Source organism: Pelomonas candidula, from assembly GCF_043555985.1.
Classification (GTDB): domain Bacteria; phylum Pseudomonadota; class Gammaproteobacteria; order Burkholderiales; family Burkholderiaceae_C; genus Pelomonas; species Pelomonas candidula.
The window spans coordinates 54,691-170,033 of sequence record NZ_JBIGIC010000011.1; the positions used below are offsets into that span (position 1 = coordinate 54,691).

General features: G+C 70.1%; 52 protein-coding genes (2 of these 52 only partly in view). 17 read left to right on the forward strand and 35 right to left on the reverse strand.

Annotated features, from left to right (window positions below):
- A protein-coding gene (locus tag ACG04R_RS20415; RefSeq protein WP_394415170.1) for a DUF2252 domain-containing protein crosses the window boundary here: on the forward strand, positions 1–446 show its end. The gene continues 790 nt to the left of window position 1, outside the view; 446 of the gene's 1,236 nt are visible here — the last part of the coding sequence; the start codon falls outside the window, past its left edge; the stop codon is at positions 444–446.
- A complete protein-coding gene (locus ACG04R_RS20420) occupies positions 436–2,064 on the forward strand; it encodes a SulP family inorganic anion transporter (protein WP_394415173.1) in 1,629 nt (542 codons plus the stop codon). The genes ACG04R_RS20415 and ACG04R_RS20420 overlap by 11 nt, the downstream gene beginning before the upstream one ends.
- Before the next feature lie 119 nt (positions 2,065–2,183).
- Here the strand turns inward: ACG04R_RS20420 and ACG04R_RS20425 are convergent, their stop codons facing one another.
- The 4 genes from ACG04R_RS20425 to ACG04R_RS20440 form a co-directional block, all read right to left on the reverse strand.
- A complete protein-coding gene (locus tag ACG04R_RS20425) occupies positions 2,184–4,184 on the reverse strand; it encodes a M3 family metallopeptidase (protein WP_394415176.1) in 2,001 nt (666 codons plus the stop codon).
- A gap of 1 nt (position 4,185) precedes the next feature.
- On the reverse strand, positions 4,186–5,046 hold the full coding sequence (folD, locus tag ACG04R_RS20430; protein ID WP_394415179.1) for a bifunctional methylenetetrahydrofolate dehydrogenase/methenyltetrahydrofolate cyclohydrolase FolD: 861 nt from the start codon (positions 5,044–5,046) through the stop codon (positions 4,186–4,188).
- 120 nt (positions 5,047–5,166) lie between these two features.
- Positions 5,167–5,790 carry a response regulator transcription factor gene (locus ACG04R_RS20435; RefSeq protein WP_268165499.1) on the reverse strand — a complete coding sequence of 208 codons (624 nt, stop codon included), beginning with the start codon at positions 5,788–5,790 and terminating at the stop codon, positions 5,167–5,169.
- Entirely contained in the window at positions 5,787–8,384 is a 2,598-nt protein-coding gene (locus tag ACG04R_RS20440; RefSeq protein WP_394415183.1) for a PAS domain S-box protein, read from the reverse strand. The genes ACG04R_RS20435 and ACG04R_RS20440 overlap by 4 nt, the downstream gene beginning before the upstream one ends.
- Positions 8,385–8,584: 200 nt before the next feature.
- On the opposite strand from ACG04R_RS20440, the gene aceE reads away from it, so the two are divergent.
- From aceE to lpdA, 3 genes are read left to right on the forward strand one after another with little or no spacing between them, the layout of a single operon-like run.
- Positions 8,585–11,293: a pyruvate dehydrogenase (acetyl-transferring), homodimeric type gene (gene aceE / locus ACG04R_RS20445; RefSeq protein ID WP_394415186.1), complete on the forward strand. Its 2,709-nt coding sequence runs from the start codon at positions 8,585–8,587 to the stop codon at positions 11,291–11,293.
- 22 nt (positions 11,294–11,315) lie between these two features.
- A complete protein-coding gene (aceF, locus tag ACG04R_RS20450) occupies positions 11,316–12,980 on the forward strand; it encodes a dihydrolipoyllysine-residue acetyltransferase (protein ID WP_394415189.1) in 1,665 nt (554 codons plus the stop codon).
- 15 nt (positions 12,981–12,995) lie between these two features.
- On the forward strand, positions 12,996–14,789 hold the full coding sequence (gene lpdA / locus ACG04R_RS20455; RefSeq protein ID WP_394415192.1) for a dihydrolipoyl dehydrogenase: 1,794 nt from the start codon (positions 12,996–12,998) through the stop codon (positions 14,787–14,789).
- Between the two features lie 58 nt (positions 14,790–14,847).
- Here lpdA and ACG04R_RS20460 read toward each other — a convergent pair whose 3' ends face one another.
- Positions 14,848–16,245 carry a hypothetical protein gene (locus ACG04R_RS20460; protein WP_394415196.1) on the reverse strand — a complete coding sequence of 466 codons (1,398 nt, stop codon included), beginning with the start codon at positions 16,243–16,245 and terminating at the stop codon, positions 14,848–14,850.
- 138 nt (positions 16,246–16,383) lie between these two features.
- Between ACG04R_RS20460 and ACG04R_RS20465 the strand changes: the two genes are divergently transcribed.
- Positions 16,384–16,596 carry a hypothetical protein gene (locus ACG04R_RS20465; RefSeq protein WP_394415199.1) on the forward strand — a complete coding sequence of 71 codons (213 nt, stop codon included), beginning with the start codon at positions 16,384–16,386 and terminating at the stop codon, positions 16,594–16,596.
- Between the two features lie 10 nt (positions 16,597–16,606).
- Here the strand turns inward: ACG04R_RS20465 and ACG04R_RS20470 are convergent, their stop codons facing one another.
- Both ACG04R_RS20470 and ACG04R_RS20475 read right to left on the reverse strand, forming a co-directional pair.
- A complete protein-coding gene (locus ACG04R_RS20470) occupies positions 16,607–17,173 on the reverse strand; it encodes a hypothetical protein (RefSeq protein ID WP_394415202.1) in 567 nt (188 codons plus the stop codon).
- Positions 17,174–17,178: 5 nt separating this feature from the next.
- Positions 17,179–18,075: an HDOD domain-containing protein gene (locus ACG04R_RS20475; protein WP_394415205.1), complete on the reverse strand. Its 897-nt coding sequence runs from the start codon at positions 18,073–18,075 to the stop codon at positions 17,179–17,181.
- A gap of 64 nt (positions 18,076–18,139) precedes the next feature.
- Between ACG04R_RS20475 and ACG04R_RS20480 the strand changes: the two genes are divergently transcribed.
- The 3 genes from ACG04R_RS20480 (at position 18,140) to ACG04R_RS20490 (ending at position 21,965) form a co-directional block, all read left to right on the forward strand.
- Complete coding sequence (locus ACG04R_RS20480; RefSeq protein WP_394415208.1) at positions 18,140–18,814, forward strand: transglutaminase-like cysteine peptidase; 675 nt, start codon at positions 18,140–18,142, stop codon at positions 18,812–18,814.
- A 13-nt stretch (positions 18,815–18,827) separates the two neighbouring features.
- Positions 18,828–20,756, forward strand: coding sequence for a bifunctional diguanylate cyclase/phosphodiesterase (locus ACG04R_RS20485; RefSeq protein ID WP_394415211.1), 1,929 nt, complete (start codon positions 18,828–18,830; stop codon positions 20,754–20,756).
- Positions 20,757–20,954: 198 nt separating this feature from the next.
- The gene (locus ACG04R_RS20490) at positions 20,955–21,965 is read left to right on the forward strand and encodes a hypothetical protein (protein WP_394415214.1); all 1,011 of its coding nucleotides are present in this window, start codon (positions 20,955–20,957) and stop codon (positions 21,963–21,965) included.
- 36 nt (positions 21,966–22,001) lie between these two features.
- On the opposite strand, the gene ACG04R_RS20495 is transcribed toward ACG04R_RS20490, so the two are convergent.
- From ACG04R_RS20495 to ACG04R_RS20530, 8 genes are all read right to left on the reverse strand, one after another.
- Complete coding sequence (locus ACG04R_RS20495; RefSeq protein ID WP_394415217.1) at positions 22,002–22,823, reverse strand: efflux RND transporter periplasmic adaptor subunit; 822 nt, start codon at positions 22,821–22,823, stop codon at positions 22,002–22,004.
- Positions 22,820–24,796 (reverse strand): preprotein translocase subunit SecA, encoded by a 1,977-nt coding sequence (locus ACG04R_RS20500; RefSeq protein WP_394415220.1) that lies wholly within the window; start codon positions 24,794–24,796, stop codon positions 22,820–22,822. Before ACG04R_RS20500 ends, ACG04R_RS20495 begins: the two co-directional genes overlap by 4 nt.
- Positions 24,789–26,939 carry a PqqD family peptide modification chaperone gene (locus ACG04R_RS20505; protein WP_394415224.1) on the reverse strand — a complete coding sequence of 717 codons (2,151 nt, stop codon included), beginning with the start codon at positions 26,937–26,939 and terminating at the stop codon, positions 24,789–24,791. Before ACG04R_RS20505 ends, ACG04R_RS20500 begins: the two co-directional genes overlap by 8 nt.
- Positions 26,936–28,762 (reverse strand): efflux RND transporter periplasmic adaptor subunit, encoded by a 1,827-nt coding sequence (locus ACG04R_RS20510; RefSeq protein ID WP_394415227.1) that lies wholly within the window; start codon positions 28,760–28,762, stop codon positions 26,936–26,938. The genes ACG04R_RS20505 and ACG04R_RS20510 overlap by 4 nt, the downstream gene beginning before the upstream one ends.
- Before the next feature lie 94 nt (positions 28,763–28,856).
- Positions 28,857–30,212 carry a TolC family outer membrane protein gene (locus ACG04R_RS20515; protein ID WP_394415230.1) on the reverse strand — a complete coding sequence of 452 codons (1,356 nt, stop codon included), beginning with the start codon at positions 30,210–30,212 and terminating at the stop codon, positions 28,857–28,859.
- A gap of 56 nt (positions 30,213–30,268) precedes the next feature.
- Positions 30,269–73,186, reverse strand: coding sequence for a tandem-95 repeat protein (locus tag ACG04R_RS20520; RefSeq protein WP_394415233.1), 42,918 nt, complete (start codon positions 73,184–73,186; stop codon positions 30,269–30,271).
- Between the two features lie 208 nt (positions 73,187–73,394).
- Positions 73,395–74,753 carry an MFS transporter gene (locus ACG04R_RS20525; protein ID WP_394415236.1) on the reverse strand — a complete coding sequence of 453 codons (1,359 nt, stop codon included), beginning with the start codon at positions 74,751–74,753 and terminating at the stop codon, positions 73,395–73,397.
- Positions 74,754–74,755: 2 nt separating this feature from the next.
- Positions 74,756–75,775, reverse strand: coding sequence for a LacI family DNA-binding transcriptional regulator (locus ACG04R_RS20530; RefSeq protein ID WP_394415239.1), 1,020 nt, complete (start codon positions 75,773–75,775; stop codon positions 74,756–74,758).
- A gap of 299 nt (positions 75,776–76,074) precedes the next feature.
- Here ACG04R_RS20530 and ACG04R_RS20535 point away from each other — a divergent pair, with 299 nt between their 5' ends.
- From ACG04R_RS20535 to ACG04R_RS20570, 8 genes are all read left to right on the forward strand, one after another.
- On the forward strand, positions 76,075–77,217 hold the full coding sequence (locus ACG04R_RS20535) for a glycoside hydrolase family 88/105 protein (RefSeq protein ID WP_394415242.1): 1,143 nt from the start codon (positions 76,075–76,077) through the stop codon (positions 77,215–77,217).
- 24 nt (positions 77,218–77,241) lie between these two features.
- Positions 77,242–78,504, forward strand: coding sequence for a DUF2264 domain-containing protein (locus tag ACG04R_RS20540; RefSeq protein WP_394415245.1), 1,263 nt, complete (start codon positions 77,242–77,244; stop codon positions 78,502–78,504).
- A complete protein-coding gene (locus tag ACG04R_RS20545) occupies positions 78,504–79,718 on the forward strand; it encodes a DUF4861 family protein (RefSeq protein WP_394415248.1) in 1,215 nt (404 codons plus the stop codon). Before ACG04R_RS20540 ends, ACG04R_RS20545 begins: the two co-directional genes overlap by 1 nt.
- 703 nt (positions 79,719–80,421) lie before the next feature.
- Positions 80,422–83,310 carry a TonB-dependent receptor gene (locus ACG04R_RS20550; RefSeq protein WP_394415251.1) on the forward strand — a complete coding sequence of 963 codons (2,889 nt, stop codon included), beginning with the start codon at positions 80,422–80,424 and terminating at the stop codon, positions 83,308–83,310.
- A gap of 61 nt (positions 83,311–83,371) precedes the next feature.
- Positions 83,372–84,688: a BNR repeat-containing protein gene (locus ACG04R_RS20555; RefSeq protein ID WP_394415254.1), complete on the forward strand. Its 1,317-nt coding sequence runs from the start codon at positions 83,372–83,374 to the stop codon at positions 84,686–84,688.
- A 268-nt stretch (positions 84,689–84,956) separates the two neighbouring features.
- Complete coding sequence (locus ACG04R_RS20560) at positions 84,957–87,713, forward strand: TonB-dependent receptor (protein ID WP_394415257.1); 2,757 nt, start codon at positions 84,957–84,959, stop codon at positions 87,711–87,713.
- Positions 87,714–87,875: 162 nt separating this feature from the next.
- Positions 87,876–90,233, forward strand: coding sequence for a beta-galactosidase (locus ACG04R_RS20565; protein WP_394415260.1), 2,358 nt, complete (start codon positions 87,876–87,878; stop codon positions 90,231–90,233).
- A 36-nt stretch (positions 90,234–90,269) separates the two neighbouring features.
- Entirely contained in the window at positions 90,270–91,610 is a 1,341-nt protein-coding gene (locus ACG04R_RS20570) for an MFS transporter (RefSeq protein ID WP_394415263.1), read from the forward strand.
- A 6-nt stretch (positions 91,611–91,616) separates the two neighbouring features.
- Here ACG04R_RS20570 and ACG04R_RS20575 read toward each other — a convergent pair whose 3' ends face one another.
- From ACG04R_RS20575 to ACG04R_RS20670, 20 genes are all read right to left on the reverse strand, one after another.
- Positions 91,617–96,671, reverse strand: coding sequence for a S8 family serine peptidase (locus tag ACG04R_RS20575; RefSeq protein WP_394415266.1), 5,055 nt, complete (start codon positions 96,669–96,671; stop codon positions 91,617–91,619).
- 27 nt (positions 96,672–96,698) lie between these two features.
- Positions 96,699–97,478 (reverse strand): hypothetical protein, encoded by a 780-nt coding sequence (locus tag ACG04R_RS20580; protein ID WP_394415269.1) that lies wholly within the window; start codon positions 97,476–97,478, stop codon positions 96,699–96,701.
- Positions 97,479–97,490: 12 nt separating this feature from the next.
- A complete protein-coding gene (locus ACG04R_RS20585) occupies positions 97,491–97,694 on the reverse strand; it encodes a hypothetical protein (RefSeq protein WP_394415271.1) in 204 nt (67 codons plus the stop codon).
- Positions 97,695–97,710: 16 nt separating this feature from the next.
- Positions 97,711–98,211, reverse strand: coding sequence for a hypothetical protein (locus ACG04R_RS20590; protein WP_394415273.1), 501 nt, complete (start codon positions 98,209–98,211; stop codon positions 97,711–97,713).
- Between the two features lie 55 nt (positions 98,212–98,266).
- Positions 98,267–99,280, reverse strand: coding sequence for a hypothetical protein (locus ACG04R_RS20595; RefSeq protein ID WP_394415275.1), 1,014 nt, complete (start codon positions 99,278–99,280; stop codon positions 98,267–98,269).
- A 275-nt stretch (positions 99,281–99,555) separates the two neighbouring features.
- Complete coding sequence (locus ACG04R_RS20600; RefSeq protein ID WP_394415278.1) at positions 99,556–100,032, reverse strand: hypothetical protein; 477 nt, start codon at positions 100,030–100,032, stop codon at positions 99,556–99,558.
- 9 nt (positions 100,033–100,041) lie between these two features.
- Positions 100,042–101,358, reverse strand: a complete 1,317-nt coding sequence (locus ACG04R_RS20605; protein WP_394415280.1) for a hypothetical protein — start codon at positions 101,356–101,358, stop codon at positions 100,042–100,044.
- A 15-nt stretch (positions 101,359–101,373) separates the two neighbouring features.
- Positions 101,374–103,326, reverse strand: a complete 1,953-nt coding sequence (locus ACG04R_RS20610; protein ID WP_394415282.1) for a baseplate J/gp47 family protein — start codon at positions 103,324–103,326, stop codon at positions 101,374–101,376.
- Complete coding sequence (locus ACG04R_RS20615) at positions 103,323–103,781, reverse strand: GPW/gp25 family protein (RefSeq protein WP_394415285.1); 459 nt, start codon at positions 103,779–103,781, stop codon at positions 103,323–103,325. The genes ACG04R_RS20610 and ACG04R_RS20615 overlap by 4 nt, the downstream gene beginning before the upstream one ends.
- Before the next feature lie 4 nt (positions 103,782–103,785).
- Entirely contained in the window at positions 103,786–104,493 is a 708-nt protein-coding gene (locus tag ACG04R_RS20620) for a hypothetical protein (protein ID WP_394415287.1), read from the reverse strand.
- Positions 104,490–104,909, reverse strand: coding sequence for a hypothetical protein (locus ACG04R_RS20625; protein WP_394415290.1), 420 nt, complete (start codon positions 104,907–104,909; stop codon positions 104,490–104,492). The genes ACG04R_RS20620 and ACG04R_RS20625 overlap by 4 nt, the downstream gene beginning before the upstream one ends.
- A 5-nt stretch (positions 104,910–104,914) precedes the next feature.
- Positions 104,915–105,625 carry a type VI secretion system Vgr family protein gene (locus ACG04R_RS20630; RefSeq protein ID WP_394415293.1) on the reverse strand — a complete coding sequence of 237 codons (711 nt, stop codon included), beginning with the start codon at positions 105,623–105,625 and terminating at the stop codon, positions 104,915–104,917.
- A complete protein-coding gene (locus ACG04R_RS20635; protein WP_394415296.1) occupies positions 105,622–106,677 on the reverse strand; it encodes a hypothetical protein in 1,056 nt (351 codons plus the stop codon). Before ACG04R_RS20635 ends, ACG04R_RS20630 begins: the two co-directional genes overlap by 4 nt.
- Before the next feature lie 194 nt (positions 106,678–106,871).
- Positions 106,872–108,995 (reverse strand): RHS repeat domain-containing protein, encoded by a 2,124-nt coding sequence (locus ACG04R_RS20640; protein WP_394415299.1) that lies wholly within the window; start codon positions 108,993–108,995, stop codon positions 106,872–106,874.
- An 11-nt stretch (positions 108,996–109,006) separates the two neighbouring features.
- Positions 109,007–112,423, reverse strand: a complete 3,417-nt coding sequence (locus ACG04R_RS20645; RefSeq protein ID WP_394415302.1) for a hypothetical protein — start codon at positions 112,421–112,423, stop codon at positions 109,007–109,009.
- Positions 112,420–113,016, reverse strand: coding sequence for a DNA circularization N-terminal domain-containing protein (locus ACG04R_RS20650; protein ID WP_394415305.1), 597 nt, complete (start codon positions 113,014–113,016; stop codon positions 112,420–112,422). Before ACG04R_RS20650 ends, ACG04R_RS20645 begins: the two co-directional genes overlap by 4 nt.
- A 73-nt stretch (positions 113,017–113,089) precedes the next feature.
- Positions 113,090–114,088: a hypothetical protein gene (locus tag ACG04R_RS20655; protein ID WP_394415308.1), complete on the reverse strand. Its 999-nt coding sequence runs from the start codon at positions 114,086–114,088 to the stop codon at positions 113,090–113,092.
- Positions 114,085–114,612, reverse strand: a complete 528-nt coding sequence (locus tag ACG04R_RS20660; protein ID WP_394415311.1) for a hypothetical protein — start codon at positions 114,610–114,612, stop codon at positions 114,085–114,087. The genes ACG04R_RS20655 and ACG04R_RS20660 overlap by 4 nt, the downstream gene beginning before the upstream one ends.
- Positions 114,613–114,631: 19 nt before the next feature.
- Positions 114,632–115,135, reverse strand: a complete 504-nt coding sequence (locus tag ACG04R_RS20665) for a hypothetical protein (protein WP_394415314.1) — start codon at positions 115,133–115,135, stop codon at positions 114,632–114,634.
- Between the two features lie 20 nt (positions 115,136–115,155).
- Positions 115,156–115,343 carry the final stretch of a phage tail sheath C-terminal domain-containing protein gene (locus ACG04R_RS20670; protein ID WP_394415317.1) on the reverse strand. It continues 1,771 nt past the right edge of the window, so 188 of the gene's 1,959 nt are visible here — the last part of the coding sequence; the start codon falls outside the window, past its right edge; its stop codon occupies positions 115,156–115,158.

Sequence of the window (115,343 nt, forward strand, 5' to 3'; positions counted from 1 at the left end):
CGCCGGCCGGCGGCTGCAAGCAGCCGCGCCTGGGCGACGCGGCGCAGCGCCTCGTCGCCGTGCAGCGCCGCATGCAGGCCGTGTCCATGGCCTTCCTGCACGCGGTCAGCCTCGACGGTGAACCCTACGTGCTGCGCGGCCTGCAGCCCAACGAGGACCGGCTGGACCTGGCCGATCTCTCGGCGCACGGGCATGCGCTGGCCGACAGCCTCGTCACGATGGGGCGGCTGATGGCCTGGGCGCAGCTGCGTTCGTCGGGCCGGCAGGGCTCGGCCACGGCGGACGAGCTGATCGATTTCGGCCGCCGCGGCAGTGGTGAAGGCAAATGGCGCGACCGGCTGGTGGCGCTGTCCCGGGCCACTGCCGCGCAGGTGGACAAGGACTGGGCCGTCTACTGCCAGGCTTTCGACCAGGGCGCTTTCGACATGGCCGACCATGCCGGTTGAACCTTTGCGCTGGCGTGCCGACCTTGTCGCCGGCCTGTGCGTGGCTGGCCTGCTGCTGCCCGAGGGCGTGGCCTACGCCGGGCTGGCGAAGCTGCCGGTGGCACATGCCCTCATCGCCTGCCTCGTCGGCCTGGCCGTCTACGCGCTGCTGGGCCGCAGCCGCGACGCCATCGTGTCACCAACATCGTCCAGCGCCAGCCTGGCTGCCGCGGCGGCGGCGGGCCTGGCCGGCATCGCGCATGCCGAGGCCTTGATGGCGCTGACACTGGCAGCCGGCGGCGTGCTGCTGGTGCTGGCCATCGCGCGGCAAGGCCAGCTGTCGGCCTTCGTGTCGCGGCCGGTGCTGCGCGGCTTTGCGTTCGCGCTGGCCATCACGATCGTCATCAAACAGTTGCCTGACGTGCTGGGCCTGCGGCCGCCGCCGGGGCTGGACGCGCCGCACCTGCTCGTCTGGGTGCTGGGCCATGTGCCGGACTGGCATGTTGTGAGCCTCTTTGTGGCGCTGGCCAGCGGTGCGTTGATTGCGGTGCTGCGGCGCTGGCCCACATGGCCGGCGTCGTTGATCGCGCTGGTCGTGGCCATGGCCGCGACGCGCTGGCTGGATCTGCAGGCGCAGGGCGTCGAGGTCGTCGGCACGGTCGTGGCGCCCAGCTTCGCGCCGCACGTGCCGGCGCTGGACCGCGATGCCTGGCTGCGCGTGGCCGAGCTGGCGGTGGGGCTGGTGGTGCTGCTGTTCGCCGAGTCCTGGGGCAGCATCCGCTCGCTGGGCCTGTTGCGCGGTGACACGCCGGACGCCAACCGCGAGCTGCTGGCGCTGGGCGCCGCCAACCTCGCCAGCGGCCTGCTGCAGGGCATGCCGGTCGGCGCGGGCTTCTCGGCCAGTGCGGCCAACCACGGTGCGGGCGCGCAGAGCCGTCTTTCGGGCGTGGTGGCCTGCGCCGTCGTTGCGCTGGCCATCGTCGTGGCGCTGCCGGCGCTGCAATGGCTGCCGCGCCCGGTGCTGGCCGTGGCCGTCATCGCGGCGTTGTGGCATGCGCTGTCGCCGCGGCCGCTGCTGGCCACCTGGCACCTGGGGCGGGACCGGCTGCTCATCGTCGCCGCGGTGCTGGCCGTGCTGGCGCTGGGGTTGCTGCACGGCATGCTGGTGTCGGTGGCGCTGTCCATCGTGGAGGCGCTGCGGCGCTTCAGCCAGCCGGTGCTGCACGAGCTGGGCGAACTGCCGGGCACGCGCAACTTCGTCAACCGCCCCGAGCACCCGGAGGCCGTGGGCGTGCCGGGCGCGCTCATCCTGCGCCCGCAGGAGCCGCTGTTCTTTGCGAGCGCCGAGCGCGTGATGGCCGAGGCCGCTGCCCGGCTGGCCGCCAGCGGCGCGACCACGCTGGTGCTGAGCCTGGAGGAGAGCAGCGACCTCGACAGCACGGCGTTCGAATGCCTGCTGGAGCTGGACGTCCGGCTGAGCGCGCGCGGCCAGCGGCTGCTGCTGGCGCGCGTGAAGGAGCCGGTGCGTGCGCTGCTGCGTATCAGCGCACCGAGCGGCCTGGGCCGCGAGGAGCGTCAGTTCTGGAGCGTCGCAGATGCCGCCGGATCGTTGGCCCCTCGCCCAGTCTCGCCGCGCTGAACGCGGGCGATCCTGGTCGGTCCCCCAAAGGGACGGCGATGCAAGCCGCATTGAGCCGCTTGCACATCGCCTGCGGGCCGGCTTGGGGCGGCCCGGCGCCGGTCCGCGTCAACTCGGCTTCAAGCCATGCCCTGGTGGCGCAGCAGCGCGTCGATCTTGGGCTCGCGGCCGCGGAAGGCCTTGAAGTTGTCGATGGCGTCGCGCGCGCCGCCTTGCTCCAGCACCTCGGTCAGGAAGCGCTTGCCGGTGGCGGGGTTGAACACGCCTTCTTCCTCGAAGGCGCTCCATGCATCGGCGCTCAGCAGTTCGGCCCACTTGTAGCTGTAGTAGCCGGCCGCGTAGCCGCCCGCGAAGATGTGCGAGAAGCTGTGCTGGAAGCGGTTGAAGCTCGGCGGGATCAGCACGGCGACCTCGGCGCGCACGTCGTCCAGCACCTTCTGCACGTCGGCCTCCGAGCCCGGGTTCGAGTGCAGCCGCATGTCGAACAGCGAAAACTCGATCTGGCGCAGCGTCATCAGCCCGCTCTGGAAGTTCTTGGCTGCGATCATCTTGTCGAACAGCTCGCGGGGCAGGGGCTCGCCGCTGTCGACATGGCCGCTGAGCTGCTGCAGCACGTCCCACTCCCAGCAGAAGTTCTCCATGAACTGGCTGGGCAGCTCGACGGCGTCCCACTCCACGCCGGAGATGCCGGACACGCCCAGGTCGTTCACCTGCGTCAGCATGTGGTGCAGGCCGTGGCCGAACTCGTGGAAGAGGGTGATGACGTCGTCGTGCGTCAGCAGCGCGGGCTTGTCGCCCACCGGTGACGCGAAGTTGCAGGTCAGCAGCGCGACCGGCGTCTGCTGCTCACCGCCGGGCTTGAGCCAGCGGCTGCGCACCTCGTCCATCCATGCGCCGGGGCGTTTGCCGGTGCGGGCATAGAGGTCGAGGTAGAACTGGGCGATCAGCTGGCCGTTGCGGCGCAGTTCATGGAAGGTGACAGTCTCGTTCCACACCGAAGCCTGCGCCTCGGTGATGGAGACGTCGAACAGCCGCTCGATGATGGAGAACAGGCCGGGCACGACCTTCGTGGCCGTGAAGTACTGCTTCACGGTCTGATCGCTGAAGGCGTAGCGGGCTTCCTTGAGCTTTTCGCTCCAGTAGGACACGTCCCAGCTCTCCAGCGGTGCGCCTTTCGCGAACTCGCGCAGCTCGGCGAGATCCTTCTCGGCGAAAGGCCGGGCGCGCTTGGCGAGGTCGCTGAGGAAGGTCGTCACTTCGGCCGGCGTCGAGGCCATCTTGGGTTCGAGCGACACGTCGGCGAAGCTGGCGTAGCCCAGCAGCTGCGCCTCTTCCTGGCGCAGCGCGACGATCTCGCGCATGGCGGCGGTGTTGTCCCACTCGGGCTTGCTGCCCGCGTCCATGACATCGCTGGCGCGCGTCACGTAGGCGCGGTAGAGCTTTTCGCGCAGCGCGCGGTTCTCGGCGTACTGCATGACGGGCAGGTAGACCGGGAAGTGCAGCGTGAGCTTGTGGCCACCGTCGTCGAGCTTCGTCGCGTCCAGCACGTCCTGCGGCACGCCGGCCAGCTCGTCGGCGCTGGCCACGTAGCTCCAGCCGTCGGTCGCGTCCATCACGTGTTCGCTGAACTGCTGCTGCAACTCGGCGCTGCGCTCCTGGATGGCCGCGTAGCGCTCGCGGGCCTCGCCCTGCAGCTCGGCGCCGGACAGCACGAAGTCGCGGATGGCGTGCTTGAGCAGCTGCTGGCGGGCGGGGTTCAGCGACGGCCCCTGGGCCGCCATGACGGCCTTGTACTTGGCGAACAGCGCCTCGTTGGCGCCCATCGCCGTGCTGAACTCGGTGACGGCCGGCAGCATCGCGTTGTAGGCCTCGCGCAGCGCGGGCGTGTCGGCCACGGCGTTCAGGTGGCCCACGGCGTGCCAGGCCGTGCCCATGCGTTCGGTGGCGGTGTCGAGGATGCGCGAGAGCGTGTCGTAATCGGCCGGCGTCTCGGGCTTGACTGCTTCGTCCAGCGCGGCCTGCGCGGCGGCCAGCAACTCGGTGATGGCCGGCTTTACGTGTTCGGGCTGGATGGCTGCGAAGTCGGGCAGGGCGGCGGTGGAGAGCAGCGGATTGGTCATGTCAGGCAGAGGTTGCGGCACGTTCCGCCGATTCAAGCGTATTGACCAGCAACATGGCAATCGTCATCGGGCCGACCCCGCCCGGGACGGGGGTGATCCAACCCGCAACTTGTCGGACGCCGTCGAAGTCCACGTCGCCGCAGAGCTTGCCCTCGTCGTTGCGGTTCATGCCCACGTCGATGACGACGGCGCCGGGCTTGACCATGTCGGCCGTCAGCACGTTGCGCTTGCCGACGGCGGCGACGATGACGTCGGCCTGGCGGGTCATCGCGCCGAGGTCCGCCGTGCCGCTGTGGCACACGGTGACGGTGGCGTTGGCGGCCAGCAGCATCAGGGCCATCGGCTTGCCGACGATGTTGCTGCGGCCGATGACGACGGCGTGCTTCGCGCGAAGGTCCTTCATGCCGATGCTCTCCAGCATCTTCATGCAGCCATAGGGCGTGCAGGCCTTGAAGCCGGGCTCGCCGACGACCAGCGCACCGGCGCTGGCGATGTGGAAGCCGTCGACGTCCTTCGCCGGCGAGATGGACTCGATGACCTTGTGGTCGTCGATGTGCCTGGGCAGCGGCAGCTGCACCAGGATGCCGTGGATGGTGGGGTCGTTGTTCAGCGCGTCGACGCGGGCCAGCAGTTCGGCCTCGGTCATGGACGCGTCGTACTTCTCCAGCCGCGAGTGGATGCCGGCTTCTTCGCAGGCCTTGACCTTGTTGCGCACGTAGACCTGGCTGGCCGGGTTGTCGCCCACCAGCACCACGGCCAAGCCAGGCTGCTTGCCCTGGGCGGTCAGCGCGGCGGCGCGGGCAGCGGCTTCGCCGCGCAGTTGCTTGGAGAGGGCGAGGCCGTCGATCAGTTGGGCGGTCATGTCAATGCAATCCTTGGAAACTTGTGGGACAGACCGCCCGAGCGTGGCGAGTAGCGCTGTCCCCAACCGAAAAAGCAAAAGGCCGCTGGGATGCAGCGGCCTTTGGAGTCAGTCAGGAGGTCAAGCCTTGGCGGTGGCACCAAGCGCAATCTTGAGCAGATCGGCCACCGTGTTGGCGTTGAGCTTTTCCATGATGTTGGCGCGGTGCGCCTCGACCGTCTTGATGCTGATGCCGAGGTCGTCGGCGATCTGCTTGTTCAGGCGGCCGGCGACGATGCGCTCCAGCACCTGGGCTTCGCGCGTCGTCAGGCGGGCCAGCAGGGCGTCGCGGCTGGCGGCTTCCTGGTGGCTGGAGAAGGCGTCGCGGGCCTGGTCGAGCATGCGCTCGACGAGGGCCAGCAGCTCTTCTTCCTTGAACGGCTTCTCGATGAAGTCCATCGCGCCCTTCTTCATCGTCTGCACGGCCATCGGCACGTCGCCGTGGCCGGTGATGAAGACGATGGGCAGCGGGCTCTTGCGCTCGATGAGACGGTCCTGGAGTTCCAGGCCGGTCATGCCGTCCATGCGGATGTCCGCAATCAGGCAGGCAACCTCGCGGGGGTCGTAGCGCGTCAGGAAGGATTCGGCGGAGTCAAAACACTTGACCCGGTAGTCCTTGCCCTCAAGCAGCCATTGCAGGGAGTCGCGGACCGCTTCGTCGTCATCGACAACGTAGACGTTGCCCTTCTTCGGGATCAAGCTCATGGTGTGGTGGGTTCGGTTCTCTGAGCGCTGCCGGCGCCACCTGGGGAGGTGTCCGCACGCAGTTGTTCTGAGGTGATGGTGACCGGTATCGTGAACGCGAATCGGCACCCAACGACCAAGGACCCATTGTAGAGGTTCTCGGCTTTTATCCGGCCCTGGTGGGACTCGACGATAGACCGGCATAACCCTAAGCCGATACCCAGTCCGTCGGCCTTGGTGGAGAAGAAGGCCTCGTACATGCGGGCCAGCACCTCGTCGGGGAGGCCCGGGCCCATGTCGGTGACGGAGAACTCGATCTGCCCGCCCAGTTCGGCGCTGTGCTTGGGCACGACGCGCAGCTCGATGTGGCGGCGTGACGTGGGCAGCGAGGCGTTGTCGATGGCCTCGGCGGCGTTCTTCAGCAGGTTCATCAGCACCTGCTCGATGAGGATGGGGTCCACCATCAGCTGCGGCAGCCGCTGTGCCACGTAGGTATGGATGGCGACATTGCGCCGGCGCAGCTCGATGCCGGCCAGCTCCACCGCGTCCTCGACGATGTCCGGCGCGAATGCCGGCTGGCGCTGCGGCTCGCTGCGCTTCACGAAGTTGCGGATGCGGTGAATGATCTGCCCGGCGCGCTGGGCCTGCTTGGCGGTCTTCTCGAGCGCCGCCAGCAGGGCGTCCTTGTCGATGCTGTCGGCGCGCACGCGGCTGACCATGCCGTTGCAGTAGTTCGTGATGGCGGTCAGCGGCTGGTTCAGCTCGTGGGCGACGCTGGACGCCATCTCGCCCATCGTCATCAGCCGGCTCGTCACCTGGGCCTTCTCGGCCTGCAGCGCGGCCTGGGCCTCGGCATGGCGGCGCATCGTGATGTCGGTGGCGATCAGCATCTGGGCCAGGCGCCCGTCGGTCCACTGCAGATAGCGCGCGCGCACGTCGAACCACATGGCCAGAGACTCGACGTAGACCTCGCGCGGGTCAGAGCCCAGGTCGGTCAGTGCCTCGGCGGGCAGGCCGGAGTAGTCGTCGACTTCGTCGGCGCTGTCGTCCAGTCCGCGACGGCTGGTGGTGCCGACGAGCTGGCCGCCGGCCAGCAGCGCGTGGCCGGCTGGGTCGGCGCCGAACCAGAGACGGTAGCTGCGGTTGGCGAACAGCAGCTCGGGCGGCTGCACCGACAGCACGGACACGGCCGCGTCCAGGCCTTCCAGCACGGTCGTGAAGCGTTCGTGCGAGGCGCTGAGCTGGTCGCGCACGCGCTTGGCCTCGGTGATGTTGGTCATCGAGGTCATCCAGCCGGTCTGCTTGCCCTTGGTGTCCACCAGCGGCGACACGTAGACGCGGGCGTCGAAGGATGAGCCGTCCTTGCGTGCGATCTTGACCTCGACGCCACCCGAAGGGCTGCGGCCCTGCAGTTCCTGTTGCAGCAGGCGCGCGTTCTCCTCGCGCCGGTCCGCGAGCCAGAACGGGTAGGGCGGCGTGCGGCCGACGAGGTCGGCCTCCGAGAACCCGGTCATCGCGCAGAAGGCGGGGTTCACGTAGGTGATGCGCGTGTCCATGTCCATGGCGCGCATGCCGGTCAGCATGGAGTTCTCCATCGCGCGGCGGAAGTTGGTCTCCAGCGTCAGCGCGTTCTGGATCTGCGTGCGCCGGCGCATGTGGCGCCAGGTGCCCAGCAGCATCCACACCGTCAGGCCGGCCAGCGCCAGCACCAGCCAGAAGAGGGCGTTGCTGATGAGGCCGATGGACGTGCGCCAGCCCTGGCCGCGCAGCACCAGGCCGTTCAGTGCGGGCGCGAGCGGTACGTCGTGCAGCAGTGATGCGCGTCGCAGAACCTGCCCGGGCATGGGCGTGACGGTACTGGCGACGATCTGGTCGCGCGCGTCCAGCACGGCGATGCTGTGGCGCGTGGCGACTTCGCTGGGCACGTAGTAGCGCAGCAGCGACTCGACGGTGTACTCGGCGATCAGCACGCCGGCGAAGCCGCCGCGGTCGATCAGCGGGATGTGCAGCTGGAAGACGGTGATGCCGTTGCTGTCGGTGAACGGCGGCGAGTAGACCGGCTGGCGGCGGTCCTTGGCCGCTTCGAACGCCAGCGACGCCGCGTTGGACTGGTTGAACATCGGCATGGACGGATCGGTGCCGTCCGTGAGCATCTGCCCATCGTCCAGGAAGCCGGCCGCACTGACGCTGCTGCGCCGTTCGCGGCGCGGGCCAAGCCAGGTCACCTGCGTCAGCTCCGGGCGCTCGCGGGCGAAGGCCTGGGCCTGGGCGGAGAACTCGTGCGCATCGATCTGCCGCGTGACGACCTCGCGGGCGATGCGCACGAGCTGCTCCTGGTTCTCGATCAGGCGCAGACGGATCTGCTGCTGGGCGATCTCGGTGTCGCGCTTGACGGACTCGGTCTCGCGCTCGATTTCCTCGTTCCGCAGATACCAGAAGGCCGAAATGATGGCCGCCAGGAACAGCAGCACGGAGATCAGCGGGCCCAGCGTGGCGAGGCGATCCTGGCGTGACGGCGACTGCCGGAACCACCAGGTGGCGACCAGGCGGCGCCAGGGCGCCAGCAGCCGCTGTCGGCGCGAGCTGGTCTCTGAAACGGGGGAATCAACGGGCATCTTCAAATTATCCGGGGCTTGGCTGGAACGGCGGAGGGCTTGCCATGATTTCATAATAAGAAATCGTCTCGCACCATTTGGGAAAACGCCGAGGGCTGTGCGACACTCCGCCCGCTCGCGGCCCCTGCGGCCTGCGTTCGCCCCCATTTCCGCACACCCACCCGCCGCCCGTCAGAGGCGGCTTATGTAGGAGACAGGCCATGTCTGCCCAGCCGCAAGAGTTTCTCGGCGCCGCCGCGAACGACAAAGATCCGCAGGAAACCAAGGAGTGGCTGGACGCCCTCTCGGCCGTCATCGGCGAGGAGGGCGGCGACCGCGCGCACTTCCTGCTCGAGACGCTGATCGACCACGCCCGCCAGGCCGGCATCGACGTGCCGTTCTCGGCCAATACGGCCTACGTCAACACCATCCCGCCGGACCAGGAAGAGCGCTTCCCGGGCAACGTCGAGATCGAGGAGCGCCTGCGCGCCTACATGCGCTGGAACGCGATGGCCATGGTCGTGCGCGCCAACCGCCACAACCCCGAGGACGGCGGTGACCTGGGCGGCCACATCAGCTCGTTCGCGTCGCTGGCCACCATGCTGGGCTGCGGCTTCAACCACTTCTGGCACGGCGACGACGGCGTGCACGGCGGTGACCTGCTCTACATCCAGGGCCACAGCGCCCCCGGCATCTACGCGCGGGCCTTCATGGAAGGCCGCATTTCTGAGGAGCAGCTGATCAACTTCCGCCAGGAAGTCGACGGCAAGGGCCTGTCCAGCTACCCGCATCCGAAGCTGATGCCCGAGTTCTGGCAGTTCCCGACCGTCTCGATGGGCCTGGGCCCCCTGATGGCCATCTACCAGGCCCGCTTCCTGAAGTACCTGCACGCCCGCGGCATTGCCGACACGAGCAAGCGCAAGGTCTGGGTCTTCCTGGGCGACGGCGAGATGGACGAGCCGGAATCGCTGGGCGCCATCGGCCTGGCCGCACGCGAGAAGCTGGACAACCTGATCTTCGTCGTCAACTGCAACCTGCAGCGCCTGGACGGTCCGGTGCGCGGCAACGGCAAGATCATCCAGGAGCTGGAAGGCGAGTTCCGCGGTGCGGGCTGGAACGTCATCAAGCTGATTTGGGGCGGCTACTGGGACCCGCTGCTGGCGCGCGACAAGGACGAACTGCTGCGCAAGGTCATGATGGAGACCGTCGACGGCGACTACCAGGCCATGAAGGCCAACGACGGCGCCTTCGTCCGCAAGAACTTCTTCGGCAAGCACCCCAAGCTGCTGGAGCTCGTCTCGAAGATGAGCGACGAGGACATCTGGCGCCTGCAGCGTGGCGGCCATGATCCGCAGAAGGTCTACGCGGCGTACCACAAGGCCGTCAACACCGTCGGCCAGCCCACCGTGCTGCTCGTGAAGACCGTCAAGGGCTTCGGCATGGGCAAGATCGGTGAAGGCAAGAACACCGCCCACCAGACCAAGAAGCTGCAGGACGACGACATCCGTGCGATGCGCGACCGCTTCAACATCCCGGTGTCGGATGAAGACCTGCCCAAGCTGCCGTTCTATCAGCCGCCGGAGGGCTCGCAGGAGCTGAAGTACCTGCACGAGCGCCGCAATGCGCTGGGCGGCTACCTGCCCAAGCGCCGCCCCAAGACCGACGAATCGCTGAAGGTGCCCGAGCTGGCCACGTTCCAGGCCGTGCTGGACCCGACCGCCGAAGGCCGCGAGATCTCGACGACCCAGGCCTACGTGCGCTTCCTGACGACGCTGCTGCGCGACAAGGAACTGGGCCCGCGCACGGTGCCCATCCTCGTCGACGAGGCGCGCACCTTCGGCATGGAAGGCCTGTTCCGCCAGATCGGCATCTACAACCCCGCGGGTCAACAGTACACGCCGGTCGACAAGGACCAGGTCATGTACTACCGCGAGGACAAGGCCGGCCAGATCCTGCAGGAAGGCATCAACGAAGCCGGCGGCATGGCCAGCTGGATCGCGGCAGCCACGAGCTACTCGACGAACAACCGGGTCATGATCCCGTTCTTCGTCTACTACTCGATGTTCGGCTTCCAGCGCATCGGCGACCTGTGCTGGGCTGCCGGCGACATGCAGGCCCGTGGCTTCCTGCTGGGCGGCACCTCCGGCCGCACGACGCTGAACGGCGAAGGCCTGCAGCACGAAGACGGCCACAGCCACATCATGGCCGGCACGATCCCGAACTGCGTGTCCTACGACCCGACCTTCGCCCACGAAGTCGCCGTCATCATGCAGCGCGGCTTGAAGCGCATGGTGGAAGACCAGGAAAACGTTTTCTACTACATCACGCTGCTGAACGAGAACTACCCGATGCCTGGCCTGAAGGCCGGCACCGAGGAGCAGATCCTCAAGGGCATGTACCTGCTGGAAGAGGCCGACGCCTCCAAGCCGGTCAGCGTCAACCTGCTGGGCTCCGGCACCATCCTGCGCGAGAGCCAGGTCGCCAAGCTGCTGCTGGAGGAAGAGTGGGGCGTGGGCGCCAACGTGTGGAGCTGCCCGAGCTTCAACGAACTGGCCCGCGACGGCCAGAACGCCGAGCGCTGGAACCTGCTGCACCCGACCGAGCTGGCCTGCGTGCCTTACGTGACGCAGCAACTGGGCCAGACGCAAGGTCCGGTCATCGCGTCGACCGACTACATGAAGAACTACGCGGAGCAGATCCGCGCCTTCATCCCCAAGGGCCGTTCGTACAAGGTGCTGGGCACCGACGGCTTCGGCCGCTCGGACTTCCGCTCCAAGCTGCGCCAGCACTTCGAGGTCAACCGCCACTACATCGTCGTCGCCGCGCTGAAGGCGCTGGCCGATGACGGTGCGATCCCGGCCACCAAGGTGGCCGAGGCGATCGCCAAGTACGGCATCGACGCCAACAAGATCAACCCGCTCTACGCCTGAGCGCGCCCACGGAGACAAGAACATGGCATTGGTTGAAGTCAAGGTTCCTGACATCGGCGATTTCGACGAGGTCGGCGTCATCGAGCTGCTCGTGAAGGTCGGCGACACCGTCAAGGTCGAGCAGAGCCTGATCACCGTCGAGAGCGACAAGGCCTCGATGGAGATCCCGTCGTCGCAGGCCGGCGTCGTCAAGGAGATCAAGGTCGCCGTCGGCGACAAGGTCAAGGAGGGCAGCGTCGTCGTGGTCGTCGAGGCCGAAGGCGCGGCGGTTGCCGCGCCGGCACCGGCCGCTGCCGCTCCGGCACCCGTCGCCGCGGCGCCGGCGCCGGCACCGGCGGCCGAGCCCGTCGCGGCGCCCGCCCCGGCAGCCGCAGGCGGTTCGGTCACTGTCGAAGTGCCGGACATCGGCGACTTCGACGAAGTGGCCGTCATCGAGCTGCTCGTGAAGGTCGGCGACACCGTCAAGGTCGAGCAGAGCCTCATCACCGTCGAGAGCGACAAGGCCTCGATGGAAATCCCGTCGTCCACCGCCGGTGTCGTCGAGGAACTGCTGGTCAAGATCGGCGACAAGGTCAGCAAGGGCTCCGCGCTGGCCCGCGTGAAGGCCGCTGGCGGTGCCGCAGCCGCGCCCGCATCGGCGCCTGCCGCTGCAGCCACCGCCGCAGCAGCGCCGGTTGCCGCCGCTCCGGCAGAAGCCAAGCCGCTGCCGACCGCTGCGCTGCCGCCGCACCAGCCCGTCGCGCCCACCGGCAAGCTGCCCCACGCCTCGCCCAGCATCCGCAAGCTCGCCCGCGAGCTGGGTGTGCCGCTGGCCGAAGTGAAGGGCTCGGGCGCCAAGGGCCGCATCGTCGAGAGCGACGTGCAGGGCTTCGTCAAGGCCGTCATGGCCGGCGCGGTGCAGACCGCTGCCCAGAAGGCTGTGGCGCCTGCCGCCGCTGCGGGTGGTGGTGCCGGCCTGAACCTTTTGGCCTGGCCCAAGGTCGACTTCGAGAAGTTCGGCCCCGTCGAGCGCAAGGAGCTGTCCCGCATCAAGAAGATCTCGGGCGCCAACCTGCACCGCAACTGGGTCGTCATCCCGCACGTGACGAACCACGACGACGCGGACATCACCGAGCTGGAAGCCTTCCGCGTCCAGCTGAACAAGGAGAACGAGAAGGCTGGCATCAAGGTCACGATGCTCGCGTTCATGATCAAGGCGGCCGTCGCGGCGCTGAAGAAGTTCCCCGAGTTCAACAGCTCGCTGGACGGCGATACGCTGGTGCTGAAGAACTACTTCCACATCGGCTTCGCGGCAGACACGCCCAACGGCCTCGTCGTGCCCGTCATCAAGGACGCCGACAAGAAGGGCATCTTCCAGATCAGCGCCGAGATGTCCGAGCTGGCCAAGAAGGCCCGCGACGGCAAGCTGGGCCCGGCCGACATGACCGGCGGCTGCTTCTCGATCTCGTCCCTGGGCGGCATCGGCGGCAAGTACTTCACGCCCATCATCAACGCGCCGGAAGTGGCCATCATGGGCGTCTGCAAGAGCTCGATGGAACCCGTGTGGGACGGCAAGGCCTTCGTGCCGCGCCTGATCCTGCCGCTGTCGCTGAGCTGGGACCACCGCGTCATCGACGGCGCCGCGGCCGCGCGCTTCAACGTCTACTTCGCGTCGCTGCTGGCGGACTTCCGTCGCATCGCCCTCTGATCGGGAGCAGAACCAATGGCACTCATTGAAGTTCAAGTTCCCGACATCGGCGACTTCGACGAAGTCGGCGTCATCGAGGTGCTGGTCAAGGCCGGCGACATCGTCAAGGTCGAGCAGAGCCTGATCACCGTCGAGAGCGACAAGGCGTCGATGGAGATCCCGTCGTCGGCCGCCGGCGTCGTCAAGGAGCTCAAGGTCAAGATCGGCGACAAGGTCGCCAAGGGCTCGGTCATCCTGTCGCTGGAAAGCAGCGACGCGGCAGCACCGGCACCTGCCGCCGCGGCTCCGGCTCCCGCAGCCGCAGCGCCCGTGCAGGCCCCGGCCGCCGCGACCTACACCGGCAGCGCCGACCAGGCCTTCGACCTCGTCGTCCTCGGCGGCGGCCCCGGTGGCTACTCGGCCGCGTTCCGCGCCGCCGACCTGGGCCTCAAGGTCGCCCTCGTCGAGCGTTACGCGACGCTGGGTGGCGTCTGCCTGAACGTCGGCTGCATCCCGTCCAAGGCGCTGCTGCACGTGGCGGCCGTCATGGACGAAGTCAGCCACATGGCCGATTTGGGCGTGAAGTTCGGCGAGCCCGAGGTCGACATCGACAAGCTGCGCGCGCACAAGAACAAGGTCACCGGCAAGCTGACCGGCGGTCTGGCCGCCATGGCCAAGATGCGCAAGGTGACGGTGCTGCGTGGCGTCGGCACGCTGCTCGACGCGCAGAACCTGAAGGTCGAAGCGACCGAAGGCGCCGAGGGCCAGGCCAAGACCGGCGCGGTGCAGACCGTCGCCTTCAAGCGCATCGTCATCGCGGCCGGCTCGCAGGCCGTGCGCCTGCCCTTCCTGCCCAACGACCCGCGCATCGTCGACTCGACCGGCGCGCTGGAGATGGGCGTGAAGCCCGAGAAGATGCTCATCGTCGGCGGCGGCATCATCGGCCTCGAAATGGGCACGGTGTACTCGACGCTGGGCGCGCGCCTGGACGTCGTCGAAATGCTGCCCACGCTGATGACCGGCGCGGACCGCGACCTCGTCAAGGTCTGGCAGAAGTTCAACCAGCATCGCTTCGACAACATCATGTTGAACACGAAGACGGTGGCGGCCGAAGCGAAGCCGGACGGCATCTACGTGACCTTCGAAGGCGAGGGTGCCCCGAAGGAGCCGCAGCGTTACGACCTCGTGCTGCAGGCTGTGGGCCGCACGCCCAACGGCAAGAAGATCGGTGCCGAGAACGCCGGCGTCATCGTCGGTGACCGCGGCTTCATCCCGGTCGACGTGCAGATGCGCACCAACGTGCCCAGCGTGTTCGCCATCGGCGACATCGTCGGCCAGCCCATGCTGGCCCACAAGGCGGTGCACGAGGGCCATGTGGCGGCGGAAGTCATTGCAGGCGAACTGCTGGGCGACGAGAAGCTGGCCAAGAGCCAGTTCGACGCCCGCGTGATCCCGAGCGTGGCCTACACCGACCCCGAGGTGGCCTGGGTGGGCATGACCGAGGACGAGGCCAAAGCCAAAGGCATCAAGATCACCAAGGGCCTGTTCCCGTGGACGGCCTCCGGCCGTGCGATCGCGAATGGCCGCGACGAGGGCTTCACCAAGCTGATCTTCGACGAGGAAAGCCACCGCATCATCGGCGGCGGCATCGTCGGCACTCATGCCGGCGACATGATCGGCGAGATCGCGCTGGCCATCGAGATGGGCGCGGACGCCGTGGACATCGGCAAGACCATCCACCCGCACCCGACGCTGGGTGAGTCGCTCGGCATGGCCGCGGAAGTGGCGCACGGCTCCTGCACGGACGTGCCGCCGGTGCGCAAGCGCTGACCCACGCGCTCTGAACGCAAGGCCCGACGCTGGTCACCCGGCGTCGGGCCTTTGTCTTTCAGCGCGCTTCCTCGTTGCGGGAGTCGCGGCGCTCCTCGTCCTTGCGATGCGGCTTGTGCTCGCCGTGGCCGTCGTTGTGCTTGGCCTCGGGCTGCGTGGCCGGCTTCGCCGGCGGCTTGGGTTGCGGCGGATGGGACGGCGCCTCGACGGCTTCACGGTGCTGCGGCTGTGCGTGTGCGGCATCGTTCCTGGCGGCCTCCCGCGCCGGGTCCACATGGGGTTGCGGCGGGCGCATCTCCTGAGGGCGGAACTCCTGCGGCGCCTGGTGGGCCTGCGGCGCTTGCGGGCGGTACTCCGGCGAGCGCTGCTCGTCCTGCGGCCTCGGGCGTACGGCCTCCGGTGACGGCATCGCGTGCTGCGGCTGCGGGACGGCGGCTGGCTGGGCGAACTCCATGCCCTGGGCCGGCCTGGCCTGCTGGGGCATCGCATGCGGCTCGGGCGCGCGGGCCGGGGGCGCGGCCGGCGGCGCCGGGTGCGGTGCTGCGGCTTCCAGGCGCACGGGTTGAGCCGACGGCAGAGCGGGCGGCGGGTGACCGGCGCTGTAGGTGGCCACCGGTGTCGTGCTGACCGGGTGCGGCGCCAGTGCATGCACCTGGGCCGGCAGTGCGGCCGCGAGGTGGGCCTGCGCCGGGACGTCGTTCTGGAAGGCCCTGCCGTTGGCCGTCGCGGTGGGCGGCGCCACCACGGTCACGTTGGTCACGTTCGTGATGTTGGTGATGTTGTTGATCGTCGTGTTGCGCGTGATGTTGTTCGTCACGTTGTTGTTGGTGACGCGCATGCCCACGTTGACGACGGGAGGCGCGCTGACGACGACGGCAGGGGGCGTGCCGATCGGGGCCGGCACGATCAGGCCCGAGCGCGAGCCGGGGGGCGGCGGCACGAACACGCCCGGCGGGCCGACGGGCCGGTCACCCCCGCCGATGGAGATCTGCAGCGACAGCCGCAGGCCCGGTGCCGGCGGGACGAAGCCGACGCCCGCCGCGGCCCAGTGGCCGGCGACGTAGACCACGGCGCTGTCGCGATGCTCGTAGTAGGGCTGGGTCCAGTGGTAGCCCGGCTGCGGTGGCGGCAGCCAGCGGCCGGCGCACCACACCCACTGGCCCTGCCAACCCCAGTAACCGCCCACCCAGACGGCCTCCGGCATCGGTGGCGGCGGGGGCGCCTCGACCAGCATCGGCGGCGGCGCCACGTCCACCAGCACGGGTTCGGGCTGGACCATCGGAGGCTCGATGTAGACGCTGATGGCCGGGCGCGGTGGCGGGGGAGTCCACACGGGCGCGGGAGCGTTCATGCCGACGTCGGCGCGTACCGCGACGAGGCGCGGCTGTGCGCAGCCGGCCAGCAGGGCGGCCACGAGGGCGGCAGCCAGCGGGGTGAGGGAGGTTTTGAACGACATGGCGTGTGAGGGTGGCCTGGGGCCTGCTCAATGCCATTCGCCGCGGGTGGGTTGACCTGGGAAGGTCAGCGCGGCGCATGGGACGGGTACGTGCAAGCGAGTAAGCAAATGCACCGGCCTGCCCGCCACAATGCGGGCATGAGTTTCTTCTACGGGTTCATGCTGTTTGTCATGGCGGCCACCTTGTTGCCGTCGGTGTTCTACCTGGGCCTCTACCTTGTCACGGGCGCCGACGAGGCGCTGGAGCGGGCGGCCAAGATGTGGAACTTCCTGCGCGCCTTCACGCTGCTGGGCTTCAACATCACGGTGTGGGGCAATGTCATCGTCGGCGCCTGGCAGCTGATGCACTGACGCGCGCGCTTCAGATCCTGGATTCGACCATTGCCGGGCAGTTCGCCGTGCCGAAGCGGTCCACCGGGATGCGGAAGCGCTGGCCCACGCGCAGTTGCCGCCAATGCTCAGGCGTCAGGCGGCAGACCCAGGCGTGGTTCTCGCGGTCGCGCAGTTCGATCTCGAAGAAGGCCTCGCGCTTGCCCAGCCGCTCACTGCCGGGCTGGCCCGGCGGGGCCATGCGCAGTGGCGGGCGCGGCCAGTCGGGGCGGTCTGCGGGGCCGCCCTCGTTCTTGACGATCCAGCTGCGGCGCCAGGCCAGCTGCGTGTAGCGGCAGTGCTCGGCGGGCTCGGCATGCTTGCCGGCGGGGTCGGCCATGATGCGGCGCGTCACGTCGCGGGCGTCGGCGGGGAGGTCTTCGCACCAGTCCGAGCCGCTCTCTTCGCGCAGCCGCTCGACGACGATCTCGTAGCGCCAGCTGCGCCGCGTCAGCTCCACGGCCACGCCGGGCGGGCCGAAGATCCACCAGCCGAGCGTGGCAAGCGTGCCCACGATCATGGCGGCCAGCACGATGACGCGCAGGCGGGGCAGCCGCATCGGGCTCAGGCGGCGTCGAGCTGCGCGTTGACGGCTTCTTCCCAGTGCGCCAGCTCGTCCCAGCCGATGTGCAGCCAGTCCATGGCAGCCTGGTGGTGGCCGGCCCAGTCGGCGTCTTCTGGCAGGCCTTCATGGCGGCGCATCAGGTGCTCGGCGATGAGGCCGGCGGCGACCAGCGTGTGCACCTCGGCGTCGATGTCGGCATGGCCCAGCGCCGAGAAGTCGTGGTGCAGCCGGATGGCGCTCATCAGCGGCGGTGGCAGGTTCCAGACCCGGACGACCAGCGCGCCGACGACGGCGTGGTCGGTCTTGTGGTTGGCGTTCTCGGTGGCGATGTAGGGGCGGTCGATGCGCGCGCCGGCCTCCACCATCGTCGCCGCGTAGCCGCGCACGCTCTGCAGCAGCACCGGCTGGCCCACATGCAGGAACAGCCCGAAGCTGTGCGCCAGGTCCGGCGACAGGCCTGGCAGCTCGTGCGCGAGGGTGGCCATGGCGATGGCCCGCTTGGTGCTGCGCTCCCAGAAGCGCGCCAGCTGCGGCGCGTTGACGGGGATGGCGTGCTGCGCGAGGAAGCCGGTCATGACGGCCACGCTCTCGCGCAGGCCGATGCGCGTCATCGCCTGCCCCACCGTCGTGCAGGGCAGGCCCACGGGCTTGAACAGCGGGCCGTTGGCGATGCGCAGCAGCGTGGCGGCCATGGCCACGTCGCTGGATGCAATGCGGGCAACGAGGTTGAGGTCTGGCTCCGGCGTGCTCATGGCCTGCTGGAGCTGGGCCAGCAACGCCGGGCAGGGCGGGATCTGGATGTGCTGCAAGGGCCCGCGGCGGCGCGACTGATCCAGGTCGTCGCGGATGCGCTGCGTGCGGGAGCCGTTGGCGTGGGAAGGTGCCGGGTTCTGCATATCCGAAAATCTTAGGGGCGCAACGTCCGGTTACAGTGAAATCAACTGCCGACCGCCGTCAATCTTGCCGACTTCGCCCGCCTGTTTCGCCTTTGCACCCCGGCAGCGCCGGTGGTGGCTGGCCGCGCTGGTCGCCATGCCGGTGCTGGTGGCCGCCGCCTACGACGCATCGCGTGTGCTGGAGACCGCCGCCGGGCGCGGTCCGCGCGTCGCGGAGCAGGCGCAGGCACTGGTGCAGCAGATCGAGCGCAGCGGCACCCAGGACGAGTTGCTGCGGCTCAAGGACATCAACGACTTCTTCAACCGCCGGCTCGCCTTCAAGGATGACTCGGTGGTCTGGGGCGTACCCGACTACTGGGCCACGCCGCTGGAGAGCCTGGAAAAGCGTGCCGGCGACTGCGAGGACTACGCCATCGCGAAGTACTTCAGCCTGGCCGCCTCGGGTGTGCCGACGGCCAAGCTGCGCATGGTTTATGTGCGGGCGCGGCTGGGCGGGCAGTCGCTGGCCCACATGGTGCTGGCCTACTATCCCCAGCCGGGCGCCGAGCCGCTGATCCTGGACAACCTGCGCCCGGAGGTGCTGCCGGCCTCGCAGCGCGCGGACTTGACGCCGGTGTTCAGCTTCAACACCGAGGGGCTGTGGCAGGGCACGGGCCAGGTGACGGCGGGCGACCCGCTGGCGCGGCTGTCGATGTGGCGGGACCTGGTGGCCAAGGTCAAGGCGGAAGGATTCTTGTGATGAGGAACGCAACATGTCGTTGATGCGTCAGATCGCCTGGCTGGTGCTGGGCGTGGTGCTGGCCTCGCTGGTGGGGGCGGTCGGGCTGTCCACGCTGTCGCTGCGCCAACTGATGCAGACGCAGTTGGCGCTGAAGAACGCCGACAACGCGCAGGCGCTGGCGCTGGCGCTTTCGCAGCAGGGCGGTGACGCCGAGTTGATCAAGCTGCTCATCTCCGCCCAGTACGACACCGGCGCCTACGAGTTCGTGCGCTGGCGCGGCGCGCAGGGTGAGACGCTGTTCGAGCGCACGGGCGCGGCCAAGCCGGGGCAGTCGCCAGCATGGTTCCGCGAGCTGGTGCCCATGGAGGCCGCGCCGGGCGTGGCTCAGCTGTCGAGTGGCTGGAACGCGATCGGCTCGGTGGAGCTCAAGAGCCATTCGAGCTACGCGCACGACACGCTGTGGCTGGCCTCGCGCCGGCTGCTGGCCTGGCTGCTGGTGGTGGGCATCGCCGCGGCGGTGGTGGCCTGGGCGGGCTTGCGCCGCATCCGCCGCCCGCTGGACGCCGCCGTGGCCCAGGCCGAGGGCGTGCTGGCCGGCAGCTACGGCCAGGTCGCCGAGCCGCGCGTGCCCGAGCTGCAGCGGCTGACGCGCGCGATGAACGCGATGGTGCAGCGCGTACGCGACCTGTTCGAGGCACAGGCCGGCCAGCTGCTGGTGCTGCGCGAGCAGGTGCATCACGACCCCCTGACGGGCGTGTCCACGCGCAAGCATTTCCTGGCGGAGCTGGACGCCGCGCTGCAGCGCGACGACGGCCCGGCCGTGGCCGGCCTCGTGCTCGTGCGGCTGCGCGACCTGTCGGGCCTGAACGCGCGGCTGGGCCGCGCTGCGGTGGACGACGTGCTGCTGACCATCGTCACGGCGCTGCAGGCCTATCCCGAGTCGGTGTCGGGCTGCCGCGTCGGTCGCCTGAACGGCGGCGACTTCGCGCTGTGGTTGCCGGCCGACGGCGTGGCCGCCGAGACGGCGCATGCGCTGTCCGACGCGCTGCGCGCCAGCCTGCCCGCGTTCGGGCCTGGCGTGCAGGTCGCGCTGGGCGCCATCGAGCTGCCGCGCGAGCGGCCCAGCAGCGTCTGGCTGGGCGAGGCCGATGCCGCGCTGGCCCGCGCCGAGCACCTGAGCGAGTCGCGTGGCGGCTTCGTCGTCGACATCGTGGCCGACCCCGGTGTGGGACGCGAGCAGGGCGAGGGCCTGTGGCGTGCGCAGTTGCAAGAGGCGGTGACGCGGGAGCGCGGCCGGCTCGTCGAGTTCCCGGTGCGCGACCGCGGCGGCCATGTGCTGCACCTGGAGTGCCCGCTGCAACTGCAGCTGCAGCCCGACGGCGAGCTCCTGCCCGCCGCCGCATGGCTGCCGTTTGCCGCCCGTTCGCGGCTGACGGCGGCGGTGGACTTGTTTGCCGTGCGCCTGGCGCTGAAGGCCATCGCAGGCGACGGCCAGGCGCGCTGCATCAACGTCGCTCCGGCTTCGCTGGCCGATGCGAGCTTCCTGCCGCAACTGCGCGACCTGCTGGGCCAGTGGCCGCAGGCGACGCGGGCGCTGCTGCTGGACCTGGCCGAAGCCGCGGCGACCGAGCATTTCGAGCGCCTGCTGGAGCTGGGCGTGCAGCTGCGCCCGCTGGGCGTCAAGCTGGGCCTGGAGCACGCGGGGGCCGGGCTGGCCCAGGTCGAGCGGCTGTACCAGGCCGGCCTGGACTACGTGAAGCTGGACGCCTCGGTGCTGCTGGGCGTGGCCGGCGAGGCGGGCCGCGCGGCCTTCGTGCGCGGCATGGTCATCATGCTGCGCAGCCTCGCGCTGAAGGTCTACGGCGAGGGTGTCGTCGACGAGATGGACGCCCAGGCGCTGTGGGACTGCGAACTGGACGGGCTCACGGGGCCCTGGGTCACCGCGAGCCTGCACCGTTAGGCTTGGCAAGCCCAGGTTTCAGGATGCATCCCCAGCGGACCTAGGGGGGCAGCGCCGTGCCGAGCCCGGCCTGGCTGCCGTATGGTCCCTGGCTTCGGCCTGAAGGGCTGGGGTCCGGTCGCCACGCCCGCAGCCCCTGCCCGACAGGGGACCGGTGCCGTCAGGCGGCGCCGCAGGCACGACGAGAGGAACGTCACCATGATCATCCTGTCCTGGAACATCCAGAAGGTCACCGAGGAGAAGGCGGCGCAGTTTGCGCCCGTCATCGGCCAGGTCATCAACGAGGTCACGGGCGGCAAGCCCTTCGTGCTGGTGGTCTACGAGAACAAAACCAAGCCTCAGGCGGTGCTTGACGCGATCGGCACGGGCATCCATGCCTCCAGCCTGCAGGCCGGGTGGGTGCCCGCCGGCGGGGGCTCCTCGGTGAAGGAGAACATCCTGCTCATCGCGGGCAACGGCGCCACCGTCGACAAACCGGAAGTCTTCACCGGCTGGCGGACCGACTTCGACAGCAAGTGCAAGCTGCTCCATCAGCAGGAGATCCAGTCCGCGCAGCTGAACGCGGCCCGCCTCAATGCGCTCAGGGAACCGCGCAGCAGCACCGCCTCCGGGCGTCAGCAGGCGCTGGACAAGGCCCAGGTGGGCACCTTCAAGCCCGCGGATCACTTCCGTGACCCGGTCGTCATCACCGTCCGGTCCGCCGACGCCAAGGCCAGCTTCCTCGCGCTGCATGCGCCCGGGCCGAGCTCGGGCGACGAACATGAGGAGCCGTTTGCGCAGACCTACGCCGAGGCGGTGCTGGCCAACGCCGGCCGCTTCGACATGGTGCTGGGCGACTTCAACCTGCGCACGCACGACGTCGACGCCAGCGGCTTCGTCGATCAGTCGGTGCGCCTGGGTGCCACGACCAAGGGGAGCGAGGAGGGGCGTCACACCTACTCGCGGCTCGACCGCGTTTACGCGCGGCCGGGCCTGGAGATCTCCACCGCGCTGCTCAGCGACGGCCAGGAGAAGGCGCTCACCGACCACCACTGCCTGGCGATCAAGGTAGAGCAGCAGCAGGCGCAGAAGACCATCACCAGCTACTTCGCGTATGAACCGTCGCCACTGCGCCAGCAGGAGGTGATCTACGAGAACTATCAGCAGGCCTTCGTGTCCCGTGCCGAGAACCTGAAGGCGGAAGACGTCTCGATGGACATATCGCAGTGACCGCGCCCCGGCGGCCTGGCCGGCCGCAAATCGCGATCAGTTGAAGCGGGCCCGGCACTTGATGCCGGCCGGGATCTCGCCCTTGGGATTGGGCAGCTCCAGCCGCACGCCGAAGGTGCCGCTGGCCGCGTCGACGACGCGGTCGACGATGGTGACGCTGGCCGTGTAGCGGCCCGTCAACGGCGCCTCGGCGTCAACGCTGGCCTTGTCGCCGCGCCTGACCTTGCCGTACATCGCCACCGGCAGCACCACCTCCACGCGCAGCGGGTCGGTCTGGGCCAGGCGCAGCACGGGCTTGGCGTTCTCGCCCGACTGCGCCACCTCGCCGACGGCCTGCAGCCGCTCGGTGACGACGCCGCTGATCGGGCTGCGCAGGCGGCGTTGCTCCACGGTCTCGTTCAGGCGGCGCTGCTCCAGCGCGGCCAGGCGCTGGTTGTCCTGGGCCTCGACGAGGTTGGCCTCGGCCACGCGCATCTCGGCCAGCGAATCGTCGCGGTCCTGCGTGGCGATGTAGCGCTCCTTGACGAGGGCGTCGCGGCGCTGGAACTTGTCCTTCGCGGCAGCGAGCCGGCTGTCGGCACTCTTGATCTGGCCCTGCATGACGGAGCGGTACTTGGCCGCGTCCAGCGCGGCGCGCTCGACGTTGGTGTCCAGCTCCACCAGCACCTGGCCTTTCTTCACCTCGGCGCCGCGCTCGACGTGGATGGCGTCGATGCGCCCCTCGACGGGGCTGCGCAGCTCCACGCGCTGCATGGGCTCGATGAGGCAGGTGAAGCCGGATTCGGCAGCCAGGGCCGGCAGCGCGACGGCGCCGAGCAGGGAGACGAGCAGGCAGGCGGGCAGGGGTTTGGCAGTCATGTCGGGTCACCCGAAAAGGCGGTCATGCGGTCGATTCTTTCGTCCTGGCGCATCGTCTCGCGCCGGGTGCGAGCGTGCATGCGTTCGGCGCGGCGCTGCGCCGCCACCCGCGCGCGCTGCAGCAGGCGGCCGACGCCGGCCGCGCCGGCAGCTTCGGCCCAGGCCAGCAGGCGGGCCTCGTGGCCGCCGTGCTGGCGCAGCAGTTCGTCGTCCAGCGCGACGATGGCGACGGCGGTGCCCGGGTCGCCCTGGCGCGCGCAGCGGCCCACGAGCTGGCGGTCGATGCGGGGCGACTCGTGGTATTCGGTCAGCACCACGCACAGGCCGCCCAGCTCGGCGACACCCGGCCCCAGGCCGATGTCGGTGCCGCGGCCGGCCATGTTGGTGGCCACCGTGACGGCGCCGCGCTCGCCAGCCACGGCGACGATGGCGGCCTCCTCGGCGTCCTGGCGCGCGTTCAGCACGCGGTGCGCCAGGCCGCGCGCCTGCAGCAGCTCGCCCAGGCGCTCGGACGACAGCACCGAGCGCGTGCCCACCAGCACCGGCTGGCCGGCGCGGTGGCGCTCGGCGACGAAGTCGGCCACGGCGGCCCATTTGGCGGCCTCGTCGGGCAGCAGCCGCGGTGGCAGGCTGACGCGGGCGCTGGGGCGGTGCGTCGGCACGGTCACCGTGGCGAGCCGGAACACGGCGGCGAACTCCGCCACCATCTCGCGCGCCGTGCCGCTCATGCCGGCCAGGCGCAGGTAGCGGCAGAAGAAGCGCTGGTAGGTGATGCGCGCCTGCGTCGCCGTCTGCGGGCTCAGCTCGACGCCCTCCTTGGCCTCGATCATCTGGTGCAGGCCCTGCTCCCAGGTGCGGCCCGGCAGCACGCGGCCGGTGTACTCGTCGATGATCTGCACCTCGCCTTCGGCGTCGACGAGGTAGTGCTCGTCGCGGCGGAACAGGTGCAGCGCGCGCAGCGCCTGCGTGCCGAGGTGGCCGCGCTGGTGGGCCGCGCCCCACGGGCCGCCGAGGCCGGCGGTGGCGTCGGCCAGGGCCTGCACGCCCGCGTCGGTCAAATGCAGCTCGCGGCGTGCCTCGTCGATGCGGAAATGCCGTCCGCGCTCGAAGCCTGCCACCAGACCGAGCGCCTGCGCGTAGGCCTCGGCATGCGGCACGTCGCCGGCCTCCACGGCCAGGATCAGCGGCGTGCGCGCCTCGTCGATGAAGATGCTGTCGGCCTCGTCGACGATGGCGAAGTGCAGGCCGCGCAGCACGGTGTCGGCCGGCAGGCCTTGCGTGCCCCTCGCGAGCCGGCGGGCGCGCAGCTGGGCCGCACCGGCGCGCCCGCCCTGGGCGACGCGGTCGCGCAGGTAGTCGAACACCAGCTCCTTGTTCGTGCAGTAGGCGATGTCGCAGGCGTAGGCGCGCACGCGCTCGGGGCGCTCCACGCCGTGGGCAACGACGCCCACCGTCAGGCCGGCCGCGCCGAACAGCGGGCGGTTCTTGTCGGCGTCGCGGCCGGCCAGGTAGTCGTTGACGGTGACGACGTGCACCGGCAGCCCGGCCAGGCCTGCCAGGCAGGCTGCGAGGCCCGCAGTCAGTGTCTTGCCCTCGCCGGTCTGCATCTCGGCGAGCTGGCCGCGGATCAGCGTCATCGCGCCGAACAGCTGCGTGGGGTAGGGCGTCAGGCCCATCGCGCGGCGCGACAGCTCGGCCGTGGCGACCAGCGCCTCGCGCAGCGCGTCGGCCTGCAGTTCGCGTACGGCCGGGCGGGCCAGCGTGCGCAGCCGGGCCAGCAGCGCGGCATCGTCCAGCGCGCGCAGCTCGGGCTGGCGGCGCTGCAGCAGCTCACCCAGGCGCGTCACTTCCCGCGCTGCCGGCGGCGCCAGGCGGCGGCGCAGCCGCCCCAGCAGCCGCAGCGCCCAGGCGTCGGGCGCCGAGGTGGGCCGGTCGGCGCGTTCGGGGAAGGCGGTGCGGGCCAGGCTAGACATGGAACGTGGACAGGAAGGCGCGGCGCACCGCCCGCCAGGCGCGCAGACCGATGGGTTCGGCCGGGTGCTCGAAGCGCACATGCACGCGGCTGCCGAGGAACTCGTGCGGCACGTCGGCCGGCAGGCGCAGCTCGAACTCGAAAACGGACTCCAGCGTGCGCAGGCCCTGCTCGTCCTGCGGGTCGGTGACGACGCTGCCGCCGCCGTGCGCGCCGAGCACGGCACTGGGCAGCTGGCGGCTGGCTGCCGGCACGCCGCGCAGCAGCGTCGCGGGCCAGACCTGCGCGGTGGCCTGGGGCAGCCGCACCTCGACCTGTTCGGTGGCGAGCCGGACGGTGTCGACGTCGGACTGCGGCACGACGACCCGCACCAGCGGCGCATCGCCCGTGCGCAGGTAGCCGACGATCTCGCCCTTGCGCAGCCAGCGGCCGGGCAGGTCGGCGGCGCGGTCCATCAGCAGCGCGCCCGCCGCGCCGGCGCGCAGCGTCAGCTGGCTGGCCTCGTCCTGCAGCCGGGCGAGCGAGGCCTGTTCTCGCTCCAGGTCCTTCAGCAGTTGCTGGGCGTGGGCCTGAGACACCATCCACGCCGCGTCCACCTGCGCCTCGGTCTCCTCCACCTTGGCGGCCTGGGCCTGCAGCCTTGCGTCCAGCGCGGGTTCGAGGGTCTGCACCACGGGCTGGCCCGCCTGCAGCATCTGGCCGGGCTCGGCCAGCACCTGCTGCACGAAGCCGGCCGTGGACGCGCGCACGATGGCCCGCTCAGGGAGCCACAGCACGCCTTCGGCCGTCGTGTGATACGGCAGCGGCAGCACGAACAGCACCAGCGCCAGGGCCACCACCGTGACCGCCAGCACGCGGTGCACGCGCCGGCTGCGGGCGGCGAAGCGCGGCGCCGTCAGCAACGCGTGCAGGCCCTTCACGACCGGCCACGCCAGCCCCTGCGCCAGGCTGACGGCGGCCAGCCCGATGCCGATGAAGAAGAAGCGCTGCGCGACGAAGAGGGCGATGCCCAGCGCCACCACCAGCCGGTACACGACCGACAGCGGCTGGTAGACGAGGAACCAGCGCCTCTCGCCCGGCGTGACGGCCATCGGCTCGTCGGGCACGACGCCGAACACGCGGCGCTCGATGCGCTCCAGCGTGTACTGCCGCGCACGCGGGCCGAGGTTGGGGATCTCGATCAGGTCGGCCAGGATGTAGTAGCCGTCATAGCGCAGCAGCGGGTTGGCGTTGAAGAACAGCGTCGTCACGCTGGCCAGCACCGCCACGCCGTGCGCGATGCCGCGCGCCAGGCCCGGCTCCAGCGCAAGCCAGGCGTAGAAAGCCAGCGCCGCGATGAAGAGCTCGGTCAGCATGCCGGCCGCGCCCACCAGCGCGCGCTGCCACTTGCCGGCAAAGGCCGCGGAGTGGCTGACGTCCACATAGGGCACGGGGTAGAAGGCCAGCATCAGCACGCCGGCCTCGTGCACCTCGCCGCCGTGCCACTTGCAGGCCAGGCCGTGGCCCAGCTCGTGCGCCACCTTCACGAGCGGGAAGAGCACCGCCAGCATCAGCAGGTGACCGGAGGCCAGCCACTGGTCGCTGAAGCCGTGGGTCAGCTCGCGCCAGTGCGAGGGCAGCATGGCCAGCGCGGGCAGCACGACGGCCAGCCAGGCCGCCACGACGAGGCGCCCGCGTGCCGGCTGCAGTGCCCGGGCCAGTCGCTCCAGCAGCCGGTCCGGGTCGACGAGCGGAAAGCGCATCGCCAGCGGGTTGGCTACGCGGCCTAGCCATTGGCGGCGCTCATGCTTGCTGCGGCGCTGGAACAGCTCGGCGGTGTCGGGCGTCACGTCGCCCAGCAGCAGGTCGGCGGCGTGCAGCTGGCCCAGCAGCTTGACGATGTCGGCCTGCGTGGGCGTCGCGTCGGTCACCTCGCGGGACAGCAGGGCCCAGATGTCGTCCAGGCTGCGGCGGCCGTCGAACAGGCCGATGACGCCCCAGGCCTGCGCGTTGAAGCGGTGATGCCGGCCGCTGGCGCGGTCCTCGAACACATGCCAGACCTCGCCGCGGTACTCATGGCGGTGCAGGCGCACATGGCTGCGCAGCCGCGGGCGCAGCGCCGCGACGCGGTACCAGTACGGAGCCAGCAGCGCCCGTGCGGTCATGGCAGAACCTTCCACCACGTCAGCCGCAGCCAGTCCAGCAGCGGGTGGGTCCACGCCCACAGCAGCGGCGCCGAGCCGGCGTCGACCTTGCCGACGCCTTCCATGTTGGGGCTCAGCGTGGGTGCCGCGCCGCCGATCTCGGCCTCGACGCGGAACTGGTTGCGGCCGTCCTCGGGCACCGACACCGGCGTGAGCTTGCGCACCGTGAACGGCCAGCGCTGGCCCGGCAGGCTGGCCAGCACCAGGGCGCCGGCGGCGCCGGGCCGCACGAGGCCGATGTCGCGCTCGTCGACCTTCAGGATCACGCGCCAGGCGTTCAGCGGCGCGACCTCGAACAGCACCTTGCCCTGCTCGACCGGCGAACCCAGCTGCTGCGACAGGTCGCCCTTGACGACGATGCCGTCGAACGGCGCCGTGATGGCCACGCGCTCCAGCTTGGACGAGGCCAGGTCCAGCTGGGCGCGCGCCTGGTTGGCCTGGGCGGCGGCCAGGCGCTGGTCGACGCGGTTGCCGTGGGCCATCGCCTCACGCTCCTTGCGCAGCGCCACCTCCAGCTCGGACTCCCAGCGGGTCTTCTCCAGCAGCAGGTCCTTGTCCTCCAGCCGCGCGAGCAGCTGGCCGGTCTTGACGGCGTCGCCCGCGCGGGCCGGCGCCTCGCGCACGAAGCCCTCGAACGGCGCCACCGCCGCGCGCTGCCGGGCGCCCTCGACGACGGCCGGCGCGGTGACGTGGTACGGCACCGGCACGATGGCCAGCAACAGGAGTAGCAGCGCCGCCGCGCCGACGCCCAGCTTCAGCGCGGGGTGGGCGCTGTCGGTGGCCAGGCGCACGCCGCGGCGCAGCGTGCGCCGCAGGCGGGCGGCGGCGCCCTGGCTCGCATCGCGCTGCAGCACCAGCAGTGGGCCGACGGCCGGGGCCAGCGCGTCGAGCAGCTCGATCTCGTCGGCCGCGAACGGCCGGTCGCGCTCCAGCAGCAGGACGCCGACGGTCTCGTGCGCGGCCTCCAGCGGCAGGCTGCACAAGGCCTTGGCGCCGACCTCGTGCGCGTAGCGTGCGTGGCCGGCGGTGATCGTCATGCCCGTCGCGCCCTCCGGCGCCGGAGGCTCGGGCCACAACAGGTGGCGGCGCTGGTCGAAGGCCTCGTGCATGGCCTGCAGTGCCAGCAGGGCCTGCTGGCTGCGGTCGTCGGACACGGCGGCGTGGGACACGGCTTGGCGGCGCAGCGTGCTGCCCTCGGCCATGGCGAGCTGGACCTGGTGGCAGCCCAGTTCGCGGCCGACGGCATGCACCAGCGCGAGGGCGGCCTCGCGCTGGCCGGGCTCGTTCTGCACGGCCAGCACGATGTCCAGCAGCACCCGGGCCTGGCGGGCGCCGGCGTGCACGCGGGCCTGGTCGACCTGGCGCATGAGGTCCAGCAGCCAGCCCGCGCCCCAGTGCGTCAGCTGGCGGGCGCGCTCGGTGGCCGCGGTGTCGGCAGGCCCCAGGTCGAGCACGACGGCGCCGCACAGGCTGTCGGCCGGCGTCAGCGGGTAGGCCAGCAGGGCGTCGCCGGCCTCGTCGCGGCGCAGCACGCCGGTGCGCTGGCGCAGCGCTTCGGTGGCGATGTCGGCCAGGTGGGCCAGCTCCTGCGCGGGCGGCTCGGCCGCCACCGGTGCGTAGGCGCCGTCGGGCTGGGCCATGAGCACCAGGCCGGCGCGCGCATGCAGCAGCGCGTGGCACAGCACGCCCAGCCAGGCCTGCGCGAGCTGGTCGCCGGTGGTGGCGCGGGCGAGGGCCTGCCAGGCGTCGGCGGCGGCAGGGGGCGGTGAGGTCTGCGTCAACATGGACTGGACAGGGCGGCGCCCCGCACGTTAGCGGTTCGCACGGGGCGCGGGGAAGACCTTGGCTGCGGGTGGGGCCAGGCGTTGCCGGCCGCGGTCACGGGGCCGGGCGCAGCATCAGCGCGTCCAGGCCGCGCAGGTCTTCCTCGCTCAGCACGCCGGCCGCGGCCTTGAGTTGCAGGCCGGCCATCAGCGTCTGGTAGCGCGCGGCGGCCAGGTCCTTGCGGGTGGCGTAGAGCTGCTGCGTGGCGTTCAGCACGTCGACCCGCGTGCGGGTGCCGACCTCGAAGCCGCGCGTCGTCGACTTGACCTGCGTCTCGCCCGAGATCTGCGCCTGGCGCAGCGAGCTGTACAGCGCCGTGCCGGACTGCACACCCAGGCAGGCCTGGCGGGCGTCCAGCTTGGCCTGGGCGCGGGCGTTGAGCAGCTCCTGGCGCGCACGCTCCAGATTGGCCGCGGCCTCGCGGGTGTGCGACTGCACGGCACCGCCCTGGAACAGCGGGACCTGGATCTCGAGGCCCGCCGTGTAGTTGCGCGAATTGCCCGGCGAGACATAGGCCGTGGAGTTGCGCTCGGCGGCCTGCACGACCAAGTCCACGGTGGGGAAGTGACCGGCCTTCTGGCGGTCGATCTCCAGCCGCGCCACCTGCTCGGCGGTCTCGCCGGCGGCCACCTGCAGCGAGTCGGTCGGCGCGCGTTCCATCAGCACGCTGCATTTGCTGTCGTCGACGAGGTTGATGCCGGCCTCGGGGTCGACCGTGGCCAGTGGCGGCAGTTCGCGGCCGATGAGCTTCTCCAGCGTCTGTCGTTTGACCTCCAGGTCGTTGCGCGCGCCGATCTCCTGCGCCGTGCCGAGGTCGTTGCGGGCCTGGGCTTCGTTCAGGTCGGTGATGCTGGACAGCCCCACCTCGAACGAACGCTTGGACTGCGCGAGCTGCTGGGCGAAGGCGTCGCGCTGCGCCGTCATCGCGGCCAGCGCGTCCTGGGCCTGCAGCACGTCGAAGTAGGCCTTGGACACGCGCAGCAGCAGGTCCTGCTCGGCCAGGCGCAGCTGCTGATCGGCCAGCGCGGCCTGCAGCACGCCCTGCTGGTAGGTGCGGACGTTCAGCGGCCGCAGCAGCGGCTGGTTGAGGGTGATGTTCCACGGCCGGTTGCTGTAGATGCGGCGGTTGCCGTCGACGTAGCTGGCGTGCTCGAGGTCACGCTGGATGGTGGCGCCTGCGGTCAGGCTCGGCATCAGGCCGGCGCGGCCTTGTGCTTCCTTCTCGCGGCCGGCCGCGGCGGTGGCCAGCGCGGCGCCGAAGACCGGGTCGGCGGCGCGGGCCTGCAGGTAGATCTCGCTGAGCGTGTCCGCGCCGGCAGCGGTGGCGCACAGAGCCAGCGCAGCGGCGGCGATCCAGCGCTGGCGGCGGGCGGGATCGGCGGTGTGGGCGGGCAGGGCGGGGTTGAACATGGTGTTGTCCTCGGGATTCCGTACCGTCTGAAAAAGTGAAGAGGGCCGTGCTGGGGTCATGGCTTGATGCGCCAGCGGTTCACGGCGTTGGCGGGGCGGTCCAGCCAGCCGGCCAGCCAGCCGGCGGCGGCCTGGCTCCCGCTGCCGACGCTGCCGGGCTGCAGCCGCACGCGGACGTCGTCGTCCTCGCCGCGACGGCGCCAGCGGCCCACCGCCAGCACCGCCGCACCACCCAGGCCGCCGGTGGCGGACCAGGCGGCCTCGGCCAGTGCGGGCTCGGGCACCGCTGCGTCCGCCTGGCCCAGCAGCGCGGCCGGGCGCTTGACCGTCATGCGGGCCTTGAACGGGCTGCCGGGCTTGCCGTCGTCGTTGCCGTCCAGCACCTCGCCGTCGACGCTGATGAAGCTGCCGGCGTCGGTGCGGATGAGGATCTCGAACTCGCCGTCGGGCAGCGTGCCGCCGTCCGGCACGAACAGGAAGCCGGCGCCGTCGGGGTCGACGACGAGGCGGCCGGCCAGCGGGCGGCCGTTCAGCAGCACGACGAAGTCGCGGTTGGCCACGCCGGCCGCCAGCGGCGCGCCGTGCGCCAGCGCCGCCAGATCCAGCGCCTTGTTGAAGCGCACGTGCACGCCGCCCGCGGTGGCGAACAGCTCGCTGACGTACAGCGTCGGGCGCTGGCCCGCGGACGTGGGCTGGCTCTGGATCAGCGCGGCGATGGCCTCGGGTGTCAACGGCTGCGGCAGGTTCTGCAGCGCCGGCGACAGGCTCTCCTGCGCGGCACGGGCCAGGGGCTGCACGTTCCAGTGGGACGACTGCCCCAGGCTCGTGACAGCGAAGTCCGGCGTCACGCCGTTGCCGGCGGCGATGCCGACACGCAGCGGGTCGATGCTGCCGGGCACGGCGCGGTTGGCGACGAGGGCCCCGTCGCCGGCGGACGGCTGCGGTGCCGGGGCAGGAACGGGTGCCGGTGGCGCGGGCTGGGCCAGCACGGTCAACACCGGCGCGGCGTAGCTGTAGCTGCCGTCCTCGTCCGTGATGAGCAGGCGGATCTGCGTGCCGGCCTGCGCGGCCTGGTAGACGTGGCCGGCCTGCGTGGCGGTCGGGGAGAGGGCCTCGACGCTGCCGTCGCCCCAGTCCACGCGGATCGCCGAGACCGTGTCCTGCCCCGGGTCGGCCAGCGTGAAGCCCAGCGTGTAGGTCTGGCCGGCCTGGGTCGACGTGCCGCCGCTGAAGGCGACGGTGGGCACGACGTTGCTGACATGCACGACGAAGCGGGTCTGCGCGGTCGCGCCTTCGGCGTCGGCGACCTGGGCCGTGAAGGCGATGTCGGCCGGGCCGTCCGGCGCGCGCCAGGTGATGCGGCCGTTGGCATCGATGCTGGCGCCGGCCGGTGCGTCGCGCAGCGAGTAGGTCAGCGGGCCGGTGGAGTCGATGTCGCTGGCGTGCAGGTCGACGACGACCGGGCTGCCTTCTGCCACGTTGACGTCGGCCACGGGTTGCAGCACCGGTGCGTCGTTCACCGGCGTGACCGTGATGGTCACGTGGGCCGTGCCGCTGTTCGCGCTGCCGTCGTTGACGCGGTAGCTGAAGCCGTCGCTGCCGAAGAAGTTGGCGGTTGGCGTGTAGCTGAAGCCGCCGTCGGGCAGCGCGACGAGCGCGCCGTGGACGGGCGGCGCCAGCACCTCGACGGCCAGGCTGCGGCCCGGCGCGGCCTGGTCGTTGGCGCGCACGTCGAAGCGGGCGGTGCCGTCCTCGGCCAGCGTGACCGTGTCGTCCACGGCGACCGGTGCCGGCACAGCCTGCGGCGTGACGTTGATGCGAACCGTGGCCGGCGTGGAGGCGAGCTGACCGTCGCTGGCGACGTAGCTGAAGCTGTCGCTGCCGACAAAGCCGGTCTCGGGCGTGTAGACCAGCCTGCCGTCCGCGGCGACGGTGACCGTGCCGTGGGCCGGGCCGGTCGCGACACTGGCCGTCAGCGCGTTGCCGTCGGCATCTGAGTCGTTGGCGAGCACGTCGAGCGTGACCGGCTGGCCCTGCGTTGTCGTGGCCGTGTCGTCAGCCGCCTGTGGCGCGTGGTTGACGGGCAGGGCGGTGACGGTGATGCGGACCGTGGCCGGTGTGGAGGCGAGCTGGCCGTCGCTGGCGACGTAGCTGAAGCTGTCGCTGCCGACAAAGCCGGTCTCGGGCGTGTAGACCAGCCGGCCGTCCGCGGCGACGGTGACCGTGCCGTGAGTGGGACCAGTGGCGACGCTGGCCGTCAGCGCGTTGCCGTCGGCATCCGAGTCGTTGGCCAGCACGTCCAGCGTGACGGGCTGGCCCTGCGTCGTCGTGGCCGTGTCGTCCGCAGCCTGGGGCGCGTGGTTGACGGGCAGGGCAGTGACGGTGATGCGGACCGTGGCTGGCGTCGAGGCGAGCTCTCCGTCACTGGCGACGTAGCTGAAGCTGTCGTTGCCAGCGAAGCCGGCCTCCGGCGTGTAGACCAGCCGGCCGTCCGCGGAGACGGTGACCGTGCCGTGGGCCGGGCCAGTGGCGACGCTGGCGGTCAACGTGTTGCCGTCGGCATCCGTGTCGTTGGCCAGCACGTCCAGCGAGATGGGCTGGCCCTGCGTCGTCGTGGCCGTGTCGTCCGCGGCCTGCGGTACGTGGTTGACGGCCGTGACCGTGATGCTGACGAGGGCCGGCTGCGAGTTGGCGCGGCCGTCGTTGACCTGGTAGCTGAAGCTGTCCGCGCCGACGTAGCCGCTGGCCGGCGTGTAGCGCAGCGTGCCGTCGGGCTGCAGCGCGACGCTGCCATGGCCCGGCGCGCTGAGCACGGTGACCTGCAGCGGGTCGTTCTCGGCGTCGCTGTCGTTGGCGCGCACGTCGAAGGTGACGGCCTGGTCTTCGGGCGTCGTTACGCTGTCCGCGTTGGCCACCGGCGGCGTGTTGACCGGCCCGCCCGTGGGGGTGACGATGATGGCAACTGTCGTCGGCGCCGACCAGGCCAGGCCGTCGCTGACGCGGTAGCCGAACACGTCGCTGCCACTGAAGCCGGTCGCGGGCGTGTAGGTGACGCGGCCGTCGGCCAGCAGCGTGAGCTGGCCGTGGGCGGGCTGGCCGGTGATTTCCAGCGTCAGCGCGTCGCCGTTGGCGTCGCTGTCGTTGGCGCGCGGGTCGAAGGTCAGCGGCGTGTCCTGCGGCGTGACGACGGCGTCCGGGTTGGCCACGGGTGGCGCGTTGCTCGGCAGCGCGTCGTTGAAGCGCACGTTGTCGATGACGACGCGGCTGCCCTGGGCGCCGAAGCCCAGCAGGTCGAAGTACAGCGACAGGCCGTGCGAGAGGTTGGCGTTGCCGAGCGCAATGCTGACGTTGTAGGCCCCCGTGGCGGGCGGTGCGGCCAGCAGCGTGCCGTCCAGCGCGCTGAAGCGCAGGCCCGAGGCACGGTAGACCGAGCCGTCGGCCTGCAGGTTGAGCACGGCGTCGGTGTTGCTGAGGCCGATGCCGCCGAGCAGCGAGGCGTGCGTGACCGGGTCGATGAGCGCGACTTCGAAGGCGTCCTGCGGTCCGGCTCCGGCCGGGTCGAAGTGGGTCTGCTCGACGGTGAAGCTCAGCACCGTGGCGCCGGCGGGCACGGTGGCGAGGGTCTGCGTGAAGCGCGAGGCGATGGTGGAGGTCTCGGCCAGCACGCCCTGGCCGTTCTGCACCGAGGCCGCGCCACTGGTGGTCCAGCCGAAGCCAGCCGAGCCGGCGACGGCGTTGGAGAAGTCGCCGTTGGGCAGGAGGCCAGCGGTGCCGAGGTCGTGGGAGCCGCCGAGGCTGACCTGCTGCGGCGAGCCGGTCGACGCGGCCGCGTCCCGGGCTGCCGCGACGATCTGGGCGTCGAGTACCGAGGGCACGCGGCGCTGGCCCAGGCCCAGGCCGGCGCTCATCAGGTCGCCCGCGACGGCGTTGCCGCCGAGGTGCTCGCCGTCCGACGTCAGCGTGGCGCTGAAGGTGGCGGTGCGGAAGTTCAGTGAGCCGTCGGGCTGCGCGGCGAGCACGTTGTCGAAACCGTTGAAGCCTTTCAGGAAACCCAGCGTGTGGCCGATCTCGTGAGCCAGCACGGTCATGAGGTCGTAGTGGCCGGCGGCGGGCGAGGTGGCGCTGCCATCGAACTCGCTGGCGTTCAGCGGCGTCGGGTCGACGTACCAGCCGTGGCCATCGGCGTTGATGTCCAGCACGATGCGGCCTTCGGAGGGCAGGCCGTTGGCGTCGAGCTGGGTGATGGTGGCCTCGCCCAGTTCGCCCGCCGGGAGGTCGGCCAGCGAGACGCGCCAGATGCCACTCACCGATTGGCCCAGGGCCTGGGACCACAAGGCGTTCGCCAGATCGACCATCGACGTTGCCGCGCCGACGCTGGACAGACCGGTGGCCGAGCCACCGCTGCTGCTGACCTCGCCGGTGAGGTGGCCGCCCTGTCCCGGGGGCGCCACTTGGGTCAGCGGGATCGGCGCGCCGATTGGCTTGCCGTCGAGCAGCCCCCGAGCTCCCAGGTCGCTGAAGTACTGCGACGTCAGCCCGCCGGCGCTGTCGAGTTGCCCGGGCGCGAAGTTGCGTCCAGGGATGGCCACCGAGACGCCCGCAGGCACAAGACCTTGCGCACTCATCCATTCCGGGTTGTAGAACATGCCGCCACCGGGCTTCAGCGGCGGGAGCAGGTAGGCGCTGCCGTCCGGCGCCAGCGTGCCCGTGACGCCACGTGCCTGGAGTCGCTCCAATTGATATTGATCGGCGCGGCGCACCATCTCCTCGATGCGCACCGCGTCCGGCACTTGTTCGAGCGACACGGGATTCGGCGACGCGATGCCCCCCATCGACGTCGTGACCACACCACGCCGCAATTGCTCCGAGTCTGCGAAGCCGACCATGCTGTCGATCTCTGCCTGTCGAGCCGCACTGACCGGCAGGGCTCCGGTCGGGAGCTCCGAGGCCGGGATATAGCGGCCCCCGGAGAAGACCATTTCGGGCTTGCTGCTGGGCGGCATGTTGCCGATCAGGGCGTCCAGATCGGCTTCCAGCGGATCGCGCCCGCCGGACATCAAGGCATCCAGGTCGGCTTCCAGTGGATCACGCGCGGCGGACCCGTGCAGACCGCCGGCCCCTCCCACGGGAGGCAGTTGATTGGGATCGAATTCCAGCGGGTCCAACGGCGCGTGTGCACCATTGGGCGCTGGCAGTTCATGGCGATTGGAGATGTGGGTGTCGCCGTTGACCCAGGTGTCTTCGTGGACCCAGGTGTCGCCGGTGCCACCGCCGCTCATCGCCGTGGGTTCGTGGCCCAGCATGGCCGCCTCTTCGTACAGCGGGTCCATCGGGTGATAGCTGGTGGCGCGCCCCTCATGCACGGCGCGGCGGGCGTCCAGGATGTCCTGGGTGTCCCGGTTCATGCGGGCCAGTTCGTCCGAGGTGGGCTCCAGGTAGTAGGGGTTGTCGCTGCCGATGATGTCGCCGCTGTGCCATTCGCCCGAGCCACCTCGGCCGACGGGGCTGGCCTCTGCGGGCGTGACGCGCGGTAGTCCTTCACTGCCGGATATGGCCGTGTCGCCGTGCACCCAGGTCTCGTCGGTCGGGCCGCCGCGCACCAACGTGCGGTCGCCGCCCGAGATGGCGGTGTCGCCGTGCACCCAGGTGTCGCCGCTGCTGCCGGCCGGCGCGGGCGAACTGCCCACTTGCCGCTGGCGCTCCAGCGCGTCGTTCACGATCTGGTCGCCCTCGCGCTCCAGCCAGGCCTGTTGCTCCTCCGGCGATGGCAGGTTGTGCTGTTCGCGGTAGCGCTGGTACTCGGCCCAGCGCTCTTCGTTGGCCAGGCGCCTTTCCTCAGCCAGCCGTGCCGCGGCGCTCTCGGCGCCGGCGGCGGCCTGCTCGGCTTCGGTCGCGGCGTGTTCGAACTGGTTGAGTTCGCGCTGCAGCCGCTGCTCGGCCTGCTCGACGCGGCTGGCCGAGCCCAGCTTCTCGACGCTCTCGCCGAGGTTGGCGGCGCCCCTGGCCTTGCCAGCCGAACTCTCGGCGGAGAACGGGTCGAGGAAGAAGCCGGCCACGTCGGCGCCGGTCCTGGCCGCGCGGGCCGCGTCGCGGTAGCCGGGCGACCATTGGTCGAAGACGCCGTCCTCCCATTTGTTGAGCCGTGCGCTCAGGCCCTTGGCCGGCGAGATCAGGCTGGGCAGGCTGGTCAGCGCGCCGAAGAAGCTGCCGCAGGGGTCGCTGAACTTGTCGAGGATGGCGCCGATGGTCTTGTTGTAGTAGCCCTCGGCATCGCGCGCGTAGCTGCCGTCGCCGGTCAGCGCATACATGCCGCGGTTGATGCCGTAGTTGGCGATGTCGCCGATGAAGTGCCCCGCGTCGTAGGCGAACCAGACCGAGTCCGCGGCGCCTGCGAGGGCCGAGGCGCCGAAGTGCCCGACCGCCACCCCGGCGCCGACGATGCCGTGGCCCACTTCGCGGATCTGCGTGACCGGGTTGCTCAGGTCCTTGAGCGTCGAGATGGCGGCGTCGCCGTACTGGTCCCACAACGAGCTGGACAGCCCGGTCGGGTCGAAGCGCGTGATGGGGTTGTTGCCCGCGTAGCGGTAGAGGTTGGCGTCGCCGCCGCCGAAGCGTGACGGGTCTTCGCTGATGAAACCGCCGCTGCGCGGGTCGTACCAGCGTGCGCGCAGGTCGTAGAGGCCCAGCGCCGCGTCGAACTCGCGGCCGGTGTAGCTGAAGCGCGGCGCGGCGCCCGCCTGGGTCTGCGCCGTGATGAGGCCGAAGGCGTTGTAGCGCAGGTGGTCGACGAGGTTGCCGCTGGCGTCGGTCACGTCGCGCACGGTGCCGAGGTGGTCGGCCAGCGACCAGGTCAGCACGCCGTCGTGCCGCTCCAGCAGCACCTGGTCGACGCCGCCGCCAAACATGAAGGACTGCTGCACGGCACCGCTGGCATCCAGCACCAGCGCGAGCTGGTTGCCGTCGTTCATCAGGTGCTCGGTGACGGCGGCAGCCGCGCCGGCGCCGTCGGCATCGTCGCTCTGTTCGATCTTGCGGCCGAAGGCGTCGTACTTGAAGGACTGGCTGTCCAGCAGCTGGCCCTGGGCGTCGCTGACCGTGGCGGCCACGAGGCGGTTGTGCTGGTCCCAGGTGTAGCGGGTGACGGTGCCGGTGGCCGTCTCGGTGCGCGTCAGGCGGTTGCCCTCGGCGTCGTAGGTGTAGGTGTAGCGGTCGTCGCTGAGCACGCGATTGGCGGCGCCGGTGCTCGTGGACGAACCCGTGCGGTTGCCGTTGGCGTCGTAGGCGAAGGACTCGTCGGGCTGGAAGCTGAAGTCCGCGCCGGTCAGCTGGCCGCGGGCGTCGTAGGTGTACTGCGTGCTGCCGTCGCTGCTGGTGGTGGCGAGCAGCTGGCCGGCGGCGTCCCAGCTGTGCTGGATGTCGTTGATGACGCCACCGGCGTTGCGCTGCTCGATCTCGAGCACGCGGCCGGCGTCGTCCCAGTGGTAGCGGGTGCTGACGGCCGAGACCGTGCTGCCACCGACGTAGCGGTCGATGGTCAGCAACTCGCCCACGGCGTCGTAGCCCATCGTGACGCGCGCGCCGGTGCCGGCGGCGCTGCCGCTCTGGGCGACCGAGGTCAGGCGGCCCAGCGCGTCGTAGCCGCGCGAGGTGACGAGCACGTCCTGGCCATTGACCTGCTGCGTGACCTGCGTCTGGCGGCCGATGGCGTCGTAGGCGTAGGTCGTGACCTCGTGCGGCTGCCCGGTACTGCCGGCGTTGTCCTGGGCGACCAGGCGGCCGTCGTCGTCGTAGGCGTAGCTGTAGGTGGCGTCGGGGTCGCTGACGCTTTGCAGCTGGCCGGCGGCGTCGTAGCTGCGGGTCGTGGTGCGCGTCGTCTGGCCCTGGGCGTCCTGCCACAGCTCCTGGGTCTGGCGGTTCAGCGCGTCGTAGGTGGTGGTCGTCGTGCGACCGAGGCGGTCCTTCTGCGTCACGAGGTTGCCGACGGCGTCATAGCCGTAGCTGGTGACGGCGCCGTACGGGTCCATCTCGGCCACGCGGCGCGCCAGCGCGTCGTAGGCGTAGTCGGTGCGGTAGCCGGCGGCGTCGGTGACGGACAGCAGGCTGCCGCGCACGTCGTAGCTGTAGCGGGTCGTGCCGCCGAGCGGGTCGGTCGTCGTCAGCAGGCGGTTGAGGGCGTCGTAGGTCTGCGTCGTCACGCGGCCCAGCGGGTCGGTGGTGGCGACGAGGTTGCCGTCGAGGTCGTAGCTCCAGCGCGTTACGGCTGCCGTGGCCGCGCCGCTGCTGCCGTCGGGGTCGGGCTCGGTGTGCTGGACGTGGCGATTCAGATCGTCGTAGACGTCGCTGCGCACGCGGCCCAGCGCGTCGGTGGTCTGCACCAGGTTGCCGACGGCGTCGTAGACCATGTGCGTGACGCCGCCGAGCGCATCGGTGACCGAGACGACGCGGTTCAGCGCGTCGTGGCCGTACTGCGTCACCTGGCCGAGGGCGTCGGTGGTGCTCAGCAGGTTGCCGGCGGCGTCGTAGGCCCTGCGGCTGGTCTGGCCCAGCGGGTCGGTCACGCTGACGAGGCGGTTCAGGTCGTCGAAGGCGTAGTGGGTGGTGCGGTTCAGCGCGTCCGTCGTGGCGACGACGTTGCCGGCGGCATCGCGCGTCGTGGTGCTGGTGCCGCCCAGCGCATCGGTGACGCTGACGACGCGGTTGAGCGCGTCGTAGGCGGTCGTCGTCGTGCGGCCGAGGGCGTCGGTGACGCGGGTCAGGTTGCCGTTGATGTCGTAGCCGTAGCTCGTCACGGGCGCGGCCTGCGGGCCTGTGGTGCCGTCCGGGTCGGGCTGGGTGGTGCTGACGAGGCGGTACAGCGCGTCGTAGGCGTAGCGCGTCACCTGGCCGGCCGTGTCGACGCTGGCGACGAGGTTGCCGGCGGCGTCGAGGACGCGCTGGGTCTGCTGGCCGAGGGCGTCGGTGCTGCCGACGTTGCGATTCAGCGCGTCGTAGGTGTAGCGGGTCTGGTGGCCCAGCGGGTCGGTGACGCTGACGAGATTGCCCACGGCGTCGTAGGCGTAGGTCGTGAGTGGCGTCGTCTGCGGGCCGCTGCCGTCGGGGTCGGGCTGCTCGACGCCGACGCGGCGGTTCATGCCGTCGTAGGCGTAGTGCGTGCTGCGCCCCAGCGCGTCGGTGCTGGTGATCAGGTTGCCGGCGGCGTCGTAGGCGAAGCGGGCCGTGCCGCCCAGCGCGTCGGTCACGGCGGTGGTGCGGCCCAGCAGGTCGTAGGTCGTCTGCCGGCTGTGGCCCAGCGGATCGATGCGCTCGATCTCGCGGCCATCGGCGTCGTAGCGGAACGTCGCGACCGGGGCGGTCTGCGGGCCGGCGGCGCCGTCCGGGTCGGGGGCGGTCAGGCTGACGAGGCGGTTGAGCGCGTCGTAGCTGCTGCGCGTGACGCGGCCCGCGGTGTCGGTGCTGGTCAGCACGTTGCCGACCGCGTCGTAGCTGAGGCTGCTGTGCTGGTTCAGCGCGTCGGTCGTGCCGGTGTGGCGGTTCAGGTCGTCGTAGCTGAAGCGGGTCGTGCCGCCGGCGGCGTCGGTGATGGTGAGCAGGTTGCCGACGGCGTCGTAGCTGAAGCGCGTGACCGGCGCTACCTGGCTGCCGGCGCCGTCCGGGTCGGGGCGGGTGGTGGACAGCAGGCGGCCGAGGATGTCGTAGGCGTACAGCGTGGTGTTGCCGAGGACGTCGGTGCTGCTCGTCGTGCGGCCGACGCCGTCGTAGGCCACGGTCGCGGAGTGGCCGGCGGCGTCGATGGTCTCCACGCGGCGGTTGAGCGCGTCGTAGCCGTACTGGGTGACGTTGCCCAGCGCGTCGGTGCGGCGCACGAGGTTGCCGGCGGCGTCGTAGGCGTAGCGGGTCACCGAGGCGGCCTGGCCCCCGGTGCCGTCGGGGTCGGGCGCGGTGATGCTGGTGACGCGGCCCAGGCGGTCGTAGACCGTCGTCGTGACATGCCCCAGCGGGTCGGTGACGGCCGTGACGCGGCCGGCCGCATCGCGGGCCATGCGCGTGACGCCGCCGAGGGCGTCGACCCGCTTCACGACGCGGTTGCGGTCGTCGTAGGCGTAGGTGGTGACGGCGCCGACGGCGTCGGTCAGCGTCAGCAGGTTGCCGACGGCGTCGTAGCTCATGGCCGTGACGGGGGCGGTCTGCGGGCCGGCACCGTCGGGGTCGGGCTGGCGCACGGCGATGGCGCGGTTGAGGGCGTCGTAGGTCGTCTCGGTGCGGCGGCCCAGCGCGTCGATGCTGGCGACGATGTTGCCGACCTTGTCGTACTCGCGCCTCGACACGCCGCCCAGCGCATCGGTGGCCTTCACCTCGCGGCCGAGCTTGTCGTACTCGTGGTGCGTCACGCGGCCCAGCGCATCGGTGACGGTGAGCACCTGGCCCATCGCGTCGTAGGTGTAGGTCGTGACGGGGGCGGTTTGCGGGCCGGTGGGGCCGTCGGGGTCCTGGTCGGTGACCGTGAGCGTGCGGCCCTGGGCGTCCACCTCGTACAGGGTGTGGCGGCCGGTCTCGTCGATGGTTTCGACGACGTGGCCGGCGGCGTCGTAGCGGACGCTGTAGGTCTGGCCCAGTGCGTCGGTGCTGGCGGTGCGGCGGTTCAGCGCGTCGTAGATGTAGCGGGTGGCGTTGCCGCGCGGGTCCGTCACCTTCACGAGGTTGCCCTCGGCGTCGTAGGCCATGCGCGTCACGGGGGCGGCCAGCGGGCCGCTGCCGTCCGGGTCTGGCGCGGTGATGCTGACGACGCGGCCGAGGAAGTCGAAGGCCCGTGTCGTCGTGGCGCCGGTCTCGTCCGTCATGCTGACGACATGGCCGATGGCGTCGTAGGCCTGCGAGGTGCTGCTGCCGTCGGCGTAGGTGGTCGTCAGCAGGCGGTTGAGCGCGTCATAGCCGTAGCGGGTGGTGCGACCCAGCGCGTCGGTGCTGCTGATGCGGTTGCCGTCGGCGTCGTAGCTGAAGCGGGTCGTGGGCCCGGCGGCGTTGCTGCCGGCCGGGTCGGGCTGGATGACCTGGACGCGGCGGTTCTGGGCGTCGTAGACGTAGCGCGTGGTGCGGCCCAGTGCGTCGGTCGATGCGACGAGGTTGCCCACGGCGTCGTAGGCCGTGGTCGACACGCCGTTCAGCGCGTCGGTGCGGGAGGTCAGGCGGTCGAGTGCGTCGTAGCCGTAGAGCGTCGCATCGCCGAGCGCGTCCACGACCTTGACGACATTGCCGACCGCGTCGTACGTCGTCACCGTGAGCGAAGCCGGCGAGGCGCCGGAGCCTGGCAGCTTCTCGCTGACCTGGCGGTTGAGCGCGTCGTAGCCGTACTCCGTGCGGTGGCCCAGCGGGTCGACGACGGCGAGCAGGTTGCCGACGGCGTCGTACTCGCGCCGGGTCACGCCGCCCGCGGTGTCGGTGGTGGTGGTCAAGCGGCCCACGGCGTCGTAGGCGTACTGGGTCACATGGCCCAGCGCATCAGTGGCCTGGGTCAGGTTGCCCACGGCGTCGTAGGCGAACTGGCGCACCGGCGAGGCGAGCGGGCCGTTCGTGCCGTCCGGGTCGGGCCGCGTGGTCTTCACGAGCCGGCCGAGGGCGTCGTACTCGTTGGTGGTGGTGGCACCCAGCGCGTCGGTGACGGTGAGCACGTTGCCGTTGGCGTCGTAGGTGCGCGTCGTCGCGTGGCCGAGGGCGTCGACCGTCTGCACCAGCCGCCCCAGTTCGTCGTAGGCGTAGTGCGTGGTGTTGCCGAGTGCGTCCGTCGTCGCGATGACGCGGTTGGCGGCGTCGTAGCTCGTCGTCGTCACCGAGGCCAGCAGCGGGCCGCTGCCGTCCGGGTCGGGCAGCGTGGTGCTGATGCGGCGGTTCAGGTTGTCGTAGGCATAGGTCGTCGTGCGGCCCAGCGCGTCGGTGGACGCGATCAGGTTGCCGACGTCGTCGTAGCTCCAGGTCGTGACATTGCCCAGCGCATCGGTGCGGCGCACCGGCCGGTTGCGCAGGTCGTAGTCGTAGGTGGTGGTGTGCTGCAGCGCATCGGTGGTGGCGATGATGTTGCCGACCGGGTCGTAGCTCCGCGTGCTGGTGCCGTGCAGCGCGTCGGTCGTCTCGATGAGCCGGTTCAGGTCGTCGTAGACGAAGGTCGTCGTGTGGCCGTCGGCGTCGGTGATGCTTGTGCGGTTGTTGGCCGCGTCGTAGGTGTAGCGGGTCTCGGCGCCGTTGGCGTCGGTCTCCTTGACGAGGCGGCCGCGGCTGTCGTACTCGTACTGCGTGGTGTGGCCGGCCTGGTCGGTGACGGCAACCGGGACGGTGCTCTCGCCGTCGTACTCGTAGGTCTTCTCGCCGCCGAGCGCGTCGGTCTGCTTGACAACGCGGTTGCGCAGGTCGTACTCGAAATGGGTGACGTTGCCCAGCGCGTCGGTCTGGGTCTCGAGGTTGCCGCCCACGTCGTAGGTGCGCGAGGTGGTGTTGCCGGCGCGGTCGGTGGTGCCGGTCAGCCGGCCGAGCGTGTCGTACATCATCGTCGTGACGTTGCCGAGCTCGTCGGTCTGCGTGAGCATGTTGCCGGCGGCGTCGTAGGTGCTCGTGCGCTCGCTGGACGTCAGCGGGCCGCCGTCGTCGGGGTCGGCGGTGCGCGTCGAGACGACGCGGTTCATCGCGTCGTAGGTGTACTCGGTGCGGTGCCCGTTCTCATCGGTCATGGCCGTGACGTTGCCGGCCAGGTCGTACTCGTAGGTGCGGAAGGAGGTGTCGGGGTTGCGGACCTTTTCCAGGCGGCCGTAGCTGTCGTAGAAGTAGGCGGTCTGGCGCCCCATCGCGTCGGTGGACGTCCTCAGCATGCCCTGGGGCAGGTAGCTGTAGAGCGTCTGCGTGCCGTCGGCGTTGGTCGTGCCGAGGTTGTTGCCCTTGGCGTCGATCTGGTAGCTGGTGGTGTGGCCGAGGCTGTCGGTGGTGCTGGTGATGCGGTTGAACTTGCCGTCGTAGGTCAGCGTGGTCGTGCCGATGTCGTCGGTCAGCGTCAGCTGGTTGCCGCGGGCGTCGTAGGTGGACTCGGTGACGCCGCCGTCCGCGTCGATGGTCTTGACGACATTGCCGGCGGCATCGCGCACGAAGATCTCGCGGGTGCCGAGGGAGTCTTCCTCCTTCAGCACGCGGCCGTGCTCGTCCATCGTCTGCGTGCGCACGTTGCCGTTGGGCATGACCAGCGTGGCCTTGAAGTCCTCGATCTTCTCGGACGAGGCCAGGGCCGGATGGGCCTTGTCGGTGGTGAGCGCCGGGTCGGTCAGGCCGTTGAGCTGCCAGGGCGTGACCTTGGTGACCGAGCCGTCGGCGCGGTCCACCTCGACGAGGCGGCCGCTGACGTCGTCGTAGACGTGGGTGTCGGTGGCGCCGAGCTTGCTGGTGGACGTCGTCAGGTGGCCGAGGCTGTCGTAGCCGTAGTGGTTGGACGACTGGTCGGTGTCGATCACCTGCACCAGGTCGTTGCCGCTGTAGACGAGGCGGGTGATGCGGCCGGCCGGGTCAGTGATGCTGGTGACGTGCTTGCCGCTGTAGCCGAACTTGGTTTCCAGGCCGACGGGGTCGGTGATCTTCTGCAGGTTGCCCTGGCTGTCGTAGTCGTACCTGGTGGCGTTGCCGTAGCGGTCGGTCACCTTGACGAGGTGGCCGGGCATCGGCTTGCCGGTGGCCGGGTCCTTGGTGGGCGCGGAGTAGGTGTAGACGGTGCCGTCCTGCAGCGTGCGCTCGAACTCGCCGGCGGCGTTCTTGGCCAGCGTGGTGTGGTCGTCGGTGTCGCTGCGGTAGACGTCCTGGGCGGCCGTCACGCAGCTGGAGCTCTGCAGCGGCGGCGTCTCGTCGTGGTCGAAGTGCTGGGCGTTGCCGTTGCCGTCGTCGATGGTGACGCCGCCGTCGGGGTCGACGTTCAGGGTCTGCAGGCCCTGCAGGCTCCAGCCCCGGCCGAAGACGCTGTCGATGCCGTTGGTGTTGAGGCGGGTGCCGTTGTTCGTGCGGTCCTTGCCGGCGAAGTCCTTGGCCGTCACGGTGTAGTGCACGTTGCCCGGCGCCAGGCTGCTGAAGTCCACCAGCATGGACGCCGTGATGGTGTCCTGCCCGGCGCCGACCTTCCAGTACTGGACCGGCGTCGTGACGCTCTTGCCGTTCTCGTCGGTGGCGGTGATCTGCACCGCCATGATGAGCTTGCCGTCGTCGCTGAGCTCCTCGGGCTTGGCATGCGGCAGGTAGGCCGCCAGGTCGGCGCCCAGGCCTTCGAAGCTGAAATTGATGATCTGGCGCGGGTCGGCGGCCAGCGAGTCGTAGTTCAGCGTCAGCTGCTGGGTCTGGCCCAGCGACTGGTAGGACGCCAGCGCGTGCGTCTCGTTGACGACGCCGGTGTCCATCTGCACGGTGGAGCCCACGGCGTCGGGCGGGCAGTTCTGCGGGTCGCCCATGACCTTGTCGAGCAGGTCCTTGACGCCCATGTCGTTGCGGTCGTTCAGCGCGCTGCTGCGGCCGAAGTCGAACTGCTTGACGATGCGCGGGCCGGGCGCCACGTCGATCGGGTGTGACGACAGGCCCTGCGCCGAGCCGCCGGTGGCGAAGGGGCCGTTGGGCGACAGCACCAGGCCGGGCGGGATGGGCGAGACGTTGGGCGGCGGCGTGTAGGGCACGCGGCTGGTGATGTTGTTGTTGGCGTCCCAGGTGACGATGTACCAGTTGCCCTTGCTGTCGCGCCAGTAGGGCAGCGTCTGGCCCTGGGCGTCGACGTAATGGCCGTAGCCGTCCATTACGTAGGGGGTGCCGAAGGTGTACTCGCCGCGGTTGAAGCTCGCGTACAGCACTCGGTAGTCGGCCTTGATGTCCACCGTGGTGTTGAAGCCCTGGATGTCCTCCTGCAGCGGGATGAGCTGGCCCTTGTCGCTGTCGGCGCCGGCGTAGGTGATCTGCTCGACCGGGAACTTGCTGAGACGGTCCTTGAGGCCCTGGCTGATGTTGGCGGACAGGATGTCCTCGATCTGGCCGATGAGGTTGACGAGGTTGTAGACCATCACGGCGCCGGTGCCGTGGCTGACGCCGCCCGGCGCGCTCGGGTCGGGCACGGCGACGTCGACGCCGCGGTAGGCGGCGAACAGGTAGTTGTAGCCCGAGGCCAGGGTCAGGTTGTCCAGCACGCCCAGCGGGATGGGGGTGGTGGCGGCGATCAGCACGCCGTCGCGCACGATGCCGATGTTGCTGCCGCTGGGCTGGCCGCTGCCGGGCGACGTGAGGGCGTAGTCGGGGTCGGACGAGGGCACGCCCTGCTGGTAGCGGTCGTAGCCGGCCACCAGCATGTACTCGGGGTGGGATTTGCCGATCACGCTCTTGAAGGTGTCGGCCGGGATGACGATGACGTCCGCGGCGTTGTTGACGTCGAAGCTGTTGTTGGTGCCGCCCAGCGTCAGGCCGTCGCCCTGCAGCAGCGCGTTCGAGGTGCCGACGGGCGAATCCCGCAGATCCTGGACATCGATGGCGCTGACCGCGTCGGTGTTGTCGAAGTAGCGGTTGGTGATGAGGATGCGGTTGGGGTCGCCGGAGTTGCGCACCGCATAGGTTTCCTCGCCGGTGGGCACCATGCCCAGCACCTCCCAGTAATGCTTGGGATTGGGGCCGTTGGGTGTAGCGGGGCGGTCGGCCGGGTCGACATCGATGACGTAGACGCCGCTGGCCTTCGAGTTCGGGAGCGGCACGGGCGCCCCGTAGCCGCTGCGGTCGGGCGCGGCGACGTACAGGCGCTTGCCGTCTTCGCTGATGGTGAGCTCGCGCAGGCCGAACGGCGCGATGCCAACGTCGATGCTGCGGATGTACTGGTTGAAGGTGGGCGAGTTCGGGTCGATGTCGACCACGTAGATGACGCCGTGCTTCGTGCTCGGGTCGCCGGTGCCGCCGATGCCATCCTCGTCGGTCACGTAGGCGTAGTGGTTGCTGGGGTCGAGGGCGACCCAGTAGGGCCGCGCGCCAGCGGGGAACTTGATGATGGTGTTGCCCGGGTCGTCCGCGTCCTTGATGTTGACCTGCTGCATCGCCAGCAGGTCCACCACGGCCAGGCCGTTGCGGGGCGCCGTGCCGTTCTGCGGGTCAGCGGCGCCGGAGATGGTCACGTAGGCGCGGGTGTGGTCGGCGGTCAGCGCGGTGTCGCGCGGCAGGCCGGCCAGGCGGGTGTCGGTGCCGCTGTAGCCGACCGGGATGGTGGACACGAGCTTCAGTGCCGCGGTGGGATCGGCGGCGGTGGGGTCGCCCTCCGTGTAGACGGCCATCTCGCGCAGCGTGCGCAGGGCCGACACGACATAGCTGCCCGGTGCCGGCAGCTGCACCGGCGCGCTGAGGTAGGCCTGGTCCAGCGGCTGGATGGTGTGGCTGCACTCGTCCCACTGCGGCACCTGGTCGACCCGCGCGACCACGACCTTGGCCAGCCCGAGGATGACGGTCTGGGGCACTTGCACGGCAACCTGCTCCTGGCCGTTGCCGAGCGTGGTGATGCCACCGACCTGAACGCCGGTGGTGGTGACGCCGTTCTGCTGGAACATCACCTTGACCTGGGAGCTGAGGCTGGCAGCGGGGCTGGACGACAGGTGCTGGCCGGTCAGCACGAGCACCGGCACGGTCTGGCCGTTGACGGTGCGGAACTCGAAACCCTCAGACGTGATCACCGGTGCCGCCGGCACGGCGGTGGCGGGCTGGTTGACGGCGACGGAGAAGGTGGTGGTGGCGCCCGGGTCCAGGTGCACGCCCACGGGCGTGACGATGGGAAGGCCCTGCACCGGGATGGCGACGACGTGCAGTTGGCTGACGTTGAAGCTGATCGCCAGCGTCGGTGCGTAGGTGGCCACGCCGCCAATGCCCGGGCCGGCGATGAAGGGAATGGACGCGATGGGTGCGTTGACCGTCAGCGTGCCCTTGACGAGGCTGATGGCCGGGCCGGCCTCGGCCAGCAGCCAGAGGCTGGAATTGAGAATGCCCGGCCACGGCGGCGAGCTGGTGCGGGCGATGTGGTCGGCGCCGACGACGGCGACCTCGTCCTCGAACCACTTGCCTTCCATGTCGCCCTGCTCGTTGGGTAGCGCGGCGGCGCGCATGAGGTAGAGCCGCGTGCCGACCGGCACGCTGTCCGGCACGGGGATAGCCATCTGCGCCGGCGTGGCCAGCGTGTCGCCGCCCATGTCGATGTTGAAGGCGCCCAGGAAGTTGAAGTCCTGCGGCACGGGCATCGGCAGCGCGGCCTGGTCGACGCGCGTGATCGCCACGGTGCGCGGTGCGTCCACCGCATTCGGCGCGACGGTGAGCACGACGCCGTCGCCGGTGGTCACGGCACCGCCCAGCGTGCCGACCGTGGTGCTGCCCACGTCCGGCGCGTGCACGCGCACCGGCACACGGAACTCGGCGCCGTTGTAGATGACGGTGACCTCGGTGTCGCCCGCGGCCAGCGCGTGGATGATGCCGGCGGCGTCCACGCTGACGACCTGGCTGTTGCCCGCCACGTAGGTCGTGTCGGCGGTGACGTTGTCGCCGCCGGGCACGTTGATGGTCAGTGGCTTGTAGCCGGTGCCCGGCACCAGCGTCACGGCGTGGGGGTAGACGTCCAGTCCGCTGAACAGCTGCAGGTTGTCGAAGCTGCTGGGCTTGCCCAGCACCAGGGCCGTCGCCGTGGCGATGTTGCCGCGCTGGGCCGTCAGCGTGGAGAAGCCCTGGGCCGTGGAGATGACGGCCTGGTTGCCGACGAGGCGGGTCGTCGTGGGGTTGCTGATGGACAGCGTCACGTACTTGCTGTCAAGCGCCACGCCCTGCTGGTCGGCGAAGTCGCCCAGCACGGTGGGCAGGTAGCGCGCGCCCAGCGCCAGCGTCGGGTTGCGCTGCGCGAAGTCCAGGTGCAGCAGCGGCGCGTCGCTGACGTGAACGGTGACGGGGGTGGCGGCGGACTGCGTGAAACCGTCGTCGGCGATGACGGTGAAGTTCGCGTCGCCCGAGAAGCCCTCCTCGGGCTGGAAGAACACGCGCGTGCCGTCGCCCGACAGCGTGGCCGTGCCGTGGGTGGACGAGACGATGCGGTAGGTGAGGGCGTCGCCCTCGGGGTCGCTGAGGAAGGACGCGACCGGCACCTGCGCGAGCAGGTCCACGTGGGTGAAGCCCGAGCCGGCGCCCACGGTCGGGCCCTGGTTGGGCGCGAAGCCGAGGTTGGCGAACAGCAGCTGTGCGTCGGCGGCGTTGACGACGCCGTCGCGGTTGATGTCGGCAGCCGCCAGGAAGGCAGCCTGGCCCGTGCTGCTGCCGCGCGCGGCCATCAGGGCCGCGGCGTCGGTGCCGTCCACGCGGCCGTCGCCGTTGACGTCGCCGGCGGCGAAGAGGTGGACGCTGTAGCCGCCTGCGCCGCTGCCGGCGATGCGCAGCGTCTTGAGGCCGTCGGCGGTGATGCGGAAGATGGCGAAGGCGCCCTGGGCGTCGGTGCCGGTGACGACCGGGATCGCACCGTCGATGACCGGCAGGGCCGGCGCCAGCGAGCCGCCGGTGGCCTGCACGCGCACGCCCAGCAGGAAGGCGCCGCCTTGCGGCAGCTGCACCTCGCTGGGCCGCACGGCCAGCGAGTACAGCGCCTGCTGGCCGGCGGCGAGGGTGCCGGTCGTGTCGTTGGCGAGGTAGTTCAGCGCGGCGCCGAGGTCGGCGGTCAGCGGCGTCACGGACACGGCGGCGCCGTAGCCGATGGACTCGCCGCCCTTGGCGCTGCCCGGCACGGTGGCCAGCGTGAGCAGGTGGCTGGCCGGGTCGGCGTAGCCGTAGCGCTGCGAGGTGCCGGCCTGCAGGTCGCGGGCCGAGACGAGGTTGCCGGCGGCGTCGTAGGCGTAGTCGTGCACGCTGCCGTCGGGCGAGGTCAGCCGCGTGAGGCGGCCCTGGGCGTCGTTGGTGAAGACGACCGCGTCGCCGTTGGATGCGGTGACGCCGCTGCCGTTGACGTCAAGGCGCACGCCGTCGGCGTAGGTGATGGCGGTGACGCCGGTGCCGACCTGCAGGTCGTAGCGGGTGCCGGCGGCGTCGACCAGCGTGTACTGGGCGCGTGTGCCGGTGAGCGAGGCCGGGTTGTAGGCGCTGCCGTTGTCCAGCGAGTAGAACTTGCCGGACGCCTGCTGCAGCGGCTCGGCGGCGGACTGAAGCTGCCAGGTGACGCCGGCATCGGGCACCCAGTGCGGCTCGTAGTAGGTGAAGCCCTGGCCGACGACCGCCACCGGCTGGAAGGTGAAGCCCACACGGCCACCGTCCGGCGTGTCGACGAAGACACGCGTACCCCAGCGCAGCGGGTTGTAGACGCCGCTGGATTCCGAGCCGGTGTCGGGCACGTCGGTTGTGACGCCGAGGTCGCGCCAGGCGAGCTTCCAGCCATTGCCGAAGCTGCCGGCCTCGTCGGCGGCGAAGCTGTCGTAGCGGCGCGTGAAGTCGAGCGTGTGGCCGTCCAGCGTGACGCTGAAATCGGTGTTGCTGCGCGTGTAGCGGCCGGCGTCGCTGGCGGCGTCCAGCTCGAAGGCCGTCGTGGCCTCGGCGCTGCGGCCGGCGATGTCGGTGGCGGTGAGGCGCAGCTGGTAGAAGCCGCGGGCGAAGCGGGCCGGGTCCAGGCTCGCAAGCGCGCCCGTGATGGGGCCGGTGCCGCTGGCCAGCGTGGAGAAGTCCTCGCTGCCGGTGCGGGCGATCTGCAGCGTCCAGCTCTCGAGGTTGCTGTCGACGACGCTGCCGGTCAGGTCCAGCGGGCCGGTGATGCGGGCGCCGCCCAGGCCGGCGTCGAGGGCAACGACCGGCGCGCTGTGGTCCAGCGGGTCGCGCACGCGCAGCCGCGTCGTGCTGCTGGCGGTGTAGCCGTCGAGGTCGGTGGCGGTGGCGGTCAGCGTGTAGATGCCGCTGGCCGGCGCGGTGAAGACGGCGTGGCCGTTGGCGTCCAGCGCCAGCGGCGCGCCGTTGACGGAGAGCGTGCGTCCGGCGATGGCCGAGAAGGCATCGGCCAGCACGTTGATGGCCACCGGCTGGCCCGGCACGGCGGGGAAGCTGGGCGTCAGCACGATGCTGGGCACGGGGCCGGCCGGCTGGGGCGTGACGCGCAGCTGCAGGCCGCGTTCGACGGTGGTGATGCCGTCGGTGACGCCGACGACGGCGAGGTAGTCGCCGAGCTGGCCGGCGGTGGGCGTCCAGCTGAACTGGCCGGTGGTGGTGTCGAAGCTCGCGCCCTGGGGCAGGTTGCGGGCGCTGAAAGTGAGCTGCGAGCCGGTGTCGGGGTCGGTCGCGGCGAGCTGGAACTGCAGCGTGTCGCCCAGCGCCACCTGGTGGTTGGTGAAGCTCAGCACCGGCGGGCGGTTGACGTCGGCCACGTCGACGTGGACGGTGGTGGTGTCCTGCAGGCCCAGCGGGTCGCTGACGGAGAACTTCAGGTCGTAGCCGCCGGCCTGGTCGTAGTCGGGCTGCCAGGTGAAGGCGCCGGTGGCGCGGTCGAACTGGGCGCCGCGCGGCAGGGCGCCGACGGGCGCGTAGGTCAGCACGTCGCCGTCGGGGTCGGTGCCGATCAGCGTGAAGTTGATGAGGCGCTGCTCCTGCGTGCCCAGCGGCGGGATGGTGGCGAGCTGCGGCGCCTGGTTGGTGTTGGTGACGGTGAGGTCGAACTTCTCGCTGCTGCTGCCCGCGCCGTCGGAGACGGTGACGAGGACGTCCTTGTAGACGCCGGCTGAGAAGAAGTCGGTGGCCCAGCGCAGGCGGCCGGTGGCGGGGTCCAGCACGGCGCCCGGGGGCGGATTGCTGATGCTGTAGGTCAGCGGGTCGCCGTCGGCGTCGGTGGCGGCGAACTGCAGGTCCAGCAGCTGGCCTTCGGCGATCGTGCGGTTGCCGATGGGGCGCAGCACCGGCGCGGCATTGGTGGCTCGCACGACGAGGGGCACGGTCTGCGTGTCGGTGTTGCCGACGCTGTCGGTGACCGTGAACGTGATCGTGCTGCTGCCTGCATCGGCCGCCGTGGGCGTCCAGGTGAAGACGGCGCTGCCGTACTGGGCGCCGGGTACGAGGGTGGCACCGGCGGGCAGGCCGGTGGCGCTGAAGGTCAGCGCGTCCTGGTCGAGGTCCGTCGCCTTGACGGTGAACTGCAGCGGCTGGCCGATCAGCGCGACCTTGGGGCCGATGGTGGCGAGCAGCGGCGGTTCGGAGGCCGACGTGACCTTGACGACGAAGCTGGTCGACGTCGACAGCACCGCCTTGGCGCCGCCGCCGTCACCGTCGTCGGACGCGGTCAGCTGGACGATGTAGTCGCCACGCTCACGGTCTCCCGGCGTGATGCGCAGGATGCCGGTGCCGTTGCCGGTGGGGATGAAGTTGAAGAGCGGCGGGGTGCTGTCGGCCGCTGACGGTTGCCAGTTCTGCGACACCGCGTAGGGCAGGCCCTTGAGCGTGACGGTGAAGGCGACGTTGATCGGGTCGCCGTCGGCGTCGGTCACGGTGACGGGCACGTCGACGGGCTGGCCCTTGGCCACCGTCAGGTTGGCCTGCGGCGTCACCTCGGGCGCGCGGTTGGCGTTCAGCACCTGGATGGGCACCGTCATGCTGGTGGACAGCGGCGTGCCGGTGCCGTCGCCGTCGTCGGTGGCCGTGACGACGAGGTTGTAGCTGCCGGCCTGGGTGTAGCCGGGCGTCCAGCGCAGCGTGCCGGTGGCGCCGTCGAACGTGGCGCCGTCGGGCAGGCCGGTGACGCTGTAGGTCACGGTCGGCGGCGTGGTCTCGGGTGGCGACAGCTGGCCGTTGGCCAGGCGCACCTGGGGCACGTAGGTCGGGTTGTCCGGGTCGGTGGCGTTGAGCAGCAGCGTCAGCGTCTGGCCTTCCAGCACCGAGGCGTTCAGCACCGGTGCGAACACGGGCGGTGCGTTGACGTTGAGCACCGTGAAGTGGACGGCGCGCTCGACGGTGTTTTCGCCGTCGGAGACGCGGAACTTCAGCGTGTACTCCGGCCCGCTGTTCAGCGGCGGCACCCAGTTGAATACGCCGGTGTTGGGGTCCAGCGTGGCGCCGGCGGGCAGCAGGTCGGCGGAGTAGGTGAGGGTCTGGCTGTCGACGTCGGTGGCGCGCAGCGTGAACTGCACCGGGTCGCCCTGGCGCACGGTGCGGTCGGGGATGCCCAGCAGCACGGGCGGCGCGTTGACCTGGTCGACGATGACGTCGACCGTCTGCGTGACGGTGTTGACGCCATCGCTGACGGTGAAGCTGAGGTTGCGGTACTCGCCGGCGGCGTCGTAGCCGGGCGTCCACTCGAACACGCCGCGTTGGGCGTCGAAGCGCGCGCCCGGCGGCAGGCCGTTGGCGGCGTAGCTGAGGGCATGGCCCTCGGGGTCGCTGGCGATGACGGGCAGCGTGAAGGCCTGGCCTTCCTGCAGGCGCACGGAGGGCGGCAGCTCGAACTGCGGCGCGCGGTTGGCGCCGGCGGTCTCGATGACGAAGGCTTGCGTCGCGTAGGCGCCGCGGGTGTCGTAGACGCGCAGCACGACCGGGCTCTTCTCGGGGCTGTCGGGCGTGGGCGTCCAGCTGAGCAGGCCGGTGGCGGCGTCCAGCGTCGCGCCCTGCGGGCCTTGCAGCATCACCCAGGTCAACGTGCTGTGCTCGGGGTCCTCGGCGTTGGCCTGGTAGGCGTAGGGCGTGCCGGCCTTGGCGGTGGTGACGGGCACCTGGCTGAACGTGGGCGCCTGGTTGGGGTAGGGCAGGGCGTAGACACCCGCGCCGATCTCGACGCGCTGGCCCAGCGGGTTGTTGAGCTTGACCGTCGTGAGCTGCGTGGACGCGCCGCGCACGAACACGCCGTTGGGGATACCGGCGCCCAGGTCCAGCAGCCACAGGCCGTCGCTGCTGACGCTGGCGCCGGCGGCCGAGCCCTGGAAGTAGCGCGACGGGTCCAGCACCAGCAACAGCGGCACCTTGAGGTCGTAGCCGCTCTTGTTCGTGACCTTGACGTCGAACGACAGCGTGCCGGTGGCGCGGTTGGAGCGGGTGGCGACGAACTGGATGTCCAGCAGCGTGGAGAAGTCCGACACCGCGGTGAAGGCCACGGTGTAGGCGGACGTGAGCTCCAGCCCCACGCTGGAACGGATGCGCTTGTCGACGGTCAGCGTGTAGTTGCCGCCGTCGGGGGACTCGAAGCGCAGTGTGGCGGTGCGCGTCGCAGCGTCGTAGCTGAGCGACGTGATGGCGACGGCGCGACCGGTGCTGTCGACGAGCTGGTAGTTGGCGATATTGGTGACCGAGGCGAGGTCGCCGTCGCTGCCCACGCGCATGTCGTGGTCGAAGGTGACGGTGAGGCTGCTCATCGGCAGCGCCACGATGGCGCCGTTGGCCGGGCTGGTGCGCAGCACCGATGGGGCGACCAGCGGGGCCAGCACGTCGACCTCGCTGCCGTTGGCGATCAGCAGGCGGCCGTCGCTGGTGGCCAGCAGCTGCTCGGCGCTCGGGCCGCCGGTGGCGACCGCCAGCCAGTCCATCGTGGCGAGGTCGACCATGTAGAGGCTGGCCTTGTCGCTGCTGCCCGACGGGATGCGGGCCGAGACGAAGAGCAGGCCCTCAAGCGCGGTGCCGGCCTGGCCGAAGCTGAGCGAGTCCAGCGCGGCATCGATCTGCAGCTGAGCCTGGGCGTTGCCCTTGGCATCGAAGCGGATGACCTCGCCGCGGTGGGGCCAGGTGGTGCCCCAGAGGCTGCCGTCCGGCGCGATGGCGAGGTCGTCGACGCGGATGTTGCTGAAGTGGCTGAAGGTGCGCTTGACGGGGTCGAAGGCCTCGACGCCGTTGCCGGAGGACACGTAGAACACGCCCTTGGCTTTGTCGAAGGCCAGCGTCTGCGTGATGCTGTCGCCGTAACGGTTGATGACGTCCAGCGTCTGCGGGTCCAGCTCCAGCAACTGGCCGCCGCCGCTGGTGGCCCACAGGCCGCCGTTGGCGTCGTAGGCCAGGTCGTAGACGGGGCTGTCGAGCTGCACGGCGGGGGCGAGTGCCTTGCCGCCGGTGGGGTCGAACAGGTAGAGCGCGCCGCGGTTGCCGCCGCCGCTGACGATGAATTTGCCATCGGGCCGCTCCAGGATGGCCAGCGGGCCGATGCCGGAGAAGCTTTGCGTGATGCCGGTGCCGAAGGCCTCGCCGCTGAACGGCGCGAGCACGCTGCCGAACAGCGATGGCCGCGACGATACGGTGCCGGGCAGGTTCTGCTGGGCCTTCAGGAACAGCTCGTTGGTGCTGGTGGCGTTGCTGGGCGCGGGCGGCGGGGCGACGTCCTGCGTCGTGCGGCCGACCTGAGGCGTGCCGCCCACGTCGACGACGGCGCCGTCGCTGGGCAGGTCGCCGCTGGGCGCGAGTTCGCGGTTGCCGGCGTTGTCGATGGACAGGGCCAGGAACTGGTAGCTGTGGCCGGCCCGGCCGCTGTAGACGCCGTTGCTGTCGGTGGTCTGGTTCTTCCAGATCGTCCAGGCGCCGGCGTCCTCGCGCACGTAGACGGTGGTGCCGCGCACGCCCGAGCCGGTGTTGCCGTCGGCAGCCTGCCAGCTGACCTGGTAGTCCGCACCGCCGGCCTGCACCAGCGAGGCGGCGACGGTGGTCGTGGGCGGGGTGACGTCCAGCGTGCTGGTGATGCGGGCCGTCTCCATCGGGGCCCGGTTGTCGAGCTCGACGCGGGCCTGGGCGCTCACCGTGGCGCCGTCCGCGGCGCCGAAGGCCGATTGCACCGTGTAGCTGACGAAGCCCTGGCCGTGACCTTGCGAGTCGTCCGGTTGCAGCAGGCCGCGCGTGGCGTCCTGCAGCACCTCACCGGTGTCGGGGTCGATGGCCTGCAGCAGCCAGGTGGCCGTGCGGCTGTCGGGGTCCACGCCGGCGCTGACGCGCACGATGAAACCCAGCGAGTTGCGCAGGTCGAAGTCGCCCTGGAAGTTGGCCCGGTCGGTCGGCACGTGGATGGTGACGCCGCCGACCTTGATGTCGCCCAGGCGGAAGCTGCGCAGCGAGACGTTCGGGTCCAGCACCGTGGAGACGCGCACCTGCTCGGCGCTGCTGTCCGAGCCGGCGGGGTTGGCGAACTTGATCGTGTAGGGCAGCGCCGTGTTGGCCGGCAGGTATTGCTGCGTGCCGTAGCCGCTCGGGCCGGTGATGGAGGCGCCGTCGGCCGTGTTCTGCGCGATCTGGTTGAAGATTTTCTGCAGGTCCAGCGCGGTCAGCGTGTTGCTGCTGGCCAGCGACGAGAAGCCGGGATCGGTGGACGAGACGCCGGAGCTGCTGCCGAACGGCGAGAAGATGTTGATCGACTGGAAGTAGGTGGCGTGCGACAGCGCGAGGTCGTAGTCGCTGGCCTGGCCGGACACGGGCACGGGGATGCCGTACTCGCCGCAGTCGTCGGAGATGCGGGTGTCGTAGCCCAGCAGCTGGGCGATGGTGCCGGGCGCGTCGCCGTACCACTTGTGCACCTGCTCGAAGAAGCTGCTCAGCGTCGCCGGGCCGGAGATCTGCTGGCCCACTGGGCCGACGAGGATGCCGCTGGCCAGCGTGGCCATCAGGCTGATGACCTTCTCGTCGGTGCGGATCGGCGGCGCCTGATCGGCCGGGCGCAGCAGGCCGCTTTCCTCCAGCGCGCCGAGATAGGCCTTGACCCAGGTGTCGTGGTCGGCTGCGAGGTTGACAAGGGCGGCGTTGGCCGTGGTGTCAGCCAGCACGGCGGTGCGCAGGCGCTCGGCCTCCTTGGTCTGCAGCGTGACGAACTCGTCGCGCGTCAGCGGCGTGGCGGAAGCGTTCACGTTGAACAGGAAGGGCGCGAAGAGGCCGATGCAGTCGTCGATCTTGGCGTTGGGGTCGCTGAACCACTTGGCCAGGTCGGCGCCCAGAGAGCCGACGCCGTCCTTGAGCACGTCGGCCTTGGCCATGTCGGGCCGGGCCGCGTAGACGGCGCGCTTGTAGGCCTCGAAGTTGCGGTCGAAGATGGCCTGCAGGCCCGGGTAGGTCGTGACCGAGAAGTTCAGGCCGACGTAGCCGCCCGATTCCACGTCCAGCGCATAGCCCGGCGCCAGCATCGTGCCGAAGGTGTTGACCTCGCTGTCCAGGCTGGCCCAGGCGACGTCGCTGCGCTGGCTGCCGTCGGGCGAACCGGACACGTTGGACGAGAAGCTGGTGTAGGGCAGGCCGTAGACCTTGGCGTTGTCGCCCAGCTCGGTCACGCCGAAGCTGAAGTAGACGTAGGGCGTGTCGACGTTGGTGAGGCTTTGCAGCGAGATGCTGTAGAGCCCGGTCTGGCCCGAGGGCACGACGCGCGGGCCGCCCAGGCCGATGGTCACGTCGATGGGCAGGGCCGTCTCGACGAGGTAGCGGTAGGGCAGCGTGGCGATGGCGCCGTTGGGGTTGATGACGGCGATGTCGTAGAGGCCGTGCGGGACGTTGGTGAAGTCGAAGATGGCCTTGATGGTCGTCGCGTCGATGACCTGGTAGCTGACCGGCGTGACCTCCAGGATGCCGGGTCGCACCAGCTTGACGACGGCGCCGTCCTTGAAGCCGGCGCCGGTGATGGTGGCCGTGACCCACTTGCTGTCGCCGCCCTGGTCCTGCGTGACGTCGGTGATGCTGAAGGGCAGGGTCTTGGCGGTCAGCGTGACGTTGGTGGGCGAGCCCGAGCGGCCCTGGATGAGCACGTAGTAGTCCCCGGCCTGCGTGGTCGGCACGGTCGTGCGCGGGTCGGCCGACAGTACCTGCTGGGCGCCGAAGTCGAAGGCCGAGGGGCTGGCGGCATCGCCGTAGCGGACGTAGAGCTCGTTGGCGGTGAGGTTGTCGGCCGCGTCGAGCAGCACCTGCAGCGTCTCTCCTGCGCCGACGGTCACACGGTAGAGGCGCTGCTCGCCGGGCGCGAGCGTCGTCTGCAGCGGCACGCCCAGCGCGAGCGTGGGCACGGTGACGTTCATGGCCGCGGCGCTGGCCGCCGTGTTGTTGCGCTCGCCGCTGCTGGCGCTGGCGCCTTCGTAGACCTCGTTGTAGATGTCGGTGCGGACGATGATGCGGTAGCTGCCCGCCTTGGCCGGTGGCAGCTTGGCCGTCAGCTCCGATGTGTAGCTGTCGCCCACGGCCAGGCTGCCGTTGTGCAGCACCTTCCCGAGCAGGATGTCCTGCAGGCCCCATTCGCTGTCGACGGACAGGTAGACGGCGTCCGTCCACGAGCCTTCGGCGGCGGCGCCGGCCTGGTTGGTGACGTTGAACTTGATCTTGACGCTGTCGCCGGTGGCCGCGTCGGTGGGCACGGTGATGTCGGTCACCGCGAGGTCGGCCGGCGGCGGCAGCTCGATGAGCATGGGCGTTGCCGTGGCCGTGTTGTTGTTGTCCTCGTGCGTGCCCTCGTAGACCTTGCCGCGCGGCTCGCTGTTGACGTTGAGCACGGGGTCGGTGACGACGAAGACGTAGTAGGAGCCGGTCACGCCGGCCGGCAGCTTGAAGCTGCCGGTGCCCGTGTAGCTGCCGCCGGCGGCCACCGAGCCCCTGTGCTCCACGTCGCCGAGGTAGCGGTCGGTGCGTGGGTCGAACACGGGGTCGACGGACAGGTAGACCTGGTCGCGCCAGGTGGCGTCCGCCGGCGTGGCCGCACCGCCCTGGTTCACGACGGTGTAGCTGACGTCGATGCTCTGGCCGCGCGTGGCGTGGTCGGGCGCGGTGACGGTGGCCACGCGCAGGTCGGCCGCGGGCGCCAGCGTGACCTGCAGCGGCGTGACGACGACGTTGTTGCCCTCGTCGCGGAACTCGGGCACGGCGTCCTGGCCCTGGCTGACCTGCTTGACACCGACGTTGGCGGCGCCGCTGGGGTCCTGGCCGTAGACGTTGGCGTCGGTGAAGACGATCAGGTAGAACGGGCCGTCGGCGTCGGGCGGGATCTGCACCGCCGCGTTGACCGTGTAGCTGCCGCCAGCGGCCAGGCCGCCGAGGTGGCCGAAGCTCGCGAGCTGCAGGTCGCTGGTGTCCAGCGAGGGGTCGCGCGACAGGTAGACGCGGTCGGACCAGCTCCATTGCCGCGTGTCGCGTGTGCCCTGGTTGGTGACGGTGAAGCTCAGGTTGACGGTCTGGCCCGAGGTCACCGCGCCCGGCACGACGACCTTGGAGACGGTCAGGTCGGGCTCGCGGTAGGTGATGTTGATGTCGCCGCGCGCCATGTTGTTGGTGGCGGCCGTGCCCTCGTAGACGGAGCTGGCGTAGAAGCCGCGCGAGTCGCTGTTCCTGCCCGCATCGCCCTCGGGCGCGTTGGGCTGGGGCGTCGCGTCGGTGAAGACGTAGATGAAGTAGGGGCCGTCCCAGCCAGCGGGCACGGTGATGTCGGCCGTGGTGGTGTAGCTCTGGCCGCTGGCCAGGCCGCCGCCGGCCGCGTGGACGAAGCTGCCCATCGAGATGGCGCGGCTGCCGAAGGTCGGGTCGGGCGAGATGTAGACCTTGTCGGTCCAGAAGTGCGTGCCGCTCCAGACATCGGCGCCGTCGTTGCGCACGGTCCAGCTGACCTGCGTCTTCTCGCCGGAATAGTTGACCGGCAGCGTCGTGATGGAGGTGACCTTGAGGTCGGCCGGGCGCGCGACGACGGGGGCCTCGACGGTCTTGAGGTTGTTGCCCTCGTTGCTCTCGATGACGAAGGGCGCGATGGGGTTGTCGTCGGCGATGACCGACACGTACATGCCCTTGAGCGCGGGCGAGAGGTCGAAGCTGTGCGTCTGCGTGTAGCTCTGCAGCGGGTCCAGCGAGTTGCTGCGCTCGAAGGCACCGAGGAACCAGATCTTGGCGTTGGGGTCCGCGATGTTGGCCGTGTCGTGGGCGAAGACGTAGTCGTACCAGGTGCCGCCGACGCCGACGGCCTGGCCTTCGCCGATGTTGCGGACGGTGTAGGTGACGGTCAGCGGGCCGTCCACGGAGCCGGGGCTGGCTGCGCTGACGTTGGTGCTGAGGTCGCTGACGATGAGGTCGGGCAGCGGCGGCACCGGCGTGCCGACGATGTCGATGGCGCGGGCCTTGTAGTTGCTGCTGTCGGCCTCGTGCGGGTCGTCGGGGTTGACGTTGCTGGCGAGCTGGTCCTCGAAGACCGCGTCGTAGGCGTCGGCCCAGGGCGTGAGGTAGTAGGTGCCGGAATCGATCTGCTGCGGGATGCGGACCTTGACCGTCTGCGTGTAGCTCTCGCCCACGGCCAGCACGCCGGCGTGGCCGAAGCTGCCCAGCAGCACGGCGTCGTTGCCGGGGATGGTGATGGGCGAACCGTCGGACGACAGCACCGAGCGCGCGCCGGGGCTGGGGCGGGTCTTGTCCTTGGTCAGCCAGAGGGTGTCGGTCCAGGTGCTGGCGTCGGTGGGCGCCGAGCCCTTGTTGGTGACGGTGTAGGTGACGCTCAGCTCGCCGCCGTAGACGCCCTGGGTGGGGGCGACGACGGCGCTCATGACCAGGTCGGCCAGCGGCTGGGGCGTCACGGTGACGGGTTTGACGGCCCAGTTGTTGTTCTCGTTGGCGGAGGGGTATTCGTCCACCGCGCCGTTGGCGTCGGTGTAGACGAGGAAATAGCCGGGGCCGCGCAGGCGCTCGGGCAGCACGAAGCTGGCCGTGGTGCTGGCGTACTTGCCGTTGGGGTCCAGCGCCGAGCCGTTGGGCAGCGTGGCCAGCAGGATGTCGTCGGCGCTGGGCTTGTCGTCGAGCGAAAAATAGACCTTGTCGACCCAGTTGGGCGTGGCCGTGGGGACCGGGCCGTGGTTGACGACGACGAAGCTGACCGAGGCGCTGGCGCCGGCCTGCACGGTGGCGGGCGCGTCGACGGACTCGACCTGCAGGTCGGGCCGCGGCAGCAGCGACAGCAGCGTGACGGCGTTGTTGACCTTGGTGTTGTTGTCGGCCTCGGGGCTGCCCTCGAAGACGGTGTTGCCGGTGTCCGTGGCGACGACGACCTGCCAGCCGCCCTCGATGCGCGTGGGCAGCTTGATGCGTTCGGTGCGCGTGTAGCTTAGCCCGGCGCCGAGCGGGCCGCTGGTGGTGTAGCTGCCCAGCACGATGGGGCGCGGCGTGGTCGGGTCGTTGGGGTCGGCGCCCGCCTTGCGCAGGGAGACGACGTCGGTCCAGCTGCCGCTGGCGGCGGACTGGCCGGCGTTGCCGACGGTCCAGGTGATGTCGACGGTGTCGCCCTCGTTGGCGGCGGTGGGCGCGCTGATGGCCGTAACCTGCAGGTCGGGCGCAGGCGACTGGGCCACCTGCACCGGGCCGGCGCTGCGGGCGTTGCCGGCGTCGTTGTGCGTGAACTCGAAGACCTGGCCGCTGGCGTTGGTCCGCACGGTCACGTAGACCGGTCCGGAGATGGCGTCGGGCAGCGTGATCGTGCCGGTGCGCGTGTAGCCCAGGCCGGCGCCCAGCGAGCCGAAATGGTCGAAGGACTGCTGGACGATGGGGTTGCTGCCGTCAGGGCTGGCCGATACGGTGACGACGTCGGACCAGTTCGTGCTGCTGGTGACGGCGATGCCCTGGTTGGCGACCGACCAGGTCACCGACAGCGTGCCGCTGGACTGGGCCGTGGTGGGCGCGGTCAGGCCGGTGACGACGAGGTCGGCATAGGGCTGGGGCATCAGGTCCAGCGGGGCGGGTGCGGCGGCCATGTTGTTGGCCTTGGCACCGTTCTCGAACACCTGGTTCAGCGCGTCGGTGACGACGAAGACCTTGTAGCGGTCGGGCCGGAAGCCGGCCGGCGCGAAGAGGGTTTCGGTGCGGCTGTAGCTGCCGCCCTGCGCAAGCGCGCCGTTGTGCACGAAGTCGCCGAGCACGAGGTCGTCGCCGTTGCCGATGACGTCGTCGGTGGACAGCACGACGCGGTCGGTCCAGCTGCTGGTCAGGCCGGCGCCATTGCCGGTGTTGCTGACGGTCCAGCCGACGGTGACGCGGGCCGGGTCGGCGATGACCTGGGTGGGCGCTGTGACGTTGCTGACGGCGAGGTCGGCGTAGGGCGCGAGGGCGACCGTGATCGGCCGGGATACGAGGTTGTCGTTCTCGCCGCCGACCTCCTTCACGTCATTGGCGGCGTCGGTCACGGCGATCAGGTACCAGGCGCCCTGCACGTCCACCGGCACGGTGACGTCGAAGGCGCTCGCGTAGCTGGCGTTGGCGTCCAGCGTGCGGGTCACGGCCTGGCTGCCGAGCAGCCGTGCGCCGCTGCCCAGCGTGGCCGTGGGCGAGAGGTAGAGCTTGTCGGTCCAGCTGCCGGCCAGCGCGGTGCTGCCGGACTGATTGACGTTGAAGACGACGTGCACGGTGTCGCCCGACGTGGCCGTCGCCGGCGCGTCGAGGCTGGCGGCCGCGAGGTCGACGTGGCGCAGCGCGATGGCGTTGGCCGCCGCGCCCTGGTTGTTGGCCTCGCGCTGCGATTCGTAGACCTGGTGGGCCGCGTCGGTGACGACGAGGATGCGCGCGTTGTCGGTGTCGGCCCAGTCGGGCAGCGTCACCTTCAGCGACGCGCCGTAGTGGCTGCCGACGGCCAGCGTGTCGGTGCGGGCGCGGCTGCCCAGCAGCGTGGCGCCGGCCAGCTGGCCGTCGGCGCTGAGGTAGACGTAGTCGGTCCAGGGGCCGGTGGCGTCGGCCTCGCCGCTGTTGGTGACGCTCCAGGTCACGGTGACCGGGCTGCCGCTCAGTGCCTGCGTGGGGGCGGCGATGTCGCTGACGGCCAGGTCCGCGGCGGGGGCGGGTGCGATGACCAGCGGCGTCGGCGGCGTGCCGAGGTTGTTGCCCAGGCGGGCGCCTTCGTAGACGCTGCCGTCCAGGTCGCTCTTGACGAGCACGCGCCAGGTGCCGGGCAGGTCCAGCGGCAGCGTGACGGTCTGGCGGCCGGTGTAGCTGTCCTGCGGAGCGAGCGGGCCGTTGTGCAGCAGCGTGGCGAGCACGATGTCGTCGGCGTTGCCGAACACGCCGTCCTGCGACAGCACGATGCGGTCCTTCCAGCTGCCGGTGGCGGGCGTGTCGCCGACGTTGCGAACGCGCCAGGCGACATCGACCTGGGTGCCGGCCACAGCGGCTGGCGGCGCGTCGACGGCCTCGACGTCCAGGTCGGCATACGGCGCGACCACGGTGATGGGCGTGGCGGCGGAGGTGTTGTCGGCCCGGGTGTCGGGCTCGGGCACGGCGTTGCCGGCGTCGGTGCGAACGATCCAGTTCAGCGTGCCGTCGAACTGCAGCGGCAGCGTGACCTGGGCGGTGGCGGTGTAGCTCGCGCCCGGGGCCAGCGTGCCGGTGTGGGCCACGTCGGCGCTGGCGCGGGTGTCGCCGTCGCCGTAGGTGGTGTTGCCGGACAGCTCCAGGTGGTCCGTCCAGCTGCCGGTGGCGGCAGCGCTGCCGGTGTTGGTGACGGTCCAGCTGACGGTGACGGTGTCGCCGCCGCGTGCGCTGCCCACGGCGACGGGGGCGCCGACGGTCAGGTTGGGGTAGGCCGCGACGGCGGAGGTGACGGACAGGCTGGCCGCGTTGTTGGATTCGGCCGTGCCGTCGGCGTTGTCCTCGATGACGTTGTTGGCGGGGTCGGTCGTGACGGTGATGACGAGGTTGCCGGCGCCGGCGATGCCGTCGGGCAGCGTGAGGCCGACCTGGCGCTGGCGCTGGCCACCCGGGGCGATGGCGCCGTCGGTGACGGCGTCGTAGAGCACGGTCCTGGTCAGCAGCGTCTGGTGGGTCGTCGCGTTGTAGACGGTGACCTGTTCGGCCAGGCCGTTCGAGACCGGCGCGTTGCCGGCGTTGGTCAGCGTCCAGTGCAGCGTCAGCGTGGCACCGCTCTGCACGGGCCCGGCGTCCAGCGCGAGGTTGCCGGGCAGCAGGTCGGGGGCGGAGATGCGCGTGACGCTCGCGGTGTTGTTGCTCTCGCCGGTGCCGCTGGCGTTGACCTCGGTGACGACGCCGCCGGCATCGACGGTGACGGTGAACGAGAAGCGACCCTCGCTGCTGGCCCCCGACGGCCAGGGGATGGCGACGTTGCGGGCGACGGTGCCGCCGCCGGCTGCCAGCTCGCTGCCGTCGTGCGTGACCGTGCCGCTGTAGACGACTTGGTTGGTGCTGAGGTTGCGCACCACCAGCGTCTCCTGCCAGGGGCCGCTGGCGGCCTTGGTGCCGGCGTTGCGGGTCGTCCAGCCGACGTTGACGGTGTCGCCGGGCTGCCAGCCCGCGGCGGGCTGCACGGCCAGCTGCTCGGGCAGCAGGTCGGCGTAGGTGGGCAGCGTGGCGGTGACCTGCGTGGCGGTGGTGTTGTTGCTCTCGGCGGTGCCGCCGGGGTTGCGTTCGTCCAGCGCGTTGTCCACGTCGACGGTGACGGCCACGCGCAGCAGGCCCGCGCCACGGGTGCCGTCCGGCAGCGTGAGCTGCACCGAGCGGCTGGCCTGCGCGCCGGCCGCCAGCGGGCCGGCGCTGCCGGCGTCGTAGGGCAGCATCAACGTGGCGAGCACCTCGCCGGTGTCCACGCGGCTGACGACGACGCGGTCGCGCCAGCTGGTGGTGGCGGGCAGGGCGCCGTCGTTGCGGTCGGCCCAGGCCACGGTCACCGCGCCGCCGGATTCGATGGCGCCGTTGGCGCCGCTGACCTGCAGGTTCTGCGCGGTCAGGTCGGGTGCGGGTTGGTACTCCAGGCCGGTGATGCGCGTGGGCGCCACGTCGGGCAGCGGCTGCACCAGCATGCGCACGGCGTTGGCGGCGGTGGCGTTGTAGCGGCCCTCGAAGGCGAGGGTGTAGGTGCCGGTCTCGGCCAGCGTCTGGACGTCGAGGTCGTTGAAGTAGTCGACGCGGGCGATCTGGTTGCCGGTGGGGCCGTACAGCCGCCATGTGCCGTTGTTGCTGGTGAACTGCTGCGAGTCGAAGAAGAACTTGTCGCCGGCGTTGGCGCTGAAGCTGTAGAGCTGGGTCTCGGTGCCGGTGGGCAGCGTGGCGGTGAACGGCGTGCCCGGCGTGAGCGACGGCGCCGCGGCGAGATCCAGCAGCCGGAAGGCGAAGGCGCCGGTGGCGTCGCCGTCGGCGTCAATGGTGAGCGTGTAGTTGCCGGCGGGCAGGTCCAGCAGCGGGTTGCTGCCGTAGTCGAAGCTGTCCGAGCCGCGCATGCCGCGGTGGTCGACGACGACGCCCTGCGGGCCGCTCAGCGACCAGTTGAAGCTGGCGTTGTTCAGCGTGTCGAACAGCAGCCGGCTGCGCTGGCCCAGCGTGAAGGCGTAGTTGGCCTGCTGGCCGGTCTGCGTCAGCGCGCCGTCGACGCGCGGGCCCAGCGTCAGCGCGGCGGCGATGTCGGTTACCCGCTGGACGTTGAACTGGTAGCTGTTGGTGCTGGCGGCCTGGTAGCGGCGGCCTTCGAGCATCAGCGTCCAGGTGCCGGTCTGGTCCAGCACCTGGGTGTCGACGTCGCTGCCCAGGCCGGCGATCCAGCGCTGCTGGCCGTTGGGCGCGATCAGGCGCCAGGTGCTGTCACCGCTGGTGACCTGCTGCATGTCGAAGAAGTAGCGCTCGCCGGCCGTGGCGCTGAACTTGTAGAGGTCGGTCTCGTTGCCCGGGCTGAGCGTGCCGGTCATCGGCGTGCCGGGCGTGACGGTGGTGGCCGAGGCCAGGTCCAGCAGCTTGAAGCCGTAGGCGCCGGTGTTGTAGCCGTTCACGGTCAGCGTGTAGCTGCCAGCCGGCAGCGTCATGACCGGGTTGCCGCCGTAGTCCCAGCTGCGCTGCTGGAAGTTGAGGCTGCCGAACGTGCCCTGCACGCTGGACAGCGTCCACTGCAGGCCGCCGTTGTCGGCGCGCGGGTCCATGACGACCTGCGTGGGCTGCGTGACGGTGAAGCTGTAGGTGTCGCGCTGCGTCGTGCTGGTGCGGTTGCCGGTGACGAGCTGGCCCAGCGTGATGGCCTGGGTGGGCGGTGGCGTGGTGGTCATGCGCGCCCAGTCGACGGCCACTTCCGACGGGTGCGGGGTGCCGCCGAGCGTGTCGAACTGGTAGACGGCGAAGCGGTAGCCGTCGGGGAAGGCGTCGGTCGTCACGCCCAGGTCGCGGCTGGCGAGTTCGTGGCCGCTGTCGTCCAGCAGCACCGCGCGCAGATTGCCGTTGACGGGAGCCTCGATGCGCAGGTGGTACCAGGTGTTGTCCGCGAAGGCGAAGGCCGGGTTGTTGTAGTACGCGCCACCGATGTTGTTGGTGCCGCTGCGCCACTGGCGGTTGCCGCTGGCGTCGCTGAAGAGGGTGGTCCAGGCGTTCTTGTTCGGGTCGGACGGGCTCTGGACGTTGATGCCGATGAACTCGTCGGTGCTGACGCCGGCGACGCCCTGGGTCAGCGTGTTGAAACGCACCTCATAGCTGAGGCCCTGGCCGGTGGCGGTGGCGGAGCTGACCAGCGCATTGCCGGTCTGGTAGTTGGTCTGCACGGTGTGCATGCGCACGACCGAGGCGCCGTCCACGGTGTCGGGCGTGGCGGTGAGGTTGGGGCCGCTGACGGTCCAGTCGGCCGGCAGCGTGGGGCCGTCGAAGCCCTGGTCGAAGCCGCTGACCTGCTCGGCCAGCGTGTTGCCCTGGCGCAGGATCTGGAAGCTCACCGCGTTCGGGTTGGTGTTGTAGCGGCGGCCCTCGATGAGCAGCGTGTAGGTGCCGCCCTGCAGGTAGGTGCGGCTGGCCACGTCGCTGCCCAGGCCGGTGTTCCATAGCTGTTCGCCGGTGGGCGAGATCAGGCGCCAGCGGGCGTCTGTCGTGGTGGCGCTCAGCTCGTCGAAGCTGAGCCGGTCGCCGGCCGTCACGGTGAAGCTGTAGGCCTGGGTGGCGTTGCCGGCGTCCAGCGTCAGGTTGACCGGGCCGCCGACGGCGACGGGTTTGGCGGCGGCGAGGTCGAGCAGGCGGAAGGCGAAGTTGCCGGTCTTGTCGCCGGGGGCGTCCACCGTCAGCGTGTAGGTGCCGGGGCGCAGGTCGTAGACGACGCGGCCGCTGTCGGCGAGGCTGGTCAGGTGCCCGTCGGTGCCGCCGCGATCGTTGGAGTCGCTGCCCTGGAAGCTGCGCGAATCGGCCAGCGTGCCGTCGGGGCCGGCCAGGCTCCAAGTGAAGTTGATGTCGCTGAGGCTGTCGAAGACGACGCGTTTCGCGGCGTCCACCTGCAAGGTGTAGACGACCTGCTGGCCGGGCGTCGCGATAGTGCCGCGGACGGTGTCGGGCAGCGTGTCGTAGAGGCCGACGACGCTGCCGGCCAGGTTCTGTGTGCCGCTGTCGGCCAGCGTGGTGCCGCTGGCCTGGTCCAGCCGGTAGTCAAGCACCAGGCCGGCCTCGGTGCCGGCGAGCGGGCTCTGGAAGCTGGCCGCGATGTCGGCGTTGGCGCGGGCGACGCCCCAGACCTGCACGTCGCGCATGGCGCCCAGGAAGGGCGACACGCTCGGGTCCAGCTCGGCGCGGGCCTGGCCCAGCACCAGCGGCGACGAGGAGACCGTCGCGTCGCTGCCGCCCAGTGTGGTGCGTGCGACCTCCACGCCGTTGACGAGGATGCGCAGCTGGTGGCTGTCGCGGTCGATGACGGCGGCGACGTGCTGCCACTGGCCCCACTGGATGACGCCGCCGGCGGTGGTCAGCGTGCGGTTGCTGCCGTCGCCCGTGGAGAGGTGCAGCTGGCCGCTGCTGTTCAGCCACAGGCTGTAGGTGCGCTGGCTGGTGTTGCCGTCGCCCTTGTAGAACAGGGCTTCCCAGGACGTGGCGGGCTGGCTCGGATTGATCCAGGCCTCCATCGTCACGTTGTGCGTCAGGTTCAGCGCCGGGTCGGCGGGTGCCTGCAGCCATTGCGTGCCGTCCAAGCCCAGCGCGGTGCCCTGCCAGTCCGGCGCCCGGGTCTGGCCCTGGCCCAGCACCAGGGTCTTCTGGACGTTGGTGACCGGGCGCAGGTTGAAGCTGTACGGGTCGGGCAGGTCGGTGTTGTAGCGGCGGCCCTCGACCAGCAGCGTGTACTCGCCGGTGGCGGGCAGCGTGAAGGTGTCGACGTCGTTGCCGAGGGCGACGTTCCAGACTTCCGTGCCGTACGGGGAGATCAGGCGCACGCGGCCGTCGCTGGTGCCGAAGCTGCCGGCGTCGAAGTAGTAGGTGCTGCCGGCCGTGCCCTGGAAGCGCCAGCCGTCCGTGCGGCTGCCGGGGTCCAGCGTGCCGGTCATCGGCGTGCCGGGTGTCAGGACCGGCAGCGCCGCGTTGGGCAGCATGCGCAGCGCGTAGGCCGAGGTGTTCTGGCCGTTGGCGTCGATGCGCAGCGTGTAGCTGCCGGCCTGCAGGTCCAGCAGCGGGAAGGCATCGCTGGAGTCCGTGCTCACCATGTTGCGGGTGAGGTCGAAGCCGCCAGGGCCGGTCAGCCGCCAGGTCAAGTTGCCGTAGGCGTTGTAGAGGCTGTCCATCAGCACCTGCGTGCGCTCGTTCAGCGTGAACTGGTAGGTGTCGGTCTGGCCGGGCTGGGCCAGCGTGCCCGCGATGACGCCGTCCAGGCCGGCGAAGCTGTTCCTTGCGATGGCCTGGGTGGCCAGACCCAGCACGGCGGTGCTGCCGTCGGCGGCGATGGCGTCCAGCGGCAGGTAGACGGCCAGGCCGGTCTCGTTGCCGGTCAGCGGCGCGTTCATGCCGGCCTGCAGCTGGGTCGCGCTGCGCGCGACGGACCAGACGCGCACGTCGTCGATGAGGCCGTCGAACTGGAAGGTCGAGGTGTCGGCGAACGAGGCCTTGCCGACGCGCAGCGTGCCGGCGGTGTTGATGGCCGGGTTGGCGCGCAGGCTGCCGCCGGAGCGCAGCGCGGCCTCAACACCGTTGACGTAGATGTGCAGGCGCGGCGTGGCAGCGCTGCGGTCAATGACGAGCGCGACGTGGCTCCAGCTGCCGGCGGGCACCAGCCCGGCCACGGTCTGCGCGCCCTGCAGGCCGTTGGCGTCCTGGGTGTCGCCGTACAGCGAGCCGTCGGCGTTCAGCCAGAAGGTGTAGGACCGCTGCGGGCCCGAATCGTCCTTGGCGACGATGGGCATCCAGGTGCTGGAGAAGCGCGTCGGGTCGATCCAGGCTTCGACGGTGAGGCTGCCCTGCAGGTCGGTCGCCGGGCCGTCCGGCACCTCGACCGAGTTGACGCCGTTGGCCAGCAGCGCGTTGCCGAAATGGCCAGGCGCGACCTGGGGCTGCACGCCGACCGAGGTGCCGAGCGTGATGGGCGTGGTCTGGTCGGGTTCCTGCAGCAGGCGGAAGCTGAAGGTGTTGCTCAGCTGCGCCGTGCGCCGGCCTTCGACGAGCAGCGTGTAGGTGCCGGTGAGCGGCAGGGAGAAGGTGTCGACGTCGCTGTCCAGGCCGGTCGTCCACAGCGGCTGGCCGTCCGGGCCGATGAGGCGGTAGAGGCCGCTGCCGCCGCCGGTCGCGAGTTCGTCGAAGTAGAGCTTGAGCCCGGCCGTGCCCTGGAAGCGGAAGGCCTGTGTCTCGGTGGCGGGCGCCAGCGTGCCGCTGACGACGCTGCCGATGGCCACGGGCGTGGCGCTGGCCAGGTCCAGCAGCCGCAGCGCGTAGGGCGCGGTGGCGTCACCGTTGCCGTCCAGCGCCAGCGTGTAGGTGCCGGGCTGCAGCTGCAGGCTGTGGAAGCCGTCGTAGGAGTCCGTGCTGGTCAGGTTGGCGCTGTCGATGACGCCGGAGGCGCCCGACAGCGTCCAGGTCACGGCACCGTAGCTGTTGCCCAGCGAGTCCACCACGACGGTGGTCGGCTGGGTGACGGTGAAGCGGTAGCGGTCCACCTGGCCCGCGCGGCTGAGCGTGCCCTGGATGGTGCCGGCCGCGCCGCTGAAGAGGTTGCCGATGGGCACGGTGAGCGCCTGCGGACCGCTGTCGGCCACGGTGCCGCCGCTGCCTTCGTCCATCCCCAGCCGCAAGGCCAGGCCGGCCTGCGCGCCGGTCAGCGCCTTGTTGAAGTTGTCGGCGATCTGCTGGGTCGTGCGGGCCGTGCTCCACAGGCGCACTTCGTCGATGGCACCGTCGAAGGCGGCGTAGCTGCCGCTGTTCTCGGCAGTGGTGCCGACGCGCAAAGGGGCCGGTGTGCCCACGGCGGGCAGCGTGCGGATGTTGTCCTTCTGCGCCGCCAGCACGCCGTTGATGTAGAGGCGCAGCTGGTGGTTGGTCTTGTCGATGACGGCGGCGACATGCGTCCACGCGCCGAGCTGGATGGAGCCGTTGGCGGTCTGCGTGGTCTGCTCGCCGGAGGCGTCGATGGTGGACAGCAGCACGTAGCCGCTGCTGTTGAGCCACAGCGAGTAGCTGCGCTGGCCGTTCTCGTCGCCCTTGATGAGGATGGGCTCCCAGGTGTTGGCGAAGCGGTCGGGGCGAATCCAGGCCTCGAAGCTCATGTCGTTGCGCAGGTCGGTGGCGGAGCCGTCGGGCACGACGAGTTCGCGCCGCGAGTCGAACTCGATGGCGCTGCCGCCCAGCGCCGGCGCGCCGGGCACCCAGGTGGGGCCGCTGTCGGCGCCCTGGGCGAGGTTGATGTCGACGGTCTTGTCGCCGGTGTCGTTGACGCGGAAGGCGAAGGCCTGCGCGGCCGTCGTGTTGTTGTAGCCGTTCAGCGTCAGCGTGTACGTGCCGGCCAGCGCCAGCGTGAGTTCGGCATCGCTGCCCGAGTAGTTCCAGAAGACCTGCTGGCCTTTCGCGTCGAAGAGCCGCCAGTCGGCGTTCAGGCCCGCGAGGCTGTCGAAGAAGACGTGCTGGCCGGCGCTCGCGTCGAAGCGCCAGGACTGGATGCTGTAGCCCGGGTCCAGCGTGCCCGAGATCACCTGACCCATCGGCAGGGCCGGGCTCGCACCGAGGTCGACGAGGCGGAAGCTGTAGGCGCCGGTGAAGCCGCTGTCGATCTTCAGCGTATAGCTGCCGGCCTTCAGCGGCACGGCGGGCCAGTCGAACCAGCTGCCCGTGGCGACGGTGCCGCGCTCGTCGGTCAGCGTCCAGCGCAGGTTGCTGGTGTTCTCTCGCGTGTCCATCATGACCAGCGTGGGCTGGCCGACGGTGAAGCTGTAGAGGTCGCGCTGCGTGTTCGTCGCGCGGTTGCCGGTGACGAACTGGCCCAGCGTCAGCGGCGTGGGGGCCGCGGGCGTGGTGGTCAGGCGGGCCCAGTCGATGGCGACGTCGTGCCTGGCCGTGCCGCCGGTGGTGGTGTTGGACTGGTAGATGCCGAAGCGCGCGCCGCCGGCGAAGGCATCGGCCGTGATGCCGAGATCCATCGTCATCAGCGTCGCGCCGGCATCGCTCAGCAGCGTGGCCTTGATGGTGCCGTCGGTCGCGGCGGACAGGCGCAGCCGGTACCAGGTGTTGTCGGTGAAGCTGAAGGCCGAGGACTGGAAGCCCGAGCCGCCGACGCCGCGGCTGTCGATGCGCAGGTTGCGGTTGGCGCCGTTGGCGTCGCTGGCGAGTGCGGTGGCGACCCAGCGGGTGGGGTCGGCCACGTCGGTGACGGACAGGCCGATCAGCTCGTCGGCGCCGGTGGCTGCGGACTGCACCAGCGTGTTGAAGCGCACCTCGTAGCTGAAGCCCTGGCCGGTGGCGTTGGTCGCGGTGACCAGGCCCGCGCCGCGGTACTGGCCGGCGATGCTGCTGTTCAGGCGCAGCACGGAGGCGCCGTCGACGGTGTCGAAGGTGTAGGAGGGCGCGCCGGTGAAGGTCAGCGTGCCGGGCACGCCACCGGGCTGCCAGACGGGGTCGAGGCTGGTGCCATCGAATTCCTGGCTGAACGTGGTGACGCGCTCGTCGAACGTGTTGCCGGTCTTGCTGACCTTGAAGCTGACCGTGTTCGGTGCGAGCGCGGTGCGACGCCCCTCGACCAGCAGCGTGTAGGTGCCGCCCTGCGTGTAGGTGCGCTCGCCGATGTCGTAGCCGAAGTAGCTGTTCCAGACCTGGTCGCCGGTCGGCGAGATCAGCCGCCACTGGGCATCCGGGTTGGTGGCGCTGAGCTGGTCGAACACCAGCCGGTCGCCGACCGTGACGTTGAAGGACCAGGCCTGGGTGGCGCTGCCCACGGGCAGCACCTGCGTGGTTGTGGCCCCCAGCGTCAGCGGCAGGGCGGCGGCGCCGAGGTCCAGCAGGCGGAAGGCGAACTCGCCGGTGGTGGCGCCGTCGGCGTCGACGGTCAGCGTGTAGTGGCCAGGGCCGAGGTCGTAGGCGATGCGGCCGTTATCAGCCGGGTTGGTCAGCACGCCGTCGGTGCCGGCGTCGTCGCGCGAGTCGCTGGCGTTGAAGCTGCGCGCGTTGACGAGCACGCCGCCCGGGCCGGTCAGGGTCCAGTTCATCGGGCTGTCGCGCAGCGCGTCGAACACGACCCGGTGGCTGTCGGTGAGGTCCAGCGAATAGACGACGCGCTGGCCCGCCGTGGCGATGCGGCCGCTGATCGCGCCGGCGACCGCGGCGATCGGGTTGAACACGCTGCCGGCCAGGCCCAGCGGCCCGCTGTCGGACACGACGCTGCCGCTGGCGTCGTCGAAGCGGTAGTTCAGCACCAGGCCGGCGGGGGCGCCGGTGAGCGGGGCGCCCATGTTTGCCGCGATGTCGGCGGCGCTGCGGGCGGTCTGCCAGAGGCGCAGGTCGTCGATCGTGCCGGCAAAGGGGCTGAACCCGCCGTAGGGCTCGTCGGAGCGGCCGATCAGCAGCGGCTGCGCAGCGGCCGAGAAGGCGTTGGTGCCCGTGTGCACGGCGCCGCTGGCCACCTCCACGCCGTTCACGAACAGCTTCATGACGCCCGCGTCGCGGTCGATGGTGGCGGCGACGTGGGTGCGTTGGCCGGCCTTGATCAGGCCGCCGCTGCTGTAGAGGTATTGCTCGCTGCCGTCGCCGGTGCTGAGCAGCAGGTCGCCGCCGCTGGTGACGAACAGGGCATAGGTGCGGTGCCCGCCCAGGCTGCTGTCGTTGCCGCCCTTGTAGACGATGGGCATGTAGCTGTTGGTGAACCGGTCGACGGTCACCCAGGCTTCCATCGTGACGGTGCGGGTGAGGTCCAGCGCGGGCGAGGCGGGCGCCTGCACGGAGTTCACACCACCCAGCTCCAGGGCCCCGCCCTCCGGGCTGGGCACCCAGCCGGGGCCGGCGTCCTGGGACTGGCCGAGTTGCAGGGGCGACAGCACGTCCTGCACGGGCTGGACGTTGAAGGCGTAGTCGGTGCTGGCCGCGGCGTTGCGGATGCGGCCTTCCAGCAGCAGCGTGTAGGCGCCCGTCTGGGTCAGCAGCTGGTTCTCGACGTCGGTGTTGGCCGCGGTGGGGCCGAACACGGTCTTGCCGTCCGGGCCGATGAGGCGCCAATCGGTGGAGGCAGGGTTGGACAGCGCGTCGAAATAGAAGGTCTGGCCTGCGACGGCGTTGAAGTTGTACGCCTGGGTCTCGTTGGCGGGCGTCAGCGTGCCCTTGACCACCTGGCCGGGCGTGATGGCGGTGGCGCTGCCGATGTCGATGATGCGGAAGCTGTAGTCGCCGACGTGGTCGCCCAGCCCGTCGACCTGCAGCGTGTAGCTGCCGGCCTGCAGGTTCATCACGACGTTGCCGCCCTGGGCATTGGCGTCACTGGCATCCAGCCCGCGTGGCGCCGTGACCTGGCCCTGCGGCCCCTGCAGCGACCACTGCAGCTGGCTGTCCGGGGTCAGCGAGTCGAACACCAGCCGGGCGTTGGCAGGGAGCGTGAAGACGTAGCTGTCGACCTCGCCTGGCACGTCGATGCGGCCATCCACGCGCGGTGCGAGGCCGTCGCCGGACATCAGCACGCGGGGCTCGAAGGCCTCGAACTGCAGCCGCGCCGCTGCCGGCGGGGGAAGGGCGACCACGGTCGACAGCGTCTGGCGGGCGCTGGACGACAGCCGAGCCAGCGACGTCCGGATGCCGTCGGCCAGGGCGTTCAGTCGGGGTTTGCGCGGGGTGCCGGCGTCTGCCGTGGCGGAATTGCCAACCGATTGCTTGTCGAAGAGCCCCTTGCGCATGAACCGTACCCCGCCTGATTGACCGTGCGATGCGCCAGCGCACGCGGAGCGGCCTTCTGTGGGGCCGCCGTCATCTCTGACGTGCGTTGGTAAAGAAATGCTGCCATGCGCCCCGGGGGCGACAACGGGGGGGCGTCCCCTAAAGGCGGCACCACCCCCCCTTAAAAGGGAGGGGGTTTTTGCCGGTTTTGGGGATGCCGCGTGGCGACTATGGATGCGGCGGCGGGGCCGCCTGGCGTGCGGCGACCTGCGCCGCGAGGCTGCCCGACTGCAGGCGCGACAGGCAGGCCACGCACAGCAGCGAGAAGATGGCGCCGGCCAGCAGCGTGAAGCGGTAGTCGTGGCCGGAGAGGTCCAGCATCGGCCCCTGGATGCTGCTGACCACGATGGTGCCGAGGATCGCCATCAAGTCCTTGGTCGAGTTGAACTGGACGAAGCTGGCGCGGGGGAACAGCGCCATCGGCATGGAAGCGGCCGCCGTGAACCAGGCGCCGGAGATCACCACGTGCGCCAGGTAGAAGGCGCGGTAGCTGGCCGCGTCGGACACGCCGGCGAAGCCCGCCGCCGACACGGCGCAGTACGCGGCCATCAGCAACGTCGAGACCCGCACGGCGCCGAAGCGGTCCGCCAGCGAGCCGATGGCGAAGGCCGACGCGATGGAGACGGCGTAGCCCACGGCCGTCAGCGTGCCCAGCGTCGACTTCGGGACGCCGGCCGCATGCGCGTAGTGCAGGTAGAAGGTGTTGAAGGGGCTGAAGGTGACGCCCGACAACACGAAGGCAGCAACCGCCCAGCCGTAGGGGCGGTAGCGGAAGCAGGCCAGCACGTGCTCGAACGGGAAGCGCAGCCGGCGCAGGGGCGGCCCCGGGGGCGCAGCGTCGGGAGGCAGGGGTCTTTCCTTCACCAGCAGGGCCATGGCCAGGATGGGCAGGCAGAAGAACAGCGCCACGCCGACGAGGACTTCGCGCAGGTGCTGGTCCGTGAGCGCGAAGATCCAGCGGTGATAGGTGATGCCGATGCCCAGGCCGGCGATGCGGAACACCGCGAAGAAGCGGCCCAGCAGGCCCGCGGGCACCAGGTCGTTGACCAGGCCGGTGAACAGCGAGAACGCGCTGATGGCCGCGCAGTCGAAGGCGGCCCAGAACAGGCAGAACAGCGCGAGGCGGCAGCGGGGCAGGCCGGGCGACCAGCCCCCCAGCGCGGCGTCGAGCGCGACGGCCAGCGTCGGCGACGCCGACAGCCCGAGCAGGGCCAGCCCGCCGACGGGCGCGGCCACCAGCAGGAACGGCGTGCGCCGGCCGAGGCGGCTGCGGCTGCGGTCCGAGTGGTAGCCGGCCAGCGGCACCAGCAGCATGCTCAGCAAGGCGGGCACGGTGGACAGCAGCAGCGAGATCGTCGTGTCGGACGCGGCGTGCCGGCGCAGCAGCTCCAGCGCGCTCGGCAGCGCGGCGCGCTCGCGCATCGAGACGCCCAGGTCACCCAGCAGCAGCCAGAGCAGCAGGGCACCCAGCCCCGCCAGGCCGAACGGCACCGCGGCCCTCGCGCTGGCTGCCTGCGCGCGGTTCATCGTCAGCCGCGAGGCTTGACGGGGCCGGTCGATTGGCGGACGACGAGTTCGAGCGGCAGGGCGATCTTCCTGGCCTCGACGCCCTGACCTTCGATCAGCGCGACGAGCTCCCGCACGGCGCACGCGCTGAGCTCCACCAGGGGCTGGCGGATCGTCGTCAGCGGCGGGTGGATGTAGCTGGAGGTGGCGATGTCGTCGAAGCCGACGACCGAGATGTCGTCCGGGACGCGAAGGCCGTGGCTGTGGATGGCGTCGATGGCGCCGAAGGCCATCTCGTCGTTGGCCGCGAAGATGGCCGTGGGCGGGTCTGCCAGCGCCAGCAGCTGCTGCGTGGCGGCGAAGCCGCCGGTCTGAACGAAGCGGCCGGGGACGATCAGCGCGGGGTCGGCGGCGATGCCGGCATGGTTCAGCGCCTCGACGTAGGCGGCCTGCCGCTCGGCGCTCTGGCCCGTGTGGTGCGAGCCGGCGATGAAGGCGATGCGGCGATGACCCAGCGACAGCAGATGCTCGACCGCGAGGCGGGCGCCGTTGCGGTTCTCGACGACGACGACAGGAAGCGCCATCGCGCGGGCGTCGAAATTGACGAAGACGCAGGGCAACTGGCGGCGCTCCAGTTCGCCGAGATAGCCGTCCTCGACGTTGGGCATCGGCATGATCAGGCCGGCACACAGGTTGGCCAGCATGTCGCGCGTGCCGGCGCGGTCCGGGCCGTCGAAGCGCTCGGCGTTGAACAGCAGGATGTCGTAGCCGCGGGCGCGGGCCTCGTTGCTGATCTCCTTCGTGATCTCGTGCAGCACCAGCGAGCCGAAGTTGTTGACGAAGATGCCGATGAGCCGGCTCTTCTCCCCGCGCATGCGCCGCGCCACCATGTCGGGCGAGTAGTTCAGCTGGGCGGCGGCTTCCATGATGCGCGCACGGGCCTCTTCCGAGACATAGCCCTCGCCACGGATGGCCCGCGAGGCGGTGATGGGCGCGACGCCCGCCAACTTGGCGACTTCACTGAGCCTGCTGGGTTTTCGCATAGATCGTCATGAAGTTGGCATACCTGAATGTGGTGACGATACCACATTCATCGACTGACCCTGTCGGACCCACCGGCGAGGCCTGGGAAAAGCGGTTCCTGTCGAGGCCAGGAAAAACATCTTTGCTCCGAAGTGTTGATATGCTAACGTGACCATATTCGAATTCGAAGCCACTCGCCGGGCATCGAAGTCGTGACATTGATGGTTTACCCGCAAGCCCTGTGACGTCGGGGCCGTGCGCCGTATCTGTGCAAGTCAGCGCATGGGAGTGAACCATGACGCTCAACTGATCCATGCCGATGAAACTGAAGAAATGCCTGACCGGCCTGCTGCTCACGCTGGGCCTCGCGTTCGGTGGCTGTGCGGGCGTGCCTTCCGCTGGCGGCACGAGCCGCAGCGAGGTCATTGCCGCCATCGACAAGGTCAACGGCTACTGGGAGGCGCACACGCCTGCGCAGGAAAGCCCGTTCTGGAACGTCGCGGCCTATCACACGGGCAATCTCGAAGCCTATCGGGTGACCGGCAACGAACGCTATCTCCGCTATACCGCAGCCTGGGCCGAGCACAACCAGTGGATGGGGGCGAAATCCAGCGACAAGGCGAACTGGAAATACACCTATGGCGAGACCGACGAGCATGTGCTTTTCGGTGATTGGCAGGCCTGCTTTCAGGTGTATGCCGACCTTTATCAGTTCGACAAGGACCCGAGAAAAATCGCCCGCGCCCGGGAGGTGATGGAATATCAGATGAGCACCGCCAACAAGGATTATTGGTGGTGGGTGGACGGGCTTTATATGGCCATGCCGGTCATGACCAAGATGTACCGCGCCACCGGCAACCGGCAGTATCTCGACAAGATGTACGAGTATTACAGCTATGCCAGCGAATTGATGTACGACCGGCAGGAAAGCCTCTGGTACCGGGACGCCCGCTACGTCTACCCCAAGCACAAGAGCGTCAATGGCAGGAAGGACTTCTGGTCGCGTGGCGATGGCTGGGCATTCGCCGCGTTGGCCCGTGTGCTGGCGGAGTTGCCGCAGGACGATCCGCATCGCGGCGAGTACGTCGAGCGCCTGCGGGCGATGGCGGCGGCGCTGCTGGCGGCCCAGCAGCCTGAGGGCTACTGGACGCGCAGCCTCATTGACCCGGCCCACGCGCCGGGCCCCGAGACCAGCGGCACCGCGTTCTTCACCTACGGCCTGCTGGCGGGCATCAACCAGGGCCTGCTGCCGCGCGACCGCTACCTGCCGGCGGCGCAGCGCGGCTGGCGCTACCTGACGACTGTGGCCATGCAACCGGACGGCAAGCTGGGCTATGTGCAGCCCATCGGCGACCGCGCGATCCCGGGCCAGGTGGTGGACCAGAATTCGACCGCGCATTTCGGCGTCGGCGCCTTCTTGCTGGCGGGTGCCGAAATGGTCCGCCTGCTCGACAAGCCCTAACGGCGCGGCCAGGAGACAAGAACGATGCAACGACGGAATTTCATGCAGGCCGCTGCGCTGGGGCCTGCCGCGTCGGGCCTGCTGGCAGCAAGCCAGGCAGCGACGGCGGCGCCGGCCGTGGCGGCCGGCCAGGAACGTGCCCATCAGCTCGACCTGCTGCGCCAGATGGCCGAGCCGGTGCTCGGTCCGATGTCCCGAGGCGAGCTGAAGAAGAAGTTCGCGCTGGAGCTGAGCCCCACCTGGGACGGGCGCGACACGTCCGTTGCCTACCTCGAATGCTTCGGTCGCCTCATGTCGGGCGTCGCGCCCTGGCTGGCGCTGCCGGCGGACGACACGGCCGAGGGGCAGTTGCGCCGGCGCCTGCAGCAGCAGGCCCTGCAGAGCTACGCCAGCGCGGTCGACCCGAAGAGCCCCGACTACCTGACCTGGAAGGGGCACGGCCAGGCGCTGGTGGATTCGGCCTACTTCACCAACGCGCTGATGCGCGCGCCTCAGGTGTTGTGGGAGCCGCTGGATGCCACCACCAAGGCCCGCATCGTGGCCGAGATCAAGGGCCTGCGCCGCATCGAGGTGCCCTACATCAACTGGCTGCTGTTCGCGGCGATGAACGAGGCCTGGCTGCTGTCGATCGGCGAGGAGTCGGACCCGATGCGCATGAACGGCGCCATCCGCAAGATCAACGAGTGGTACGTGGGGGACGGCTGGATCAAGGACGGCCAGGACTTCCACTTCGACTACTACTGCTCCTACGTCATGTACCCCATGCTGCTGGAGATCCTCGAGGTCGCGGTGGCAAAGAAGGCGCCGTTCTGGAACGCCAAGCCCGAGGAGCTGCTGGCGCAGGCCACGAAGCGTGGGCAGCGCTACTGCGAGCACCTGGAGCGCTTCATCGGCCCCGAGGGCAGCTACCCGCCCATCGGTCGTTCGCTGACTTATCGCACCGCGGTGTTCCAGCCGCTGGCCCTGCTGGCGTGGCGCAAGCAGCTGCCGGCCTCGTTGCCGGAAGGTCAGGTGCGTGCGGCGCTGCATGCGGCCCACGTCGCGATCTGGGATGGTCCGAGCAACTTCAACAAGGACGGATTCCTGACCATCGGCTTCCGCGGCCGCCAGCCCGAGCTGGGTGACTGGTACTCCAACAACGGCAGCATGTACATCGCCGCGGCCGGCCTGCTGGCGCTGGGCCTGCCGGCGACCGACAGCTACTGGACGGCGCCGGCGCAGGACTGGACGCAGAAGAAGGCCTTTGGCGGCGCCCGCTTCCCGAAAGACTACGCGGTGAACTACTGATGACGAAGCACAACCTCCTGGCCGCCTGCCTGGGCCTGGCCGCGCTGCATGCCGCCGCTGCCGAACGCATGCTCGTCACCGTCACGCATGACCTGAAGGCAGCGCGGCCGGCCGAGACGATCACCGTCCCCTGGGCCGAAGTGAACCGGCGCCTTCCGGGCGCGCTGCTGCAGAAGATCGCCGTGCGCGACGCCAACGGCAACCTGCTGCCCTACCAGGTCACCAACGTCGCCCCGCAGGCGAAGGACCCGAAAGGCGAGGGCATCGCCTACGGCGAGCTGATCTTCCAGCACGACTTCGCGGCGGGCGAGCAGAGCGTGCGCTTCACCATCGAGAAGACCACGACGGTGGCGCCGCCGTTCCCGGCCAAGGCCTTCGCTCGCTACGTGCCCGAGCGGCTCGACGACTTCGCCTGGGAGAACGACCGCATCGCGCACCGCACCTACGGCCAGGCGCTGGCCGCCCCCGCGCCGCCGGGCAGCGGCAAGGAGGTGCTGGAGACGAGCGGCGTCGACATCTGGTTCAAGCGGCCCTCCTATCTCATCGTCGACCGTTGGTACAACAAGGGCCACGACCACTATCACAAGGACGAGGGCGAGGGGCTGGACATGTACGCCGTCGGCCGCACGCGTGGCGCGGGCGGCACGGGCATCTGGAACGGCAGCCGGCTGTTCGTCAGCCGCAACTATTCGACCTGGCGCGTCATCGCCAACGGCCCCGTGCGCGCGTCCTTCGAGCTGACCTATGACGCCTGGGATGCGGACGGCGTGGCCGTCAGCGAGGTGAAGCGGTTCACGCTCGATGCCGGCCAGCTCTTCGACGTGGTCGAGAGCACGTTCTCCACCTCCGGCCCGACGCCGGTGCAGGGGCTCACGGTCGCGCTGGGGCTGAACAAGACGCCGGCCTACCCGGCGCAGACGCCGTCCGTGGCCGCCTACCGCGCGCCCGACACGTTGATGCAGTGGGTGCGCCAGCGCAGCGCCGGTGACTTCGGCACGGCCATCGTGCTGCCGGGTGCGGAGGGCTATGCGGCGGATGCAGACAACGAGCTCATCCTCGTCAAGGCGAAGCCGGGGCAGCCGTTGCGCTACTACCTTGGCGCCGCCGTCAACTGGTCCGGCGAGATCACGACGCCGCAGGCCTGGCAGGCTTATGTGGAGGCCTACCGAAAGCGTATCGCGTCGCCCATCCGTGTCGAAATCGGCATGGAGTAGCGACCCGCTGCCGCGAGTATGGCGGCGGCATGGTTTGATTTTCTAGATGTGATCTAGAGAGCTTGCGGTGATTTGGTGCGCCGGGGAGGTGTGCGTGCTGAAGAAATCGATGAGCCGCAAATCGATATATCTCACATTGCGTTATTCATACCAGTTTGGGTGTCGAGGATAGTAGGCTTGAACCCCTCCTGCGAAGCCGGCGTTTGAAGTTGGCCGGTAGGTGGGTCCGTGGCGAATGATGTGGTGTCAATCGCCCTCCGCCCAGGTCGTCGCCGTGTCCCATGAAACGGCTGGATTGGTTTTGCGATTTGCGGGCAAACCCTTGTTTCGAGGTGGTAGGGCAACGTTACCATGAGGCGAAGAGGTCTTGAATTGAGCGTTGAACTCGCATCGTCCATCCCGAGGCGGTGCGGGATGAACGGCCCGCTGTCCGCGCATCGTGAGCACCCTTTGGTACTGCAGGCGCAGGCTGGCGTTGCGGGCGCCGGTTGCCTGGCGTCGGCCCACGATTCCACGTGAAAGTCGCATTGATGACGCGATGGTCTGTTTTGAAGTGGTAACGTTGACATATTGATTGTATGGATTCTCAAATAGTAGGCGGGACGAGAAATTTTCGGCTGCCGAAATAACGATAACCAACCGCCCTGGCGCCATCCGCTGCGTCGGGGCGACAAAAGCCCTTGAGGCCTATGGAGCAGAGACAATGAAGCAGAAACTGATTTGTTCGGCCGTATCGATGGCGCTGGCCGCCGCCTACGGCCATGCAGTGGCCCAGGCTGCTGCGCCAGCCGCGGCCGAGAAACCCGCTGCCGACAAGGCGCCGGAATCATCGGACGGCGCCACCAAGCCGGAAACCAACCAGCTCGCCACCGTGGTGGTGACGGGTTTCCGTGCCAGCCTCGAGAAGTCGATGGTGCTGAAGCAGCAGGCCATCGGCGTGCGCGACTCCATCGTGGCCGAGGACATCGGCAAGTTCCCCGAGGCCAACGTGGCCGAATCACTGCAACGCGTGCCGGGCGTGATCCTGAACCGCGACGAAAGTTCGGGCGAAGGCCAGCGCATTTCCGTTCGCGGCCTGCCAACCGAATACACCGTCACCACGCTGAACGGTGCGCTCGTCAATGCCACGTCCACGGCCACCATCGGCACCGCGGCGCGCGGCTTCAACTACGACGTGTTCGCGTCCGAACTCTTCGGTCGCGTGGATTTCTACAAATCGCCGCTGGCCGAGCTGAACGAGGGCGGCATGGGCGGCGTCGTGGACCTGCAGACGCCGCGCCCGTTCGACAACCCCAAGCGCACGCTGCGTTACGGCGTGACCGCGTCGTACAACACGACGTCCGGCAAGACGGACCCGACGGGCTTCGCGCTGTACTCCAACACCTGGGGCGAGTGGGGGGCGCTCGTGGGCGTGTCGCACGCCGAGAGCGTCAACAACCGCTCCGGCTTCGAGGCCACCGGCGGCTACAACAGCTCGGCCCGCGCCAGCCAGAGCCCCGTGAAGGGCAACTTCGCCTTCGCGCTGGACTACGACAGCCCGCGCGCCAACCTCGGCAGCTACACCCGCGATCAGGTCGACAACGCGCTGCTGCCACGCATCTACCGCTTCTACGGCTCGGCCAACGACCGCACCCGCGACGGCGCCGTGGCCTCGCTGCAGTACAAGACGCCGACGCTGAACCTCAGCCTGGACGCGCTGTACTCCAAGCTGAAGAACTCGCGCGACGAGATGTACTTCGGCCTGCTGATCCGCAACAGCCGCACCACCGACCGCACCAAGCCGGCCGGCCAGAGCGGCAACAGCGGCTTCATCCCGCTGAGCGTGAAGATCGACCCGTCGTCCAACCTGCTGACGGGCACCTTCGGCAACACGTCGTACAGCAGCGGCGTCACCTACAGCGACGACGAGACGCAGTTCGGCTACCTGTCCGCCAACGGCCGCTGGACCGTGAACGACAGGCTGGTGCTGTCCAGCCAGCTGAGCACCAACAGCAGCAAGGCGCTGAGCTACCAGGACACGCTGTCCGGCCAGATCTTCGGCGTCGACTCCACCATCGACTACGGCAGCGACCACGTCTACCCGTCGCTGTCGTCGCCGGTCAGCTACACCGATCCGAACAACTTCCAGGGTTTCGGCATCGGCACCGGCTGGACCCGCGAGACGGACAAGAGCAACCAGGGCCGCGTCGTGGCCGACTGGGACTATGCGCTCGGCGGCGACTGGACCGGCCACCTGAAGGCCGGCCTGGCCTACGCCGAGACTTCCAAGGAGATCAACAAGCGCAACGGCACGTCCGCCGCCACGGCCAAGCTCAACACGCTGGGCACGGCGGGCATGCGTTCGGGCATGACGTCCACGCTGCCCATCGCCAACCTGGACATGGGCGCCGGCTGGCCTCATGCCTGGGGTACCTTCACGCGCGGCTACACCTACTCGACCTTCGACCCGCTGGCCTTCAACTCGGAGGCGACCTTCACGCCGGCGCAGAGCTTCAAGGCGCAGGAGAACGTGTCCACCGCCTTCGTGCAGTCCGACTTCAAGGGACAGGTGTTCGACCGGGATCTGCGCCTGAACGCCGGCTTGCGCTTCGCCCGCACCGAGACGCGCATCGACAACTACAAGCAGCAGGGCACCAGCCTCACCTACGCGCCGAACCAGGAGCAGGCCTCGTACACCAACGTGCTGCCGGCGTTCAGCTCTGCGCTGGACCTGACCGACACCCTGACCTGGCGGGCCTCCTGGGGCAAGACGCTGAGCCGACAGTCGCTGTCCATCATCGCGGCGCAGACGGTCATCCCCAACCCGTTCGACAACACCGCGACCGCCGGCAACCCCGGCCTGCGCCCGCAGAAGTCCAAGAACCTGGACACCAGCCTGGAGTGGTACTTCGCCAAGGGCAGCATGCTGTCGGCCGCGCTGTTCCAGAAGGAACTGACCGACGCCACGGTGAGCAGCAGCGTGCAGACCACCTTCGGCGCGCTGGGCCTGCCGGACACCGCGCTGGGTGCCATCTTCCAGGATGCCAACGGCAAGGTGGACCCCAACCTGCCGATGACGCTGAAGACCTACAGCAACGCCGGCAAGCAGACGCTGAAGGGCTTCGAGCTGGCCTACCAGCAGGCGTTCACCTTCCTGCCGGCCCCGTTCAAGGGCCTGGGTGCGCTGGCCAGCTACACGCACATCAACCCGTTCAACAGCGCGGTGTGGACGACCAATGCGGGCAGCGTCGTCGATGTGAACTCGGTGCCCAAGTACGCGTACAGCGCCACGCTTTACTACGAGAACGGCCCGTTCGCGTTCCGTACCTCGTACAACTACAAGGGCCGCTCGCTGCATCCCGACAACCCGAAGAACAACGGCGACGACCTGATCCGCTGGCGCGCCGGCCGCGGCTACCTCGATGCCAACGTCAGCTACAAGATCAGCGACGCGCTGGAGATCCGCCTCGAGGCGCTGAACCTGTCCAACACGCTGGCGTACGACTATTTCGAGGACGCCACCGGCAAATACGGCCTGGGCGACAGGACGCGCATGGACTACGCCAAGTACGACGGCCGCACCTTCAAGATCGGCCTGCGTGGCAAGTTCTAAGCATCGGGTTGATTGAATATGGAACGGGCTTCGTGCGAGGCTCGTTCCCTTTTGCCCTGCCATGAAGAAGACATTGTTCGGATTGCTCGTCGCGGCGCTGGCCGCCGGTTGTGCGGTGGCGCCGGCAGGCGAGGGCGTGCGCGTGGTGGACGTGGCCGACGGCTGGGCGCGCAATTCCGTCAACGCGGTCGTGTTCCGCAAGAACTCGCTCGTCACGCATGGCGACGAGCAGTACATCGCCTTCTACGACCAGGGCGCCCACGTGGTGCTTGGCAAGCGCAAGCTCGGCACCGACACTTGGGAGCTGAAGACGACGCGCTACCAGGGCAACGCGCTCGACGCCCACAACAGCATCAGCCTCATGGTCGACGGAACGGGCGTGCTGCACGTCTCGTGGGACCACCACAACAACGCGCTGCGCTACGCGCGCGGCGTGCGCCCCGGATCGCTCGAGCTGACGGACAAGCTGAGCATGACGGGCCAGGACGAAGGCTCCGTCTCCTACCCCGAATTCCATCGCCTGCCCGACGGCAACCTGCTGTTCCTCTACCGCGACGGCGGCTCGGGCCGGGGCAACCTGGTCATCAACCGCTACGACATCGCCACGCAGGCGTGGACGCGGCTGCACAGCAACCTGATCAGCGGAGAAGGGCGCCGCAACGCCTACTGGCAGGCCTTCGTCGACCACCGCGGCACCGTGCACCTGTCCTGGGTCTGGCGCGAGTCGCCGGACGTCGCCAGCAATCACGACATGGCCTACGCCCGTTCTCGCGACGGCGGCCTGACGTGGGAGACGTCGGACGGCCGCCCCTACGCGTTGCCCATCACCGAAGCTACGGCCGAGGTCGCCGCGCGCATCCCGCAGCACAGCGAGCTGATCAACCAGACCTCGATGTCCGCCGACCGCGACGGCAACCCTTTCATCGCCAGCTACTGGCGGCGCGACGGCAGCGCCGTGCCGCAGTACCAGGTCGTCTACCGCAGTGGTGGCAGATGGAAGGAGAGGGCGCTCGACTTCCGCCACACGCCGTTCTCGCTGAGCGGTGTCGGCACCAAGGCCATCCCCATTGCGAGGCCGCAGATCATGGTCGATCTGAAAGGCGACCGGCCCACCGCGCTGCTGGTGTTCCGCGACGAAGAGCGCGGCAGCAAGGTCTCTGTCGTCCACATCACCGACTTCGATGCCGGCCGCTGGACCGTGCGCGACCTGACGACCGACGCCGTCGGCGCGTGGGAGCCCAGCTTCGACACCGAGTTGTGGCGCGTGCGCGGCGAATTGAATCTGTTCCTGCAAGCCGTCCAACAGGTGGACGGCGAGGGCATGGCCAACGTGCCGCCGAGCAAGGTGAGGGTGCTGAGCTGGCACCCCGGTAAATAGATCTGGTTTCACCAATTCTGGAATTGCCAGGCATTCCGCATGGCAATGCGGAGCTATTTTGTCTTTTGAATTGAAAACTATATGGATATTGAATGCGGCGTCGGCAAAACGGCATAAGAAATTAAATCAGAGGGGTGCTAGCCTGAATGCATTGCGCTGATATTTAAAAATGATGTATGGCGTGATGACTGACCGGCGGCGGGGCGATATTGGCAGTCATTCGCCTTGCGCGGCGCAGTGGATATTCAACACCCTATGGAGACAAACCATGCGATCTGAGAATTTCGTCAAGACGGTCATTGCAGGCCTGGTTGGCCAGTTGTGGCTCGCTGTACCGGCCATGGCCCAGGATGCGGCGAATCCGAAACCCGATCTGGAGCGGGTCGTCGTCACCGGTATCCGGGCCTCGCTGGAATCCTCTGCCGCCACCAAGCGCATGCAGGATGGCGTCGTCGATGCCGTGTCCGCCGAAGATGCCGGCAAATTCCCCGACACGAATATCGCCGAGTCGCTTCAGCGCGTCACCGGCGTGCAGATCCAGCGCAACAACGGCGAGGGCCGCTACATCTCCGTGCGCGGCCTGGGGCCGGAGTTCAACAACGTGCTGGTCAACGGCCGCACGATGACCAGCGACACCGGCGGCCGCGAGTTCTCGTTCGACCTGCTGTCGCCCGACCTCATCTCTAAGGCGCTGGTCTACAAGACGGCGCAGGCCTTCCTGCCCGAAGGCGGTATCGGCTCCACGGTCGATATCCAGACGGCGCGCCCGCTGTCCGGCCGCAAGGGCCACAGCACCGTCGTAAATCTGTCCGGTTCCTACGACTCGAACTCCAAGAAGAATACACCCAACGCGAGCGTGATGTATTCGTTCGCGAACGATGACCGGAGTTTTGGCGTCAGCGGTTCGCTGTCGTATACCGACCGGGCGTCGAAACAGACCAAGGCCATCAACGATGCATGGAATTACAAGGATGTATCGCTGATCAACGGCGACCTCAATTCCACGAATCTGACGATGGCCGACGTGACGGTCAAGAAACTGTACATCCCGCAGAGCTACGGTTTTCAGGAGGAAAACGAGCGCCGCAAGCGGCTGGTGGCGGCCGGCACCGTGCAATACAACCTGACTGCGGCCCTCAAACTGTCGGCCGACGCTCTGTATTCCCGGCTGGACCAGAAGAACGCGGTCATCGCGGTCAGCGACTGGAACAACCCCGTCCTGCTTGGCGCCAAGTACAACGCCGACGGCCAGATCACCAGTTTCCTGCGCCCGGGTTCTACCTTTTATGCCAACAACCCGGCGATTGCCGGCTCCGGCAATCTGCTCGGCGAAGCGAATTCCAACGACATGATCGTCAAGGCCGGCGACCGCCTGTCGACGACGAAGGCTCTCGGCCTGAACGCCAAATGGGCGCTGGCGTCGGAGTGGAACCTGGAGGGCGACCTGTCCACGTCGCGCACGACCTCCACGTCGCCCGACATGTGGGTCGTCGCGGGCATGGTGCCCAAGAACGGCGACGTGCTGACCTTCGACGGCACGCCCACCATCCACTTCGGCGACAACATCGCCGACCCCACCGCCGTGCGCGCCCACGCCGTCGCCTACGGCCAGATCGAGAACGGCGACGACCTGAAGGAAGGGCGGCTGAACCTGGGCTGGGACCACGAGATCGGCGCCTTCAAGGGCCTGCAGTTCGGCCTGTCCACGTCGCGCCGCAAGGTGGACCGCACGCAGTGGAACAGCGATTCGTGGAACGCCTACAGCGGCTATCACCTGGCGCTGCCGTCGTCGCTGTTCACGGTCAGTTCGCTCGACAACATCTTCGGCACCCCGGGCGCGATGCCATCGACCTTCCTGCGCTTCGATCCCTACGCCTACATGGCGTACCTGAACCAGCCGGCGCAGATCGCGCAGTCGAACGACCCGGCGCTGTACAGCGACAAGACCAAGTACCCGAACGGCCCGATGGCCATCGACTACACGAAGCCGTCGATGTGGGCCGTGAAGGAGAAGGTGGCCAGCTTGTTCGTGGACAGCAAGTGGGAAGGTGACGGCTGGTCAGGCAATGCCGGCGTGCGCTACGTGCACGTGAACTCCACGTCGCTGGGCATCAGCCGCGTGCTGCTGTCGGCCGTGAAGAGCCCCAACGACACGACCTACATCCTGACCTACGGCCCGAGTACCGTGAACTCGGTCGAGAACAGCTACAACAACCTGCTGCCGTCCGCCAACCTCAAGCTGGACCTGACGCGCGACGTGGTGCTGCGCCTGGCCGCGTCCAAGACGCTGACCCGCCCGACGCTGAACCAGATGGGCGTGGACAACTGGTACGGCGGCCGCTACGGCGACGTGCAGACCGGGGGCGGCAACCCCTACCTGAAGCCGATGCGCTCGACCAACCTGGACGTATCGCTGGAGTGGTACCTCTCCAAGACCAACTACGTCAGCGCCGCCGTCTTCCACAAGAAGGTCACCGATTTCCTGGAGACCCAGCTTGTCGACGTGCAGCTGCCGCAGTACACCGAGATCGCGCACGACACCCGCATCCGCAACGGCCAGCAAGGCAAGATCAAGGGCCTGGAGCTGGCCGGCCAGTACGCGTTCGACACCAGCAGCAGCCTGCTGCAGGGCTTCGGCGTGGCGGCCAACTTCACCTACGTGGACGCCAGCGCCACGCGTGACGGCGGCACCACGTCCTGCGGCTACCCCGGCCTGTCCAAGCAGTCCTACAACGGCTCCGTGTTCTACGAGAACAGCCAGTTCCAGGCGCGCCTCAGCTACAACTGGCGCAACCACTTCTCGGTCGATTGCGGCGGCGGCAGCACCTTGCCGCGCACCCGTGCCGCCTACGGGCAGGCCGACGCCAGCGTCCGCTACAACGTGACGCCGCTGGTTTCGCTGTACGCCGACGCCATCAACCTGAACAACGAGCGCATGCACGAGTACGCCAACAACGAATCGCAGTTCCTGACGCTGGAAGACGTGGGCCGCCGCTTCAACGTGGGTGTGCGCGTGGCGTTCTAGCAAGGCCGCCAGGCATCTCCGGGCTGCGCTGGGTAGCGCGCCTTTTGCCCTGCCTCGAAGTTCGAGGCAGGGTTTTTTGCTCAAGCCTGTGAGTGATTCAGGCGCGAAGAAAACAAGCCCCTCGGCGGCGCTCAAATCGCCGTCCAACCAGGACCGCCCTCCATGACCGTTCTCCTCCCCCGCCGCCAACTGCTCGGCGCCGCCTCCGGCGCCGCGCTGATGCTGAATGCGCCAGTGGCCCAGGCAGCAGCCCCGCGCTTCGCCATCGGCGAGACCGACTTCCTGCTGGACGGCCAGCCGCTGCAGATCCGCTGCGGCGAGATGCACTTCGCCCGCGTGCCGCGCGAGTACTGGCGCCACCGCCTGCAGGCCATCAAGGCGATGGGCATGAACGCCGTCTGCGCCTATCTGTTCTGGAACTATCACGAGTGGCGCGAAGGCCAGTACCAGTGGAGCGGCCAGCGTGACGCCGTCGAGTTCTGCAAGCTGGCGCAGGCGGAGGGCCTGTGGGTCATCCTGCGCCCCGGCCCCTACGCCTGCGCCGAGTGGGAGATGGGCGGCCTGCCGTGGTGGCTGCTGAAGCACCCTGGCGACGCCTTCCTGCGCAGCCGCGACGACGCCTTCGTGCAGCCGGCGCGGCGCTGGCTGAAGGAAGTCGGCCGTGTGCTGGGCGGCCAGCAGATCAGCCATGGCGGGCCGATCCTGATGGTGCAGGTCGAGAACGAGTACGGCTTCCTCAGCGACGACAAGGACTACCTGCGCGTCATGCGCCAGGCCGTGCTGGACGGCGGCTTCGACGTGCCGCTGTTCCAGTGCAACCCGACCAACGCGGTCGGCCGCACGCACATCCCCGAGCTGTTCACGGTCGCCAACTTCGGCAGCGACCCGGCCACCGGCTTCAAGGCGCTGGACGCGCTGCAGAAGGGGCCGAAGATGTGCGGCGAGTACTACTCCGGCTGGTTCGACACCTGGGGCGCGCCACACCGCCGCGGCGACAACACCCGCGCCATCCAGGACATCGACGCGATGCTGAACGCGGGCGGATCTTTCAGCCTCTACATGGCCCACGGCGGCACGACCTTCGGCCTGTGGGGCGGCTGCGACCGGCCGTTCCGCCCGGACACCACCAGCTACGACTACGACGCCCCCATCGGCGAGGCCGGCTGGGTCGGCGAGAAGTTCCGCACCTACCGCGAGTGCCTGGCCAAACACCTGAAGCCGGGCGAGGTGCTGCCCGAGCCGCCGGCCCGGCTGCCGGTCATGACCATCCCGTCGTTCGCGCTGACAGAGACGGCGCCGGTGCTCGCCAACCTGCCTGCGGCGGCGATCCAGGCCGAGTCGCCGAAGAACATCGAGCAGTACGACATCAGCCGCGGCCTCGTCGCCTACCGCGTCACGCTGCCTGCCGGCCCGGCCGGCCGGCTGGAGGCTGCGAACGCGCGCGACCTGGCCTGGGTCTTCGTCGGCGGCCGGCTGGCCGGCACGATGGACACGCGGCATCGCCGCTTCGCGGTCGACATCCCTGCGCGCAAGGCCGACACCGTCGTCGAGATCCTGCTCTACACGATCGCCCGCGTGAACTTCGGCATGGAGGTGCACGACCGCAAGGGCCTGCAGGGCCCCGTCATGTTCAAGACCAAGGCCGGCGCGCGGGAGCTGAAGGGCTGGGAGATCCGCGCCGTCGACTTCGGCGCCGACGGCGAACTGCCGCCGCTGCGCTGGCAAGCCAAGCGGCCGTCCGGCGCGGCAGCGCCGGCCTTCTGGCGCGGCAGCTTCGACGCGGCGACCGCGGCCGACACCTTCCTCGACATGTCCACCTGGGGCCAGGGCATCGTCTGGATCAACGGGCGTTGCCTCGGCCGCTACTGGAGCATCGGCCCCACGCAGACGATGTACCTGCCGGGGCCGTGGATCAAGGCTGGCCGCAACGAGGTCGTCGTGCTGGACCTGACCGGGCCGCGTGCCAACCGCATCGAGGGCAAGTCCCTGCCGGTGCTGGACCAGCTGCAGCCCGACCGCGACCTGGCCCGCCCGCCCAGCACGGCCCGTCCGCGCCTGGCCGGGCTGACGCCGGTGTTCACGGGCCAGTTCGCCGCTGGCCCGGCGACGCAGGATGTGCGCTTCGACGCGCCGGCCCACGGCCGCCAGCTCTGCATCGAGGTGCTCGACACCTTCGACGGCCAACCTCACGCGGCCATCGCCGAACTGGCATTGCTCGGCGCGGACGGCAAGCCGTTGAACCAGACCGCCTGGACCATTGCCTACGCCAGCAGCGAGGAGGCGCGCAAGGAGGACGGCAGCGCGCTGAACGCGATCAACGGCCAAGCCACGGACTACTGGCACACGGCCTACAGCGGCAACGCCAGGCCGGTGGGCACGCCGCGCCTCATCGTCGACCTCGGCGCGTCGGCCGACATCGCCGGGATACGCTACACCCCCCGCCAAGGGCCTGACAGCGTGACCGGCCGCATCCGCCGCTACCGCGTGTTCGTTGGCGACAAGCTGGTCGACCAGGATTGAGTCGGCCCTAAAAAAAGTACTACGGAGACATCAACGATGAATCAGCCAGCCATGGGCAAGTACAGGTGGACGATCTGCGCCCTCTTGTTCTTCGCCACCACCGTCAACTACCTGGACCGGCAGGTGCTGAGCCTGCTGGCGCCGGCGCTGTCCAAGGAGTTCGGCTGGTCCAACACCGACTACGCCAACATCACTGCGGTGTTCCAGTTCGGCTACGCGATCGCCATGCTGTTCGCCGGCCGCTTCATCGACGCCATCGGCACCAAGCGTGCCTTCATCATCGCCGTCGCGGTCTGGTCGCTGGGCGCGCTGATGCACGCGTTCTCCGTGTCCGTCGGCACGGCGCTCGTCGCGCTGGGCATCGGGCTGCCGGTGTCGGTCGTCGGCTTCATGGCGTCGCGCGCCGTGCTGGCGCTGGGTGAGGCGGGCAACTTCCCCGCCGCCATCAAGGCCACGGCCGAGTACTTCCCCAAGAAGGAGCGCTCGTTCGCGACCGGCATCTTCAACTCCGGCGCCAACGTCGGCGCCATCCTCGCGCCGCTGACGGTGCCGTGGATCGCCGTCACCTGGGGCTGGCCGATGGCCTTCATCGCCATCGGCGCGATCGGCTTCCTCTGGATCGTGTTGTGGTCCATCTACTACGACACGCCGTCGCAGCAGAAGCGCCTGGGCGCCGCAGAACTGGCCTACATCAACAGCGACCGCGAGCCCGAACCGGTGGTGGAGGGCGCCAAGGTGCCCTGGTTCAAGCTGCTGGGCTACCGCCAGACCTGGGCCTTCGCCGTCGGCAAGTTCCTGACCGATGGCGTCTGGTGGTTCTACCTGTTCTGGCTGCCCAAGTACCTGTCCAGCCAGTACGGCATGAGCACGACCGACATCGCGTTGCCGCTGGCCGTGCTGTACAGCATGACGATGGTGGGCAGCATCGGCGGCGGCTGGTTCCCGAGCTACTTCATGCAGCGCGGCTACGCGCCGTACGACGGCCGCATGCGCGCCATGCTGCTGATCGCCTTCTTCCCGCTGGCCGTGCTGCTCGCGCAGCCGCTGGGCGGCATCAGCTTCTGGCTGCCGGTACTGCTGGTGGGCGTCGGCGCGTCGGCGCACCAGGCCTGGTCGGCCAACCTGTTCACCACGGTGTCGGACATGTTCCCCAAGCGCACGGTCGGCTCGGTCGTCGGCATCGGCGGTATGGCCGGCGGGCTGGGCGGTGTGGCGGTGTCCAAGCTGGGCGGCTGGATCTTCGATGCCTATGGCGCTCGCGGCGACCTGGCCACCGGCTACATGATCATGTTCTCGGTCTGCGCGCTGGCCTACCTCGTCGCGTGGGTCGCGATGAAGGCGCTGGTGCCGCGCCACAAGGAGATCACCGGGCTCTGATGCGCCTCAGTAGGTCGGTGTGCCCACCACCGCCGCCACCGGCTGGTTGAAGCGCTGCTCCGGCCCGGTGCCGGCGAACACCAGCGCAAAGGGCTGCAGGTTCTGCTGGTTGAACAGGTCGGTGCCGAAGCCGGCGACCGACACCTCCACCTCGTAGTCGCCTGCCGGCGGGTTGGCGACGACGACCTGCTTGTACGGCTGCTGGTTCTCGTGCACATCCGTCGCGCCCGGCGGGTTGGCGACGGCGCGCGACAGGTGCGTGCGGCCGGGCGCGGTGTCCCACAGGTTGCCGAAGTACTGCGTGCGCACGCCCGGCGCCGGCGGCACCGGTGCGCGCACCGTCAGGTGCAGATGGCGCAGCAGGTTGGGGCCGGGCGGGTCGGTCCAGGTCAGCGTCACGCGCAGCAGCGCGGTTCCGGCCGGCAGCGTGAAGACGTAGCGCACCGCGCGGCCGGGGCCCAGCGCGCAGTCGTCACGCACCTGCAGCGTGAATGGCAGCGCCGGCGCCAGCGACTGGCGCAGGTTGATCAGGCCCCAGCCGTAGCCAGCCGTGCGGTCGGGCAGCGCGGCCGGCGTCAGGTTGGTGGCGCCGTTGACGAGCGTGGCGCGCAGCAACGCGGCGCTGGGCAGCGAGTAGGCGTCCTGGCTGGCGCGGCGGTTGATCAGCGTGCAGCGCTGCTTCAGCTGCCCGGCTTCCTGCTCCGTCCACGCCAGCATGAAGATGCGGCCGTTCCACGTCAGCCGGAAGTCCTGCACGAAGCCGGTCGGGCTGCCGAAGGCCAGGATGGCTGCGGGTGCCGGCGGCAGCAGCGCGCCGATCGCGGGCGGCGGCTGCGGCACGGCCAGGCGTCGGCCGTTCTCGTCCAGCACCGTGAAGTAGAGCCGTCGCACGCCGCTGCCGGCTTCGACACCGATCCAGGCCAGGCCCCAGGACGGACTCCACTCCGGCAGCGGCACGCCGGCCGGCGGTGCCGTCCAGGCTTCGTGCAGGTAGGTGGAGACCAGCTGCGGTTCGACCGCGTCCCGGGTGGCGCTCCAGCCAGGCGTGGCCGGCTCGATGACGCGGACGTCCGTCACGCTCGGCAGGACGCCTGGTGCTGGCGGCGGGCCGGCTACCGGCGGGGTGGCCATGGGCTGGCCGAGCCGGTCGATGCGGCCGAAGCGGATCTCGAACGGGCTGCCCGCCGCCGCGCGGTACTGCCACGCCGCGCCGTACTCGCGCCGCGGGCTGTTGATGGCGATGGGCCGGCGCGCGATGACGGCGTTGCGGGCCTCGCCAGCAGCGCTGCTGAGCACCGCCTCGGCCGCCAGCGGTGCACCGGCCGGGCTGAAGCGGCGGCACAGCACCTGCGTGTTGGCGCCGGCGGTACGGTGGTAGACGGCCACGCCGCAGGCCTCGATGCCGTTGACGAACTGGTACCAGCCGTGGGCAGCCACGCCGTCGCAGGTGGCGAGGTCCGCCGGCGTGCCGGCGCTGCTGCCATCGGCGCGCAGGCGCTGCTGGCGCAGGTGCAGCGTGGCGCCCTGCAGGCTGCCGTAGGCGACGATGATGGTGAAGGCCGGCACGGTGAAGAAGCCCAGCTGCGGTGGCGTGCGGTCGTGCGGCGGCATCGCCGCATCGGCGATCACCCGCGCGCCGCCGGTGCCGAACGTGGCGACCGGGGCGCCGTCGGCGTCGTCCAGGTAGACGGTGACGCCGGCCAGCACGTCGTTGCTGACGCTGATGCGCCGGTTGTTGCCCGTCCACAGCATCTCGACATTGATGACCAGGCCGCCGTAGATGCGCTCGCGGATGCCGTTGGCGCCGTGGCGCGCGTCGGGCACGCCGTCGGCGCCCAGACGCAGCCACTGCTGGTTGTCGGTCAGGTTCAGGCCCGGCGCGCCGCGCATCAGGTCCCAGGTGGCACCGGTCCATGCGGCGGCGACCGGCGTCAGCACGGTGTTGGCATGGTCCAGCAGCGTCAGCACCTGGTACTTGCCGTTGCGCAGGAAGGGCGTGGCGGTGTCGGCCTGGGCCTCGAAGGCGAGGTCGGGCGTCAAGGTCTGCAGGTAGACGCCGATGGCGTCCGAGTTGACCTCGTCGGGGTTCTGGTAGGTGAGCACGAAGCCCGCGGCGTCGCCGAACAGCGCGAAGCCGTTGGCATCGCCGGGCGAGTCGGTCACGCGCACCGCGCTGCGGCCGCCTGCGCTGGCGTCTGCCGCGATGCGGCCGTCGACGCTGCCGGTCGTGTCCAGCAGCGTCAGATAGAGGTCGAAGTGGGCGTTCTGGGAGTCGTCCTCCCAGGCCAGCAGGTAGCCGCCGGACGGATGCAGCGCCAATTGCGGCCGACGCATGTGGCCGGCGGCGCCGGTGCTGACGAGCAGCTTCGGTGCGACGACCGGCGCCAGCTGCGCGTCGAAACCGGCGATGAAGAGCTCGCCGCCGGCGGCCGTGCGGGCGTCGCACCAGGCCACCCAGTAGCGTCGCAGCAGCGGGTCCCACAGCAGGCAGGGCTCGCGGACCTCGGCGGCCTGGTCGACGGCGATGACCGCTGCGGCCGGGTGCAGCTGCGCGCTGCCGTCGACCTGCCGCAGCGTCAGCTGGAAGCTCGCGCCGTGCAGGACGCCGGCCAGCGTCACGCGGTCACCGTCGTAGGCGGCGGCCTGCTGCTGGCCGCTGCCGTCCGTGGTCATCAGGTTCACCGGCGCCGCGTCGACGGCCGCGCCATTGGCCGCGTCGAAGCGCTGGAAGAAGAAGCCCTGGCCCGGTGACGTAGGCCACAGGCAGATGACGTGGTTGTTGGCCGTCAGCAGCGCCGGGGCCACCGTGTCGTCGAGCCGCGCGTCCTGCGCCAGCGTGACGACGCCGTTGGTGCCGAAGGCGGCCAGTGGCGCGAGCTGGCGGTCGTAGGCGCTGAGCCTGGCCTTGCCGTCGGCCTGGCGGTGCAGCACGAAGGTCTTGTCGGCCAGCGTCGCGAGGGCGAGGGCGGGGTGCTCGCCCACGCCGGCCTGCAGCACGACCGGCACGGCGTCCACCGGCCCCTGGTGGTGGCGCGCGACGCGCATCGCGACGACCTGTGTCGCCGCTGCCGGCAGCGCCGGCGTGACCCAGGCGCAGACGATGCCGTCCGGATGCTGCGCGATGGCCGGGCGGCTCGGGAAGCCCGGCTGCGCGGCGGGCGAGGCCGGCATGGGCACGCCCTGCAGCAGCAGCGGCCGGCGCAGTTGCGCGTGGCGCGTGCGGTAGTACTGGCGCACCAGCAGCGCCGAGCCGCTGATGACCGGCGCCGACATGCTGGTGCCGGAGTCGACCATGTAGAGGTTGCGCAGCGCCGTCAGCGCGGCCGGCAGCATGCTGCCGAAGTTGTTTGCGTAGAACGGGTCGGCAATGGGCGGCGGGCCGGGCAGCGCCACCGCCGGGCCCAGCATTTGCGAGCGTGCGGAGACGACGTTGGTGCCCGGCGCGCAGATGTCGGGCTTCACCCGCCCGGTGCTCGTGTTGCCGGCATCGCGCACCAGGCCGCGGTTGCTGAAAAGCGCGACCTGGGCCGAGTTGTCGGACATGGTGAACGCGCCGGCCGCGCCGCCGGCCGTGGCGTTGAACGCGGCGTGCGTGTAGCGCCCGGCGAGCAGCGCGCGGTAGCTGTCGCGCCAGCCGGCGTCGTTGTGCAGGTTCTCGGTGCAGCCGATGCACAGCACGTTCTTGGCCAGCGAGTGCTGGCGCAGCGTGCGCGCATCCAGCACGCCGTCCGGCGCGGGGAAGGTGTCGGACTCCAGGTTGCCGGCGGTGAAGACGATCAGCACGTCCGGGTTGTCGTGGCACCAGCGGTCGGCGGTGGTGGCGAAGGCACCGTAGCGGTTGTTCGTGCCGGTGGCCGGGTTGATGCCCCAGGAGTTGTTGATGACGCTGGCGCCGCGGTCCGCCGCGAAGCTGAAGGGCGCGGCAATGGCGCCGGCGGCCGGGAAGGGGCCGATGCCGATCAGCGCGGCGCGCGGCGCGATGCCGCGCGTCAGGTTGCCGGAGCCGCTGCCGTCGCCGCAGACCGTGCCGGCGACGTGCGTGCCGTGCGGGTTGTTGCCCGGCACGGGCGCGGGCACCTGCAGGTTCGCCGTGTTGGCGAGCAGCCGGATGTTGGTCGCGAGGTCGGGGTGGAAGGGCGTCATGACGCCAGCCACCGGCCCGCCGGCGAGGTTGCCGACGTCGAAGCCGGAATCCACCACGGCGCCGATCTCGCCCAGGCCGTCGAGGTTGACGAGAAAGTTGACGGTGCCCAGGTCGCGCACCTGGTTGGCGCCGACGATGACGCCGGCATTCATCGTGTCTGCCGACACGATGCCCGGCAGTGTGGCGCTGTGCAGGCCGCGCACCGACAGCACGGCAGCGGCCTGGCCGGCGTCGGCGACGTTCAGCAGGAAGCCATGGTCCACCGGCATGACGACCGTCGCGCCGGCCGCCTCCAGGGCCGGCTGCAGCGAGGCCGCGTCGAGGGCCTCGAAGGCCTGCACCAGCAGGTTGCCGTCCTCGGCCGAGGCGGGCGGCAACTGCAGCGACAGGCTGGCGAGGCCCGCGGCGTCGAGCGGGTCGTCGAGGCCGCACAACTCCAGCGCCGGCACGTAGGCCGGGTGGAACAGGCTGACGCCCGCGACCTGCGGCAGCGCGCGCACCGCGTCGCAGGTCTCGCTCGTCATGCGGTAGACGCTGGCGGTGAGCGACAGCTGCTGCAGCGGCTCGGCGCCGGCCAGCATCAGCTCCTGCAACCAGGACTTGTCGGGTGGCGCGGCGAACAGCAGCAACCAGTCGGCGGTGTCCGTGCCGCCGGGTGTGGCGGCCGTCAGCGCGGCCGGTGGCTGCGGCGTCTCCTCCAGCGGCCGCCAGCGCAGCGGACCCAGCGCCAGCTCACCGGCGTCGGCATAGGGTGTGACCTCGATGCCCTCGGCCTGCAGTGTCGCGACCTGCGGGTCCTCCAGCCGCACCCACAGCTGCCCGCCCGATTCGCGCAACACGGTGACGCGGCTGCGGGCGAAGGCGTCCTGCTCCGGGGCGCGATCCGGGTCGAAGCGCAGGAAGGCTAGCGTGCTCATGGATGGGCCCTCATGCTCCAGGCGTGTTCAAGCCTGCACGATCGGATCGATGTCGACGCGGCGGCCGCCGCCGGCCAGGTCGGGGCGGCCGGGCGTCAACACCTGCGTGATGGGCTTGCCTTCGTTGTCGCCGAGCAGCCGCTGTACCAGCAGGTTGAGCTCGGCAGCAAGCAGGATGCCGTGGCTGTTGCCGGTGGTCGTGCCGCTCGCGAAGCCCAGCGTCTTCAGCGTACCGGCAACCTGATAGCCGCCGGCCGCGAACTGGTAGGCCGCACCGCTGCGCAGCGCGTCTCGGTTCAGCGCCAGTGCAGCCAACGACAGCGACAAGGCCTGCTCGGCTTGCGCCGCGGTGCTGCCGGTGAGCGTCAGCGCGGCCTGGTACTGCACTTTCAACTGCGTGCCGGCGGCGACGACGCCGTAGAGCACCTGCAGCTGATTGAAGACGGCCAGCAGGCGGCCCGGCCGCGGCGTGAAGGTGAACTTCGCCGGGTCGGCCGCGTCCCAGCTCAGCTCGGCAGGCGAGAGCGCCACCAGCTCGCCCGACGGCGAGCGCAGGTAGACGCGCCTGGGGCCGGGGTAGGGCGGGCGCGTCAACGTGAACGGGCCGTTCGGGTGGGCTGGGTCGAAGGCCAGCGCGTCCTGCGCGTCGAGCGGTCCGGGTTCGCCGGCCACCGGGTCCTGCGAGCTGGGGTCGAGCTGCCAGCTGATGTGGTCGAAGGCGATCTGCACCGCGCCGGCCCCGCTGAACAGCGCCGGGAAGCTGCCCTGCAGCAGCGCGGTGATGGCGGTCTCGAGCGCGAGCAGCATGGCGGCCTCAGCTCATGACGTGGGCCACTGTGGTGGCTGCTCGGGCTCGTCGCCCAGCGCCTCCTGCAGCACCTGCACGGCGCCGCTGATGCGCAACAGCGTTGCGCGCACGCTGGTGATCTGGCTCTCCAGCTCCTGCAGCGTCTGCTGGCCCTTGGCGTATTCGGCTCGCAGCGCCTCGAGGCGCTGGCGCAGCCGGGGCTCCAGTTCGGACATGGATGGTGTCTCCTGTTCAACCACTCTTGGATCGGGACTTGGGCGCTGGCTTGGCCGTCACCAGCGCGGTCGGGAACTTGGCCGTGACCGCGTCCACGTCGGCGACGGTCTTGGCCTTGGCGACCAGTGCCTCCAGCCGTTCGGCTTCTGCGCGGAATGCGTTGACGGTGTTGCGCAGTTGCTGCACGCGGTCGTCGTCATAGATTCCCAGGCCGGCGTTCAGCAACTGGTAGTCTGGCGCGATGGCCCCGCGCTGTGTCAGCGCCTGCAGCTTGATCTCGTCGAGCTTGCGGGCGCGCGCCTGATCCAGCGTCTCGGCGGGGGGGGCGTCCAGGTCAACGACGATGCCCTTCTTGATCGCGAACTTTGCCGGCACGAACTGGTCGATGGCGCGGCCGACTTCCATCGTCTGGGGGTCGTACTTGTCGAAGAAGGCCGACGGCTCGCGCTCGTCGCCCGGCGAGGCATTGGCCACGTGGAGCAGGGCCTTCGACTTCTTGTCGATGAAAACGTACATGTCAGCTCCTTGAATCAAACCCGTCAGCTGGAGCGGTTTCAGCGAACGCCTGTCGTCAGAACGGCAGCTCCAGCACCACGACATTGAAGAAGTCGTTGAAGTCGCTCTGCGTGTTTCCGTCGACCGGCGCCAGCGCGAAGCTGTGCGTGCCGGCGGCCAGGCCGGTCAACGTCGTGAAGATCGGCGGGACTGTCTTGTGACTGCCACTCTCGTTGGTGAAGCCCAGCGCCACGAAGCGGTTGATGCCGTCGATCTGAACGAAGAAGCCGATGCGCCCTGCACTGCTGCGAAAGGCGCTGCCCGAGGACAGGATCAGCAGCGTGCCGCCGTTGCTGGTGAACGAGGTCGACAGCGGCAAGGGGCCGGCGCGGGTGAACATCAGCGTCGTCGACCGAAAGCGCGGCGACGTGATGTTGCGGATGTGCGCCACGTCGCCGGTCGTCGTGTTCATCGTCAAGCCCCAGCCGATGCCGGTGTTGCCCCAGAAGCCGACGTTGTTGTCGTCCATCATGCCGATGAAGGCGCGGTCGTTGCCCGGTGCGGTCTGCTGCAGCCACAGGCCGGCGCTGCTCTCGGTCATCTGGCGCAGCCGCAGGCGGCCGCCGATGTCGAACCGCATGTCGGTGCTGGGGACGTTGACACGCACGCGGCCGGCGTTGTCCCAGCCCAGCGCGATGTTGTCGGTGCCGCCGCTGCCGTTGATGTGGCTGCCCAGGGCGCCACCGTTGTTGCCCCACAGCACCGGGCCGTCGACGTTGACGCCAGCGAAGAGCTTGCCGGTGCCGCGCCAGGCCAGGCCGTGGTTGGGGTCGCCGATGCCGCGCAGCCAGACGCTGTTGTCGTTGAGGCTGACGTCGCCGGCGATGTCCAGCTTGGCCGCGCCAGCTGCGGCCGCCTTGCCGATGGCCAGCGCGCCGGCGATGGACAGGTTGCCCGTGATCGCGTCGCCGGCGCGGTTGACCTTGGCCGTGTCCAGCCGCTGGGTCTCGGTGATCAGGTCGTTCCAGTCCTTGGAGCGGATGGCATCGCCGGGGCTCTTGGGGCTGGGTTGGTCGGGGGTGAAGGCCATGAATGTCTCCAGGGTCTGCTAACGCCAGGGCAATGAGCCGCAAAGGCCGCCCGCCAGGGGCCAATCAAGGCGCAGCGTGCCGCCCGCACTCGCGTGCGGGCAAACGGTGTAACGCGGGGTGGCCCCTGGCGGGCGGCCTTCCCGAAGGGTTGAATCCAGAAAGGCCGCGCGCGACGTTGCACACCCTCGCCAGGCGCGCAACCCGGCTGCGGTTTGCGCCTGGCTCGCGGCGTTTCTGGATTCAATGCGGTTCGTTGCCATGGCGTTAGCAGACCCTAGAACACGATGTCCCAGATCAGCGTCAGCTTGAAGGTGTTGACCTTGGTCACCGCGTCGAAGACGACCCGGTTGTACATGGTGCCCGCCGCCGAGGCCGTGAAGATGCCGGCCTCGCGCAGCGGGTCGGCACCATTGGCTTCGCCGAAGTCGAACACGGTCTGCAGGCTGACCTTGACGCGCTTGATGCCGCCGGCATCGACGATGGCGCTGTAGGTCGGCGTGGCGACGGCGTTGCGCGCGCGCTCGGCCACCAGGGCCACGTCGTCGTCGCTGGCCGCCGTGCCGCCGGTGCCCACGCCCATGTGGCTGACGATGTTGGGCGGCGCGCCGGCGACGCCCGCAAAATGCTGGGCCACCAGCTCACGGCCCGAACGCACGATGCGGTTGCGGTGCATCCGGTCCAGCAGCAGCGAGCCGTCCGCCGCGTGCAGCAGCAACCGTACCTGGCCTTGCATGTCGAGGGTTTCAATCATGGGGAGCTCCTATTGAAATCCGAAGGCGCCGTCGAACACGGCCACGTTGAACACGCCGCCGATGGCGAAGTGCTCGCTGCTGTCGTGCACCTCGACCTCGCTGTCGAGCGCGCCGGCGTTGAGGCTTTCGTCGGCGTCCTGGGTCTCCGTGATCGCGTGGTCGAGCCGGCCGGAGAAGGTCTCGATGGCGGCCTGGTCGTCCCAGGGAATGGCCTCGCTGGACTCGCCGGGCAGCGAGATCGCGTACTGCACCATGCCGCGCACGCCGGCGGCGCGGGCGCGGTCGACAACTTTCTGCATCGCGTCGTGCGACAGGCCCTGGAAGACCTTGAAGCGGTTTTCGTAGCCGCTGCCGGCCAGCGCGCGGGCCACGGCGGCGTCGGTGAAGAAGGGCACGATGACGTCGAACACCAGTGGCTGCAGCCGCAGCCACTGCATGCGCACCGAGAAGGCCGCCGCGTCGAAGGTCTGGCCGGTGTCGAACGCGTCCTCGTCGAACGCCGCGCCGCGCCCGGCAGCGAAGGACCAGCGCGAGACGCCCGGCGGCACCAGGGGCAGCTGCGGCGCGCCGCCGCCGAGGCGGGTGAAGTGGCTCGTCACATCGGTCGATCCGATGGACGCGGAGAAGTCAGCCGCCGTGCTTCCTTCCAGCAGCAGCGTCGCACCGCGCGGCACGGTGAAGTCGGGCTCCGCGACGACGCTCTCGCCGCTGTCCAACTGGGTCAGGCTCAGCTGGCGGGCGTTGGACGTGAAGGTCCATTCGATGCGCGGCGGTGTCGCCTCGATGGTGCTGACGGCGAGGTTCAGCGTGACCTGGCTGCCAGCCGCCGTCGGCGCCGCGCTGCCCAGCATCACATCGGTCTTTGGCGCGAACTCCTCGACCTTGACCAGCGCGGCCAGCCGCGCGATGAGCGTGTCGATGGCGGCCGTGTTGGCGCTGTTGCGGGCCAACTGCTGGCCGAACAGCTTCAGGTCGTAGGGCAGGCCCAGCGCCGCGCGCACCGCGCCCTTGATGCCCTCGACGGTGCCGCCGCCCTGGAAGGACGACACGGTGGCGCGCACCAGCGGGCGGAAGGTGTCGTCGCTTTCCGGCTGGCCGTTGGGCAGCAGACGGCGTGTGACGCCCAGCAGCGCCGCCAGTCCGTCCAGCCCGCCGCCCTCGGCGTAGTCGATCCAGTGCGACTTCAGCAGCTTCTTGACTGCCGCGTCGCCCGCCATCAGCTCGTTGCCCAGCGCGTCGAGCACCGTGTGCAGCAGCGACGCGCCTTCCCGTGCGGCGTAGGCCTCGGGGAAGAGGGCGACGAGGCGGTCGGTCTTGAAGGACATGGCGGCTCGTCTCCGTCAGGCCTGCGCCAGCAACGCGGTGCCGCCGCGCATGCCAGGGTAGGCGGCGGCTTCGATCAGCACTTCCAGCGATGCGGCGTCGAGCGTCGCGAGGCCCGGGATGGTCACGGCGTCGAAAGTGGCGCTGGCCGTCGCAGCGCCGTTGAACAGCGCCGTGCCGCTGACCTGGGCGACCTGCTGCAGCGGCTGGTTGGGCGTGGCCGATGGCTTGCCGCGTATCGTGGCCCGCAGCGCGAGCTGGTAGTGGCGCATGGCCACCGGAACCTCGGCGTCGTTGCGCAGCGCCAGCGTGCAGGTCAGCGCCGTGCCGCCGGTCAGCTGGGCTGCGCTGGGCAGCAACGAATCCAGGGGTACCACCTCGATGGCGCCCGAATCGGGCCGGGCCTGCTCGTCGGGGGTGATCAGGAAGGGGTCGCTGGCGATGGGCTGCAGCGGCGCGGCCAGGCGCTGGAAGTCCAGCTGCGCCTCGCCGATGTCGGCCAGGCCAGCGATGCGGAACGCCAGCGAGCCCAGCTTGCGCGGCGACACCGCCTCGCCGATGCCTAAGGCAGCGATGGCGTCGACGACGGCCTGCTGGTAGGCCGCGTAGGCCGCCGCACCGGCGCCGATGGTGTCGGGGATGACGCATAGCACGCCGGAGACGGTCACCGTCGACACCTGGGTCACGCGCGCCTTGATGCCGGCCGAGCGGGTCTGGTCGACGGCATCCTGGACCTTGCCGAGCAGGTCAGCCTCGCCGGTGGCGAAGCGCACCCAGACCTCGCCCAACGGGATGGCCGGGTCGATGGAGAAGTCGCGCACCTCGACGCTGTCGACGCCGTCGATGCTGAGCACGGCGAAGCGGATTGCGTTCAGCGTTGCATTGCCGGCCGTCTCCAGCGCGTGCTTGGCGCGCTCGCGAAGCGCCTCGTCGGCCTCGGCGGCCTGGCCGCCGGTCAGCGGCTCGAGGTTGGTCACGCCGCCGTCCAGGCCGCGTGGCGGCGTGGGCATGACGGTGAGGCTGCCGGAACCGAGGTTGCCCTCGGGGCCGGTGTCCAGCGCGATGACGGGCACCGTGGTCGTCGGTACCTTGGCCAGGTAGGTCAGCAGCAGCGTGGCCCCGGCGGGCGGGGCGCTGGCCAGCGTGACAGTCATGCCGTCGTCGCCGAAGGGCTTGCCCGCCGCGGTGTCCTGCGTGGCCAGGTTGGCTGTGCTGCCCTTGGCGCGCACATTGACGAGGCTGCCGATCACCTGCGTCGCGTGCAGCACGCTGGCGGCCGGCGTGATGGTCTCGACCAGCTGCGCGGGGATCACGCCGGCTGCCGTGACCTTGAACAGCCGGCCGCGCGCGTCGGCGACGCGTGTGCCGAGCGGGATGACGACGTCGATGCGCGGCGGCTTCTTCAGCGTGAACGTGACGTCGCCGTGCGCCGGCAGCGCCTGGTTGCGCGACACGTTCAGCAGCGCGACGACGTTGTCCAGCGCCGGGCCTTGTGCGTAGTCGATGAAGGCGCGGCGGTAGGCCTCGTCCATCTGCTCGTACAGCAGCTTGAGCTCGCGCGACACCGCGCGCACCAGCGTGCCGGCGACGCTACCGGCGTTGAAGTCGGTGATGCCGGAGGGCAGGTCGCGGTAGAGGTAGCCGACCGTCAGCCGCGAGTTGTCGTCGGGGAACCAGCCAGCCTTCAGCGACGGGTCGGAGGTGTCCAGCGGCTGCCACACCAGCTGGCCCACGGCGTAGCGGTAGTGCTGGTTGAGATTGAATATGGCCGGCTTGCCGGCGACAAAGCCGGTGATCTGCGCGGCCAGGCCGCTGACCGGGCCGGCGCCGCGGATCTGGTAGGCGCTGGTGCTGGCCTGGAAGAGGATGTCCAGCGTCGCGGGCTGCTCGACGCCCAGCTCCAGGCTGGTCTGCAGCGAGTTGATCAGCGACTCGAAACTGCGCGAGAAGGGGGTGCCGACGTCGATCATGGCAAGGCCTCCGTGCCGCTCAGGGCGAGGTCGAACACCAGGTTCAGCGGCCGCTGCTCGGTGATCAGGTGCACGTCCATGCTCAGCCGCAGGATCTGCCGCTCGCCGGGGATGCTGACGATCTCGACCGCGTCGACCTTGGCGACGCGCGGGTCGGCCTCGATGGCGGCGCGCGCGAAGGCTTGCGCCTTCAGCCGTGTGCGCGGCAGGTCGGGCTCGCCGATCAGCTCGTGCAGCCGCGAGCCGTAGTCGGGCCAGCCCAGCAGCGCCAGCTCGCCGACGCGCACGCGCAGCCGCAGCGCCAGCGCCTGCACGATGTCGTCGTTGCCGGCGGCCAGCGCGATGTCGCCGTACAGGCCGACCGGGCCGACCAGCGACAGGTCGGCGCCACCGGCACCGTCGCGCAGCGCGAGGTCGATGCCGTAGAGCCTGGAGCGGTCGAGGACGGTGGCCATGGTCTTATGCCGTCAGGTTGATCTGCCGCGTCACGGTCAGCGAGCCGGTGCCCGCGGTGGCCACCAGCGACAGCACGTGGGCGCCGGTGCCGAGATTGCCGGGTAGCGGGCCGGCGTAGCGCAGCCAGACCTTGTTGTCCGCGGTGAAGACGGGCAGGGCGGGCAGGTCCAGCGGCACGTCGGCGCTGTTGGCCGCCGTGGCGCCGCTGACCGGGGCCAGGTGCAGGTGCAGGCCGACGCCGTTGAGCTGGCGGTAGCCGGCGTCGGTCCAGTTGCCGGGCGCGAGGAATTCGATGGTGGCGCCGGCCTTGGACAGCGACGCGCCGGCGGTGGCCGGCGTACGCAGCGTCGATCCGGCGAGCTGGTGTACGACGCACGGCGCGGGCGAGGCAGGGGGCGCGCCGCCCGCCAGCGCGGCGCGCTTGACGGCCTTGATCGACGGCAGGTCGATGCCGAGCTGGTCGGTCGCGGCGAGCACGACGGTGTGGGTGCCGAACTCGGCCAGCGCGGTCAGGCTGCCGGCGAGCGAGGCGGCCGTGTAGTCGGTGGGCAGCAGCTCCGGGTGGGTCGCGTTGGCGTTCGCGTTCAGCGATGAGAACCATTTGAAGAACAGCCCAGCCGTGTTGCCGGTGGCCGTGCCGCGCAGCGCCACCGGCGCGGTCAGCACGCTGCCGTGCGTGGGGGCGGTGATGGCGAGGGTGACGTCGCTCATGACTGGCCGCTGCTCGTGAACGAGGCCGAACCGCCGGACGGAAAGATCACCGCCTGGTCGCCGACGACGTTGATCGGGATGTGGTTGATCGTCACGCCCGAATTGACGCTGCTGGGCAGCACCATGCCGGGCCACGGCGCGCCGGCCACGCCCTGCATCGCCATGCCCAGCGCGACGATGGCCTTGGTCTTCTGCTTCACCGTCAGGTTGAAGCTGTTGATGATCCAGACGTCCGGCTGCGGTGCAATGGGGCTGGCCGGCGGCGGCGGCAGGATGACCGGTGGGGCGACACCCTGCGAGGGATCGCCTCCGGTCACCTGCACCAGCGCCTCGGCCGTGCCGACGAGCAGCTTGTCGCCCTTGAACGTGAGGTTGCCCATCAGGTTCAGCGTGCCTTTGAGCGTGATGTTCGCCATGGCCGCTACCCCGAGATGTCCGTGCCGGTGATCGTGATGCCCGCGGCCTTCACGGTGTGGCCGCTGCTGAGCGTGGCGTCGTCGTCGACGGTGAGCTTCTTCTTCATGTGCACGTCGCCGTCGACCGTCAGCGTCTGGCAGGTGAATTCGATGTCCTTGTCCTTGGACAGGATGGACACCTTGCCGCCCGGGTCGATGGTGAGCACGAAGTCGTCGCCCGACTTCAGCTCGATCAACCCTTCCGGATCGATGCGGATGCCGGCCTTGAACTCGCTGTTGTCCTCGGGCTTGGTCACGTCGCGCTGGATGAAGATGCTGCCGTCTGCGGCCAGGCGCAGGTGGTTGAGCTTGCCGTCGGACAGGCGCTGCTCGAACAGCACGTCGTCGGCCTTGAACAGCGGCGCACGGGCGCCGTCGCCGTCGTTGTAGAAGCGGCCGGTGACCAGCGGTTGCTGGATGTCGTGGTCCAGGAAGCTGACGAGCACCAGGTCGCCCACGCGTGGCGGCACGGCCGCGCCGATGTGCGTCGTCGAGATCGGCACCTTGGCCAATTCCAGCCCGTCGTGCTTGAGGCGCACGTCGCATTCGTAGTTGGCCGTGTCGTCGTCGCTCTCGTGTGCGGTCATCGCCGTTACGGTGGCGAGCTGCGGCCCGCGGTGCAGTGCCAGCTCCTCGCGCACCGTGCGGCGGATCAGGTCGAGCCAGTCGTTCATCATGACGACGCCTCCTCGACGGCCAGCACCAGGTCGGTGACAAACCCCTCTTGCGCGCCGAAGCGGTGGCGCAGCCCGGCGACCATGCCGCTGCGGTTGAGCCCCTCCTCCGGCGCGCCGGACAGCCCCCAGGCGTCGCCCAGCTCCAGCGTGGCGTTGCCCAGCACGCTGGCGCGCACGGCCGTCGTGCGACGGCCGAAGCTGGCCGCGTAGCCGGCGGCGAAGCGGCCCGCCATGTCCTTGGTGCGTGCGGCGGTGTCGGTGATGAGCCAGTCGTCGCCGCTACCGGCGGAGTCCTCGTAGTCGCTGTCCTTGGCCGTCAGCCAGAAACTCTTGTCCTCGCCCTGGCCTGACGTCGGGCTCTCGCCGCCGACGACGATGGTGCGCGCCAGCGGTGGCCGCAGGCTGCCCTCGGCGGCGAGCAGATGCTTGCCGTACTCCAGCGTTGTCGTGCCGCCCTCCAGCAGCGATGACGCCGCACCGGCCAGCGCGCCGCCGATGCCACCACTACCCAGTGCCGCCGCCGCGCCCAGGCCCTTGAAATGGACCTTGCCCTGCCGGTCGGCGAACAGGGAAAAGCCCAGTCGCTCGGCCAGCCGGCGCAACTGCGCGTGCGCGCCGACGCGTCGCTCGACGGCGTAGCGCGGCAGCGTGACGCCGTCGCTGATGTCGCCAGCGTCCAGCGCGGCCTGGCCGAGCAGGTCGCGCACGACGTCGCCGGCGCTGGTCTCCTGGTAGAACGACGCGACGCGCAGGTCCACCAGTGCCAGCATCATGCCGACGCAGAACAGCCGGCAGCCGCCCAGCCGCGGGCGCAGCTCGGCGACGCTGCCGGTGAACACGCGCTCCAGGCCGGCGTCGCCCACGCCCAGATCCAGCGTGACGTCGTCGCCGACAGCCGCGCCACCGCTGGCGCCGAGGTCCACGCGCAGGCAGTCGATGGGCACGTCCAGGCTGCGCTCGACGACGAAGCGCACCGGCGCAGACGCGGGCGAATCGCTGTCGGCGCCGAGGCTGCCGGCGGTGAAAGAGAAGCGGGGCGAGGACGCAGCCATCTCAGCAATCCATGGCGTGTCCGCCGCTTCTGCGGCGCGCGAAACCCGTGGGCCGAGCGCCGGGCCGCTCCCAAACCGGCCCGCTCTGGCGATGTGCGAGGGGCTCAATGCCGCGAGCATCGCCGTCCCCTCGGGGGACCGACCGGGCGCGCCCGCGTTCAGCGAGGCGAGACTGGGCGAGGGGCTGTCGCATCTCAAAAACCTCCGTGCTCGCGTGCGTCTTTTTCGAGGCTCGCGTCCTGGTAGCCGTTCAGGATCACGTCCCACTCGTAGATGCCGAACAGCGGCAGGCCGAGGTGGAAGAACGGCCCCCACCAGCTGTACTGGTTCACGTGGCGCAGCTCGTGCTCGTAGAGCGCCTGGGCCTTGGGGATGGTGACCGTGCCGTTGTAGGCCGGCGGCGAGACCGGGTCGGGCAGCGCCTGGAAGGCCGGGTGCTGCTCGTACTCGCCGTTGACGAAGATGACGTTGCCGAAGGTGATGCCCAGCAGGCTCTCGAAGGAGCCGATCCAGCCGCCCTTGAAGACCAGCGCGAAGGCGTCCAGCCGGCTGGACGAGGCGACGTCGAAGCCCGGCGTCTGCCAACTGACGTGGCCCAGCGTGACGGCGTAGACCAGCCAGCGCACGACTTCGCCGATCAGGCAGGTCACCTCGACGGCCAGCCCGAAGGCGGTGTTCGGCAGCGTCCACAGCACGCCCAGCAGCGACAGCAGTACGCCGCCGAAGCTCCAGTGGCCGTTGGGGTCGAAGCGGTTGACCGGGTCGTTGGCGCAGTAGGCGTGGCGGTTGCGCAGCGCCGGCTCGCGCAGCCACTCACCCAGGCAGCGGGCGCGTGCCATGCGCTGCTGCACGGCCGGCACGAAGGGGTTCACGAGGCGCGCGTCGTCGGGCGCGCCGGTGTGGCTGTCGGGCGTCAGGAAGCGGGCGAGAAGCGGGTCGTACCAGCGGCTGCCGATGCGGTAAAGGCCCAGCTCGGCGTGCCAGAAGCGGCCGCGGAAGATATGCAACTCGCCGTCGGCCTCGGGCAGACCGAAGGGGGAATAGCGCAGTGGCGCGTCGGTATGCACGAGGTTGCCGCCGTGGTCGCACAGCAGCGTCTGTGTCTGGCCGTCGGAGTCGTGGCGGAAGTCCACGACTCCGACGATGCCAGTCGGCAGGCGCAGCACGATGAGCAGCGGTCGGCCGTGGCCGTCGGCCACGGCCAGCAGCGCGTCGTCGGGGCCGTAGACGTAGCGTTCGGTGCCGGCGGGGCCGGACTTCAGCACCAGCCGGCCCTTGTGGTCGTAGGTGAAGTGCGCGACGCACTCGCCGTTGACGAGTACCGACGTCAGCTCGTGGGCGCCGTTGTAGCGGTAGACGCGCTCCTCGCCGGCACGCTGCACGCTGGTGATGTTGCCGTGGCGGTCGAGGTGCAGGGCTGCATCGACGGCGACGTTGCCGCCCGCGTCGTAGTGGTAGGCGCAGCTATCGGCCTCGGCAAGCCGGCCCTGCGCGTCGTAGCGGTAGCGGCGCTCGCCTTCGCGGACGAGGCGGAACTGCTCGTCGCGTACCAGCTGGGTCTCGCGCAGCGGCTGGCGGCGGTGGCCGAACCACTGCCGCACCGGGCGGCCGCTGCCGGGGTCGTGCCAGGTCACGGCGCGCCGGCCGTCGGCCCCCTGCAGCCAGCTCAGGCGCCGGGTGTCGTCGCTGCCGAGTCGCACGACGGGCCGGCCGTTCCAGCGCACCGACGCGGGCCGGTTGCGGGCGTTCCAGCCGAAGGCGATGCGCTGATCCCACTCGGGGAAGTCGATGGCCTCAAGGCGCCCCGCGGTGTCGAAGTGCTGGCGCAGCGACAGCGGCACGCCATCGACCGTCTGCGTGATGCCGACGAGCCGGCCACTTTCGTCGTGCTCGAAGCGGCTGGCCTCGCGTTCGCTGCGCGCCTCGACGACGCGCTGGCCGTCCCAGCGGTAGAGCCAGCTGCCGGCATCGCCGCGGCGCGTGCGCCGGAGCCGGCCTTGCGCGTCGTAGTCGTGCGCCAGCGGGTTGGCCTCGCGGTCGATGGCGGTGAGCCGCCCGGCGGCGTCGTAGCGGTAGCTCGCCTGCGTCGCGCCGTTGCGCAACAGCTCCAGCAGCCGGCCGTCGCTGCCGTAGCGGTAGTCGAAGCGGGTGCCGTCGGGCTCGGTAATGTGGGTCAGCTCGCCGCCCGTCCAGCCATAGGCACTCAAACCCGCACCTGCGCGCACCCGCAGCGGCAGGCCTGCTGCGTCAAGCTGGGTCTCGCTGCCCGCCTGGCGGCCGGCGGTGAAGGCCTGGAGCTGTTGCAGCGCGGGTTGCATCGCCGGGCCCCTCATGCCGCAACCGCTGCGCTGGACGACCCGAGCGGAATCGCGTCCAGCATCGCGTCGAACTCGTGCCGCACGCGGTCGAGCTGTTGGTTGAAGCTGGTCTCCAGGTTGGCCAGCAGCGTCAGCAGGCGGTGGAACAGGTCGTCGACGATGAGCTGGTCCAGCTTGGCCAGCAGCGCGGTCACGTCCTGCAGGATCTGCTCGAACTGCGCCTTCAGCGCGTCCAGCACCTGGGTCAGCGCCGCGCGGATCTGGGCGAGGAAGGCGTCGATGGCCGTCTTCAGCTGGTCGATCAGGCCGCGCACGGCGCTGCCGAGCTTGTCGATGAGCTGGTGGAACAGCGCGTCGAGCTGCACCTGGATGGCGGCCGGGTCGATGGCCTTGAGCGGGTCGGTCAGCGGGTCCCACACCGACGTGCGCAGTTCGGCGGCCAGCGAGTCGGGGTCCAACACGTCGAGCTTGGTGCGCAGCGCCGTGTAGACGCCGGCCACGGCGTCCTGAAGGCCGGCCGGGTGCAGTAGCAGCGCAGCGTTGCGGATCTCGGTGAAGAAGCCGTTGATGGAGCCGTCCAGCGCCGTCTGCAGTGGTGTCAGGTCGGCCAGGAAACGGTCCACCGCGAGGTCGATGCGGCGCGCCTTGGTGGACGGGCGCAGCGCGGCGAGGCCGGCGCGCACATCGGCCATCGTCAGCGGCTGCGGCTGGCGCAGGAAGTCGGGCAGCAGGCGCGACAAGTTGGCATCCAGCCGCGCCCAGGCGGCCTGCGCACCGCTAGTGTCCAGGCCGTTGATGCGCTGGCGCAGTGCGGCGGACAGCGCCGCTTGTGCGGTGATCAGGCCCTGCAGGCGTGAGGCGCTGCCGGCGCTGATGTCGATGGGCGCGATGACCGCGCTGAGCTTGGCGCGCAGCGAGACCTTCAGCGCTTCGTTGCCGGCGGTGAGGTCGAGCTTCGCGTTCAGTTGGACGCTCAGCGCCGGCAGCGCGACAACGCCGGCCAGCGCGGTCGGCGAGAGCGCGCCCAGCCGCCCCTGCGCCTGGCGCAGCACCGCCAGCACGCCGGCCGGGTTCAGTGCGGGCAGCGCGATGCCGATGCCGGTGCGCAGGCCGTCGAGCGCCGCGAGCAACTGGTCCTCGGGCAGCGTGTCGACGGCGCCGACGAGCTTGTCGAAGGCGAGGTCCAGCGGCTGGAACAGCGTGCTGGGCTTGAGGTGGCCGGCCAGGCCGCTGCTGAACTGGCGGATGGCGGTGTCCGGGTCACCGAAGATGGCGTCGGCGATGCCCAGCACCAGCGTCTTCATCGTGTCGAAGAAGCCGTCCAGCGGCGCGGGCAGGTGGATGGCATCCAGCGCGTCTGCCAGGCCCTGGCGCGCCTGGGCAAAGAGTTCGCGCTCCTTGGTTTCCAGCGTGGTCAGCAGCGGCGTGATATCGATGAGGTCGACGAGCTTGTCGATCTCGGTCTTCAGCAGCCGCAGCGGCTCGACCCAGACGTCGGGGTTGGCGCGGTTGATGGTGGCCATCATCTGCGCGTAGGGCGCCTTCAGCGGGTCCAGCAACGCGCCAGGCGAGAGGCGGTTGGCCTGGGCCAGTAGCTGGTCGACGAGCTGGTTCAGCGGCGCGAGCACCAGTGTGCCGTTGATGCCCTGCACGGCGCCGCCGACCTGGTCCAGCAGCGCATTGACCGGCGCCACCAGCGCGCCGCCGTCGAAGCCGCCGATGCGCTGGCGGAACTGCAGCCAGGCGTCCAGCACGGTCTGCACGCCCTGCGTAAGCTGGTCGTCGATGGTCTTGAATCCGCTCTTGAGCTGGTTGTCGATCATCGACTCCAGGTCGACCGCACGCAGGATGGCCAGGCCGGCCTGCAGCGCCACCTTCTCGACGTCGGACAGCGAGTTCGGGTTGATGGCCGCGAGCTTGGCCTTCAGCGCGTCGATCTCGTCGATGACTTCATCGGCCACCGGCTGGAAGCTCAGGCCGTCCAGTTGCGCGAGCAGTGCCTTCAGCTCGTCCAGCCCCGAAGACAGCTCGCCGGCCAGTTGGTCGATCAGCGAACCGACCTGCTGGACGGCGCCGGCGATGGTCTCGCCCAGCTCGGCGATGGGAATGTTGTTGAACTGGGCCAGTGCGTCGGCCAGTGCCGTCTGCAGGCCGCCGAGCAGGTCGTTGCCGATGTTCTGGTCGATGAAGTCGTGCGCGTGCTGGAAGCCGGCCTCGATGTCGGCGCGGACCTCGGTGATGCCGAGCGCGTCCAGCTCCTGCTTGACGCGCGCCAGCATGCCGCTGACGGCCTGGCGCACCTCCTCGGTCGGCACCGACTCGATGGCCGCCTGGATGCGGCCGATGAAGTCGATGATGATCTGCCGCACCTGGGCCGGCCCGGAGTCGGCGAACAGGTCGTGCAGGCTGGTGGCCACGCGCGTGACCTGGCCGGCCAGCTCCTCGGGCGACAGGCTCATGCGGAGCCGCGCCAGCAGCGACTCCAGCATGCCGGCCATCGCGTCGACGGCGTCGTCGATGGTGGGCACTTCGTCGAGCGGGATGGCGGCCAGCACCGTGGCGTAGGCCGAGAACAGCGAGTCCCAGGCGGGCGCGCCGACCACGGCGGTCAGCGCCGTGCAGGCGGCCTCGACAGCGGCGAAGGCAGCGTCCAGCGCGGCGCTCCAGGCCTGCAGTAGCGCTTCCAGTGCGGGGTAGGCGGCAGCGTCGGCGGCGTCGAAATTGCGCATGGCCGTGGCCAGCGCGCTGAAGGCGGTCAGCAGTGCGTCACGCGCCGCGCCGATGGCGGTCTCCAGCGATGCGGCGCTCAGCGGCTCGGCGAAGGCCAGCGCGCCGCCGAGATGGGCAGTGGCCGCGGCCAGCAGGTCGTGCTCGACGCCGATGAGGTTGCGGCCCAGGAACTCCAGCAGTTCGCCGGCCGCTGGCGCAGGGCCGCCACTGGCCAGCTGCTCCAGCAGCGTCAGCGCCTCGGTGACGCGCGCCAGCGTGTCGGCGTCGATCAGCGAGCTTCCCAGCACGGTCAGCTTGGTGCTGAACTGCGCCAGCACCTGCTCGACCAGCGCGAGCGCGGTCTGCTCCAGGCTGTCGCCGGGGTGGATCTGCTGGATCAGCGGGCTGTTCGTCAGGAAGTCGCTGAGCTGCTGGTAGCCCTGGTCCAGCTCCTCGACGAAGCGCAGCGCGTCGGCCGGCAGCGCATTTTGAATGGTGGTCAGCGCGCCGGGCAGGCGCTGCGTCAGGCCGCTGACGTCGATGTCGAGCGCACCCTGCAGGCCGCCCAGCGCCTGCGCGACGCCGTGCAGCGGCGAGTCGGCGCCGCCGCTGGCCAGCGATGTGGCCGTGTGGACGAAGCCGGTCAGTCCCGTCTGCGCGTTCGTGGCGGCGTCCTGCGCGGCGTGCAGGTCGGGCAGGCTGGCGGTGGCGCCGGTCACAGCAGGCCTCCGATGGCCGACAGCGTGCCGGCGGCGTTGCCGGTGGCGCCGCTGAAGCTGTCCAGCATGCCGGGCAGGCGGGTCGTCGGGTTGCCGAAGTCGGACGCGCCGGAGAGCAGGTCGCCGAGGCTGGACACCGCGGCCAGGGCCGACTGCATGTCGTCCATCGCGCCGGCGGCCTCGGTCAGCAGGCCGGCGTCCAGGTCGCCGAACGGGCTGCTGGCCGGCGGCGGGGGCGGCGGGACGTACTCGCACAGCGCGCACTCGAAGTCGAACTCGTCGAGCCGGCCGGCGCGCTGGCCGACGTCCAGCCGCTCGACCAGCACCTGCGAGAAATAGCCCTGGCCGGTGATCTCGCAGAGGAAGTCCACCGGCTCGCGGCTCAGCAGGTGGTCGCGCAGCGTCTTCATGTCGTCGGCGGCGGTGTCGCCGTAGAAGATGCCGCGCAGCAGGATCTGCACGCTGGGGCGGCCCAGGGCCTGTGTGGCGTCGCCCTCCTGGCCGGGCACGGCGTGGCGCACGAAGCGCGCGCCCTCGCGGATGTCGATGCTGACGAGCTTGTCCACCACCACGCCGGCGATCTCGAGGCTCATGGTTGCACCCTTCGGCCTGCGGCCTGTCCCGCCAGGCGGGAGCGAGCTTGCTTGGGGCGGCCCCGCGCTGCGTTCATGTGCCCAGCCCTCCGGTGAAGCCGAGGTGGCGGATGCTCATCTCGCGCAGGCGTTCGTCGAGGCGGTCGATGACGCGGTCGACGAGGACTTCTTCGGCCATCGGGTCGGCGGTGGCGGCCGCGCGTGACGCGGCCGGCGCGGCGGACGGCTCTGCCAGGGCGGGCGAGAGCGCGGAAGGCGGCGTGAGCGTCGCGATGTCCGGCGGCTGCGTCGCGGCGGCGGGCTGCTGGCTTTGCGCGACGGCGGTCTGCATCAGTTGACGCAGCGCGGGCAGCCCCTCGACGACACGGGTGCGTTTCGGCTCGGCCGGCAGTTCGCCGTCCGGCGCCTGCTGGTGCGCCCGTGGCCAGCCGATGACGCGGGCAGATGGCGCTGGTGAAGTCATCGTCGCCGCAGGCATCGACGCGTTGCGCAGGGGGACGGCCGGCGTGGATGACAGCGTTTGTCGGAGCGCGCTGGGCCGTGGTCCGGGCTCGGTGCCTGGACCCGTGGGCAGGGCAGGCTCGTGCTGCGGGCTGGCGGTGGCGCCCGTTGCAGCCGCGGCGATGGGTGCCGGGCGATCGGCCGTGGTCGCTTGCACTGGAGGCGCAGCCTCGGCCAAGGTGCCGGCGCGGACGGTGCGAAGCGCCGGGAAGGCGGGCGGTGGCGACGCGCTCGCCGCGCTGCGGGTGCCTGGCTGCAGGAGGAGCGGCGCTGCCGACGCCGGCGAGGGCGCGGCCCGCGTGGGTGCCAGCTTGCTGGCGGTGGGAAGCGGCGATGGCCAGGCGTGGCGTGGCGCGTAGGGCGTGGCCGGCGTGGACGCGGCGCGCGGCGTGTCCACCGGGGTTCCCGACATCGCCGCGGTGATCAGCGACTCGAAGCGGGCCCAGGGATCGCTGCCTTCCGGCACGAGCTGCTCGAACCACGCCAGCGCGCCTGGGTGCAGCAGTTGCGCCTGCAAGCGCCGCAACGCGGCCGCAGGCGCTGCCGGGTTCCAGCCGATAGCGGTGTTCACGGTTGCACGCCCGGGCCGGGCAGGGCGGACAGGTAGACCGCCATCTGGCCCGGCGTCAATTCGGCCACCTGCGACGGCGTCCAGCCGTAGTGGCGCGCCAGCCGCAGGTGCGCCTCGCCGATGGCCGAGTCGGTGGCAGCGCGAACGGCTTCGCCGTCGGCCTGCAGGCCCGAGATGCGGTGCACCGCGGCGACGAGGAACTGCACCAGCCCGGCGTGCAGGCCGCGGATCTCGTCAAAGCTCAGCTGGGGCTCGACGAGCGACTCCTTGATCATCAGCAGCGGCACCAGCGCGGCGTCGTCCTGCGCGGCGCGCGATATCAGTGCCAGCGTGGCGACCTTCAGCGGGCGCAGCCGCACGACGCGGCGAGTGGAGCTGGTGTCGTCGGTCTGCCCCGGGCGCAGCACAGCCGCGGGGATCTCGACGTCGTGCTGCAGCTGGCTGCCGGCCAGCAGTTCCTGCGGCGTCAGCAGCGGCGCGGAGGCCGGCATGTCGGCGTCCGCGTGGCGCGGAAGGCTGTTCATGGCTCGGGCCTCGGGCGGTTCAGGTTTCCTCGTAGGCCACGCGCATCGCCTGGAAGCTGACCGCTTCCATGACGAAGGTGTCGCTCGGGATGGTGTAGTTCCAGCGGTCGAACTTGACGCCGAACAGCGTGATCTTGCTGGACTGCGTCGGATGGTTGGGGTCGCGCAGCGTCGAGATCAGGTTGAACGACGGCTGCACGAAGGCCGGCCCGCTGGGCGGGCTGACGGCACCGTCGCCGAGGAGCAGGCGCAGCAGCGCGCCGTTGACGTGGGCGCGCTCGGCCGAGCCGTTCACGCGCACGATGCCCGGACGCAGGTGGGTGGGATAGCGGTTGCCGATCTCGTAGAAGGGTTGCACGTCGCTGCTGATGCCGATGGCGACGTTGGTCAGCCGGCCGACGACGTTGGACAGGTCGTACTGCGAGACCAGCGCGTCGGCGGCCTTGCCCTCGGGCGTCGAGGTGTCCTCGACGCCGAGCACCAGGACCGCGTCGATCGCGCGCAGGACATCGGTGTTGGCCATGGTGATGCTCCCGTGTCAGTTCATTGCAGGGTCATGACGACCCGGATGTAGTCGATGCTGAAGGTCGGCTGGATGGTCATGACCACGCTCACCTGGCCGGCGATCTCCTGGGCGCGCGTGGCGCTGACGTCCAGCGTGTAGCCGGTCAGCGCCTCGTCCTGCACCATGCCGGTCAGGAAGGCGTCCAGCGTGGCCTTCAGCGCGGTGC

Bases quoted from the DNA above. Each gene is read 5' to 3' on its own strand.
- ACG04R_RS20420 (WP_394415173.1), top strand. From the start codon at position 436: ATGCCGGTTGAACCTTTGCGCTGGCGTGCCGACCTTGTCGCCGGCCTG.
- ACG04R_RS20425 (WP_394415176.1), bottom strand. From the start codon at position 4,184: ATGACCAATCCGCTGCTCTCCACCGCCGCCCTGCCCGACTTCGCAGCC.
- folD (WP_394415179.1), bottom strand. From the start codon at position 5,046: ATGACCGCCCAACTGATCGACGGCCTCGCCCTCTCCAAGCAACTGCGC.
- ACG04R_RS20435 (WP_268165499.1), bottom strand. From the start codon at position 5,790: ATGAGCTTGATCCCGAAGAAGGGCAACGTCTACGTTGTCGATGACGAC.
- ACG04R_RS20440 (WP_394415183.1), bottom strand. From the start codon at position 8,384: ATGCCCGTTGATTCCCCCGTTTCAGAGACCAGCTCGCGCCGACAGCGG.
- aceE (WP_394415186.1), top strand. From the start codon at position 8,585: ATGTCTGCCCAGCCGCAAGAGTTTCTCGGCGCCGCCGCGAACGACAAA.
- aceF (WP_394415189.1), top strand. From the start codon at position 11,316: ATGGCATTGGTTGAAGTCAAGGTTCCTGACATCGGCGATTTCGACGAG.
- lpdA (WP_394415192.1), top strand. From the start codon at position 12,996: ATGGCACTCATTGAAGTTCAAGTTCCCGACATCGGCGACTTCGACGAA.
- ACG04R_RS20460 (WP_394415196.1), bottom strand. From the start codon at position 16,245: ATGTCGTTCAAAACCTCCCTCACCCCGCTGGCTGCCGCCCTCGTGGCC.
- ACG04R_RS20465 (WP_394415199.1), top strand. From the start codon at position 16,384: ATGAGTTTCTTCTACGGGTTCATGCTGTTTGTCATGGCGGCCACCTTG.
- ACG04R_RS20470 (WP_394415202.1), bottom strand. From the start codon at position 17,173: ATGCGGCTGCCCCGCCTGCGCGTCATCGTGCTGGCCGCCATGATCGTG.
- ACG04R_RS20475 (WP_394415205.1), bottom strand. From the start codon at position 18,075: ATGCAGAACCCGGCACCTTCCCACGCCAACGGCTCCCGCACGCAGCGC.
- ACG04R_RS20485 (WP_394415211.1), top strand. From the start codon at position 18,828: ATGTCGTTGATGCGTCAGATCGCCTGGCTGGTGCTGGGCGTGGTGCTG.
- ACG04R_RS20490 (WP_394415214.1), top strand. From the start codon at position 20,955: ATGATCATCCTGTCCTGGAACATCCAGAAGGTCACCGAGGAGAAGGCG.
- ACG04R_RS20495 (WP_394415217.1), bottom strand. From the start codon at position 22,823: ATGACTGCCAAACCCCTGCCCGCCTGCCTGCTCGTCTCCCTGCTCGGC.
- ACG04R_RS20500 (WP_394415220.1), bottom strand. From the start codon at position 24,796: ATGTCTAGCCTGGCCCGCACCGCCTTCCCCGAACGCGCCGACCGGCCC.
- ACG04R_RS20505 (WP_394415224.1), bottom strand. From the start codon at position 26,939: ATGACCGCACGGGCGCTGCTGGCTCCGTACTGGTACCGCGTCGCGGCG.
- ACG04R_RS20510 (WP_394415227.1), bottom strand. From the start codon at position 28,762: ATGTTGACGCAGACCTCACCGCCCCCTGCCGCCGCCGACGCCTGGCAG.
- ACG04R_RS20515 (WP_394415230.1), bottom strand. From the start codon at position 30,212: ATGTTCAACCCCGCCCTGCCCGCCCACACCGCCGATCCCGCCCGCCGC.
- ACG04R_RS20520 (WP_394415233.1), bottom strand. From the start codon at position 73,186: ATGCGCAAGGGGCTCTTCGACAAGCAATCGGTTGGCAATTCCGCCACG.
- ACG04R_RS20525 (WP_394415236.1), bottom strand. From the start codon at position 74,753: ATGAACCGCGCGCAGGCAGCCAGCGCGAGGGCCGCGGTGCCGTTCGGC.
- ACG04R_RS20530 (WP_394415239.1), bottom strand. From the start codon at position 75,775: ATGCGAAAACCCAGCAGGCTCAGTGAAGTCGCCAAGTTGGCGGGCGTC.
- ACG04R_RS20535 (WP_394415242.1), top strand. From the start codon at position 76,075: ATGAAACTGAAGAAATGCCTGACCGGCCTGCTGCTCACGCTGGGCCTC.
- ACG04R_RS20540 (WP_394415245.1), top strand. From the start codon at position 77,242: ATGCAACGACGGAATTTCATGCAGGCCGCTGCGCTGGGGCCTGCCGCG.
- ACG04R_RS20545 (WP_394415248.1), top strand. From the start codon at position 78,504: ATGACGAAGCACAACCTCCTGGCCGCCTGCCTGGGCCTGGCCGCGCTG.
- ACG04R_RS20550 (WP_394415251.1), top strand. From the start codon at position 80,422: ATGAAGCAGAAACTGATTTGTTCGGCCGTATCGATGGCGCTGGCCGCC.
- ACG04R_RS20555 (WP_394415254.1), top strand. From the start codon at position 83,372: ATGAAGAAGACATTGTTCGGATTGCTCGTCGCGGCGCTGGCCGCCGGT.
- ACG04R_RS20560 (WP_394415257.1), top strand. From the start codon at position 84,957: ATGCGATCTGAGAATTTCGTCAAGACGGTCATTGCAGGCCTGGTTGGC.
- ACG04R_RS20565 (WP_394415260.1), top strand. From the start codon at position 87,876: ATGACCGTTCTCCTCCCCCGCCGCCAACTGCTCGGCGCCGCCTCCGGC.
- ACG04R_RS20570 (WP_394415263.1), top strand. From the start codon at position 90,270: ATGAATCAGCCAGCCATGGGCAAGTACAGGTGGACGATCTGCGCCCTC.
- ACG04R_RS20575 (WP_394415266.1), bottom strand. From the start codon at position 96,671: ATGAGCACGCTAGCCTTCCTGCGCTTCGACCCGGATCGCGCCCCGGAG.
- ACG04R_RS20580 (WP_394415269.1), bottom strand. From the start codon at position 97,478: ATGCTGCTCGCGCTCGAGACCGCCATCACCGCGCTGCTGCAGGGCAGC.
- ACG04R_RS20585 (WP_394415271.1), bottom strand. From the start codon at position 97,694: ATGTCCGAACTGGAGCCCCGGCTGCGCCAGCGCCTCGAGGCGCTGCGA.
- ACG04R_RS20590 (WP_394415273.1), bottom strand. From the start codon at position 98,211: ATGTACGTTTTCATCGACAAGAAGTCGAAGGCCCTGCTCCACGTGGCC.
- ACG04R_RS20595 (WP_394415275.1), bottom strand. From the start codon at position 99,280: ATGGCCTTCACCCCCGACCAACCCAGCCCCAAGAGCCCCGGCGATGCC.
- ACG04R_RS20600 (WP_394415278.1), bottom strand. From the start codon at position 100,032: ATGATTGAAACCCTCGACATGCAAGGCCAGGTACGGTTGCTGCTGCAC.
- ACG04R_RS20605 (WP_394415280.1), bottom strand. From the start codon at position 101,358: ATGTCCTTCAAGACCGACCGCCTCGTCGCCCTCTTCCCCGAGGCCTAC.
- ACG04R_RS20610 (WP_394415282.1), bottom strand. From the start codon at position 103,326: ATGATCGACGTCGGCACCCCCTTCTCGCGCAGTTTCGAGTCGCTGATC.
- ACG04R_RS20615 (WP_394415285.1), bottom strand. From the start codon at position 103,781: ATGGCCACCGTCCTCGACCGCTCCAGGCTCTACGGCATCGACCTCGCG.
- ACG04R_RS20620 (WP_394415287.1), bottom strand. From the start codon at position 104,493: ATGAGCGACGTCACCCTCGCCATCACCGCCCCCACGCACGGCAGCGTG.
- ACG04R_RS20625 (WP_394415290.1), bottom strand. From the start codon at position 104,909: ATGGCGAACATCACGCTCAAAGGCACGCTGAACCTGATGGGCAACCTC.
- ACG04R_RS20630 (WP_394415293.1), bottom strand. From the start codon at position 105,625: ATGATGAACGACTGGCTCGACCTGATCCGCCGCACGGTGCGCGAGGAG.
- ACG04R_RS20635 (WP_394415296.1), bottom strand. From the start codon at position 106,677: ATGGCTGCGTCCTCGCCCCGCTTCTCTTTCACCGCCGGCAGCCTCGGC.
- ACG04R_RS20640 (WP_394415299.1), bottom strand. From the start codon at position 108,995: ATGCAACCCGCGCTGCAACAGCTCCAGGCCTTCACCGCCGGCCGCCAG.
- ACG04R_RS20650 (WP_394415305.1), bottom strand. From the start codon at position 113,016: ATGAGCCTCGAGATCGCCGGCGTGGTGGTGGACAAGCTCGTCAGCATC.
- ACG04R_RS20660 (WP_394415311.1), bottom strand. From the start codon at position 114,612: ATGAACAGCCTTCCGCGCCACGCGGACGCCGACATGCCGGCCTCCGCG.
- ACG04R_RS20665 (WP_394415314.1), bottom strand. From the start codon at position 115,135: ATGGCCAACACCGATGTCCTGCGCGCGATCGACGCGGTCCTGGTGCTC.